Annotated in this window: 116 protein-coding genes, 1 tRNA gene and 2 pseudogenes (1 of these 119 running past the window's edge); 50 read left to right on the top strand and 69 right to left on the bottom strand. The window is 65.6% G+C overall.

Going from position 1 to position 108,653, the window contains the following annotated elements:
* A protein-coding gene (locus tag AC1DPF_RS09835; RefSeq protein WP_477960992.1) for a class I SAM-dependent methyltransferase crosses the window boundary here: on the top strand, window positions 1-120 show its 3' portion. It extends 780 nt beyond the left edge of the window; the window shows 120 of its 900 coding nt (coding positions 781-900); its start codon lies off the left edge, out of view; the stop codon is at window positions 118-120.
* On the opposite strand, the gene AC1DPF_RS09830 is transcribed toward AC1DPF_RS09835, so the two are convergent.
* From AC1DPF_RS09830 to AC1DPF_RS09810, 5 genes are all read right to left on the bottom strand, one after another.
* Window positions 121-927 carry a glycosyltransferase family protein gene (locus AC1DPF_RS09830; RefSeq protein WP_477960990.1) on the bottom strand — a complete coding sequence of 269 codons (807 nt, stop codon included), beginning with the start codon at window positions 925-927 and terminating at the stop codon, window positions 121-123. It abuts the gene before it with no gap.
* Between the two features lie 63 nt (window positions 928-990).
* Window positions 991-2,157, bottom strand: a complete 1,167-nt coding sequence (locus tag AC1DPF_RS09825) for a KpsE/RkpR family capsule polysaccharide export protein (protein WP_477869586.1) — start codon at window positions 2,155-2,157, stop codon at window positions 991-993.
* A 32-nt stretch (window positions 2,158-2,189) separates the two neighbouring features.
* Window positions 2,190-2,984 (bottom strand): ABC transporter permease, encoded by a 795-nt coding sequence (locus AC1DPF_RS09820; protein ID WP_477960988.1) that lies wholly within the window; start codon window positions 2,982-2,984, stop codon window positions 2,190-2,192.
* Entirely contained in the window at window positions 2,981-4,291 is a 1,311-nt protein-coding gene (locus AC1DPF_RS09815) for a glycosyltransferase family 4 protein (protein ID WP_477960986.1), read from the bottom strand. Before AC1DPF_RS09815 ends, AC1DPF_RS09820 begins: the two co-directional genes overlap by 4 nt.
* A complete protein-coding gene (locus tag AC1DPF_RS09810; RefSeq protein ID WP_477869592.1) occupies window positions 4,288-6,645 on the bottom strand; it encodes a glycosyltransferase family 4 protein in 2,358 nt (785 codons plus the stop codon). Before AC1DPF_RS09810 ends, AC1DPF_RS09815 begins: the two co-directional genes overlap by 4 nt.
* A 219-nt stretch (window positions 6,646-6,864) precedes the next feature.
* On the opposite strand from AC1DPF_RS09810, the gene rfbC reads away from it, so the two are divergent.
* The 5 genes from rfbC to AC1DPF_RS09785 are packed head-to-tail and all read left to right on the top strand — an operon-like array spanning window position 6,865 to window position 10,801.
* Complete coding sequence (gene rfbC / locus AC1DPF_RS09805; RefSeq protein ID WP_477869594.1) at window positions 6,865-7,452, top strand: dTDP-4-dehydrorhamnose 3,5-epimerase; 588 nt, start codon at window positions 6,865-6,867, stop codon at window positions 7,450-7,452.
* Between the two features lie 40 nt (window positions 7,453-7,492).
* Entirely contained in the window at window positions 7,493-8,551 is a 1,059-nt protein-coding gene (gene rfbB / locus AC1DPF_RS09800; protein WP_477869596.1) for a dTDP-glucose 4,6-dehydratase, read from the top strand.
* Between the two features lie 2 nt (window positions 8,552-8,553).
* Window positions 8,554-9,441 (top strand): dTDP-4-dehydrorhamnose reductase, encoded by an 888-nt coding sequence (gene rfbD / locus AC1DPF_RS09795; RefSeq protein WP_477960983.1) that lies wholly within the window; start codon window positions 8,554-8,556, stop codon window positions 9,439-9,441.
* Window positions 9,438-10,307: a glucose-1-phosphate thymidylyltransferase RfbA gene (gene rfbA / locus AC1DPF_RS09790; protein WP_477869600.1), complete on the top strand. Its 870-nt coding sequence runs from the start codon at window positions 9,438-9,440 to the stop codon at window positions 10,305-10,307. The genes rfbD and rfbA overlap by 4 nt, the downstream gene beginning before the upstream one ends.
* The gene (locus AC1DPF_RS09785; protein WP_477869602.1) at window positions 10,307-10,801 is read left to right on the top strand and encodes a Crp/Fnr family transcriptional regulator; all 495 of its coding nucleotides are present in this window, start codon (window positions 10,307-10,309) and stop codon (window positions 10,799-10,801) included. Before rfbA ends, AC1DPF_RS09785 begins: the two co-directional genes overlap by 1 nt.
* 8 nt (window positions 10,802-10,809) lie before the next feature.
* Here AC1DPF_RS09785 and AC1DPF_RS09780 read toward each other — a convergent pair whose 3' ends face one another.
* The 10 genes from AC1DPF_RS09780 to AC1DPF_RS09735 form a co-directional block, all read right to left on the bottom strand.
* Complete coding sequence (locus AC1DPF_RS09780) at window positions 10,810-11,304, bottom strand: SRPBCC family protein (RefSeq protein WP_477960981.1); 495 nt, start codon at window positions 11,302-11,304, stop codon at window positions 10,810-10,812.
* On the bottom strand, window positions 11,294-11,638 hold the full coding sequence (locus tag AC1DPF_RS09775; RefSeq protein WP_477869606.1) for an ArsR/SmtB family transcription factor: 345 nt from the start codon (window positions 11,636-11,638) through the stop codon (window positions 11,294-11,296). The genes AC1DPF_RS09780 and AC1DPF_RS09775 overlap by 11 nt, the downstream gene beginning before the upstream one ends.
* A 118-nt stretch (window positions 11,639-11,756) precedes the next feature.
* Window positions 11,757-12,089: a hypothetical protein gene (locus tag AC1DPF_RS09770; RefSeq protein WP_477869608.1), complete on the bottom strand. Its 333-nt coding sequence runs from the start codon at window positions 12,087-12,089 to the stop codon at window positions 11,757-11,759.
* A 46-nt stretch (window positions 12,090-12,135) separates the two neighbouring features.
* Window positions 12,136-12,600, bottom strand: a complete 465-nt coding sequence (locus AC1DPF_RS09765) for a CAP domain-containing protein (protein WP_477869609.1) — start codon at window positions 12,598-12,600, stop codon at window positions 12,136-12,138.
* A gap of 133 nt (window positions 12,601-12,733) precedes the next feature.
* Window positions 12,734-13,375: a L,D-transpeptidase family protein gene (locus AC1DPF_RS09760; RefSeq protein ID WP_477960979.1), complete on the bottom strand. Its 642-nt coding sequence runs from the start codon at window positions 13,373-13,375 to the stop codon at window positions 12,734-12,736.
* Window positions 13,362-13,877, bottom strand: a complete 516-nt coding sequence (locus AC1DPF_RS09755) for a PEPxxWA-CTERM sorting domain-containing protein (protein WP_477961089.1) — start codon at window positions 13,875-13,877, stop codon at window positions 13,362-13,364. The genes AC1DPF_RS09760 and AC1DPF_RS09755 overlap by 14 nt, the downstream gene beginning before the upstream one ends.
* Before the next feature lie 302 nt (window positions 13,878-14,179).
* Window positions 14,180-15,289 carry a methyl-accepting chemotaxis protein gene (locus AC1DPF_RS09750; protein WP_477960977.1) on the bottom strand — a complete coding sequence of 370 codons (1,110 nt, stop codon included), beginning with the start codon at window positions 15,287-15,289 and terminating at the stop codon, window positions 14,180-14,182.
* 103 nt (window positions 15,290-15,392) lie between these two features.
* A complete protein-coding gene (locus AC1DPF_RS09745) occupies window positions 15,393-16,100 on the bottom strand; it encodes a tetratricopeptide repeat protein (protein WP_477869624.1) in 708 nt (235 codons plus the stop codon).
* Between the two features lie 116 nt (window positions 16,101-16,216).
* The gene (locus tag AC1DPF_RS09740; protein ID WP_477960975.1) at window positions 16,217-18,742 is read right to left on the bottom strand and encodes a TonB-dependent receptor; all 2,526 of its coding nucleotides are present in this window, start codon (window positions 18,740-18,742) and stop codon (window positions 16,217-16,219) included.
* Between the two features lie 108 nt (window positions 18,743-18,850).
* Window positions 18,851-19,096 (bottom strand): hypothetical protein, encoded by a 246-nt coding sequence (locus AC1DPF_RS09735; protein WP_477869628.1) that lies wholly within the window; start codon window positions 19,094-19,096, stop codon window positions 18,851-18,853.
* A gap of 126 nt (window positions 19,097-19,222) precedes the next feature.
* Here AC1DPF_RS09735 and trxB point away from each other — a divergent pair, with 126 nt between their 5' ends.
* The gene (gene trxB / locus AC1DPF_RS09730; RefSeq protein WP_477869630.1) at window positions 19,223-20,197 is read left to right on the top strand and encodes a thioredoxin-disulfide reductase; all 975 of its coding nucleotides are present in this window, start codon (window positions 19,223-19,225) and stop codon (window positions 20,195-20,197) included.
* Window positions 20,198-20,245: 48 nt separating this feature from the next.
* Here the strand turns inward: trxB and AC1DPF_RS09725 are convergent, their stop codons facing one another.
* A complete protein-coding gene (locus AC1DPF_RS09725) occupies window positions 20,246-20,518 on the bottom strand; it encodes an acyl carrier protein (protein WP_477869632.1) in 273 nt (90 codons plus the stop codon).
* A gap of 96 nt (window positions 20,519-20,614) precedes the next feature.
* Here AC1DPF_RS09725 and AC1DPF_RS09720 point away from each other — a divergent pair, with 96 nt between their 5' ends.
* The 11 genes and pseudogenes from AC1DPF_RS09720 to AC1DPF_RS09670 all read left to right on the top strand — a co-directional run bounded on the left by AC1DPF_RS09720 (window position 20,615) and on the right by AC1DPF_RS09670 (window position 34,998).
* Window positions 20,615-22,135, top strand: coding sequence for an acyl-CoA ligase (AMP-forming), exosortase A system-associated (locus AC1DPF_RS09720; protein ID WP_477960973.1), 1,521 nt, complete (start codon window positions 20,615-20,617; stop codon window positions 22,133-22,135).
* The gene (locus AC1DPF_RS09715; RefSeq protein WP_477869636.1) at window positions 22,132-23,373 is read left to right on the top strand and encodes a pyridoxal-dependent decarboxylase, exosortase A system-associated; all 1,242 of its coding nucleotides are present in this window, start codon (window positions 22,132-22,134) and stop codon (window positions 23,371-23,373) included. The genes AC1DPF_RS09720 and AC1DPF_RS09715 overlap by 4 nt, the downstream gene beginning before the upstream one ends.
* Before the next feature lie 145 nt (window positions 23,374-23,518).
* Window positions 23,519-24,121 carry an XrtA/PEP-CTERM system exopolysaccharide export protein gene (locus AC1DPF_RS09710; RefSeq protein WP_477869892.1) on the top strand — a complete coding sequence of 201 codons (603 nt, stop codon included), beginning with the start codon at window positions 23,519-23,521 and terminating at the stop codon, window positions 24,119-24,121.
* Window positions 24,122-24,157: 36 nt separating this feature from the next.
* Window positions 24,158-25,681 carry an XrtA system polysaccharide chain length determinant gene (locus tag AC1DPF_RS09705; RefSeq protein ID WP_477869638.1) on the top strand — a complete coding sequence of 508 codons (1,524 nt, stop codon included), beginning with the start codon at window positions 24,158-24,160 and terminating at the stop codon, window positions 25,679-25,681.
* Window positions 25,682-25,685: 4 nt separating this feature from the next.
* Entirely contained in the window at window positions 25,686-26,765 is a 1,080-nt protein-coding gene (locus tag AC1DPF_RS09700; protein WP_477869640.1) for an AAA family ATPase, read from the top strand.
* Between the two features lie 20 nt (window positions 26,766-26,785).
* Window positions 26,786-28,372: a porin family protein gene (locus tag AC1DPF_RS09695; RefSeq protein ID WP_477960971.1), complete on the top strand. Its 1,587-nt coding sequence runs from the start codon at window positions 26,786-26,788 to the stop codon at window positions 28,370-28,372.
* Window positions 28,373-28,408: 36 nt separating this feature from the next.
* Window positions 28,409-29,365: pseudogene (locus AC1DPF_RS09690) on the top strand (XrtA/PEP-CTERM system-associated ATPase); the annotation flags it as partial.
* Between the two features lie 634 nt (window positions 29,366-29,999).
* The gene (locus tag AC1DPF_RS09685; protein ID WP_477961087.1) at window positions 30,000-30,845 is read left to right on the top strand and encodes an XrtA system polysaccharide deacetylase; all 846 of its coding nucleotides are present in this window, start codon (window positions 30,000-30,002) and stop codon (window positions 30,843-30,845) included.
* A gap of 4 nt (window positions 30,846-30,849) precedes the next feature.
* Window positions 30,850-31,899, top strand: a complete 1,050-nt coding sequence (locus AC1DPF_RS09680; RefSeq protein ID WP_477869646.1) for a FemAB family XrtA/PEP-CTERM system-associated protein — start codon at window positions 30,850-30,852, stop codon at window positions 31,897-31,899.
* Window positions 31,899-33,089: a TIGR03087 family PEP-CTERM/XrtA system glycosyltransferase gene (locus AC1DPF_RS09675; RefSeq protein WP_477960969.1), complete on the top strand. Its 1,191-nt coding sequence runs from the start codon at window positions 31,899-31,901 to the stop codon at window positions 33,087-33,089. The genes AC1DPF_RS09680 and AC1DPF_RS09675 overlap by 1 nt, the downstream gene beginning before the upstream one ends.
* Window positions 33,090-33,093: 4 nt before the next feature.
* Window positions 33,094-34,998 (top strand): XrtA/PEP-CTERM system amidotransferase, encoded by a 1,905-nt coding sequence (locus tag AC1DPF_RS09670; protein WP_477960967.1) that lies wholly within the window; start codon window positions 33,094-33,096, stop codon window positions 34,996-34,998.
* A 25-nt stretch (window positions 34,999-35,023) separates the two neighbouring features.
* Here AC1DPF_RS09670 and truA read toward each other — a convergent pair whose 3' ends face one another.
* Both truA and fmt read right to left on the bottom strand, forming a co-directional pair.
* Window positions 35,024-35,764 carry a tRNA pseudouridine(38-40) synthase TruA gene (gene truA / locus AC1DPF_RS09665; RefSeq protein ID WP_477869652.1) on the bottom strand — a complete coding sequence of 247 codons (741 nt, stop codon included), beginning with the start codon at window positions 35,762-35,764 and terminating at the stop codon, window positions 35,024-35,026.
* The gene (gene fmt / locus AC1DPF_RS09660) at window positions 35,761-36,687 is read right to left on the bottom strand and encodes a methionyl-tRNA formyltransferase (RefSeq protein WP_477960965.1); all 927 of its coding nucleotides are present in this window, start codon (window positions 36,685-36,687) and stop codon (window positions 35,761-35,763) included. The genes truA and fmt overlap by 4 nt, the downstream gene beginning before the upstream one ends.
* Window positions 36,688-36,740: 53 nt before the next feature.
* Between fmt and recR the strand changes: the two genes are divergently transcribed.
* Together recR and def are read left to right on the top strand one after the other, a co-directional pair.
* Window positions 36,741-37,337 (top strand): recombination mediator RecR, encoded by a 597-nt coding sequence (gene recR / locus AC1DPF_RS09655; protein WP_477869656.1) that lies wholly within the window; start codon window positions 36,741-36,743, stop codon window positions 37,335-37,337.
* A 47-nt stretch (window positions 37,338-37,384) separates the two neighbouring features.
* Complete coding sequence (gene def / locus AC1DPF_RS09650) at window positions 37,385-37,918, top strand: peptide deformylase (RefSeq protein ID WP_477960963.1); 534 nt, start codon at window positions 37,385-37,387, stop codon at window positions 37,916-37,918.
* 38 nt (window positions 37,919-37,956) lie between these two features.
* On the opposite strand, the gene AC1DPF_RS09645 is transcribed toward def, so the two are convergent.
* Both AC1DPF_RS09645 and AC1DPF_RS09640 read right to left on the bottom strand, forming a co-directional pair.
* Window positions 37,957-38,640, bottom strand: coding sequence for a Fe2+-dependent dioxygenase (locus tag AC1DPF_RS09645; RefSeq protein WP_477869660.1), 684 nt, complete (start codon window positions 38,638-38,640; stop codon window positions 37,957-37,959).
* A 7-nt stretch (window positions 38,641-38,647) separates the two neighbouring features.
* Complete coding sequence (locus AC1DPF_RS09640) at window positions 38,648-39,388, bottom strand: energy transducer TonB (RefSeq protein WP_477960961.1); 741 nt, start codon at window positions 39,386-39,388, stop codon at window positions 38,648-38,650.
* Between the two features lie 132 nt (window positions 39,389-39,520).
* On the opposite strand from AC1DPF_RS09640, the gene AC1DPF_RS09635 reads away from it, so the two are divergent.
* Complete coding sequence (locus AC1DPF_RS09635) at window positions 39,521-41,839, top strand: ribonuclease R family protein (protein ID WP_477960959.1); 2,319 nt, start codon at window positions 39,521-39,523, stop codon at window positions 41,837-41,839.
* Between the two features lie 9 nt (window positions 41,840-41,848).
* Here the strand turns inward: AC1DPF_RS09635 and dcd are convergent, their stop codons facing one another.
* The 5 genes from dcd to AC1DPF_RS09610 all read right to left on the bottom strand — a co-directional run bounded on the left by dcd (window position 41,849) and on the right by AC1DPF_RS09610 (window position 45,196).
* Complete coding sequence (gene dcd, locus AC1DPF_RS09630; protein WP_477960957.1) at window positions 41,849-42,403, bottom strand: dCTP deaminase; 555 nt, start codon at window positions 42,401-42,403, stop codon at window positions 41,849-41,851.
* Window positions 42,404-42,578: 175 nt separating this feature from the next.
* Window positions 42,579-43,031, bottom strand: a complete 453-nt coding sequence (locus AC1DPF_RS09625; protein ID WP_477869896.1) for a cytidine deaminase — start codon at window positions 43,029-43,031, stop codon at window positions 42,579-42,581.
* Window positions 43,032-43,041: 10 nt separating this feature from the next.
* Entirely contained in the window at window positions 43,042-43,524 is a 483-nt protein-coding gene (locus AC1DPF_RS09620) for a UPF0262 family protein (protein WP_477869668.1), read from the bottom strand.
* 170 nt (window positions 43,525-43,694) lie between these two features.
* Window positions 43,695-44,732, bottom strand: coding sequence for an HlyD family secretion protein (locus tag AC1DPF_RS09615; RefSeq protein ID WP_477960954.1), 1,038 nt, complete (start codon window positions 44,730-44,732; stop codon window positions 43,695-43,697).
* A gap of 5 nt (window positions 44,733-44,737) precedes the next feature.
* On the bottom strand, window positions 44,738-45,196 hold the full coding sequence (locus tag AC1DPF_RS09610) for a MarR family winged helix-turn-helix transcriptional regulator (RefSeq protein ID WP_477869672.1): 459 nt from the start codon (window positions 45,194-45,196) through the stop codon (window positions 44,738-44,740).
* Between the two features lie 130 nt (window positions 45,197-45,326).
* Here AC1DPF_RS09610 and AC1DPF_RS09605 point away from each other — a divergent pair, with 130 nt between their 5' ends.
* Complete coding sequence (locus AC1DPF_RS09605) at window positions 45,327-46,841, top strand: replicative DNA helicase (protein ID WP_477869674.1); 1,515 nt, start codon at window positions 45,327-45,329, stop codon at window positions 46,839-46,841.
* 208 nt (window positions 46,842-47,049) lie between these two features.
* Here the strand turns inward: AC1DPF_RS09605 and AC1DPF_RS09600 are convergent, their stop codons facing one another.
* The 8 genes from AC1DPF_RS09600 to AC1DPF_RS09565 all read right to left on the bottom strand — a co-directional run bounded on the left by AC1DPF_RS09600 (window position 47,050) and on the right by AC1DPF_RS09565 (window position 52,691).
* The gene (locus AC1DPF_RS09600; RefSeq protein ID WP_477960952.1) at window positions 47,050-47,814 is read right to left on the bottom strand and encodes a phosphoadenylyl-sulfate reductase; all 765 of its coding nucleotides are present in this window, start codon (window positions 47,812-47,814) and stop codon (window positions 47,050-47,052) included.
* Window positions 47,807-48,232 (bottom strand): DUF934 domain-containing protein, encoded by a 426-nt coding sequence (locus tag AC1DPF_RS09595; protein ID WP_477869678.1) that lies wholly within the window; start codon window positions 48,230-48,232, stop codon window positions 47,807-47,809. The genes AC1DPF_RS09600 and AC1DPF_RS09595 overlap by 8 nt, the downstream gene beginning before the upstream one ends.
* Complete coding sequence (locus tag AC1DPF_RS09590; RefSeq protein ID WP_477869680.1) at window positions 48,225-49,859, bottom strand: nitrite/sulfite reductase; 1,635 nt, start codon at window positions 49,857-49,859, stop codon at window positions 48,225-48,227. Before AC1DPF_RS09590 ends, AC1DPF_RS09595 begins: the two co-directional genes overlap by 8 nt.
* A 1-nt stretch (window position 49,860) precedes the next feature.
* A complete protein-coding gene (locus AC1DPF_RS09585; protein WP_477869682.1) occupies window positions 49,861-50,157 on the bottom strand; it encodes a DUF2849 domain-containing protein in 297 nt (98 codons plus the stop codon).
* The gene (cobA, locus tag AC1DPF_RS09580; RefSeq protein WP_477869684.1) at window positions 50,154-50,969 is read right to left on the bottom strand and encodes a uroporphyrinogen-III C-methyltransferase; all 816 of its coding nucleotides are present in this window, start codon (window positions 50,967-50,969) and stop codon (window positions 50,154-50,156) included. Before cobA ends, AC1DPF_RS09585 begins: the two co-directional genes overlap by 4 nt.
* A gap of 360 nt (window positions 50,970-51,329) precedes the next feature.
* Window positions 51,330-51,746 carry an HGGxSTG domain-containing protein gene (locus AC1DPF_RS09575; protein WP_477960950.1) on the bottom strand — a complete coding sequence of 139 codons (417 nt, stop codon included), beginning with the start codon at window positions 51,744-51,746 and terminating at the stop codon, window positions 51,330-51,332.
* The gene (locus tag AC1DPF_RS09570) at window positions 51,743-52,060 is read right to left on the bottom strand and encodes a hypothetical protein (protein WP_477869688.1); all 318 of its coding nucleotides are present in this window, start codon (window positions 52,058-52,060) and stop codon (window positions 51,743-51,745) included. Before AC1DPF_RS09570 ends, AC1DPF_RS09575 begins: the two co-directional genes overlap by 4 nt.
* 100 nt (window positions 52,061-52,160) lie before the next feature.
* A complete protein-coding gene (locus AC1DPF_RS09565) occupies window positions 52,161-52,691 on the bottom strand; it encodes a dihydrofolate reductase family protein (RefSeq protein ID WP_477960949.1) in 531 nt (176 codons plus the stop codon).
* Window positions 52,692-53,131: 440 nt separating this feature from the next.
* Between AC1DPF_RS09565 and AC1DPF_RS09560 the strand changes: the two genes are divergently transcribed.
* On the top strand, window positions 53,132-53,908 hold the full coding sequence (locus AC1DPF_RS09560; RefSeq protein ID WP_477960947.1) for an energy transducer TonB: 777 nt from the start codon (window positions 53,132-53,134) through the stop codon (window positions 53,906-53,908).
* A gap of 86 nt (window positions 53,909-53,994) precedes the next feature.
* Here AC1DPF_RS09560 and AC1DPF_RS09555 read toward each other — a convergent pair whose 3' ends face one another.
* The 6 genes and pseudogenes from AC1DPF_RS09555 to AC1DPF_RS09530 all read right to left on the bottom strand — a co-directional run bounded on the left by AC1DPF_RS09555 (window position 53,995) and on the right by AC1DPF_RS09530 (window position 57,501).
* Window positions 53,995-54,894, bottom strand: coding sequence for an HNH endonuclease (locus AC1DPF_RS09555; RefSeq protein ID WP_477869692.1), 900 nt, complete (start codon window positions 54,892-54,894; stop codon window positions 53,995-53,997).
* Window positions 54,895-54,968: 74 nt separating this feature from the next.
* Window positions 54,969-55,097, bottom strand: a pseudogene (locus AC1DPF_RS09550) (DUF6471 domain-containing protein); the annotation flags it as partial.
* Window positions 55,098-55,122: 25 nt separating this feature from the next.
* Complete coding sequence (locus AC1DPF_RS09545; protein WP_477960945.1) at window positions 55,123-55,410, bottom strand: helix-turn-helix domain-containing protein; 288 nt, start codon at window positions 55,408-55,410, stop codon at window positions 55,123-55,125.
* A gap of 360 nt (window positions 55,411-55,770) precedes the next feature.
* Window positions 55,771-56,334: a DUF1993 domain-containing protein gene (locus tag AC1DPF_RS09540; RefSeq protein WP_477961085.1), complete on the bottom strand. Its 564-nt coding sequence runs from the start codon at window positions 56,332-56,334 to the stop codon at window positions 55,771-55,773.
* Between the two features lie 50 nt (window positions 56,335-56,384).
* Window positions 56,385-56,873 (bottom strand): glutathione peroxidase, encoded by a 489-nt coding sequence (locus tag AC1DPF_RS09535; protein ID WP_477869696.1) that lies wholly within the window; start codon window positions 56,871-56,873, stop codon window positions 56,385-56,387.
* Between the two features lie 103 nt (window positions 56,874-56,976).
* Window positions 56,977-57,501 carry a MarR family winged helix-turn-helix transcriptional regulator gene (locus AC1DPF_RS09530; RefSeq protein WP_477869698.1) on the bottom strand — a complete coding sequence of 175 codons (525 nt, stop codon included), beginning with the start codon at window positions 57,499-57,501 and terminating at the stop codon, window positions 56,977-56,979.
* Window positions 57,502-57,568: 67 nt separating this feature from the next.
* Here AC1DPF_RS09530 and AC1DPF_RS09525 point away from each other — a divergent pair, with 67 nt between their 5' ends.
* Complete coding sequence (locus tag AC1DPF_RS09525; RefSeq protein WP_477869700.1) at window positions 57,569-58,450, top strand: branched-chain amino acid aminotransferase; 882 nt, start codon at window positions 57,569-57,571, stop codon at window positions 58,448-58,450.
* A 3-nt stretch (window positions 58,451-58,453) separates the two neighbouring features.
* Here the strand turns inward: AC1DPF_RS09525 and rarD are convergent, their stop codons facing one another.
* From rarD to AC1DPF_RS09470, 11 genes are all read right to left on the bottom strand, one after another.
* Window positions 58,454-59,347: an EamA family transporter RarD gene (gene rarD / locus AC1DPF_RS09520; protein WP_477960943.1), complete on the bottom strand. Its 894-nt coding sequence runs from the start codon at window positions 59,345-59,347 to the stop codon at window positions 58,454-58,456.
* Between the two features lie 35 nt (window positions 59,348-59,382).
* On the bottom strand, window positions 59,383-60,141 hold the full coding sequence (locus AC1DPF_RS09515; RefSeq protein WP_477869704.1) for a sulfate/molybdate ABC transporter ATP-binding protein: 759 nt from the start codon (window positions 60,139-60,141) through the stop codon (window positions 59,383-59,385).
* Between the two features lie 4 nt (window positions 60,142-60,145).
* Complete coding sequence (gene cysW / locus AC1DPF_RS09510; RefSeq protein WP_477869706.1) at window positions 60,146-60,988, bottom strand: sulfate ABC transporter permease subunit CysW; 843 nt, start codon at window positions 60,986-60,988, stop codon at window positions 60,146-60,148.
* Complete coding sequence (gene cysT, locus AC1DPF_RS09505) at window positions 60,985-61,827, bottom strand: sulfate ABC transporter permease subunit CysT (protein ID WP_477869708.1); 843 nt, start codon at window positions 61,825-61,827, stop codon at window positions 60,985-60,987. Before cysT ends, cysW begins: the two co-directional genes overlap by 4 nt.
* Window positions 61,828-61,903: 76 nt before the next feature.
* Complete coding sequence (locus AC1DPF_RS09500) at window positions 61,904-63,439, bottom strand: OprO/OprP family phosphate-selective porin (RefSeq protein WP_477869710.1); 1,536 nt, start codon at window positions 63,437-63,439, stop codon at window positions 61,904-61,906.
* A gap of 90 nt (window positions 63,440-63,529) precedes the next feature.
* Entirely contained in the window at window positions 63,530-64,543 is a 1,014-nt protein-coding gene (locus AC1DPF_RS09495) for a sulfate ABC transporter substrate-binding protein (protein ID WP_477960941.1), read from the bottom strand.
* Window positions 64,544-64,721: 178 nt separating this feature from the next.
* Window positions 64,722-64,886 carry a DUF5818 domain-containing protein gene (locus AC1DPF_RS09490; RefSeq protein ID WP_477961083.1) on the bottom strand — a complete coding sequence of 55 codons (165 nt, stop codon included), beginning with the start codon at window positions 64,884-64,886 and terminating at the stop codon, window positions 64,722-64,724.
* Between the two features lie 29 nt (window positions 64,887-64,915).
* Entirely contained in the window at window positions 64,916-65,596 is a 681-nt protein-coding gene (pyrF, locus tag AC1DPF_RS09485; protein WP_477869714.1) for an orotidine-5'-phosphate decarboxylase, read from the bottom strand.
* Window positions 65,586-65,885 carry a LapA family protein gene (locus AC1DPF_RS09480; RefSeq protein WP_477960939.1) on the bottom strand — a complete coding sequence of 100 codons (300 nt, stop codon included), beginning with the start codon at window positions 65,883-65,885 and terminating at the stop codon, window positions 65,586-65,588. The genes pyrF and AC1DPF_RS09480 overlap by 11 nt, the downstream gene beginning before the upstream one ends.
* A gap of 252 nt (window positions 65,886-66,137) precedes the next feature.
* Window positions 66,138-68,456 carry a patatin-like protein gene (locus AC1DPF_RS09475; RefSeq protein WP_477960937.1) on the bottom strand — a complete coding sequence of 773 codons (2,319 nt, stop codon included), beginning with the start codon at window positions 68,454-68,456 and terminating at the stop codon, window positions 66,138-66,140.
* Window positions 68,457-68,482: 26 nt separating this feature from the next.
* Window positions 68,483-68,680 carry a hypothetical protein gene (locus AC1DPF_RS09470; protein WP_477960935.1) on the bottom strand — a complete coding sequence of 66 codons (198 nt, stop codon included), beginning with the start codon at window positions 68,678-68,680 and terminating at the stop codon, window positions 68,483-68,485.
* Window positions 68,681-68,733: 53 nt separating this feature from the next.
* Here AC1DPF_RS09470 and radA point away from each other — a divergent pair, with 53 nt between their 5' ends.
* The 4 genes from radA to AC1DPF_RS09450 all read left to right on the top strand — a co-directional run bounded on the left by radA (window position 68,734) and on the right by AC1DPF_RS09450 (window position 72,618).
* The gene (radA, locus tag AC1DPF_RS09465; protein WP_477960933.1) at window positions 68,734-70,101 is read left to right on the top strand and encodes a DNA repair protein RadA; all 1,368 of its coding nucleotides are present in this window, start codon (window positions 68,734-68,736) and stop codon (window positions 70,099-70,101) included.
* A 167-nt stretch (window positions 70,102-70,268) separates the two neighbouring features.
* Complete coding sequence (locus tag AC1DPF_RS09460; protein WP_477960931.1) at window positions 70,269-70,823, top strand: CvpA family protein; 555 nt, start codon at window positions 70,269-70,271, stop codon at window positions 70,821-70,823.
* Window positions 70,824-70,894: 71 nt separating this feature from the next.
* Window positions 70,895-71,983 (top strand): PA0069 family radical SAM protein, encoded by a 1,089-nt coding sequence (locus tag AC1DPF_RS09455; RefSeq protein ID WP_477960929.1) that lies wholly within the window; start codon window positions 70,895-70,897, stop codon window positions 71,981-71,983.
* Between the two features lie 83 nt (window positions 71,984-72,066).
* Window positions 72,067-72,618, top strand: a complete 552-nt coding sequence (locus AC1DPF_RS09450; RefSeq protein ID WP_477869728.1) for a hemerythrin domain-containing protein — start codon at window positions 72,067-72,069, stop codon at window positions 72,616-72,618.
* 147 nt (window positions 72,619-72,765) lie between these two features.
* On the opposite strand, the gene moaB is transcribed toward AC1DPF_RS09450, so the two are convergent.
* The 3 genes from moaB to AC1DPF_RS09435 all read right to left on the bottom strand — a co-directional run bounded on the left by moaB (window position 72,766) and on the right by AC1DPF_RS09435 (window position 75,945).
* Complete coding sequence (gene moaB / locus AC1DPF_RS09445; RefSeq protein WP_477960927.1) at window positions 72,766-73,293, bottom strand: molybdenum cofactor biosynthesis protein B; 528 nt, start codon at window positions 73,291-73,293, stop codon at window positions 72,766-72,768.
* A gap of 133 nt (window positions 73,294-73,426) precedes the next feature.
* On the bottom strand, window positions 73,427-75,202 hold the full coding sequence (locus AC1DPF_RS09440) for a lytic transglycosylase domain-containing protein (protein ID WP_477960925.1): 1,776 nt from the start codon (window positions 75,200-75,202) through the stop codon (window positions 73,427-73,429).
* Complete coding sequence (locus AC1DPF_RS09435; RefSeq protein WP_477869734.1) at window positions 75,199-75,945, bottom strand: uracil-DNA glycosylase; 747 nt, start codon at window positions 75,943-75,945, stop codon at window positions 75,199-75,201. Before AC1DPF_RS09435 ends, AC1DPF_RS09440 begins: the two co-directional genes overlap by 4 nt.
* Before the next feature lie 110 nt (window positions 75,946-76,055).
* Between AC1DPF_RS09435 and AC1DPF_RS09430 the strand changes: the two genes are divergently transcribed.
* Entirely contained in the window at window positions 76,056-77,705 is a 1,650-nt protein-coding gene (locus AC1DPF_RS09430; RefSeq protein WP_477869736.1) for an electron transfer flavoprotein-ubiquinone oxidoreductase, read from the top strand.
* A gap of 44 nt (window positions 77,706-77,749) precedes the next feature.
* On the opposite strand, the gene AC1DPF_RS09425 is transcribed toward AC1DPF_RS09430, so the two are convergent.
* On the bottom strand, window positions 77,750-78,016 hold the full coding sequence (locus AC1DPF_RS09425; protein ID WP_477960924.1) for a hypothetical protein: 267 nt from the start codon (window positions 78,014-78,016) through the stop codon (window positions 77,750-77,752).
* Between the two features lie 87 nt (window positions 78,017-78,103).
* On the opposite strand from AC1DPF_RS09425, the gene AC1DPF_RS09420 reads away from it, so the two are divergent.
* On the top strand, window positions 78,104-78,469 hold the full coding sequence (locus tag AC1DPF_RS09420; protein ID WP_477869739.1) for a hypothetical protein: 366 nt from the start codon (window positions 78,104-78,106) through the stop codon (window positions 78,467-78,469).
* Between the two features lie 134 nt (window positions 78,470-78,603).
* Here AC1DPF_RS09420 and AC1DPF_RS09415 read toward each other — a convergent pair whose 3' ends face one another.
* Both AC1DPF_RS09415 and AC1DPF_RS09410 read right to left on the bottom strand, forming a co-directional pair.
* The gene (locus AC1DPF_RS09415; protein WP_477960922.1) at window positions 78,604-79,452 is read right to left on the bottom strand and encodes a 4-(cytidine 5'-diphospho)-2-C-methyl-D-erythritol kinase; all 849 of its coding nucleotides are present in this window, start codon (window positions 79,450-79,452) and stop codon (window positions 78,604-78,606) included.
* Window positions 79,449-81,104: a tetratricopeptide repeat protein gene (locus AC1DPF_RS09410; RefSeq protein ID WP_477960920.1), complete on the bottom strand. Its 1,656-nt coding sequence runs from the start codon at window positions 81,102-81,104 to the stop codon at window positions 79,449-79,451. Before AC1DPF_RS09410 ends, AC1DPF_RS09415 begins: the two co-directional genes overlap by 4 nt.
* Before the next feature lie 143 nt (window positions 81,105-81,247).
* On the opposite strand from AC1DPF_RS09410, the gene AC1DPF_RS09405 reads away from it, so the two are divergent.
* Window positions 81,248-81,844 (top strand): peptidylprolyl isomerase, encoded by a 597-nt coding sequence (locus AC1DPF_RS09405; protein ID WP_477960918.1) that lies wholly within the window; start codon window positions 81,248-81,250, stop codon window positions 81,842-81,844.
* 155 nt (window positions 81,845-81,999) lie between these two features.
* On the opposite strand, the gene AC1DPF_RS09400 is transcribed toward AC1DPF_RS09405, so the two are convergent.
* Window positions 82,000-82,374: a VOC family protein gene (locus tag AC1DPF_RS09400; protein ID WP_477869747.1), complete on the bottom strand. Its 375-nt coding sequence runs from the start codon at window positions 82,372-82,374 to the stop codon at window positions 82,000-82,002.
* A gap of 257 nt (window positions 82,375-82,631) precedes the next feature.
* On the opposite strand from AC1DPF_RS09400, the gene AC1DPF_RS09395 reads away from it, so the two are divergent.
* Complete coding sequence (locus AC1DPF_RS09395) at window positions 82,632-82,931, top strand: putative quinol monooxygenase (protein WP_477960916.1); 300 nt, start codon at window positions 82,632-82,634, stop codon at window positions 82,929-82,931.
* A gap of 118 nt (window positions 82,932-83,049) precedes the next feature.
* On the opposite strand, the gene AC1DPF_RS09390 is transcribed toward AC1DPF_RS09395, so the two are convergent.
* Window positions 83,050-83,538 carry a flavin reductase family protein gene (locus tag AC1DPF_RS09390; RefSeq protein ID WP_477869751.1) on the bottom strand — a complete coding sequence of 163 codons (489 nt, stop codon included), beginning with the start codon at window positions 83,536-83,538 and terminating at the stop codon, window positions 83,050-83,052.
* 163 nt (window positions 83,539-83,701) lie between these two features.
* On the opposite strand from AC1DPF_RS09390, the gene infA reads away from it, so the two are divergent.
* From infA to AC1DPF_RS09360, 6 genes are all read left to right on the top strand, one after another.
* On the top strand, window positions 83,702-83,920 hold the full coding sequence (gene infA, locus AC1DPF_RS09385; protein WP_010162480.1) for a translation initiation factor IF-1: 219 nt from the start codon (window positions 83,702-83,704) through the stop codon (window positions 83,918-83,920).
* Window positions 83,921-83,930: 10 nt separating this feature from the next.
* A complete protein-coding gene (locus AC1DPF_RS09380; protein ID WP_477960914.1) occupies window positions 83,931-84,560 on the top strand; it encodes a Maf family protein in 630 nt (209 codons plus the stop codon).
* A gap of 61 nt (window positions 84,561-84,621) precedes the next feature.
* The gene (locus AC1DPF_RS09375; RefSeq protein ID WP_477960912.1) at window positions 84,622-85,623 is read left to right on the top strand and encodes a ribonuclease; all 1,002 of its coding nucleotides are present in this window, start codon (window positions 84,622-84,624) and stop codon (window positions 85,621-85,623) included.
* Window positions 85,601-85,762: a DNA gyrase inhibitor YacG gene (locus AC1DPF_RS09370; protein ID WP_477960910.1), complete on the top strand. Its 162-nt coding sequence runs from the start codon at window positions 85,601-85,603 to the stop codon at window positions 85,760-85,762. The genes AC1DPF_RS09375 and AC1DPF_RS09370 overlap by 23 nt, the downstream gene beginning before the upstream one ends.
* Window positions 85,763-85,828: 66 nt before the next feature.
* Window positions 85,829-85,904 (top strand) — tRNA-Phe (locus AC1DPF_RS09365).
* A 124-nt stretch (window positions 85,905-86,028) separates the two neighbouring features.
* On the top strand, window positions 86,029-86,949 hold the full coding sequence (locus AC1DPF_RS09360; protein WP_477960908.1) for a TauD/TfdA dioxygenase family protein: 921 nt from the start codon (window positions 86,029-86,031) through the stop codon (window positions 86,947-86,949).
* 89 nt (window positions 86,950-87,038) lie between these two features.
* Here AC1DPF_RS09360 and AC1DPF_RS09355 read toward each other — a convergent pair whose 3' ends face one another.
* Entirely contained in the window at window positions 87,039-88,199 is a 1,161-nt protein-coding gene (locus tag AC1DPF_RS09355) for an aromatic ring-hydroxylating oxygenase subunit alpha (protein WP_477960906.1), read from the bottom strand.
* A 37-nt stretch (window positions 88,200-88,236) separates the two neighbouring features.
* Window positions 88,237-89,451: a cytochrome P450 gene (locus tag AC1DPF_RS09350; protein ID WP_477960904.1), complete on the bottom strand. Its 1,215-nt coding sequence runs from the start codon at window positions 89,449-89,451 to the stop codon at window positions 88,237-88,239.
* 157 nt (window positions 89,452-89,608) lie between these two features.
* Here AC1DPF_RS09350 and AC1DPF_RS09345 point away from each other — a divergent pair, with 157 nt between their 5' ends.
* Complete coding sequence (locus AC1DPF_RS09345; protein WP_477869768.1) at window positions 89,609-90,247, top strand: TetR/AcrR family transcriptional regulator; 639 nt, start codon at window positions 89,609-89,611, stop codon at window positions 90,245-90,247.
* Between the two features lie 125 nt (window positions 90,248-90,372).
* On the opposite strand, the gene AC1DPF_RS09340 is transcribed toward AC1DPF_RS09345, so the two are convergent.
* Window positions 90,373-91,152: an IclR family transcriptional regulator gene (locus AC1DPF_RS09340; RefSeq protein WP_477960902.1), complete on the bottom strand. Its 780-nt coding sequence runs from the start codon at window positions 91,150-91,152 to the stop codon at window positions 90,373-90,375.
* A gap of 107 nt (window positions 91,153-91,259) precedes the next feature.
* Between AC1DPF_RS09340 and AC1DPF_RS09335 the strand changes: the two genes are divergently transcribed.
* Genes AC1DPF_RS09335 through AC1DPF_RS09305 form a run of 7 tightly spaced genes read left to right on the top strand, consistent with a single transcriptional unit; the run spans window position 91,260 to window position 96,579 of the window.
* Window positions 91,260-92,405: an acyl-CoA dehydrogenase family protein gene (locus AC1DPF_RS09335; RefSeq protein ID WP_477960900.1), complete on the top strand. Its 1,146-nt coding sequence runs from the start codon at window positions 91,260-91,262 to the stop codon at window positions 92,403-92,405.
* On the top strand, window positions 92,405-93,355 hold the full coding sequence (locus AC1DPF_RS09330) for an acyl-CoA dehydrogenase family protein (protein WP_477960898.1): 951 nt from the start codon (window positions 92,405-92,407) through the stop codon (window positions 93,353-93,355). Before AC1DPF_RS09335 ends, AC1DPF_RS09330 begins: the two co-directional genes overlap by 1 nt.
* Window positions 93,356-93,357: 2 nt before the next feature.
* Window positions 93,358-93,534 carry a hypothetical protein gene (locus tag AC1DPF_RS09325; RefSeq protein WP_477869776.1) on the top strand — a complete coding sequence of 59 codons (177 nt, stop codon included), beginning with the start codon at window positions 93,358-93,360 and terminating at the stop codon, window positions 93,532-93,534.
* A 36-nt stretch (window positions 93,535-93,570) separates the two neighbouring features.
* Complete coding sequence (locus AC1DPF_RS09320) at window positions 93,571-94,815, top strand: cytochrome P450 (protein ID WP_477960896.1); 1,245 nt, start codon at window positions 93,571-93,573, stop codon at window positions 94,813-94,815.
* A 27-nt stretch (window positions 94,816-94,842) separates the two neighbouring features.
* Window positions 94,843-95,763: a TIGR03619 family F420-dependent LLM class oxidoreductase gene (locus AC1DPF_RS09315; RefSeq protein WP_477960894.1), complete on the top strand. Its 921-nt coding sequence runs from the start codon at window positions 94,843-94,845 to the stop codon at window positions 95,761-95,763.
* 50 nt (window positions 95,764-95,813) lie between these two features.
* Entirely contained in the window at window positions 95,814-96,260 is a 447-nt protein-coding gene (locus tag AC1DPF_RS09310) for a nuclear transport factor 2 family protein (RefSeq protein WP_477960892.1), read from the top strand.
* A complete protein-coding gene (locus tag AC1DPF_RS09305) occupies window positions 96,250-96,579 on the top strand; it encodes a lycopene cyclase family protein (protein ID WP_477960890.1) in 330 nt (109 codons plus the stop codon). The genes AC1DPF_RS09310 and AC1DPF_RS09305 overlap by 11 nt, the downstream gene beginning before the upstream one ends.
* Before the next feature lie 184 nt (window positions 96,580-96,763).
* Here AC1DPF_RS09305 and AC1DPF_RS09300 read toward each other — a convergent pair whose 3' ends face one another.
* The 4 genes from AC1DPF_RS09300 to AC1DPF_RS09285 all read right to left on the bottom strand — a co-directional run bounded on the left by AC1DPF_RS09300 (window position 96,764) and on the right by AC1DPF_RS09285 (window position 101,097).
* Window positions 96,764-97,948 carry a cytochrome P450 gene (locus AC1DPF_RS09300; RefSeq protein WP_477869784.1) on the bottom strand — a complete coding sequence of 395 codons (1,185 nt, stop codon included), beginning with the start codon at window positions 97,946-97,948 and terminating at the stop codon, window positions 96,764-96,766.
* A gap of 81 nt (window positions 97,949-98,029) precedes the next feature.
* A complete protein-coding gene (locus AC1DPF_RS09295; RefSeq protein ID WP_477960888.1) occupies window positions 98,030-98,200 on the bottom strand; it encodes a hypothetical protein in 171 nt (56 codons plus the stop codon).
* Window positions 98,201-98,207: 7 nt separating this feature from the next.
* Window positions 98,208-99,824, bottom strand: a complete 1,617-nt coding sequence (locus tag AC1DPF_RS09290) for a flavin-containing monooxygenase (RefSeq protein WP_477960886.1) — start codon at window positions 99,822-99,824, stop codon at window positions 98,208-98,210.
* 97 nt (window positions 99,825-99,921) lie between these two features.
* Window positions 99,922-101,097, bottom strand: coding sequence for a cytochrome P450 (locus tag AC1DPF_RS09285; RefSeq protein ID WP_477960884.1), 1,176 nt, complete (start codon window positions 101,095-101,097; stop codon window positions 99,922-99,924).
* A gap of 137 nt (window positions 101,098-101,234) precedes the next feature.
* On the opposite strand from AC1DPF_RS09285, the gene AC1DPF_RS09280 reads away from it, so the two are divergent.
* From AC1DPF_RS09280 to AC1DPF_RS09270, 3 genes are all read left to right on the top strand, one after another.
* A complete protein-coding gene (locus AC1DPF_RS09280; protein ID WP_477960882.1) occupies window positions 101,235-102,479 on the top strand; it encodes a cytochrome P450 in 1,245 nt (414 codons plus the stop codon).
* Between the two features lie 75 nt (window positions 102,480-102,554).
* Window positions 102,555-104,210: an FAD-binding protein gene (locus AC1DPF_RS09275; protein ID WP_477960880.1), complete on the top strand. Its 1,656-nt coding sequence runs from the start codon at window positions 102,555-102,557 to the stop codon at window positions 104,208-104,210.
* Complete coding sequence (locus tag AC1DPF_RS09270; RefSeq protein WP_477960878.1) at window positions 104,207-104,611, top strand: nuclear transport factor 2 family protein; 405 nt, start codon at window positions 104,207-104,209, stop codon at window positions 104,609-104,611. Before AC1DPF_RS09275 ends, AC1DPF_RS09270 begins: the two co-directional genes overlap by 4 nt.
* Before the next feature lie 15 nt (window positions 104,612-104,626).
* Here the strand turns inward: AC1DPF_RS09270 and AC1DPF_RS09265 are convergent, their stop codons facing one another.
* On the bottom strand, window positions 104,627-105,280 hold the full coding sequence (locus AC1DPF_RS09265; RefSeq protein ID WP_477869797.1) for a TetR/AcrR family transcriptional regulator: 654 nt from the start codon (window positions 105,278-105,280) through the stop codon (window positions 104,627-104,629).
* Between the two features lie 102 nt (window positions 105,281-105,382).
* A complete protein-coding gene (locus AC1DPF_RS09260; RefSeq protein ID WP_477869799.1) occupies window positions 105,383-106,147 on the bottom strand; it encodes an SDR family oxidoreductase in 765 nt (254 codons plus the stop codon).
* A gap of 160 nt (window positions 106,148-106,307) precedes the next feature.
* On the opposite strand from AC1DPF_RS09260, the gene AC1DPF_RS09255 reads away from it, so the two are divergent.
* Window positions 106,308-106,751 (top strand): nuclear transport factor 2 family protein, encoded by a 444-nt coding sequence (locus AC1DPF_RS09255; RefSeq protein WP_477869801.1) that lies wholly within the window; start codon window positions 106,308-106,310, stop codon window positions 106,749-106,751.
* Window positions 106,752-107,067: 316 nt separating this feature from the next.
* Here the strand turns inward: AC1DPF_RS09255 and AC1DPF_RS09250 are convergent, their stop codons facing one another.
* Window positions 107,068-107,844 carry a glutathione S-transferase family protein gene (locus AC1DPF_RS09250; protein ID WP_477960876.1) on the bottom strand — a complete coding sequence of 259 codons (777 nt, stop codon included), beginning with the start codon at window positions 107,842-107,844 and terminating at the stop codon, window positions 107,068-107,070.
* 51 nt (window positions 107,845-107,895) lie between these two features.
* Window positions 107,896-108,375 (bottom strand): VOC family protein, encoded by a 480-nt coding sequence (locus AC1DPF_RS09245; protein WP_477869804.1) that lies wholly within the window; start codon window positions 108,373-108,375, stop codon window positions 107,896-107,898.
* Window positions 108,376-108,653: the final 278 nt, after the last annotated feature.

Raw genomic sequence — 108,653 nt, 5'->3', positions numbered from 1 at the left:
CCCAATGTTTTCCCATTCCTGGCTGAACTGAATGACTGGGATCGATGGCGCGCCGTATGGGAACGGCGTGGGAGCCAGATGCATTGGCTGATCTGCGAGGGTAAGGCGGTTGCCGGATAATCAGCGGCTGATCTTGCGACGATATTCGTCACTATTCAGCAGCGAACTGATCACGATCGGCGCAGCACGGACTATGCCGTCGGTACGGAGAAGGTCCGAATAGCCTTTGCTGGCAGGATCGGGATCGCGACCGAATATGATCCTATAGAAATCTCCGACAAGCCGTTCTTCTACGCCTTCCTCAGCGATGGCGGTGTCTTGAAGTACCTCCGTAACCGCGCCTTCGATCGTTTTTGTACGGCTATCGATATCTCCGTCCAGCGAGTTCAGGAATTGCCGGATGAACTCGCCCTGACAGTGATTGAACAGCATCGCATCGACGAACGCGACGGGTTCACGCAGCGCCGGATTCTGGTCGAGCGCTTCATACAACATGGTCTGATCATTGTCATGATCCCATACCGACAGCAGGTTGCGCAACCGTTCGTCCGACACGGACATAAACCGCCGCTTCCACTCTCCAATCAGCGCGACTGCTTGGGGATGGCCGAGATTGAAAAAGAGCACACCGGAATTGATGTGCCACGGAATGCTCTCGCCCGGGATCGTGGCCATGATCGCGGAACGATCCTGTTTGTCCGCAAGGTAGGCGTGGAGATCGAAGTCGAGATCGTAGATGTAGGCGTCGGCGTCCATGTACAGCGCCCAGCCGCGATACCCGCGATCCACCAGCTCCTGGAGCAGGAAGATGCGGTTGAAAGCTGCCTGCGCGCCATGGAAGCCGCGTTTGATGCCGATGAAGCTTTCGTAGGCGAAGCCATGACGGCGGCAATACTCGATCGCTGTGCGGGATGTCGCGCGCAGCATTCGGCTATATTTGAACGCGTCAGACGTCTGGAGGACCGTTAGCTCGACCAATGTACGTTCGCCCTACAGCGAATGCTCGCGAACGCCCGCCACCAGCAGCCAGCCGATGCCATAGGCGATCATCAGCGACAGGAAGACGGTCAGTACGATCTTGCCACGCTCCGGAAACTCCGACTTCACCGGCATGTTGGGATCGACCACGCGGACGATGTAGAGTTGCTGCTTCATCGCCGCGTCGCGGGCTTTTTCCAGGTTCGCGGCGGCGACTTCGTAGCGTTTCATCGCGAAGTCCTGGCGGATCTGGAGATCCTGGTAATTGCCCAGCCGCGCCGCGATCGCGCTGCCGCCGCCGGTCAGCTTTCCGGTCTGGCCGGCGACCTGCGCTTCCAGAGCCCGGACGCGCGCGGCGATGGCGACGAATTGCGGGCTGTTGGGGGAGATGATCCCGCGCATCGCGTTGAGTTGCGCCCGCGCCGTCGTAAGCTGGCCCTGAAGGGTAGTGACGAGGGTCAGCTGCGCCTTGCCGGAACCTTCGGGGTCGAGGTCGCCGCGCTGCTGGCGGAACATGGTGAGCCGCGATTGCACCGCAGCGAGCGAATCTTCCGCCTCGGCGAGCTGGCGGCGCGCGGTCGCCAGCGCGTCATTCTGGCTGCGGCGGTTGATAAGGTTCACCCGCTGCTCGCCCATCTGCAGCAGCTGGTTGATGATCGCGTAGGAATCGGCTGGCCGAAAGCTGCGCACCTGCAGCGTGGTGATGCCGGTTTCCTGGTTGAACTTCACGTCGACCTGCTTGCGATAATAGCGCAGCAGCATCTCGGGCGTGGGGTCGGAGAACCATAGCCGGGTGGCGATGTCGGCCTCCGGCCTGCGGAAGCGATCGACCAGGCCCACAGCCGCGTTGAGCCGCAGTGCCGCCTGCTGCGAATCCAGATAGTCGTTGACGCTGATCGCATCGGCGCGCGCCTGCGACAGCCCCGCCGACAGGCCGAGGAACTGGCCGAGGCCGCTGGAYGGCAGCGGTGAACTGTCCGATGTCTTGACCACGAAATGGGCTTCGGACTGATATTGATCGGCCGCGATCAGATAATAATAGATGCCGACCAGCACGGTCGGCAGCATCACGATGATGAGGAACCACTTGTTCCGGCGCGCCCAATCCGACGCGGCGGCGAACCGATCGGGTTGGCCGACGCTGTCATGGGAAGATTGCGGCTTGATGATTCCGTGCATCGGTCGTCCAAATAATATCGGGCTGAGGTCTATTACTGCAGGTGAACGCGGCTGCGAACCCGCCTTATGCCGATCAGGCCGCTATAGGTCAAAAAGGCGCAGCAGGCCGTGATGTAGCCGGCAAACAGATGTTTGTCCGATGCGCCTTCGAACATGCCGTAGCGGGCATATTCGAACAGGTCGGCCATTGGATTCCAGTCCATGATCCGTTGCAGATTATAAGGCAGCCATTCGGTCGCCACGAACGCCCCAGACAACGGCATCATGAAGTATGAAATCGGGTGGACCAGGCGCTGCAGCGTCGGCTTGTCGAACGTGATCGCGGTGACGTTCAGGCCCAGCGCGAAGGACAGCCAGATCATCCAGCCGATCCCGGCCAGCAGGTAGAGCGGCCGCGCGGGAAAGTCCGCATAGCCCAGCGGGATCGCCAGCCCGATCAGGATCACCAGCGTGCAGAAGCAGCCGGCCGCCTCGATCACCACCCGCGCGATCGACAGGTTCAGCACCGAGATCATCCGGTGATACATCAGCGGCAGGCTGCTCTCGAGGATGCTCTCCGCACGGTTGAAGATGCCGCGGAAGATGATGAAGATGCAGTAGCCGATCAGCGACATCGCCACCGGCGGGATGTTCGTGCCCAGATGCCCCGGCTGGAAGGCGTGGAGCGCGCCGATCACGGTGGCCAGCATCAGCGGCTCGCCGATCAGCCAGAGATAGCCGATATTGTTGCGGCCGAAGCGCGTGTGCAGCTCGCGCAATACCAGTGCGCCGATCACGTTGAGCTGGAGGGTCAGCTCGTCATAGAAGCTCGATCGGGCGGGGGTCATGCGAGAACGCCCGCGCGCGCGTCGATCTCACGGACCAGATCGAGCAGGACCTCGACATGCGCGCGCCAGCTGGGCGGGCTCCAGCCGTGCAGCCGCTCCAGCTGCGCGGTGCGTCTGTCGCCTCGATCCGCGCTATAGTCCATGATCGTCCTGATCCACTCCGGCCCGTCCAAAGGGTCTATGAAGTCGGGAACGATGCCGCCGGCTTCGCGCAACGCGGGCAGGTCGCTGCAGATCACCGGGGTCCCGCACAGCAGCGCCTCGGTCACCGGCATTCCGAATCCTTCCGCAAAGGAAGGGCATAGCAGCGCCCGGGCGTGCCGCAAGAGGGTGCTCACCGAGCTGTCCGAAAGCCCGGAATATTCGTGGATGTGGCCCTGGATTGCGGTGCAGCGGTCGAGCATGTCGACGACATTCTCATTTTCCCAGCCGCGCCGCCCGACGATCGCGAGATGGGGCGTCCGCTCGGGGCCGAGCGTTTCGACCATCCGGCGCCAGATGTTGAGCAGCAGCAGGTGGTTCTTGCGCGGCTCAATCGTGCTCAGCACCACGAAATAGGGCTGGGGGATGGAGGGTGGGCTGTCGTCGCCCGCGGGCAGCGGATCGCTACCCAGATGGGCGATGCTGATGGCCGGCGCGGTGCTGCTGCGGTTCAGGAAGCGCTGCATCGAATGCGCCGTCGCCTGGCTGTTGGCGATCAGCCCGTCGGCGAGTTCGGCCATCGTCCGGATCCGCCGTTCATGGGTGGCGGCGCCGTCGGGCCGGGCATATTCGGGAAACTCGATCGGGATCAGGTCGTGCACCAGGCAGATCAGTCGTGCGTCTTCCGCGCGCAGCTTCGCGCGGACCCGATCCGGGCTGTGGAGATGGTGCGGAGAGGCCTGGACATAATAGCGGCGCACGCCGGCATCGGCCCGCGGAACCCGGCGTGGACGCAGCCGCGCCAGGTTGCGCGCGGCGCTGCGGAGGAGCGCGCCCCGGCCCGGCTTGCCCTGGCTGGCCCAGCGTGCCTCGGTTTCGTCCAGGAAGCGGGTCACCGCCGCGTGCGGCAGCCGGCCGTAGAAGCCGAACGGATTGATGGCGGCGAAGCGCAGCTGGCCTGGAATCAGCGACAGCAGGGTGCGCGCATAGACCAGTTCGACGCGGTCGATCCCGGTTGGCATCGCGTGCAGGGTCCGCGACAACAGCCGCGAGAGGTCGAGAACGATCTCTGCGCCGGCCGGCAGCAAGGGCGATGGAGCGGCTTCCCCCGATGCGGCCATGGTCGTCATGGCGCGGCTTGTATCGCGGATGGGGAGCGCCGTCATCTTTCCCGATACGCGTCGATCGTGTCGAGCCGCCCCAGCGCCAGCGCTTCGATGAAGTCGTGCCGGGTCAGCAGATCCTCGGCGGCGTGGAGGAAGAAGCCCCCGACGAAGTAGGTGATGATGACGCCGTCCGCGGCCGGGACCGCGTCGACCCGGACCTTCACGTCATGGGTCCGCTTCGCGGCGGCGATCTCGAACGAGACCCATTTTTCCTCGCGCGCACGGATCTCGCCGCTCTGGGTGGCGTCGCCGACACGCATGCTCCATTGCGCCAGGCCTGCCTCGTCGCCGCGCAGCCGGAACAGGATGCGCAGCCTGAGATGGGGGCCCTTGAACCGAAGCAGCAGCTCGCCGCCCTCGGGCCGTACCCGGCAGCCCCGGTCCTCGGGCCAATGCCATCCGAGGTTCGACCGGAAGCCCTCGCCGGTGTGGATGCCGCGCCAGATGCGGGTGGACTCGTTGCGCGTAATCGGATGCCAGGCACCGACACGCACCGTCGGCGGTGGCGGGATGACGACGCCGCCGCGTCGCACGGTATCGCGCCGCGCGAAGCGATCGAGTTCGTCGGTGATCTGATGCGCCAGCTCGCTCCAGGCGCGGGGACGGAAGCCGGCGGCGATCTTCGCCTCCAGCGCGCCGCGATGATCCGCATCGAGGATCAGCCGCTCCGCCGTCTCGACCAGCGCTGGCACCGAGCCGGCCGCGGCATAGACGGCGAAAGCGCCGCCAGCCTCGGGGAGCGAGGCGGCATCGGAGATCAGCGGCACCTTGCCATGGCCCAGCGACTCCGTGACCGGAAGGCCCCAGCCTTCATAGAGGCTGGGATAAATGGTGAACCGGCAGGTCCGGTACAGCAGCGACAGTTCTTCGTCGGTCAGCCGCGACAGCATCGAGACCTTGGCGGCCAGCGCCGGGTCGCGGGCGAGGCGCTCATAGATGCGATCGTTCAGCCAGCCGCGGTTGCCCACGCACACGAGCTGCGGAACCGCATCTGCGCCATGGCGTGCGATCAGGTCGGCCCAGGCGTCGAACGCGACCATATGGCCCTTGCGGGATTCGATCGTCGAGACGAACAGCACGAAACCGTCCGGCTTGAGCTGCCACCGGTCGAGCGCCCGCGCCGGCAGCTCGGACGCCGCAGCCTTGCGGAAATCGGTGTCGAGCGGGATCACCGCGATGTCGGATGGCTCGATCTTGTAGCCCAGCGTCGCCGCCACGCGCAGCAGGTCCTTACGGGTCGCCTGCGAGTTCACCAGGAAGTGGTCGGCATGGTCGAACACCCCGATCACCCAGCTGATGAAGTCCTGGGTCAGCTCGCGCACGCAGTGTTGCGGCGCCATGATCGGGATCATGTCGTGGACGAAGGGGATGTAGCGGATGCCGCGGGTCTTCTTGGCGTGGCGAACGAACAGAAAATAATTCTGCAGCCACCAGCTGGTGCCCAGATTGACCAGCGAGGCGCCGCGCGGAAATTCGAACGGATGGGTCAGCGACAGGAACAGGCGCAGGTTCGCCACCGCCTCGGTCCATTCTCGATCGAAACGGTCGCCACCCGACGTACTCAGTCGCGCGATGCTCTGCATCCGCTCGAGCGGCAGCTCCAACCACTCATCTCGCCCGGCGATGAAACAGCACAGCCGGATTTCGCGATCGTTAGCGTGGGCCAACGCCCCCTCGATCGTTTCGATCTGGACGCGCTGAATCCCGGTCGGAAGCCGGGCATTGCCATAATAGGCGATCAGGTCCGAGATATCGAACACCAGCGCCGGCGGGGCATCGGCAGCCTCCTCGCCGGACACCTGCTCGGACATGTTTTCGGTGAGGATGATGCGGAGCTGCGTCAGCAGCGGCGCTTCGGCGGCGCGGGGCGGTAGCCGTTCCAGCCGCTCACGCAGCAGCGCCGCCAGTCCGGCCCGATCGACTTCGCCCTGGTGGGCCAGCAGGTGGAGCAGCTCGTCGGCTTCGTGCGGGGCTTTTTCGCCGGCATGCAGCGCGCTGAGAAAGTAGCCGATCGCGATTTCGGGCCTGCTCAGCTGCTTGTAGAGGTGAGCCAGGAAGACATAGGCTTCGGCAAGATCGGGCTGGCGCGCGGCCGCCTGCCCATAAGCCTCGATCGCGGGCACCAGCGCGCCCTGTTCCTTGAGCGCATGGCCTAGCTGGACCCAGATCGGGACCAGCTCCGGATCGTCGGCTACCGCAGCGCGATAGGCTTCGGCCGCAGCTTGCCAGTCGCGGCGGTCGCGCGCCATGTTGCCGCGCTGCACATCCGATGGTGCCGCGGGCGGGTTGCTCCCACCCAGCTTCGTCCAGGCGCGCTTCAGGTGACGCAAGGCAGTCACCACGTCAGCCAGCATCCAGCGGCGAGGGGCTGTGCGGGAATGTTGCGCCAGACACGCCGCCCTTGAGGTGAACGAAGATCATGTTTCTCAACCATCTCGAGGGGAAGCTCGCGCCGCGTCGTAAAGGAGCCTTTAACGCGCTGCAATATCGATATCTCGTGCCTGCGATCATGCCGCCCACTGGACAGAACGCCCCGGCCCTGCGATCCGCCGTCGCAGCCAGACGGGGAGACGATGTTGCCGGTAAAGCTGATCCACACGCGCCGCTTCGGTGACGATCGCGGATGGTTCGTCGAATCCTATCACCGTCCGCGCTGGTCGGCGGAGGGGGTGGCGGAGGAATTCGTCCAGGACAATCACAGCTACTCGAAGCAGCCGGGCACGATCCGCGGCATCCATTTCCAGGCGCCGCCGCATGCCCAGGCCAAACTGGTCCGCTGCACCCGCGGCCGGATCGTCGACTATGCGGTCGACCTGCGCGCCGGTTCCCCCAGCTATGGCCGCCATGTCGCGGCCGAACTGTCGGCCGACAATGGCGACCAGCTCTATATCCCGATCGGCTTCGGGCACGCCTTCGTCACGCTCGAGCCCGATAGCGAGATCATGTACAAGGTGTCGGACGTCTATGCGCCGGAGTGCGACGGCGGCATCAGCTGGGATTGCCCGACGATCGGCATCGACTGGCCGCTGCCGCCGGGCGGTCCGGTGCTGTCGGCCAAGGACATGGCGTTGCCCGCGCTCGCCGGCTGGGATAGCCCCTTCGCCTATGACGGCGAGCCGCTAGACCTTGATCGTTTCCGCCCTGATCGGGCCGAAACGTGAATCACGGTCTCAACAGCCTTCCGCTGTGAACGGAGAGACGATGCGTATCCTGGTCACCGGCGGCGCCGGCTTCATCGGATCGGCGCTGATCCGCCACCTGATCGGCGAGACCGGGCATGAGGTGCTCAATCTCGACAAGCTGACCTATGCCGGGCTGCTGAGTTCGCTGGCGCCGGTGGCCGGCAGCGCGCGCTACCGCTTCGTGCAGGGCGACATCTGCGACGGCGCGCTGGTCGGCCGCCTGCTCGCCGAGTTCCAGCCCGACGTGATCGCCCACCTCGCCGCCGAAAGCCATGTCGACCGCTCGATCGACGGGCCGGGCGCGTTCATCCAGACCAACATGGTCGGCACCTTCACGATGCTGCAGCAGGCGCTCGGCTATTGGCAGGGGCTCGACGCGGCGCGCCAGGCGGCCTTCCGCTTCCACCACATTTCCACCGACGAGGTGTTCGGCTCGCTCGGCCCCGAAGGGCTGTTCACCGAGAGCAGCGCCTATGATCCGCGCTCGCCCTATTCGGCGTCGAAGGCGGGATCGGATCATCTCGTCCGCGCCTGGGGCCACACCTATGGGCTGCCGGTGCTCGTCACCAACTGCTCGAACAATTACGGGCCTTATCATTTCCCCGAGAAGCTGATTCCGCTGATCATCATCCGCGCGCTCGCCGGTGAGCCACTGCCGGTCTATGGCGACGGCTCCAATGTCCGCGACTGGCTGTTCGTCGAGGATCATGCCCGCGCCTTGCGCACCGTGTTCGAGCGCGGCTTGCCCGGCGAAACCTATAATGTCGGCGGCAATTCCGAACGCCGCAACATCGACGTGGTCACGGCGATCTGCGCGACGCTCGACCGGCTGAGCCCACGCGTCGACGGCAGGCGCTATGCCGAACAGATCGGCTTCGTCGCCGATCGCCCAGGTCATGACCACCGTTATGCGATCGACGCCGCGAAGATCCGCGATGCGCTGGGGTGGGAGCCGCAGGTCAGCTTCGAACAGGGCATCGAGCACACCGTCCGCTGGTATCTCGACAATCGCGGCTGGTGGGGCGACATCCTCGCCGGGCGCTACGATACCGGCCGGCTAGGCCTGGCCAAGGCATGACGATGCGCAACATCCTCGTCACTGGCGGGCAGGGGCAGATCGGCCTCGAACTGGCGCGGCAGGACTGGCCGGCGGATATGTCTATACATTACCCGACCCGCGCCGAACTCGACATTGCTTCGCAGGTCAGCCTCGCCGCCTATCTGCGCGGCAGGCGCTTCGATGCGATCGTCAACTGCGCCGCCTATACCGCGGTCGATAAGGCCGAGCGGGATCGCGACGCCGCCTTCCTGGTCAATGGCGAGGCGCCGGGCTGGCTGGCGGACACCGGTATTCCGCTAATCCATGTCTCGACCGACTATGTGTTCGACGGCAGCAAGGATGGTTTCTACACCGAGGATGATCCTGTCGCCCCGCTCGGGGTCTATGGCGCCTCGAAGCGCGAGGGCGAGCGCGCGGTGCTCGCGGGGCAGTCGCGCTCGGTGATCCTGCGCACCGCCTGGGTGCTGTCCGCCCATCGCGGCAATTTCCTCAAGACGATGCTCCGCGCCGCCACCGCCAACCCGAAGCTGCGCGTGGTCGACGACCAGCATGGCTGCCCGACATCGGCGCAGGACATCGCGTCCGCGATCCGCACCATCGTCCGGCGGCTGGTCGAGGGCCCGCGGGCGTCCACCGGCATCTATCACTTCGTCAACGCCGGCGAGGCGAGCTGGTGCGACCTCGCCCGCCAGATCTTCGCGCTGAGCGCGGCGGCCGGCGGTCCCACAGCCGAGGTCGAGGCGATTACCACAGCCGATTATCCCACGCCGGCCAGACGGCCCGCCAACTCGCGCCTGTCGACCGCGAAGGTCGCCGCCGACTATGGCATCCAACCGCGCGACTGGCGCCGCGCCATCCGGGACATTATCGATGAGCTGGTAAGGCCGGGCGGGGGCGTGATTCGGTGAAGGGCATCATATTGGCGGGCGGCTCCGGCACGCGCCTGCATCCCATGACGGCGGTCACGTCCAAGCAGCTGATGCCGGTCTATGACAAGCCGATGATCTATTATCCGCTGTCGACCCTGATGCTCGCCGGGATCCGCGAGGTGCTGGTCATCTCCACGCCGCGCGACACCCCTGGTTTCGAGGCGCTGCTGGGCGATGGCAGCCAATGGGGCATGGCGATCAGCTATGCCGTCCAGCCGAGCCCCGATGGCCTGGCCCAGGCTTACATCATCGGCGCGGATTTCGTGGGGCAAGGGCCGTCGGCGCTGATCCTCGGCGACAATATCTTCTACGGCCATGGCTCGACCGAGCTGTTCAAGAGCGCCGTCGCGCGCACCGAGGGGGCGACGGTGTTCGCCTACCATGTCACCGATCCCGAACGCTATGGCGTGGTCGCGTTCGACGACAAGATGCGGGCGGTGTCGATCGAGGAGAAGCCGGCGGCGCCGCAATCGAACTGGGCGGTGACCGGCCTCTATTTCTACGACGCCGACGTGGTCGACATCGCCCGCTCGCTGAAGCCTTCGGCGCGCGGCGAGCTGGAGATCACCGACGTCAACAAGGCCTATCTCGCCGCGGGCAAGCTCTCGGTCGAACTGATGGGCCGCGGCTATGCCTGGCTCGACACCGGCACGCCCGACAGCCTGATCGAGGCCGCAGAGTTCGTCCGCACCCTTGAGAAACGCCAGGGTTTCAAGATAGCCTGCCCGGAGGAGGTCGCCTATGATCAGGGTTTCATCGATGCCGCCCAGGTCGAGCGGCTCGCCGACGCGCTCGGCAAGAGCGCCTATGGCGCCTATCTGCGCCATTCGGTGCTGAAGCGCTGATGCAGAACGCCCGATACATCGCCGCCGGCCTCAGCGATGCCGACATGCTGTGGCTGCTCTCGATGGGCAAGCTGCGCAGTCTCAAGGCCGGCGAGAAGCTGGTCGTCGCAGGCAAGCCGATCGCCGACCTGTTCTTCGTGACGAGCGGCCTGCTCGGCGTGGTCCATGAGGACGGCGTCCGCGTCGCCCAGCTGCTGCGCGGCGACGTGGTCGGCGAGATGTCCTTCGTCGAACGCCACGCGCCGCTGGTGTCGGTGGTGGGCGAGGAGCCCTCCGAAGTCCTGGCGATTCCCCGCAAGCTGATCCTCCAGCGCTTCGAGGAGGAGCCGGTGTTCGCGGCGCGCTTCTACCGCGCGCTGTCCGTGTTCCTGTCCGAACGCCTGCGCGAGACGACGGCTGCGGTGCGGGTGGCGGCGGAAGACGAGAGCCGGATCAGGGCCGACAAGGCGGCGCGCGCGCGCTTCGCGCGGTTGTTCGCGAAGTCGGGGCCATAGAATGATCCTCACTCCTTGTCTTTATAACGCAGGTCCAGTTTCGACAGCTGGCTGGTGAAGCCTTCCTTCTGCATCGCCGTGGTCGCGGCATCGTGCATCCGGCTCAACGTGACCACCATGCGCACCCTGCCGTCCGCGACGGGAAAGAAGTCGACGGTGATCGTGCTGTCATAGGGCGCTACGCCCGGCAGGAAATCGATCACCTGGGTCAGGACGAGCCGCTCGTTCGGCTTGTACTCGGTGAACCTGCCCCGGCAGGGCTGGGATGTGGGCGCGCCCATCTTCTCCATTGCGGCGATCGCCTCGGGCGTGTCGGCGACCATGTCGTAGACCAGCGCGCCGTCGAGGCGCGCTTCGATGCGATGGACGTCGGCGCGGAACTGATCGGGCCCCCACCAGGATTCGAACCCATCCTTGGTCGTCCAGAGCGCCCAGAGCTCCTCGACATCGGCCTGGTAGCTGCGCTCGATAACGAGATTGGACTCGATCTGGTCATTCATCATCCGAGCTCCTTCTGTGCTTCCTTAGCTGCTGGCGGGCGGCGAGGGCGTCGCCGAAACGGTCGAGGCGGGCTTCCCAGAGCTGGCGATATGTGGCGAGCCAGGCGTCGAGCTCGCGAAAGCGATCGGGTTTCAGCGAATAGAGCCGCCGCTGCCCCTCCGGCCGCATCGTGACGAAGCCGGCGTCGTGCAGGATGCGCAGATGACGCGATACGCCGGACTGGTGAATGCCGGCTTCGGCGACGAGATCATTGACCTGTCGCTCGCCGCGGCTGAGCGCATCGACGACCCGGCGGCGGGCGGGATCCGCGAGAACATGGAAGAGATCTACCTGCATAAGCATGTATATGCACAACGGAGCATATTTAGTCAACGACCGACGTCCATCGAGTCCGCACTCCCAAGAGGGCGGACTCGATCGGTCGATCCAGCAGTCCGATATCAGTTGCTGCGGGTCACCGGGTGCCGGGCCGGGCCAGATAGTCCGCCAGCTCTTCCTTCGTGATCCGCCCGTTGCCGTCCGCATCCGCCATGTTGAACTCCTCGGCCATCGTGGCGGGCTCGGCCGCGCCCTGCGAGGCTGCGGTCCGCGTCGGTTTGCCGCCTCGCCACACCGTACTCATCCAATGGCCGAACTCGTGCGGAGTGAGCTCGACATCGCGGGGGACGCCGCGAGTGCGGGTGAGCGGCCGGTCGTCGGCCGTGGCGCCGGAATTGCGGGGTGCGCAATGCCCCGCGGAGGATAGCGCGGCGGCGATGGCGGCGACGAGATACAGGTTTTTCACCATGCCCGCTCAACGCCCGGGCCGGCATCTTCGATCCCTCGCCCGGCTGCTACAAGGGCAGCTGCCCCCGGTAATTTCCCGCCGCGCTATAGCGGCATACCAGGACGTCTTCGACGGCCCCGGATGCGGTGGCGCAGCCGACCCTGGTGGTGTTGCGCCAGATGAGCTGGGTGTAATGCCCGACATCGGCGACATTGCCGGTCGTGCTGTTGTCGGGAAATCTTCCAGCCACGAAGAAACGCTTCTCCCGCACCCAGGCCGCGACCATGCGCTCGAGCGAGAAATAGTTCTTCGTACCTGCCCACAGATTCTCGCCTTCGGGATCGAAGCTTCTTTCCGGGGCATGATGGAAGGAGCCGGTCGCTGCGAGCTGATCGGCCCAGCCGCGGGCAGACTCCGACAGGGCGTCGTCCCAGACGAGGGGCGGCACGCCGACCGCTTCGCGCTCCCGGTTATGGGCGGCGAGAAGACGATCCTCCGCATTGAGCGTCGCCGTCGACCCACCGCTTAACATCGGCGCAAACAAGGTTAACAAAAGGTAACCGACTTTACGGCGGTAGTGGCGCTGAAGCATAGACAAAATCCCGGCTGAGCGGAGATTTTGTCAGGATTGCGTCAACACAAGGTTAACAAATACCCGATGGTGATCAGGTTGCGCTTGCTGCGTGCTGCCGGATTGCCACGACGTCACCCTTCCTCATGGCGCTGAATAGGTGCGCGGCAAAGCCGTTCGGAATGCCAATGCAGCCATGGGTGGCATAGCCTTCGCGAACCGAGCTCGCGTGGATCGCGACGCCGTCCATCGTAAGTCGCAGCATGTAGTTCATGTCGGCGTCGTACAGCGTGGACCGATGCCGCTGGTCGCGTTCGATGATCGCAAACAGGCCGGTCGGTGTCGGCGTGCCGTCGGACCCGTACAGGATGACGGCGGAACCGATTTCATGTCCGGCCCTGAAGACTGAGATTGTCTGAAGCGACAGATCCACCAATATCCAGCTCGGCCCGGCCGGAACATCCTTCTCGTTCCAGACGAAATCGCCGAACCGCATTTTCTTGCGGATGTTGAGCAGGCTCCTGATCGGGAAGCGATGTCCGCCGCTGATCCATTCCGATTCCGAATGGGCGGGATAGTAGATCCGATCGGCTTTTTCCTTGTGTGGCGGGGCCGCCTGAAGTGCCGGTGGGGTAGCCGGCGGCGCCTCGGCGGCCACGGGTGCCAGCAGCGCGGCAGCCAGGAACGTCGTGAACCGCAAAGCCTTCGACGTCGGAACTCGTTCAGGCGCAGCCATGGCGTTTCGAGGGGCGGATGCGATCGCCCCGCGGACCGTGGCGGCGGCGCCGGACGGCTGCTCCGGTGACGAAGAAGCCGATGATCATCATCGCCCAGGTGGAGAGTTCCGGCACCGCCGGTATCGATTCCGAGACTGTCGCCGGATAATCGATACCGCCCGATCCGACCGGCAGTGGTGGCGATCCGGCAAAGAAGGCAGTCCGTTCCGGTATCACTGGTGTGGAGAATAGCGGCGGAGGGCCGAAGCTGTCGAAGGGGGCAAAGGGCGGCTGGTCGAAGTCAACAGGTGTCTCTCGCACGCCGGAAAGCACGCGCTCGGCCGGCGACGACGCCATCTGATGATAGGGCTTCTTTTGTAGAGTATCGCCCACGCGTGATCCTGGCGAACGATAGGCCATATCCAGAAACGGATCCTCGAAAGGTAAATAACTGGATACTTGTGAACTATAAGATTGGATATTTGGAGATGCTGCCATACCTCCAATGATAAAAAATCCCACCAATATGGAACTTATTCCAGGCACTGTCTTCCAGCGTCGACTGAAGGTGCGATGTAGTCCTGTTAATAGCCGCCTGTTCATGCCAAATTAACATGGGACAAAAGCATACGTTCCGAATGGTGCGCATCCGTTACAATATTTTTCTTTATGAAGGTGTAATGAGTGGAGCGGGGAGCAGTCCGCCGTCAACAATAGTTCGGGCCGCACAGGCAGGAACCGAGCAATGTCGCCCATTTCATCGGCGTGGCGTCGCCATAAGCCCGGAGCGGAAGGGCGCCTGGGTAGCCGCCTGCCCGATCCTGTCAGCCGCGATCGAAATGGGCGAGGTTATCGCTTCCAGCGCCGACACGTCCGACGCGCTTGGCCATCATGCTCGTGGCACGTTCGGTGGCCGATTTGGTATCGCTGGCGAGCTTCTTCACTTCGCTTGCCACCACGGCAAATCCGCGACCCGCCTCGCCCGCCCGTGCGGCCTCGATTGTCGCGTTGATCGCCAGAAGATTCGTGTGGGCGGCAATGCCGTTGATGACGGCGATGATCTTCGAGACCTCGCCGATCATGCTCTGAAGCTCGTCGCCGCGCTGCTCCAGATCGTCGCGGAAGCCGTCGCTCTCCTCCAGCCGATCACGAACCTCGCGTTCGAGCCGAACCTGGTCCGAGACGTCGCTGGCGAATTTGATGATCTTCCAGGGACGGCCATCGGCATCGAGCACGGGATTATAGGTGGCCTGGATCCATATGTCGCTGCCATCACTGGCCCGGCGCCGATAGCGGCCTGCCTGATATTCGCCGCGTCCCAGCCGATGCCAGAACTGGCGATATTCCTCGGAGCCGACGAGGTCGCTCGAGCAGAGCAGGCTATGATGCTGCCCGATGAGGTCACGCTCGTCATATCCGAAGATGTTCAGGAAATTCTCGTTGGCGCAGATGATGACGCCATCGAGCTTGAACTCGATCACGGCCTGCGATCGCAGGATCGCCTTCACAGTGCCTTCGAAATCGGCGTTGCGTTTCTTCGTGGCGGTGATGTCGGATGCGATCTTCAGGATGCACTCGAGCCGGCCATCGTCGCCGATAATCGGATTATATGTCGCCTGCAGCCATAGCTCGCGGCCGCCCCGGCCGATCCGCCTATACTCGCCGCCATCGAAGGACCCGCCGGCGAGCTTCTCCCAGAAGCGGCGATAGTCGACGCTCTGCGCATAGCCCGCGCTGCAGAACATGCTGTGATGACGTCCGACGATGTCGGTGAGCGCATATCCCATGATATCGAGGAAGAGCTGGTTGCACCACAGGATGGTGCCGTCCGGTCCCAATTCCATGACGGCCTGGGATCGGCAGATTGCGGCAAACGCATCGCGCTCGCGTGCCAGAGCCGGTCGGGACGGCGGATCGATTACTGGGAAATCCATCGGCGCATATGTAGCAAAAGATGGTTAAGGGCGGGTGAAGGCGCGTGCAATCGGAGCATTGCGGCCCAGCACCGGGGCGCAAATATGGGATACTGGGCTTGCGCTACCGCAGCGCCGGGCGGCTCTCGAGCCAGGTCTCAAGCTTCTCCAGGAACGCCGGCGTCGCCGTTTCAGGCACCCGCGCGAGCCAGGCCCGCGCCTCGTCGATCCGGCCGGCGTCGGCCAGCATGCGGGCATGATTGAAGCGGCCCCGGAAATCGCCGCCCTCCGCCGCGCGCTGATACCAGCGTGCCGCCTCGGCCAGGTCGCGCTCGACCACCCAGCCATCCTCGTGGAAGCTGCCGACAAAGTTCATCGCCTTGGCATTGCCCATCGCCGCCGCGCGGCGGAACAGAGCAAGCGCGGCGGGTTTGTCCTCGGCCACGCCTTCGCCCAGTGCCAGCGCGGTCGCATAATTATAGAGGCCCCAGTCCAGCCCACGGTCGGCGGCCGCCTTGAACCATTGGGCGGCGCGCGCTTTGTCGACCGCCACGCCCCAGCCGAGATCATAGCAGCGGCCCATCATGTTGATCGCCATGGCGTGGCCCTGGCGCGCCGCCTTGTCGAACCAGCCGACCGCCGCCCTCGGGTCGGCGGCGACACCCGCGCCGTCGAGCAGCATCTGGCCATAGACAGCCTGCGCCTCGGCGATGCCACCCTCGGCCGCGACCGCCACGAAGGCGGCGCGCTGCTCGGGCGGGCCGGAGAGACGGCGGGCGACCTCCTCGGCCGACATGGCCATGATCGCTTCGATGGTGAGGGCTTCGGTCATGACGACTGCTTCATCCGATCTTCTGCGTCATTCCGGCGAAGGCCGGAATCTCGGGAGAATAGCGCCCAGTCTCCCGAGACCCCGGCCTCCGCCGGGGTGACGGTTGGAAGGCGGCCTCAATATTTGAAGCTGAGTGTCGCGAAGGCCGAGCGGCCGGGCGCGATCGTCGCATAATGCGAGGTGTAGACCTGGCTGAAATAGGTCTTGTTGGTCAGGTTCTGGACGTTGACCGCCAGATCGATATTGTCGTTGATCTTGTAGCTGAGCCGCGCGTCGAAGCGCCAGTAGCTCGGCACCGCGCGGGCCAGAGTCCGGGTTATCGGCGTCACCGTTATCACGCCGGCGCTCGTCTGGGTCGCGCGGCGGTCGTCGCCATAACCGCCGAACACCTTGCTCGAATAGAAGGCACCGCCGCCGACCGACAAGGCCTCGGTGACCTTATAGTTGGTCCACAATGTGAAGCTGTGCTTGGCGGTCTGCGGGAACCGCTTGCCGGTCATCGCCGAGGGCACCGCAAACGGCTTCGCATCCTGACCGGGAACGGCGGCAGCGGTCAGTGTCGTGAAGCCGCCGTTGATGACTTTGGCGTCGAGATAGGTGTAGCCGCCGAAGACGTTCCATTCGTCGGTGATGTTGCCGTTGAAACCCAACTCGATACCGCGAATGCGCCGCTCGCCGATATAGGCGGCGGTATTGGCATCACTGGTCACGCGGGCATTCTTGGTCTTGGTCTGGAAGCCTGCGGCGGTCAGCGATAGTCCACCCCCGAACAGATCGGCCTTGGCGCCGATTTCGAAAGATTTGGTCTTCTCGACCTTTAGCGCGTTCTTCGCGGCGTCCTTGAGTGCGGCTATCGCCGTTGCAGCCTGTGCCGGCGTGACCGTATTGGCGATGGTGCCGAGGCCGTTCTGTTCCTGGCCTTCGCCGATCAGGCTGTTCGGGGGTGTCGCTGCGGTCGCGTAGGATGCGTAGACGCTGGTGTCTGGCGTCGGTTTGAAGATCGCTCCCGCCTGCCAATTAAAGATATTGTCGGTTCGACGGATTTCCGGGCGTTGGCCAGCGAAAATCGGCAGCAGCGTGCGCGAGGCGAAACGGTCGTAGCGCGCGCCGAGGTTGATGATCAGCTGCTCGGTCAACGTAATCGAGTCGAAGGCGTAGAGCGCCCGGGTATTGCCATGGTTGATCGTTCGGGCGGCCGGCGCCGCGCGGGCGATCGGCGTGGGAACGCCGGTCGCGGTGTCGTTGGAATAGTTGATCCACGGATCGTTCGGGTCCGGGTTGAACAGGCTCGTGCAATAATAGCGCGCGACCGCCAGCGTTGAGCAGCGGGGATTGATGGACGACCCGGTAGAGAGGACTAGGGCGCCGCGCTCGGCGCGTTCCCAGCTCAGCTCGCCGCCGATCGCGAAGCTGTGCTTGATCGCGCCGGTTTCGACCGTGCCGTACAGATCGGTCTGGTTGATGACGGCATCGGTGCTGCCGAAGCGGGTGTTGGCGCGGCGCCAGACCTGTCCACCGGGCTGTCCTGCCAGGTTGGCCGGATTGCCGAAGACGTTGCCAGTTGAATCGTCGGGCAGCAGGAAGCTGTAGGCTTGCGACGTATGGCTGAAGCGCGAGGTGTTGCGCAGCTTCACCGTGCCGAAGTCATGCTCGATGCGCATGGTCGCCTGATCGGTCTTGCTGTCGCGGAAGTCGCGGTTCTTGAGGCCGTAGAAGGTGTCCCGCCCGATATGGCCGGTGACGCCGCTGGCGGTCGTGACATTCCCCAGCGCAGGCGTCGTGATCGTGTTGCCCAAGGGCGCGTTGCAGATCGTGGCCGAGCAGGCATAGAGGAAGGGCAGGCCGCTGTCGGGCAGCTCGTCGGTGTCGAGGTGATAATAGCTGAGCGTCAGCCTGGTCGGCCCGTCCATGCCGATCGTCACCGACGGCGCGATGCCCCAGCGCTTCTGGTAAATAGCGTCGCGGCCCGCGACGTCCTGATCGTGCCACATCGCGTTCAGTCGGACGGCGATGTTGTCCGACAGGCGATAATTCACGTCGCCGGTGATCCGCTTGTAATCGTCGGTGCCGTAGCTCCCCGACCCGGCGAAGAAGGTTTCGCGCTCGGGGAGCTTGGAGATCACGTTGAGCGAGCCGCCGGCGCTGCCGCGCCCGCCGAGCGTCGAATCCGAACCGCGCACCACCTGGATCTGCTCGACCGCGAAGATCTCGCGGGTTTGCGCGCCGATGTCGCGGACGCCGTCGAGATAGGTCGAACCCTGGCTGTCGAAGCCCCGGATGAAGGGCCGGTCGCCGATCGGATTGCCGCCTTCGGCCGCGCCGAAGGTTATCCCGGGAACGGTGCGCAGCGCGTCGACCAGGGTCGCCGCGCCGGTGTCCTTGATGACCTGCTTGTCGACGACCACGATCGAGCGTGGCGTATCGAGCAGCGGGGCAACTGCCTTGGGGCTCTCGACGCGCTCGGCCTTATAGCCCTCCTCGTCGATCGCGGTGTCGGTCACCGTCATTCCGCCGAGCCGCTTCTCGCTGCCGGCGGGCTGGCCGCTGTCCTGCGCCAGCGCCGGTGCGGAGGCGATGAAGCCGATGCAGCCTAGCGCGAGGAAGGCCGGGGTGTGGGTTGTCGGTCGGTTGGTCGATGACATAATATTCCCCTCATGGCGGCTATTCCGCTGTTCATGAGGGAGCTATTGATAATCACTCGCAAGAGTGTCAACCGCTTTTTGATAATAATTCGCATTTAGCGATAGGCTTCAGCCTCGCCCACCCATCGCTTCCGTGATCTTCTGGAATGTCGCGGGCAAATGCTGCCGGATGTCGCTCACCGTCTTGCCGAGCAGCGGATTCGCCTGGAACGCCGGCGACGAGGTGGCCAGGGCAATGGCGAGCAGGCAACTGCAAAACACCAGTTTCAGCGCCGCTTTGCCGCATTCCTGCCCTCGAAGGCTGCGCAGTCGTCGAATTTTCATGGCCCGCCAATCCCGCCTATAGCACTGCATAGATTTTCGAGTTCCGTAACGACCGAAAGCTAAGGGCTGGTAAAGCTGGGGCGGTTGCCAAGCTGGTCCATGCACCCCTATCTGAATTCCTGACACTCTAACCCGAATCCCGGAGCGCCAGCGCCTATGACCGCCACTCACTCGACCCGCATGCTGATCCTCGGATCGGGCCCGGCCGGCCTGTCCGCCGCGATCTATGGCGCGCGCGCCGGGCTCGCGCCGATCGTGGTGCAGGGGCTGCAGCCCGGCGGCCAGCTCACCATCACCACCGATGTCGAGAATTACCCCGGCTTCCGCGACGTGATCCAGGGGCCGTGGCTGATGGAAGAGATGCGGGCGCAGGCCGAGCATGTCGGGGCGACCATGATCTGGGACATGATCGTCGATGTCGACCTGAGCGAGCGGCCCTTCCGCCTGCGCGGCGACGGCGGCACGCTCTATGTCTGCGACACGCTGGTGATCGCGACCGGCGCGCAGGCCAAGTGGCTGGGCATCGACGGAGAGCAGGAGCTGGGCGGCAAGGGCGTGTCGGCCTGCGCGACCTGCGACGGCTTCTTCTATCGCGGCAAGAAGGTCGCGGTGATCGGCGGCGGCAACACCGCGGTCGAGGAGGCATTGTACCTGACCAACCACAGCCAGGACGTGACGCTGATCCATCGCCGCGATTCGCTGCGCGCCGAGAAGATCCTGCAGGAACGGCTGTTCGCGCATCCCAATGTGAAGGTGCTGTGGAACAAGCAGGTCGAGCGCTTCGTCGGCGGCGAGGGCAATCAGGGCCTGGTCGCCATCGCGCTGAAGGACAGCGAGACCGGCGAGCCGTCGAGCCTGGCGGTCGATGGCGGTTTCGTGGCCATCGGGCACCATCCCTCGACCGAGCTGTTCCGCGGCCATCTGGAATTGGACGAGGACGGCTATCTGATCGTCGAGAAGGGTGGCACCCGGACGAATGTGCCCGGCGTGTTCGGCTGCGGCGACGTATCGGACAAGCTCTACCGGCAGGCCGTCACGGCGGCGGGCACCGGCTGCATGGCGGCGCTCGATGCCGAGCGCTTTCTCGCGGAGGCGGACTTCGAATCGAAGGCCGACGCCAAGGCGGCTTGAGCCAGGCTCCCCTTCCTTGCGAGGGAGGGGCAGCGAGGATGTGCCGCGTCAGCCTTTCGCCTTGCCCCGGACGAAGGCGACCAGCGCGCCGAAGCTTTCAAGCATCTCCCCGTCGACCTCGTCGTCGTCGATGATGATGTGAAGCCGGTCCTCCAGCTCGGTGAGCAGCCCGGCAACGGCCATGGAGTCGAGTTCGGGCAGCGCACCGAACAGCGCGGTCTCCGCGGTGAACCCGGCGACGCGGCGCGCGTCCAGCGCGAGCACGTCGACGAGCACCGCGCGCACCACATCCCCAGTGACATCAGGATCGGTCACGCCCACCTATCAAGCCCCTCCAGTCCTCGGACGCGGTCCAACTAGACGGATCGCGCAATCCGGACAAGGATTGGCGTGCGAAATAAGCTAGCTGTTGTACCGATGCCCACTGAACTCGATCCCACTACCCGCCCACTCGACCATCTTGCCCTGATCGGTGCGCGCGATGCCCCCGCCCTTGTCGACCGGTCGGGCGCGCTCGATCACGCCGGCCTCGACCGCGCCGTGGGCGCTCTCGCGGCAGGGCTGCGCGCCTGGGGCCTGGAGCCGGGCGACCGCGTCGCCAGCTGGGTTGCCAAGAACCGGCTTGCCTGCCTGTTGCCGCTGGCCGCGGCGCGCGCGGGGCTCGTGCATGTGCCGATCAATCCCCTGCTCAAACATGGCCAGGTAGCCCATATCCTCGCCGACAGCGGTGCGCGGCTGCTGATCGCCGGGCAGGGGCGGATCGCAACGCTCGAGCAGGGCGACTGGCCCGAAGGCTGCACCCTGCTGGACGAGCTGGCCGACGCCGCCGCGCTGCTCGACACGGCGGCGTCCTTGCCGCCGTCATCGGCCGATCCCGACGAGCTCGTGGCGATCCTCTACACATCGGGTTCGACCGGCCGGCCGAAAGGGGTGATGCTAAGCCATGCCAATCTGTGGCTGGGCGCGATCAGTGTCGCGGATTATCTCGGCCTCGCCCCCGATGACCGCACCCTGGCCGTCCTGCCGCTCAGCTTCGACTATGGCCAGAACCAGCTGCTCTCCACATGGGCGGCGGGCGGCTGCGTCTATCCGCTCGACTATCTCACTCCGCGCGATGTCGTCCGCGCCGTCGCGCGGCATGGGATCACCACCCTGGCCGGGGTGCCGCCGCTGTGGATACAGATTGCCGAAGCCGATTGGCCGGCGGAGAGCATCGCGCCGATCCGGCGGCTCACCAATACCGGCGGACGGATGAGCGTGCCGCTGGTGCGCCGGCTGCGGACGCTGTTCCCGCAGGCCGGGCTGTTCTCGATGTATGGCCTCACCGAGGCATTTCGCTCGACCTATCTGGATCCGGGGCTGATCGACCGCCATCCCGATTCAATCGGATCCGCCATCCCGTTCGCCGAGGTTCTGGTCGTCCGCGCCGACGGCAGCGTGGCGGACGATGGCGAGGCCGGCGAACTCGTCCATGCCGGGCCGCTGGTGGCGCAAGGCTATTGGCGCGATGCGGAGCGGACCGCCGAACGCTTCCGGCCCGCGCCCGCCGCATCGCGCTATGGTGGGATGGCGGTCTGGTCCGGCGACACTGTGGTGCGCGATGCCGGCGGCCTGCTGCGTTTCGTCGGCCGCGACGACGAGATGATCAAGAGCATGGGCACGCGCATCAGTCCCACCGAAATCGAGGAGGCGGCGATTGCCAGCGGCGCGGCGGCCGAGGCGGTGGCGCTGGGCATCGCCGATGAGCGGCTCGGGCAGGCGATCCTGCTTTATGCGCGGCCTGTGGGGGAGGGCGCCGAACAGCGCCTTTCCGACTGGTTAAGGCGTAACCTGCCGGGCTTCATGCAGCCTGCACGGGTGATCTGGCGCGACGAACTGCCGCGCAACGCCAACGGCAAGCTTGACCGGGCCGCGCTGAAGATGGAGGCGGGGGCATGAAGGCAATGGGCCCGATCCCGGCCGACTATGGCTGGCGCGATGGCGAACTGATGATCGGCGGCCGCACAGCTGCGGACTGGGTCGGGCTTGCCGGCGACACTCCGCTGTTCGTCTATGACCTGGCAGTCGTTCGGGCGCGTATCGCCCGCTTTCGCGCCGCTTTTCCAGGCGTGTCGCTTCATTATGCGGTCAAGGCCAATCCCCATCCGCCGCTGGTGGCGTCGATCGCCGCCTTGGTCGACGGTATCGACGTGGCCTCGGCGGGGGAGGCGCAGGTCGCGCTCGAGGCCGGGATGGATCCGTTGCGCATATCCTTTGCGGGGCCAGGCAAGCGTGACCGCGAACTGGCCATGGCGATTGAGGCGGGAATCACGCTCAACCTTGAATCCGCCGGTGAAGCCGAGCGGGCGATCGCGATCGGCCGGGGGATCGGACGGACGCCGCGGTTGGCGCTGCGCATCAATCCCGATTTCGAGCTGAAGGGCTCGGGCATGAAGATGGGCGGCGGCGCCAAGCCGTTCGGGGTGGATGCGGATCAGGCCGCAGCCATCGTACATCGCATTGCGACGGCCGGCGCGGACTATCGCGGCCTCCATATCTTCGCCGGCTCGCAGGCGCTCGATGCCGAAGCGATCGTCGAGGCGCAGCGTTCTTCCATCGCATTGGCCGGTCGAATCGGAGAGGAAAGCGGCGTTCCGCCACCGCATGTCAATCTCGGCGGCGGCTTCGGAATTCCCTATTTCGCGACAGATACCGCTCTCGACGAACATATCGTGGGCAAGGCTCTGGCACGTGAGCTCGGCGAACGGCCGCCGATCCTGTCCGACACAGAATTTACAATCGAACTCGGCCGCTGGTTGGTCGGCGAGGCGGGAGTCTATCTGACCCGCATCGTCGACAGGAAGCTCAGCCATGGCGAAATCTTCCTGATCGTCGATGGCGGCCTGCATCATCAGCTGGCGGCGAGCGGCAACTTCGGCACTGTCGTGAGGCGTAACTATCCGATTTCACTGGTAAAAAATCCCCTGCCGGCTGCGGTCGAGGAGGTGTCGGTGGTGGGGTGCCTTTGTACGCCGCTCGACCGGCTGGGCGACCATGTCGGTTTGCCGCCGGCCGAGGTCGGCGATGTCGTCGCGCTGTTCCTTGCCGGCGCCTATGGCGCTACGGCGAGCCCGCAGGCTTTCCTCGGTCATCCGCCGGCGCGCGAATTAACCATAGACGGAACTGAAATCGTGTGATTCCTAAGCATATGTTCATCGTTTATGTTTATGAGGACATGCTTGGCGTATAGCGGGCGCGCGGAAGTCCGCTGACGGGCGCGTTTGCCCTGGAGGAAGTAAGATGGCGTTCGGTGCTGCGATGAGGAAGCTGGCGGGAGCGGTCATGCTCGCAGGCATGATCTTTGCCGGACCCGTCCACGCCGCCGAGAAAGAGCTGCCGCCTGCGCCCTTCGTGCCCTCCGGCGCGATGCCGGGTGAGGACTATACGATCGGGCCGCTCGACGCGCTGACCGTGTTCGTCTGGCGCAATCCCGAGCTCGGTGCATCGGTTCAGGTCCGTCCTGACGGGAGGATCACCCTGCCGCTGATCAGCGACATGGTTGCGGTCGGGAAAACCCCGGCAAAGCTGTCCGACGACATCCGCGACGCGCTGTCGACCTACATCAAGGATCCGATCGTATCGGTGATCATCAACAATTTCTCGGGCACTTTCGCCCAGCAGATCAGGATCGTCGGCGCAGCGGAAAAGCCGGCATCGGTCGCCTATCGCTCGGACATGACCTTGCTCGATGCGATGATCGCGGTCGGCGGACTGTCCGAATATGCCGCGGGCAACCGGGCGAAACTGGTCCGGCACGATCCGGCGACCAATCAGCAGCAGGAGTTCAAGCTGCGGATCGACAGCCTGCTGAAGCGCGGCGACATCAAGGCTAATGTGAAGCTGCAACCGGGCGATGTTATCATCATCCCCGAGAGTGCCTTCTAGGCCGATCGGATGACCGTGGGGGCGGCAGGCTAATCGATGGAAGCGATCTACACCGAGATCAGGATTGCGCTCTATGCCATCTGGCGGATGCGTTGGCTGGCGCTCGCCGTTGCCTGGGCTTTCTGCATGGTCGGCTGGGTGATGGTGATGCGCGTTCCCGCCGCCTATGAAAGCAGCGCGCGGATTTCGGTGCAGGTCAAGTCACTGCTCGGCGACGGCAGCGAGGGCGACGTCCAGAAGGGAATCGATCGCGTCCGCCAATCGCTGACCTCGACCGAGATATTGAAACGGGTCGTGCGCAGCGTCTCGAACGGGGAGCGGCCGTTGACTGCGTCCGAGGCGATGTCGCTGATCGGCGCACTGCGGAGCGGAATCTCGATCACCGCGCAGGGCGAAGACCTGCTCGAGATCAAGACACGCATCAGCCTGAAGGGCGTATCCGAGCAGCAGACGGCCTATATCGCCCGTAACGTCACCCAGAAACTGATCGATATCTTCGTTTCCGAGAATCTGGTCGGCAGCAGGACGAGCAACAGCGAGACGCTGACCTTTCTCGACGCCGAACTGGCGCGGCGCGCCAAGGAGTTGGCGGATGTCGATCGCCAACGGGCGCTGATCACCCAGCAGACGATGGGGTCGCTGCCCGGCTCGGGGACGCTCGACCAGCGGATGGATGCGGCGCGCAACGAACTCGCTACGATCGATTCCAACCTGATGTCGGCGCAGGGATCGCTCGCCGCGATGAACGGGCAGCTCGCGGCGACGCCGGCTAGCATTCCGGCGGGCTCGGTCGGCGGCATCGACTCGCTCGACCAGCGGATCGGCCAGCTGCAGGGCCAGCTGTCGGAGGCGATATCGCGCGGCTGGACCGAAAAGCACCCCGACGTGATCGCGATACGCGCGCAGCTGGCGCAGCTCCGCGCGGAAAAGGCGCGCGGCGGCAACGCGTCGGTGCCGATGGCGCCCAACCCCGTCTATGTCTCGATCAAGTCCATGCAGGCGGAGCGCCAGGGCAATGTGTCGGCGCTGGTCGCGCGCAAGAGCCAGCTGGAGTCAGCGGTCAACCTGATCGCCCAGCGCCAGCTGACTGCGCCGGGACAGATGATCGACCAGTCCCGCCTCGACCGCGACTATGATGTGCTGCGCGATCAGTACAACAAGCTGCTCACCCAGCGAGAATCCGCCAAGCTGCGGGCGGATGCCACGGGCAAGACCGATGGCGTGCGGTTCCGAGTGATCGACCAGCCGTCGTTGCCGAACCAGCCGGCGGCCCCGAACCGGACGATGTTGCTGACAGCCGTGCTGATCGCCGGGGTGGCGGTCGGTTCGGGTGTTGCCTTCGCCAAGAGCCAGCTGTCGAACGTCTTTACGACCACCCAGCAGCTCGCCAAGTCCAGCGGCCTGCCGGTGCTGGGATCGATTTCGGAGGTCATCACCGCCGAGACGCGTGCTGTCCGCCGCAAGCAGATGATGTGGTTTTCGTCGGCTGCCGCCGGCTTGCCGGGGATGTTCATGCTGCTGATGCTGATCGAATTCGTTAAGCATATCATGGTATCCTGATCGCATGGACGGGCGGGACGACACGGGCAAACAGCCTCCCAAGAAGCGTCGGGGGCGCGGTTCGCTGATCGAGCGGGCTGGGTCCGTGTACGACTTCGAAGCGGTGCTTCGTGCCCGGGTCGTAATGCCGGACGGCATCGCCGCGGGCACGGTCGTCGACGTACCGCTGAACCCGCCGGTGGCACCGACGCCCATGCCGGCGGCGTTGCCGGAAGCTGACGTGGCGACAATCGCTGCGCCGCCACTCTCGGCGGTCACGCTCGGCTTTGGCGGTGGCGGCAATGCCGCGCCCCCGTCGGCTGCCGCACCGGTCGCCGACAGGGAGCCGGCGGCGCTGCCTTCGCCCGATATCGTCTACCGCACGGCCAAGGTGAACCGCGCCGACCTGATCGACCAGGGCTTCGTCATGCCCGATGCGGCGATCACCGCGCTTGCCGAGGAGTTCCGCATCGTCAAGCGGACGCTGCTGCTGAACGCGATCGGGCCGACCGCGCTGCCCAATGGCCGCCGCATCCTGATCTGCTCGGCGCAGGCCAATGAGGGCAAGACTTTCTGCGCAGTCAACCTGGCGCTCTCGATGGCGAATGAACGCGATATCGAGGTCCTGCTGATCGACGGAGACTTCGCCAAGCCGACGGTGTTGTCGACCCTCGGCATCGATGGCCCGGTGGGACTGATGGACGCGCTGGCCGATACGGATATCGATGTCGAAACGCTGATCATCAAGACCGATGTGGGCAATCTGTCGGTCCTGCCTTCCGGGAAATACACCAATGAAGCGACTGAGCTGATCGCCGCTGATCGCACCCGCGCGATCATCGAGCGGCTGTCGGCCAAGCCCAATCGCATCATCCTGTTCGACAGTCCGCCTGCGCTTGCGGCGTCGCCGGCTTCGGTGCTCGCCTATCATGTCGGACAGGTGTTGCTGGTGGTTCGCGCCGACCGGACCGGCGAAGCCGAGTTGCGCGACGCGGTATTGCTGCTGGGCGGCTGCGAGGAGATTCAGCTTCTCCTCAACGGCGCGCGCTTCGCGCCGAACGCGCGCCGCTTCGGCAGTTACTACGGTTACGAAGCGCCGCGATGAGCAGCCCTACATCGCGAGTCATGCTGGGCCTCCTCGCGGGGAGCGTCTTTTGCGGCGCGGCCCATGCGGATCGCCCGGAGCTTGGTGCGTTTCTCGATCTGCAGCAGCTCGGCGAGATGCAGCTCAACGGGGCCGGTGGCGACGACGTAACCTATACCGAGGTCTCCGGCGGCGCGATGGCGCGGATCAACAACCGGCGGATCGTCGCTTCGGCGAGCTATCGGCTGAGCTACCGGATCCCCGAGATTGGCGACATCAGCAAGAGCGTCTCGCAGGACGGCGTAATGCGCTTGCAGGCCAATGTCGTCGACGAATGGTTGGCGGTCGATACCGGCGCTATCGTCACCCGCAGCCGGGTCGCGGCAGGCGGCGCCGCCCCGCAATTCGATTCGGCCAATCCAAAGAACCTCACCCAGACCTATTCGGCCTTCATCCAGCCGAGCATCAACCATCGCTTCGGCGATCTCGGCGTTTCGGCGACCTACCGCTACGCCTATACGCAGAATGAAAGCGGCCAGACCGGCGGTCTCGTGACCGGCCTGCCGACCGACAGGTTCGACAATAGCAAGGCGCAGCAGGGCACGCTGAATTTCGGCATGGACAACAGCTCGCTGCCGTTCGACTGGTCCGTCAGCTCGCAATATCGGCGCGAGAACACCAGCAATCTGGCCCAGCATTTCCGCGCCTTCAGCACGGCCGCCGAAGTGAAGGTACCGATCACCGACTTCGTCGCGCTGGTGGCCAGCGGCGGCTATGAACAAACGCGCACCTCGCAGCGCCGGGCGCTGGTCGATCCGCTGACCGGCCTGCCGGTGCTCGGGAAGGGCGGACGGTTCGTCGTTGATCCCGCCAGTCCCCGGCTGCTCACCTACGACATGGACGGCCTCATCGGCGATGCCGGCATCATCTGGAAGCCGAGCCGCCGCACCCGGCTCGAGGCGCGCGCCGGCTATCGCTATGGCGGGTTGTCAGTGACGGGCCTGATGGAGATGCACCCAAGCGAGCGGAGCGGTGTCACGGTTATCGTGACCGACAGGATCGAGAGCTTCGGACAGGGCGTATCGGGCGGGCTTGCGGATGCGCCCGCCAATCTCGATCTCGGCCAAACGCTCGATCCCACCAGCTCCTACCAGAACTGCCTGTTCGGCAAGTCGCCGGGCACGGGCCGCTGCATCGGCGGTGCTCTTGGCCAGGCATCTGCCAGCACCTATCACGAGCGGGCCGCAAGCGTGATCTTCAACCATCGCATGCGTAGATGGAGCGTCGCCACGTCGCTGGGCTACACCCGGCGGACCTATATCGACGATCCCGGCACGCTTTTTTCGCTGGATGGCGTGGTTGATCAAAGCTTCTTCGGCGATGTCTCCTTGACCGGCCAGTTGACGCGAAATTCGGGCGTCTCCTTTTCTTTTTCCGGCAATTTGTTTAAGAACGGCCAGGTGGGAGCATCGGATGTGCTGTCTGGTTCGTTGAGCAGCAATTACTATCGGACGTTCGGACGGGGAATAAGGGCGCAAGCCAGCCTGGCGATCGAATCTTCGAAGCAAGACGGGGTTACAGCCGATGTATCGGGTCGTGCGCAGCTTGGCGTGCAGTACCAGTTTTGATGCCGCGCCGTCTCCGCGCCGGTCGGGAGGGTCGAATTGGACCATGATCCCTACGGCCTGAGCGACAGGCCGTTTCAGCTCACACCCGATCCGCGCTTCTATTTCGAGAGTGCGACCCACCGCAAGGCGATGACCTATCTGGGCTATGGCCTGGCGCAGGGCGAGGGCTTCATCGTCGTCACCGGCGAGGTCGGCACCGGCAAGACCATGCTGGTGGGCCGGCTGATGGCGACGATCGATCGAGCGCGGCTGACGGCGATCAACCTCGTCTCGACGCAGCTCGAGGGTGAGGACATATTGCGGATCGTCGCGCTGGCGCTGGGCGTGGCGACCGATGTCGCCGCCAAGGGTCAGCTTCTCGCCCGGATCGAACGCTTCCTGCACGAACAGGCACGCGGCGGCAAACGCACGTTGCTGATCGTCGATGAAGCGCAGAACCTGCCGATGTCGGCGCTCGAGGAACTGCGCATGTTGTCGAACTTCCAGTTCGGTGGTCAGGCGCTTCTCCAGATTTTCCTGCTCGGCCAGCCCGAATTCCGCGACGCGCTGGGACAGCCGCGCTTCGAGCAGCTGCGTCAGCGGGTGATCGCCACCCATCATCTCACGGCGATGAATCCCGACGAAGCCGCGCCCTATATCATGCACCGGCTTGCCTGTGCCGGCTGGAAGGGAACGCCGCGCTTCACCCAGGACGCCTATGACGCGTTCCACCGCCTGTCCGGCGGCATCCCCCGGCGGCTCAACATGCTGGCCGGGCGCGTGATGCTGCAGGGTGCGATCGAGCGCCTGACCGATATCGACGGCGAAGTGGTCGAGGACGTTGCCGCCGATCTGGCGAGCGAGAGCATCATGCCAGCCGCAGGTCCGCAACCGCTGGCCCAGGCCATGCCGCAGCCTTATCCCGATCTCCCGGTCGGGCAGTCGGTCATGGGCGCGGCGGTGCCCGCCTTTCCGGCACCGGCACCGGCTTCGCCCATGCCGGCCTCGCCCATGCCAGCGCCGGCCGCCGCGCCGGCCCCGTCTTCCTATGACAGCTATGCGCCGTTCGACGAGGAAGAGCCGGCGCCGCGATATGCGATGAACGGCGACCCCTTCGCTGCGCTGCCCGACAATGTCCCGCCGCCAGCGATCGAGCAGCCGCCGCGCTATGACGGCTTCGTGCCGCCCGACGCGATGGCACCGGCCCCGCCGCTCGCGCCCGCCCGTCCACAATTGCGCGCCGTGGAGCAGGTGCCGGCGCCTGAGCCTGCGGCCGGGCCGCTTCCCTATTCTCCAGCGCCGCCGCAGGTCTATCGGCCGGCCGCGCCGCCGCCCGAGCCCAGCTACGAGACGTTCGTCCCGCCGCCGCAGCCGACCTATGCGGCTTTCGCGCCCACGCCCCAGCCGCCGGCCTACCAGCCGCCAGCCTATCAGCCTGCCGCGCCGTCTCCGGCCGCTCCGCCGGCGAGCGAGGCGATCGATTATGCCGCGCGCAATGCCGAGCTTGAGGCACGGCTTGCCGATCAGGAGGCCATCCTGCGGCGAACTTTGTCGCTGCTCGTCGAGCTTGTTGAAAATGATCCGCGGACGCCGCAGGGGCCGCAGGGGAGTGGCAGCGGCGGCAACCAGGATGCGGCCTGACCGGGCCATGGTGGTCAACGGCCTCTCGGTCGATATCGAGGACTGGTTTCAGGTGGGGGCCTTTGAGAAGACCATCCGCCGCGACGAGTGGGATGGGCTGGCCCCGCGCGTCGAGCGCAACAGCGATGCGGTGATCGCGCTGTTCGGCCGTGGCGCGGTCAAGGCGACCTTCTTCACGCTCGGCTGGGTTGCCCAGCGCCATCCCCGATTGATCCGCCGCATCGTCGACGCCGGCCACGAACTCGCCAGCCACGGCTGGGACCATGCCCGCGTTTTCGCGATGACCCCCGACCAGTTCCGCGAGGATATTCGCCGCACCCGTGCCGTGCTCGAGGATCTGGGCGGCCAGAAGGTGACGGGCTATCGCGCGCCAAGCTTCTCGATCGACCGGCGCACGCCCTGGGCGCACGAGATCCTCGCCGAGGAAGGCTATGCCTATTCGTCGAGCGTCGCGCCGGTCGTGCACGATCATTATGGCTGGCCCGAGGCGCCCCGCTTCGCCTTCCGTCCGGTAAAGGGCAGTGCGCTGATCGAATTGCCGGTGACGACTGCGCGCCTGCGGCGCCGTATCGTCGCGGCCGGCGGCGGCGGATTTTTTCGGCTGTTTCCCTATGCCTTTTCCCGCTGGGCGATCCGGCAGGTGAACGCCGAGCAACGGCCCGCGATCTTCTATTTCCACCCTTGGGAGATCGATCCTGGCCAGCCGCGCGTCGCCGAGGCGCCGCTCAAGTCGAAGATCCGACATTATGCACGACTGGGGGCGATGGAAGGAAAGCTCGATCGGGTGATCTACGATTTCCGATGGGACAGGGTGGACGCGGTGGCTGCTGCCGAAGCGGCACGGGCAGCCTGACTTGATGACCAGGATCCGACGTGCCGACCTGTCCGACGACGCGCAACTGCGGGCGATCGATGCCTATGTCGCGACGCATCCCGGCGGCAGCGCCTTTCACCGGCCGGCCTGGAGCCGCGCGGTCGAGCGCGGCTGCGGGCAGAGAGCACATTATCTTCTGGCGGAACGTGGCGGCGGCATCGCTGGCCTGCTGCCGCTCAGCGAGGTCCATTCGCCGCTGTTCGGCCGCGCGCTGGCCTCGGCCGGCTTCGCGGTGGGCGGTGGGCCGATCGGTGACGATCAGGTCGTGGTGGATGCCCTGGCGGAGGCTGGCTGGTCGCTCGCCGAACGACTGAGCTGCCCTTCGCTCGAACTGCGCGGAGGGACGCTGCCGTCGGGCGGTAGCTGGCATGTCGAGCGCGGCATCTATGCCGGTTTCACCCGGCCTCTCGCGCGCGATGACGAAGCCGAACTGCTGGCGATCCCGCGCAAGCAGCGCGCCGAAGTGCGCCGCGCGCAGGGCTTTGACCTGCAGGTCCGCATCGGCACGGCCCGGCAGGACCGCGCCGACCATTATGCCGTCTATGCGGAGAGCGTCCGAAATCTCGGGACGCCGGTCTTCCCCCGCGCGCTGTTCGATGCGGTGCTCGATGCCTTCGGCGGAGATGCGGACATCCTGACCGTCAGCCATGACGGAGTGCCGCTGTCGAGCGTGCTCAGCCTTTACCACAAGGGCGTGGTGATGCCCTATTGGGGCGGCGGAAACCGGGCCGCGCGGACATGGCGCGCCAACGACATGATGTATTTCGCGCTGATGGGTCACGCGCGCGGGCGCGGCTATACGATCTTCGATTTCGGCCGCTCGAAACTGGGCACCGGCGCCTTCGCCTTCAAGAAGAATTGGGGCTTCGAGCCCGAGCCGCTCGCCTATGCCGCGCGCACCGCCGATGGGCAGGAGCCGCGCGAGATCAATCCGCTGAACCCGCGCTACCGGTTGCAGGTCGCCCTGTGGCAAAGGCTGCCGCTGGCCGTCGCCAATCATCTGGGACCCTGGATCGCCCGGGGGCTGGGTTGATGGCGGAAGTGATGTTTCTCGCCCACCGGATACCGTTCCCGCCCGATCGCGGCGACCGGATCCGCAGCTTTCACATATTGCGCCATATCGCGCGGCGGCGACCGGTGCACCTGCTCGGCTTCGTCGACAGCGAAGAGGACAAGAAGGCGGCGAAGGAACTGCTGCCGATCCTCGCCTCGCTGCATGTCGAGGTGCGCCGGAAGTCGAAGCTGCGGGCCGGCATCGAGGCGCTGGTCCATGGTGACCCGGTGTCGGTAACGGCGTTCGGCTCAGGTCGCATCAGCCGCATGGTGGACAACCTCCTCGACGAGCGGCCGATCGATACAATCTTCGCCTATTCGGGCCAGATGGCGCAGTTCGTGCCCGATGAACGTGGCGGGCGGCGCTTCATCATGGATTTCGTCGACGTCGATTCAGAGAAATTCGCAACCTATGGCGCCGCCGAGCGCGGCGTGATGGGCTGGGTCCACCGGCGCGAGGGCCGCCTGCTCGCACAATATGAAAATCATGTCGGGCGCTGGTCCGACATCAACCTGTTCGTCAGCGAGGCCGAGGCCGCGCTGTTCCGCAGGCGGGCGGGCCTCGCGGTGTCCCATGTCCGCGCGCTCGACAATGGAATCGATACCGCCAAGTTCGATCCGGCCGGCTTCCCGCGCGTCGCCGGCGCCGAGCCGATGATCGTTTTCACCGGGCAGATGGACTATCGCCCCAATGTCGAGGCGGTCGACTATTTCGCCCGGCGGACCTTTCCGGCGATCCGCGCCAAGCATCCGGCCACGCTGTTCGCGATCGTCGGCCGCGATCCCACCTCCGCGGTCCAGGAACTGGCGAAGCTCAAAAATGTCATCGTCACCGGCGAAGTGCCGGATGTGCGGCCGTGGATAGCCGCCGCAGCCGCGGTGGTCGCGCCGCTCGAAATCGCGCGCGGCATCCAGAACAAGGTGCTGGAGGCGATGGCGATGGCCCGGCCGGTGGTCGCATCGCCGGCGGCCTTCGAGGGGATCGACGCCGTTCCCGGCGAGCACCTGATCGTGGCCAATGGCTATGACATGGCCAATGCCGTCAGCCAGCTGATCTCCGATCCGGCCGCCGGCGACAGGCTCGGCTCGGCGGCGCGCGCGCACATGATCCTGCGCTACGGATGGGATGCGCAGCTCAGTGCACTCGATCCGATGATAGGGATCGGCTGAAGCGATGTGCGGCATCGCCGGCATATTCCATCTGCAGACGGCCAAGCCCGTCGACCAGGCGCGCATCCGCGCGATGACCGACGCCATCGCCCATCGCGGGCCGGATGGTGAGGGCGTCTGGATCGCGCCCGGCGTAGGGCTCGGCCATCGCCGCCTGTCGATCATCGATCTCGAGGGCGGCGTTCAGCCGATGGCGAGCGACGATGGCCAATCGGTGCTGATCTTCAATGGCGAGATCTACAATTTCCTGGAGGTGCGCGCCGAGCTCGAGGCGCTCGGCCATGCCTTCCACACCCACAGCGACACGGAAGTGATCCTGCAGGCATGGGAGCGCTGGGGCCCCGATTGCCTGCCGCGGCTCAACGGCATGTTTGCCTTCGCGATCCACGATGCCCGGCGCGGCTGCCTGTTCCTGGCGCGCGACAGGCTGGGCGTGAAGCCGCTCCACTATGCCGAGCTGTCCGACGGCAGCGTGATCTTCGGTTCCGAACTCAAGGCGCTGCTCGTCCACCCGCTGCTGCGCCGGACACCGGATTTCAGCGCGATCGACGATTATCTCGGCCTCGGCTACGTGCCTGACGACGCCTGCATCGTGTCCGGCGTCAGGAAGCTCCCGGCCGGGCATCATCTGTTGCTCAGGCGCGGCATGCCGCTGCCCGCCCCGGTGCAGTGGTGGGATGTCAGCTTCGCCGATCGCGAGCGGGGTTCGGCGGCGGCGCTCCAGGACGCGCTGATCGAGAAAATGCGCGCGGCCGTATCGTCCCGGATGATCGCCGATGTGCCGCTGGGCGCTTTCCTGTCGGGCGGCGTCGACAGCTCGGCGGTAGTCGCGCTCATGGCGGAGATCAGTGCCAAGGCTGTGAAGACCTGTTCGATCGGTTTCGATCATCCCGACTTCGACGAGTCACGCTATGCCGCCCAGGTCGCCGCGCGCTTCGCGACCGATCATCGCAGCCGGATCGTCTCGGCCGATGATTATGGGCTGATCGACACGCTGGTGCGCGCCTTCGACGAACCCTTCGCCGACGCTTCGGCGCTGCCGACCTATCGCGTCTCCCAACTCGCGCGCGAAACCGTGACGGTAGCGCTGTCCGGGGACGGCGCGGACGAAGCCTTTGCCGGCTATCGGCGGCTGACCTTCTTCAACACCGAGGAGAAGATCCGCCGGCTGCTGCCGGCGCGGATGCGCGCCAGCCTGTTCGGAACGATGGGGCACGTCTATCCCAAGCTCGACTGGGCGCCGCAGATGCTCCGGGCGAAGAGCACCCTTCAGGCGCTCGGCCGGTCCGGTGAGGAAGCCTATGCCGACGCCGTCGGCGTGACGGCGCAGCCGCTGCGCCAGCGCATCTATTCGGATGGCGCGCGCGCCGAGCTGCAGGGCCACCGCGCCGAGGATCGCTACATCGCCGCGATGCGTGCGGCGCCGGCACGGAACGGGCTTGACCGCGCCCAATATGCCGACCTCAAGATCTGGCTGCCCGGCGACATCCTCACGAAGGTCGACCGCACCAGCATGGCGGTGAGCCTGGAGGCGCGCGAGCCGCTGCTCGACTATCGGCTGATCGAGTTCGGCGCGCGGCTGCCGGTGGGCATGCGCGCGCGCGGCGCGACCGGCAAATGGCTGATGAAGCAGGCGATGCGGCGCTACCTGCCCGACGATATATTGTTCCGCAAGAAGATGGGCTTCGCCACTCCGATCAGCGCCTGGTTCCGCGGCCCGCTCGCAGCCGAGGCCCAGAGGATCGCTCGGGGCTCCGCGCTGAGCGAGACCGGCTGGTTCGACGGCAAGGCGCTCGACACGATCGTGACCGAGCACCAAAGCGGCCGCAGCGACCATGGCCGGCTATTGTGGCAGCTGATGATGCTCGACAAGTCGCTGTCGAGCCTGTTCGGGGTGGGACGGAGCTGAGAAATCCTCGCCGTGCGCGGAGATCTCAGGAATATACCGCTTCCATGAAGTAGAGCCCATCGGGTGGCGCGTTGAAGCCGAGCCGGGCTCGGTCCCGCGCGTCCAGCGCATCCGACAGGTCGTCCGCGCTCCACTTGCCCCGTCCGACCAGCATCAGGCAGCCGACCATCGAACGGACCTGGTGGTGGAGGAAGGAGCGCGCCGCCGCCTCGATTTCGATGATCTCGCCGTCGCGGCGCACGTCGAGCCGGTCGAGGCTCTTGAGCGCGCTCAGCGCCTGGCAATGGGCCGAGCGGAAGGTGGTGAAGTCATGCGCGCCGACGAGGCGCTGCGCGGCCTCGTGCATGCTGGCTGCATCGAGCTGCGCGGCTACCTGCCAGGCGAGCCCGGCCTCGAGCGTAAGCGGCGCGCGGCGATTGACGATCCGGTAGATGTAGCGCCGGCCGACGCAGGAGAAGCGCGCGTGCCAATCGTCGTCGACCGCCTCGCAGGCGAGGATGGCAACCGGCAGGGGGCGCAGCCGAGCGTTGATCGCTTCACCGAGCCGGAACGGCGTGATGGCGCGGGCGATATCGACATGGGCCGCCATGGCCCGGCCATGGACGCCTGCATCGGTACGGCCCGCGGCATGGAGCGGCGGCGTTTCGCCGGTGATCGCCGTCACCGCCTCCTCGATCGCCTGCTGGACGCTGGGCCCGTGCGCCTGGCGCTGCCACCCCATGAAGGGGCGGCCATCATATTCCACCGTCAGCCGGAACCGCGTCATTCGAAAGATGGCGCCGCGAGATTGGCGCCCGCCGGTATCGCGAAGCCGCGCAGCATCTCCGCGGTGCTCATCGCCGCCTTGCCCGCGCGCTGGACGCGGGTCGGGCGGATCGCACCGGCGATGCACTCCACCGTCAGCCGATCGTCGATCACCTCGCCCGGCGCGGCCAGGCCGTTGGAATCGACGATGTCGCAGGCAAGAATACGGATGCGTTCGCCCGCATAGTCGAACCAGGCGCCGGGCGCTGGATTGAAGGCGCGGATCTGGCGCTCGACCTGCCCGGCGGGTTCGCGGAAGTCGATGCGGGCCTCGCTCTTGTCGATCTTGGGTGCGTAGGTCGATCCGGCTTCGGGCTGCGCGACAGGCGGGAAGGCGGTCATGTCCGCCAGCACCTCCACCATCAGGGCGGCGCCGCTGCGGGCGAGCTCATCGGTCAGCGCGCCGCCGGTTTTCGCATCGACCGGAGTCTCGACCTTGGCGAGCATCGGGCCGGTGTCGAGTCCGCGCTCCATCTGCATGATGGTGACGCCGGTGAAAGGATCGCCGGCAAGGATGGCGCGCTGGATCGGTGCGGCCCCTCGCCATCGTGGCAGCAGCGAGCCATGGACGTTGACGCAGCCGAGCCGCGGCGCATCGAGGATCGCCTGCGGCAGGATCAGGCCGTAGGCCGCGACCACGGCGACATCGAGATCGAGCGCGGCGAAGGCCGCCTGTGCCTCCGCATCGCGCAGGTTGACGGGATGCCGGACCGCCAGGCCCAACGCCTCCGCGCGGGCCTGGACGGGAGAGGGCAGCACCGCCTGTTTCCGTCCGGCGCGGCGCGGCGGCTGGCAATAGACCGCGACGATCTCGTGCCCCGCCGTGACGAGCGCGTCGAGCGTCGGTATGGCGAAGTCGGGGGTTCCCATGAAGGCGATACGCATCGCTCCTCTGAAACGCTTGCCATGCGATGATGCAAGCCCATATCGATAAGCGCATGGCATCTCCGGAAATCGAGACACTGACGCAGGCGCTCGCGAAGCTGCCCGGACTGGGCCCGCGCTCGGCGCGCCGGGCGGTGCTGCATCTGCTCAAGAAGCGCGAAGGTGCGATGGCGCCGCTGCTGCGCGCGCTGGAGGCAGTGAACGAGAAGCTCACCAGCTGTCATCTGTGCGGCAATGTCGACACCAGCGACCCTTGCGGCATCTGCAGCGATCCGCGCCGCGATGCGCGGATGCTCTGCGTGGTCGAGGAGGTCGCCGATCTCTGGGCGCTCGATCGCTCGCGGCTGTTTCCGGGGCGCTACCATGTGCTCGGCGGGCGGCTCTCGGCCCTGGACGGCATCCGGCCCGAGGATCTCTCGATCGACCTGCTGATCGGCCGGGTGACGGCGGGCGGGATCGATGAGGTGGTATTGGCGATGAACGCCACTCTCGAAGGCCAGACCACCGCCCATTATATTGCCGACCGGCTGGACACCCTGCCGATCCGGCTGACCCAGCTGGCGCATGGCCTGCCGGTCGGCGGCGAGCTGGACTATCTGGACGAAGGGACGCTGGCGCAGGCGCTCAGGGCAAGGCGTCCGGTGTCCTGAGCGCCAGCCACCTTGACGATTCGGCCCCGATTACCTAGCTCCACAGGATGGCCATCCGTCCTATCCTCGAAGCGCCCGACCCGCGGCTGCGCACCATCTCGAAGCCCGTCGATGGCATCGACGATGAGCTGCGGGCACTGATCGCCGACATGTTAGAGACGATGTACGACGCGCCCGGGATCGGCCTCGCGGCCATCCAGATCGGCGTGCCCAAGCGGGTGCTGGTGATCGATCTTCAGGAGCAGGAAGACGCGGAGGGCAAGCCGATCCGGCAGCCGCGCGTGTTCATCAACCCCGAACTGTTCGATCCATCCGACGATCATTCCGTCTATAATGAGGGCTGCCTGTCGGTGCCCGACCAATATGCCGAGGTCGAACGGCCGGCGGTGATCCATGCGCGCTGGCTCGACGAGCAGGGCTTGCAGCATGAAGAGAAGCTCGAGGGCTTGATGGCCACGTGCCTGCAGCATGAGATGGACCATCTCGAAGGCATTCTCTTCATCGACCATCTGTCGCGGCTGAAACGCGACATGGTGCTCAAGAAGCTGGAAAAGGCGCGCCGGGCCAACCGCGCGGCCTGACTGCCGCCGTCACTCCGGCGAGGTTTACGGCTTGGAGATCACGCCTCGGCCCAGCGCCGCAGCAGATTGTGATACACACCGGTCAGCTTGATGATCGCCGGGTCGTCCTGGCCGCGGTCGAGGGCGATCGTCTGGATCGCGCCATCTAGGTCGAACAGCGTCCGTCGCGCGCCGTCGTCGCGCACCATGCTCTGGATCCAGAAAAAGGCGCAGAGCCGCTCGCCGCGGGTGACGGGCGTGACATGGTGCAGGCTGGAGGATGGATAGACGACCAGGTCGCCCGCCGCGCCCTTGGCGCTATGCGTGCCGAACAGGTCCTCGACGACGAGTTCGCCACCGTCATAGCTGTCCGGATCGGAGAGGAAGAGCGTGGCTGACAGGTCGGCGCGGATACGGAAGTCGCTGCCCCGCTTCACCCGGATCGCGCTGTCGACATGAGTGTCGAAGCGGTCGCCAACACCATAAAGATTGAACAGCGGCGGAAACACCTTGAGTGGCAGGGCCGCGGCGATGAACCGGGGGGCGCCGCCGAGGGCATCGAGGATCGTCGAGCCAGCGTCACGCGCGGCAGCGGAGTTTTCGGGCAGCTGACGGTTCCGCTTGGCGAGCGCCGATTGATGACCGGAGGTGTCGTTCCCGTCGATCCATTCCGCAGCGGTCACGAGATCGCGGACATGATCGAGGGTGCGGCCCTGCAGCACGCCGGGAACAGCCAGCATCATGGCGAGGTCAGCTCTTCAGGACGAACGGGATCGACATGATGCCACGCACCGCGACCGCGGCGCCGTCGCGGATCATCGGCTGCCAGCGCCAGCCGCGCGCAGCCAGCAGCGCGGCCTGATCGAGCCGGTCGAAGCCGCTGCTCTGCGCGATGGAAACCTGTTCGACACTGCCGTCGGTGCCAATCAGGAGGCGGAGCTGCACCGTGCCCTGCTCCCGCTTGCGGCGCGATTCCACCGGATAGCGTGGCGGCTTGCCCTCGATCATTCGCGCTTCGAGATCGCTCACGCTCATCGGGCCGGCCGATGGCTGAACGACGGGCACCGGCTTCGGCGGGCTCGGCGTCACTGCCACCAGGATCGGCGGTGGCGGCGGCGCTACCGTCTGGACGACCTGCGGAGGCGTCGTCACCGGCTGTGGCTCGATCTTCTGCTCGACGACCGGTTCGGGCTTGGGGCGCTCGACGATCGGCGGCGGTGCCGGTTCGGAGATGAGGTCTATGACCAGCGGGGCCGGCTTCGCCCTTGCCACCTGGATGACATCCAGCTTGACCAGGGCAACCAGCGCAGCGGCATGGAGCACGATTATCGTGACGATCATCGGCCAGTTCGGACTGCTCCGCTCGCCATAGGCGAAGCGTGGCTCGACGGGGCGGATCAGCATCTGGCCGCGTGCAGGATCGGGCATGTCGACAAAGAAGAGCGCTTCGCTCTCCAATCCCGCTCTCCGATCGAGTGTTGCGTGCATCATCAGACCTGCCGACTCCTGTCGATGTCGATGAGCTAGCGGCATTTAGATTGCAAATCAATCGCAATAGCGTTTGACGGATATCGAACTGCGGCAATCAGCACGCGTGACGAATGCGTCCGCGGCACCTATGTCATGGCGATGCCTCGCTCCTTTTCCCCCGGCCTGCCGAGCCGCGACCAGATCCTCGATTTCATCGCGAAGTCGGACGTCCCCGCCGGCAAGAGGGAAATCGCCCGTGCCTTCGGCTTGCAGGGCAATGAGAAGATCGCGCTCAAGGCGCTGCTCAAGGACATGGCCGACGAAGGGCTGATCGACAGCGCGCGCGGGCGCGCCTTCCATAAGATGGGGGGCATTCCCAAGGTCACCGTGCTGCGCGTGACCGACGTCACCGATGAAGGCGTCGCGCTGGCAGTGCCCGAAACCTGGCATGGCGAAAATGGTCCTCCGCCGCAGTTGCGGGTCAAGGAGCTGCGCGGCCGCAAGGGGCCCGCGCTCGGCGTCGGCGACCGCATCCTGGCGCGCACCGAGGAAGCCGGCCGCGGCTGGATCGCCCATCCCATGAAGAAGCTCGCTCGTGGCGAGGAACTGATGCTGGGCGTGCTCCACCGCGAGGGCGACAAGCTGTGGCTGCGCCCGGTCGACAAGCGCGAGAAGCGCGACACCCTCGTCTCCGACGCGGGCGATGCGGATGCGGGCGACCTGGTGCTGGCCGAAAAGGCCGGCCGGCCGCCGCGGATCACCGCGCGCGTGACCGAGCGTCTCGGCGATCCGTTCGCGCCGCGCTCGTTCAGCCTGGTGGCGATCCACAAGCACGGCATTCCGGATGTCTTCCCCGAAGCGGTGCTGGAAGAAGCCGAGCTGGTCCCGCGGCTCGACCTTGGCGAGGACCGTGAGGACCTGCGCGACCTGCCGATCGTCGCGATTGATCCTGCCGATGCGCGCGACCATGACGATGCGATCTGGGCAATGCCCGACGATGACCCAGCCAATCCCGGCGGCTTCAGGGCGATCGTGGCGATCGCGGACGTGTCCTTCTACGTGCGCCCCGGCTCCGCGCTGGACCGCGAGGCGAAGAAGCGCGGCAACAGCGTCTATTTCCCGGACCGGGTGGTGCCGATGCTGCCCGAAGAGCTCTCGGCGGATATCTGCTCGCTGAAGCAGGGCGTCGATCGCGCCGCGCTGGTCTGTCACCTGACGGTCAAGGCCGATGGCACATTGGCGGGCTGGCGCTTTACACGTGCGGTCGTCAGGATCGCGGCGAACATCGCCTATGAGGACGCGCAGGCGGCTATCGACGCCGCCACCGGAGCGACGGACTGGGATCCGGCGCTGGTCGATACCGCGCTCAAGCCGCTATGGGCGTGCTGGAAAGCGCTGTTCAACGCACGCGAGAAGCGCGAGCCACTCGATCTCGACCTGCCGGAGCGACGCGTGGTGCTCGACGAAAAGGGGCGCATCCTGTCGGTGGCGCCGCGCGAGCGGCTCGACGCGCACCGTCTGGTCGAGGACTACATGATCGCGGCCAACGTCGCGGCCGCCAAGGCGCTCGAGGCGAAGAAGGCTCCGGTGATGTACCGGGATCACGAGCCGCCAAGCCGCGAGAAGCTGGTCGCGCTCAAGGATTATCTGGCGACCTACGACATGGAATTCGCGCTGGGGCAGGTGGTGCGTCCCGCCACCTTCAACCATATCCTGGGGCGTATCACCGACGAAGCCGTCAAGCCGCAGATCATGGAGCAGGTGCTGCGCTCCCAGACCCAAGCCTATTACGCACCCGCCAATACCGGCCATTTCGGACTCGCTCTGGGCAGCTACGCGCATTTCACCAGTCCAATTCGGCGTTATGCCGATCTGCTCGTCCATCGTTCGCTGGTCGGCGCCTACCGGCTGGAATGCGGCAAGCCCAAGCTCGTTGGGCCAGGCCGTTCCGGCGACATACCGGCCAGGACGGCCCTGACCGAGGACGAGGCCGAGCGGATGACCGCGATCGGCGAGCTGATCAGTCAGGCCGAGCGGCGCGCCATGGAAGCGGAGCGCGACACCATCGACCGCTATGTCGCGGCTTTCCTGTCGACCAAGATCGGCGAGATCCTGGATACGCGGATTACCGGCGTGCAGCCGTTCGGTTTCTTCGCGACCGTCGAAGGTCTCGGCGGTGACGGACTGGTGCCGGTTTCGACGCTCGGCGCCGAGCGCTTCCGCTATGACGAGGCGTCGCGCTCGCTCGAAGGCGAGGAAAGCGGGGAGCGCTACTTCCCGGGCATGAAGCTCAGGCTGCGGCTGGTCGAGGCCAGCCCGATCAACGGTTCGCTGCGCTTCGAGCTGGAGGAAGGCGCGAACCATCTGCCGATCCGCGGCGGTGCGCGGCGGGACGGCAAGGGCAGGGCGCGGCCGATGACCGGCAGGCGAGGGCGGCCTTCGAACATCCGCCACAAGGGCGGACGGCGGTAATGGACGGCGTCAAAGCTTCGGCAGCGTCACGCCCTGCTGGCCCATATATTTGCCCGCACGGTCAGCATAGCTCGTCTCGCAGGGTTCGTTGCCCTGCAGGAACAGGAACTGGCAGGCGCCCTCATTGGCGTAGATCTTGGCCGGCAGGGGGGTGGTGTTCGAGAATTCGAGCGTGACATGGCCTTCCCAACCCGGCTCGAGCGGCGTCACATTCACGATGATGCCGCATCGCGCATAGGTCGATTTGCCGAGGCAGATGACGAGCACGTCGCGCGGCACGCGGAAATATTCGACCGTGCGCGCTAGTGCGAAGCTGTTCGGCGGGATGATGCAGACCTCGGTCTCGCGGTCGACGAAGCTGTTCGAGGCGAAGTTCTTCGGGTCGACCGTCGCCGAATCGACATTGGTGAAGATCTTGAACTCGGGCGCGACCCGCGCGTCATAGCCGTAGGAGGAAAGACCATAGCTGATGCAGCCGTCGCGCCGCTGGGCCTCGACGAACGGCTCGATCATGCCGTGCTTTTGCGCCTGTTCTCTGATCCACTTGTCCGACATGATCGACATTCGGCTGAAATCCCTTTCACGCGGCCGTCCTGATAAGCGGCCGCCATCGTTCATCGTCATGCTGAACTTGTTTCAGCATCCACCGCTTCACTTGAGGATGGCCCTAGATCAGGAGTGGATGCTGAAACAAGTTCAGCATGACGGCAAGGTTGCTGAGACGCGGCGGCGGTAGACCCTATCTTATGCCGAGATCGGCCGGGCCGAAGGCGTGCGGCAGCAATTCGGACGCTCGATAATAGGCGAACGCACTGCCATCGGCCGCTCCGCAGTAGATGTCGATGTCCTGTCCGCCGAGATCGGCGGCCTCGTTGATGATCTGCCGGCAGCGCCCGCACGGCATGACGAGGTCGGAGCCGCTGATCGTCCTGTCCGCGCCGAGCCGGCCGCCGATGACTCCGATCGCGACGATGTCGCGCAGGTGACCGCGGCTGTTGGCGGTGGCGATCGCGACGGTTTCGGCGCAGAGCGATAGGCCGTAGCTGGCATTTTCGAAATTGGCACCGGTGATCACTTGGCCGTCCCCGAGCAGCACCGCCGCGCCAACGCCGAAGCGCGAATAGGGCGCGTGGGCGTGGCCGGCAGCCTCGCGCGCGGCGTCGATGAGGACACGGCCGGCGACTTCGCGCATGTCGACCGGTTCAGCCACGGATATGGAGCACGCAGATCAGCGTGAAGAGGCGGCGCGCAGTATCGAAGTCGACGTCGATCTTGTTCTCCAGCCGATCCTTGAGAAGTTCTGCCGCATCGTTGTGGATGCCGCGCCGGGCCATGTCGACCGTCTCGATCTGTTGCGCCGTGGAACTCCGTATGGCCTGGAAATAGCTGTCGCAGATTGCGAAATAATCCTTGATCGGACGACGGAAGCTGCCGAGCCCGAGGATAAGCGTTTCAAGAAGTTCGCCGCTTTCAGCGGTGATGTCGATCGCCAGCCGCCCTTCCTCGACCCGCAGCTTGACCCGATAGGGGCCGGCATAACCTCGCGGATAGGGCTTGAGCGGCTTGAAGTGGTTGGCTTCGAGCAGATCGAAGATCGCCACGCGTCGCTCCTGCTCGACATCGGCGTTGCGCCAGATGATCGTCTTCTCATCGAGATCGATGGCGATGATGCGCGGATCGGACATGCGGCTGTTGGCCATAGAGGGTGATCGGCCGGGGTGGAAGCGCTTTGCGCTTCCGCGGCAGGCGGGAAAACCAGTCGGTTCGGCCGGTCTGGACCAGGCCGGTCGATAAAGAGAAGCCTGCAGAACCTTGCGGTCCTACAGGCTTCCAGTTTGCCTCTTGGGGGAGGAACTCAATCGGCCACGTGGACCGTCACATGGGCGCTCCAGCCGGCCACCAGCGGCCGGTCGAGCTTGTCGTCGATCTGGATGCGCACCGGCACACGCTGCGTGACCTTCACCCAGTTGCCGGTGGCGTTCTGGGGCGGCAGCAGCGAGAATTGCGAGCCGGTGCCGGCGTTGATGCCGATGACATGGCCTTTGATGGTGCGCCCTGGAATGGCGTCGACCTCGATGTCTGCACGCTGGCCGATTCGCATCTTGTCGAGCTGGGTTTCCTTGAAGTTGGCGTCGATCCAATAGCCGTGGTCGCTGACGATGTTGATGAGCGGCAGCATCTGAACCGCAATCGTGCCAGGCGAAAGCTTGTCGGCCTGGCTGATTACGCCGCTGATCGGAGCCCGAACCTCGGTACGCGACAGGTCGAACCTGGCTTTGTCGCGCGCTGCCATGGCGGCTTCGACGACGGGGTGGCCGCCGGCTCTGGAGACGCCGAGCACGGCCCGGGCCGACTCGGCTTCGGAAGCAGCCGATGCCTGCTCGGCTTGCGCGGCAGCGAGCCCAGCCTTGGCCGCATCATAGTTGGCACGCGTGGTGAAGCCGCGCGCGAGCAGCTCCTGCTGGCGGCGGAAGGTGTCGCGCGCGAGGCTGACGTCCGACACGCTCTTTTGCGTGTCGGCCTGTTTGGCGTGATAGGTGCTCTGGAGCTGGGCCACCGACAGTTCGGCGTTGCCCACCGCGGCCTCGGCCTGCATCAGCGCGATCCGGAACGGCTCGGGATCCACGCGGAACAGCAGATCGCCCTGGTTCACATGCTGGTTCTCGGCAACATAGACCCCGGTGATGCGCCCGCCGATTTCCGAGCTCACCTCGGCGACATGCGCGTTCACCTGAGCATTGTCGGTCGAGACGGTGCGCCCGCCGGATAGCCAGAAGTAGAGACCCACGAACAGCAGCAGCGCCGGTACCGACACCATGGCCGCGAGACGGCCCAGGCGGCGGTCCTTGCCGGCGGTGACGCCGAGCTCCGCGTCCGCGGTGATGCTGCTCATCTCGTTCACAGCTGTGCCTCGGCGCGCGGTAGCTCGATCGGATCCTCGTCCTGGCGAATATGGTCGCGCACGGAGATGAGCAGATCGGTCAGGACCAGGCGCTGCTCCGCCGACAGCGGCGCGAGCATGTTTTCCTCCATCTCGTGGGCAATGGCCTCGAGCTCCCCGACGAGCGGCATCGCCCGCTCGGTGAGGTGCAATCTCCATACGCGACGGTCGGAAGGATCGGCGCGGCGCTCCACGAACCCGGCCTCCGCCAGCCGATCGACCATGCGGCACAGGGTAATGCGCTCGACGTCCAGGCGTTCGGCCAGCTCGCTCTGCGTGCAGCCATCGATCCGCGACAACATGATCAGCACCCGCCACTGCGCGCGCGTGATGCCCCGGGAACGGGCGCGCGCATCGAACCAATATCGCGACCGGCGCGCGATATCGTGCATCAGAAACGAAATATTGCGACTCATATCTGGGAGCATGCTTACATTATGGACGCTTGCAACATTTAAGACAAGCAGAATCGATCCACAGATCCGTCCCCCGAACTTTTGCGCGACGCCGCTTGCGGCAGGGGTGCTTCGCGCCGATAATCGCGCCATGCTCGAGCCTGTCAGACATATCGCTCCCACCGGGGCCGAGGCACCCGCCTTGCCGCAGAACATCGAGGCCGAAGCGGCGCTGCTGGGCGCTATCATGATCGACAACCGGCTGGCCGAGGACATCCAGATCAGGCTGCGGCCGGAGCATTTCTTCGAGCCGTTGCACGGCCGGATCTATGAAGCGATCCTGCGCCTCCTCGATCGGAACATGCTGGCCACGCCGGTGACGCTGCGGCCGATGTTCGAGGGCGACGCGGGGATGCGCGAGCTGGGCGGCCCTGGCTATCTGGCCCAGCTGACGGGCAGCGGCGCAGCGTTGATCGGCGCCCGCGACTTCGCCAACCAGATATATGACCTGGCCCTGCTGCGCGCGCTTGTCGGCGTCGGCCGCGAGATGGTCGAGCAGGCGCTCGATACCTCCGATGATGTCGACCCGAAGGCGCAGATCGAGCAGGCCGAGATCCAGCTCTATCGCGTCGCCGAGCAGGGCGGCGAGGAGGGCAGCGTCAAGACGTTTGGCCAGGCGACCAAGGTCGTGATCGAGATGGCCAGCGCGGCGCTCAACTCGGGCGGTCATGTCGCCGGCCTGACGACGGGGCTGGAGCGGCTCAATGCCAAGATCGGCGGTCTTCATCCGTCCGACCTGATCATCCTCGCCGGCCGCCCCGGCATGGGCAAGACCTCGCTGGCCACCAACATCGCGTTCAACGTGGCTATCCGCTATATTCGTGACCAGCAGGCGGGCATCGAGAAGTCGGTGGGCGCGCCGGTGGCGTTCTTCAGCCTCGAAATGTCGGCGGACCAGCTGGCGACCCGCGTCCTGTCCGAGCAGGCGGAGATCAGCGCCGAGCAGATCCGCATGGGCAAGATCAGCCATGCGGAGTTCACCACTTTCGCCCGCGCGGCGCAGGATCTCGAAGGCCTGCCGCTCTATATCGACGACACGCCGGGCCTGACGATCGCGGCGCTGCGGACCCGCGCGCGGCGCCTCAAGCGGCAGCGCGGCATCGGCGTGATCGTCGTCGACTATCTCCAGCTGCTGCAGGGCTCCGGGCGCAGCGCGGACGGCAACCGCGTCCAGGAGATCTCCGAGATCAGCCGCGGCCTCAAGACGCTGGCCAAGGAACTCAACGTGCCGGTGATCGCCTTGTCGCAGCTCAGCCGCGCGGTCGAGCAGCGCGAGAACAAGAAGCCGGTGCTGTCGGACCTGCGCGAATCCGGATCGATCGAGCAGGATGCCGACATGGTGTGGTTCGTCTATCGCGAGGATTATTACCTCAACCTCATCCGTCCCAAGGAAGCGTCGATCGCGGTCGGCGACAGCGCGGTCGAAGTGACGGCCTTCGAGGAATGGCAGCAGAAGATGTCCCGCGCCCATAACCGCGCCGAACTCATCATCGCCAAGCAGCGCCACGGCTCGACCGGGACGATCCCGCTCAAGTTCGAGAGCCGGTTCACCAAATTCTCCGATCTCGCCGACGAAATGTACGGCAGCCAGGACTATGACGACTAGGCGAGACTAGCCGCATGACAAGTGCGCGCGGATGTGGTTTGCTGCACGATCATGACCCTGCACGAGCAGGGCAGTTCGGAGGGGATCGGGCATGCAGCGCGTCGATCATGTCATGGACGGCATCTTGGCCGGCGCGGTGCTCTGCGCGCCATTCTACATTCTCTACAAGATCGGCCTGTTCATCATCGGCTGACCGGGTCGATCCGGATCAGAAGACCGGCTCTTCCCCGGGACGAACCAGCGGTTCGCCGTGGATCCCGCACTCGACCTTGTCCCATCCGCGCCAGCGGCCCGCGCGCGGATCCTCGCCCGGCTTGACGATGCTCGTGCAGGGCGCGCAGCCGATCGACAGATAGCCCTGGGCCTCCAGCGGATGGCGCGGCAGCTCGCGGCTTTCGAACCAGCCGTCCAGATCCGCCTTGGTCCAGTCGGCGAGCGGATTGAACTTGATGCGGTCGCCGTCGAGCTCGAAGCGCGGGATGCCGATGCGGGTCGCCGCCTGGAAACCCTTGCGGCCGGTGATCGACGCGTCGAAGCCCTTCATCGCCCGGGCGAGCGGCAGCACCTTGCGGATCTCGCAGCAGCCGTCGGGATCATAGGACCAGCGCAGCCCGGTGCCGTCCCTGGCGGCGATCACCGCCTCTTCGGGCGCGATGTTGCGCACGCCGGTCAGCCCGAGCCGCGCGATCAGCGCGTCGCGATAGTCGAGCGTCTCCTGGAACATCTTGCCGGTGTCGAGGAACAGTACCGGCACGGACGGGTCGACCCGCGCGACGAGATCGAGCAGCACCGCGGACTCGGCGCCGAAGGACGAGACCACCGCGGCCTCGCCGAGCAGCTTTTCGGCCAGCACGGTGCGGATCACCTCTTCGGTGCCGACGCCTTCAAAGCGCGCGTTGAGGCGCGCGACGTCGGCCGCGGTGAAGCGCGGCGCCGTGTCGATCCGGTCGATGCGGCGAGCCGGCTCAGCCATGGCGCCGGGCCCAGATCGGAATCCGTCCGTCGACCGTCTTCTGATAGACGCCGTCATACAGGCCCAGCAGCTTGTCCAGCGTCTCGCGATCGATCTCGACTTCGGTAAGGAAGGCGTCGAAGCCGCAGCGCCGCATCGGCCCGATCTGATCGACCAGCACGTCGCCGGCCGCGCGCAGCTCGCCGGCATAGCCGGCCTCGCGCAGGATGCTTCCGGTCGAATAGCCGCGGCCGTCGCGGAACTTGGGGAACGACACTTCGATCAGCGACAGCCGGTCGAGATAGGGGATCAGCGCGCGCGGATCGTCGGTCGGCTCGAGCCGGACCGATGTGGCGTTCGACTGGCCGAGAAAGCCGTCGAGCGTCACCGCCGGCTCGTCATGCGCCTCGTCGTCGCGGAAACGGATCAGATCACCCATAGATCGCCTCCTTGAACGGTGCCTCGCCGACGCGGCGATAGGTATCGACGAAGCGCTCGCCATCGGTGCGCAGCGCGGTGAAGACGTTCACCGCCTTCTCGATCGCGTCGACGACGCCGTCCTCGGAGAAGCCGGGGCCGATGATCCGGGCGATGCTGGTATCCTCGGCCGCAGAGCCGCCGAAGGAGAGCTGGTAATTCTCCTCGCCCTTGCGATCGACGCCCAGGATGCCGATGTGGCCGGCATGATGGTGGCCGCAGGCGTTGATGCAGCCGGAGATCTTCAGCTTGAGCTCGCCGAGGTCGCGCTGCTTGCCGAGATCGGCGAAGCGGCTGGCGATCTTCTGCGCCAGCGGGATCGAGCGGGCGTTCGCCAGCGAGCAATAGTCGAGCCCGGGACAGGCGATGATGTCGCCGATCAGGTCGAGATTGGGCGTCGCCAGTCCGGCCGCGTCGAGCTTCTGCCAGATCGTGTAGAGATCGGCCTTGCGGACATGGGGCAGGACGATGTTCTGCGCATGGGTCACGCGCAGCTCGTCGAAGCTGTAGGTCTCGCCGAGCTCCGCCATGACGTCGATCTGCGCCGAGGATGCGTCGCCTGGGATGCCGGTGGTCGGCTTGAGGCTGATGTTGACGATCGCATAGCCCGGCACCTTGTGCGCGGCGACCTGCTGGTCGACCCAAAGCGCGAACTCCGGATCGCTGCGGTCGATCTGGTCGGGCAGGCCGGTCTCGAAGGCGGGTGGCGCGAAGGTCGCGGCGATCCGCTCATATTCGGCCTCCGGCGCGTCCAGCCCCAGCGTGCTCGTGTGGAGGAATTCCTCCTCGACCTGACGGCGATATTCGTCGCCGCCGATCTCATGGACGAGGATCTTGATCCGCGCCTTGTAGAGATTATCGCGCCGGCCGAAGCGGTTATAGACGCGCAGGCAGGCTTCCATATAGCTCAGCAGGTCGGCCTTGGGCAGGAACTCCCGGATGACCGGCGCGATCATCGGGGTGCGGCCCATGCCGCCGCCGACGAACACGCGGAAACCGATCTCGCCCGCGTCGTTGCGGTGCAGCTGCAGCCCGATGTCGTGGAGCTTGACCGCAGCACGATCCTCCTCGGCCGCGATCACCGCGATCTTGAACTTGCGCGGCAGATAGCTGAACTCGGGATGGAAGGTGCTCCACTGGCGCAGCAGCTCGGCCCAGGGGCGGGGATCCTCGACTTCGTCCGCGGCGGCGCCGGCATATTGATCCGACGATATGTTGCGGATGCAGTTGCCGCTGGTCTGGATGGCATGCATCTCGACCTTGGCCAGCTCGGCGAGGATGTCGGGCGCGTCGGACAGCTTGATCCAGTTGAGCTGGAGGTTCTGCCGGGTGGTGAAGTGCCCGTAATCCTTGTCGTAGGTCCGCGCGATATGGGCGAGCACCCGCATCTGCTTGCCCGACAGCGTGCCATAGGGGATGGCGATGCGCAGCATATAGGCATGAAGCTGGAGATAGAGGCCGTTCATCAGCCGCAGCGGCTTGAACTGGTCCTCGCTCATTTCGCCGGACAGGCGGCGCTTCACCTGATCGCGGAATTCCTCGACGCGGGCATCGACGATCGCCTGATCATATTGGTCGTAACGGTACATGTCAGATCACCCAGTCGCCGATGGCCGGATCGGCGGGTTTGAGGCCGAGATCGGCCCGGACGGTCGGGCCGATCGCGCGGATGCGGTCCTTGATATGGGCGGGGCGGGGGCCCGTGCCGGTCAGCTCGGCCTGGATCACATAGGGGCCGTTGACGTGCCGCGCCGCTTCCTCGCGCGCGGCGATGGCCTCGCCATGCTGGTCGACGTCGACGGCATGCTCGACATGGCGCGACCAGCCTTCGCCGGTCCACCAGATCACGTCGCCGGTCACCAGATCATTCCCCGTCAATATCTTCACGCCCGGTCTCTTATCACTTCAGGGTCTTTCATCCATTCGGCCTGTGCCGCGAGGCCCTTGAGGCGGTTTTCGGCGTCGGACAGCAGGACGACCTCGCCGACGACGATGATCGCCGGGCTGATCACCTGCTCGCGCGGCACCATGTCGCCGAGATCGGCAAGCAGGGTGCGGATCGCGCGCGAGCCTTCGAGCGTGCCGCGCTCGAGCACCGCCACCGGCATGTCGGGCGCGACGCCGTCCGCCATCAGCTTGTCGGCGATGGCGCCGGCGCAGGTGACGCCCATATAGATGACGAGGGTGCGGCCCTGGCCGGCCAGGCCTGCCCAATTCTGCTCGCTCAGCCCCTTGCAGGTGCCCGCCACGAAGCTCACCGCGCTCGACCAGTCGCGGTGGGTGAGCGGCAGCATCGCTTCGGCGGCGCAGCCCAGCGCCGAGGATACCCCGGGGATGACCTCGATCGGAAGGCCGGCGGCGCGGACCGCCTCGACCTCTTCGCCGCCGCGGCCGAACACGAACGGATCGCCGCCCTTGAGCCGCACGACCACCGAGCCCGCCTTGACGTGGGCGATGATCAGCGCGTTGATCGCCTCCTGCGGCAGGGTGTGTCGATCGCGCTGCTTGGCGACCGAGATGCGCTGCGCCCCGGCCGGCGCATGATCGAGCACGCGCATGTCGATGAGGCCGTCATGGACGACGACATCGGCGGCGCGCAGCGCCTCGACCGCGCGCAGCGTCAGCAGGCCGGGATCGCCGGGACCGGCGCCGACGAGGATGACGCGCCCGCGCGCTTCAGGATCGAGCAAGGATGCCATGGCCGCCAGATGGCCCCTGATGCCGCAATGCGCAAATGAAGGATGCTTGGGGCGGGGCCAAGATTTCTTTGCGCCATGGCTTCGCGCGAACCTTCTCCCCGCCCTTCCCGTGACATGTCAGCGAAGAGAGATTCCAGCTTTCGCTGGAATGACGGCGTTGGGGGACCGGAGAGAGGGGCGGAGAGAGTGAGGGATGGCAATGCCGTGCAGGCCGGAGCCTTCTCCCGCCTTCAGCCTTTGGCTGAAGTTTATCCTGAGCGCCTGCCTTGCAGGCAGTCGAAGGGCGGGAGAGGGCTGGATGAGGGTCTGTTGTCTTCTTTCGACGGGCGTGGACCGGGAGGCGCGGAAGGAAGAAGAGCCTCACCCGGCCTCGCCCATGAAGATGGGAGAGGGGTTTTCATTTGCGAGCCGTTCGCAGCTTTTTCCGGGTGCATGGGGTTGTGTGTGCGTTTTTTTTGTTTTTTCCGGCGCGGCGAAAGCGGCGGGGGGCTGGACGCGGGCGTGCCGGGCCGGTGCTTCGGTTTCGCGGAGGCGGGCCGGAGAGGTCGCGCGCAGATAGCGGGCGACCGACCTGATCCAGGCGGAGCGCACGCCGTGCTTCCAGGCGTTGCGGTTTCCGCGCGGGGCGCCGCTGCCCTTGCCGCCGTGCATCCGGCAGCGCCGGGCGCCGTTGACGGCCGGGGCGCGGCAGGGCGAACCCGCACGGGTGCGCGCGCCGCAGCGGGGTGCGCTGGCGAGGATGTCCGGCTGCATCGGGGTGCTCGTGGCGCTGTTCACTTTGCCGGGGCCGCTGCGTCGCGCCGGCTGGCGCGATCGGCCCGGACGATCGACTCCATCGTCGACCGGCAATTCGCCTGGGCCCGCAGGGCGAGCCGGATATAGACCTGCGCCGCATGCGGGGACGTGGGGAAGACTTCTCCGGCATAATCCCTCAGCGAACCGAACATGTTGTGCAGCGAATTCGCCTGCTCGGACATCATCTCGTTCAGCATTTCGTTGGGATCGTCGGGCCAGTGGGCCGGGGTCTGGTCGGCGGGCGGCCCGGTGGTGGACGGCGCAGAGGGGGTCGTGCCGGTAGTCAGGTCTGTCATGGGCGCTCGGGCTCCAGGAAGGGGTCGCGGTGCCTAGCAGAAATGACGGAACAAATCAAGAACGAACGATCGGAACGGTGCTTCGGTTCGTCACCGTCGTTCAGGCAGGACCATAGGCCAGTCTGATCACATCCGCGCCGATGCGATCGCTGGACATCAGGCGGAGCGGCGGCCGGGGGCCGGCGAAATAAGGCTTGCCCTGCCCGAGGACGACGGGGTGCAGGTAGATGCTATATTCATCGATCAGGCCGAGTTGGGTGAGGCTGTGCGCCAGATGCGGGCCGGCGACTTCGATCTCGCCGTCCCGCTCGGCCTTCAGTGCGCGGATCGCACCCTCAAGATCATCGCCGACAAGCGTGGCGTTGGGGCCGACCGACATCAGCGAGCGCGAGACGACCCATTTCGGCTGCCTGCGCCACGCCGTGGCGAAGGCCTGCTCGTCGGCATCCCATTCGGGACGATCATCGTCCCAGTAGCGCATGATTTCATAGATGCTGCGGCCGTAGAGGCTGCCGGCCTGCGCCTGCGCCTCCGCGATGAAGTGGCGGAAGAGGGTGCGGTCCGGCGCGAACGCCATATGGTCGACATAGCCGTCCAGCGACTGGTTCATTCCGAACACGAGCTTTGCCATGCTGTGAGTCTCCGGGGAGGGGGCTTCAGAATAGCTTGACGGGAGGTTCGGGTTCCACCGATCCAACGATGGGGAGCGCAGTATTTATCGTTAATAGGCTCTCGACTTTTGCGCGCGTGAGTTGGCGTCTGTCGGCCTCCTACTGCCGAATTGCTGCCCTGCCACCGTAGTTTCGGGTTCCATGGTCGGTGCATCCTCTCAAATTTCTGGCTTGCCGCTAGCGATCTGAAGCCGTGGCCACTTAAATCCATTACGGACCAGTGCCGAGCTTGACCAGCAACCCTGATTACTGCTCTTGCGCGCCTGTGGCTGGTGCTACGATTTTGTCCCCGTTAATCCGGCGCTGCCTTGTGGCCAACATTCCGAGGGAAATGGTTGCACATGCGTAAAAAGCGATATTCCAACGTGGGTTCAGACTGGGGGCGAAGTTGCTACTGATAATGGCTGCCATAGGCGCGGTTGTGCAAAGCCGGCCGATGCCTCTTTCCGACCCGTCCGAATGGATATCGGCTACGGATTATCCACGATCGGCGATTGAGCAGGACAAAGAAGGCTCTGTGGTCGTCGCGTTGGAAGTAGACGTCGCCGGTAATCCGGCGGGATGTTCCGTTAAGGCGTCATCGGGGAGCGAGAGCTTAGATGAGTTGACCTGTGATCTTCTCAAAAGACGAGCTCGGTTCATGCCCGCGCGGGATAGCAAAGGGCTGCCGACGCGAGGCGAATATGCGCAGCGGGTTCGATGGGCGATACCCAGGGACAAGTTGACCGAGCAAGGCTCGATTATTTCATATTCGATCGGCATTGATGGCGCGATAACGGGCTGCAACATCAGAAATTTCGGCCATCATGAAGCCGATATGGTAAACTGCGATACATTCAGATACGAGCAAGCCCTTAGCGGCGTCCTCGGAGTGGATTTGTCGACGCTGCAGCAGGTCGATGTCGGCCTTCAAGTTACTATAGTCGACCCACAGTCAATCATTATACCAAGTAAGATGTATGGCATCCGTAAAGTGATATCGGAGTCTTTCTTTGACGTGTCACCCAACGGTGTGATCGTGAGATGTACCACAAATGTCGCGGAGCCGTTGTTCGGTCGAAAGTTTGATCTGTGCGATGGGGCTATTCGGATTGGCAGTAAGGAATTCGAAGCTGATCCACAAGGAAAGGAGCGTAGGCTACGGGTTACGTTCGACTTCGCTGGGATTAAGCGCTGAAAAGTATCGATTACAGAATTGCGTAATAATCAACGCAGTTACTTCCTGCCGTATCGGATTGGCACGGGCGCGGCCGCTTCCATGTTTCAATGTTTGAAACAATGCTCGCGGTGCCATCGAACGAATTGGGGATGCGGGCGATCGGCTTCGCGAGGTGGCATCATTATGCGACCGCTGGCATTGATGACGGAGCGGATGCTGTCGGGGTCGTTGGCCTGGCGCGAGACCATGATGCGCATGTCGTCATCCAGCCCGATCAGGCCGCGATCGAACATCCAATGGGCTGTTCCTGAAAGCGCAAGGCCGTTGCTGACGATGTCGGGGCCGTTCGCTTCCACCGGACGGATATGGGCGGCTTCGACCTCGGCCCTCCCGCCGCCATTGATGAGCTTCAATCCGGTGACGGCACAGCGTTCGTCATAAGCGCGCAGAACGATCCGCCGGAAGACGCGATCACGCACGATGCGAGACACAATTGCGGATACGCGCTCCCGGGCTTCGTCCACCATGAAGGGGGTGTGCTCCTCGCGGACGCTGGGGCCGATGGCTGCAAGGTCGGTTCGCGGCAGCAGGGGATCTTTATCGGCGAGGCCGGCCTCGACAATGCGGTTGAAGTCGCTCGTCGACAGCCCGCGAACGGCCGCCTGCGCGCGTCCCGAAATTCTTCCGGCCTCATTGAGCACGCCGCGTTCGATCGGGCCATTTTCATCGGCAAAGGGAACTGGCGTGGCGAAGTCGAGATAGGTGCCAGGCTCGATCAATGCGAGGTACATTCCGGGCGCTGAGGGGTCGGCAATGATGCGCTCTACCTTGGCGACAGCGTAATAGCCCTTCGTGTCCAAGACTTTGCGCGGTTCATAATAGACGATCCAGTCGCCCGCGCATGTTCTCGCACGCTCGAGATATTGTTTGGGAAACTGATATCTCTCCGCCGGGGTGTCGTCGTAGATCGAATCGGACCGGTGAATGAAGACGCCGAAAGCCATGGCGGCTGATATCATGCTGGGCGATTATCGGCGGCGTAATTTTTGGCCTCCTTCGAGACGCCACTTCGACAAGCTCAGTGGCTCCTCAGGATGAGCGGGGTGGGGCAGGTCAGCCGTAGACCGCGTGGGCATTGGAGCAGGAGCGCAGCCGTAAAGCCGCCCCTGCTGATCTTGTTGTTAAGATTGCGCTCGTTCTCATGGACGACGACAGCGCCGAACTTCTCCCGCTCAGCGCAGAAGCTCGCTGACCAGCGACGGCCTCTTGGCGATCATCGCGAGGAGCACCTGGGCGGGGCCGGTCGGGCGGCGGCGGCCATGTTCCCAGTTGAGCAGCGTGCCCTTGGCGACGCCGATGCTGCGCGCGAACGCACCCTGCGACAGGCCGGTGCTGGCCCGGATGGCGGCGACATCGACGGCGGGCACCGCGACATGGTGAACGACCGCTCCGGTCTCCTTGCCCTCCGCGAAGGCCAGGGCTTCGGTCAGCCCCTGTCGAATGCTCTCATAGGCGCTCATGGCCGATCTCCATAATAAGCGAGCAGGGCCTTGCTCAATGCGATGAGGTCCGCCTGCTCGGCCTTACTCATTGGCACGACTTATGCGCCATTGACGTATAGGTCAATGACACTCAAGGGACCCCTTACGCCCCCCTGGGCGGTGGGATGTCCTTCGAGACGCCGCTTCGACAAGCTCAGCAGCTCCTCAGTATGAGCGGGGTTGGGGCAGCTCGGACAGCGCGGGCTCGATCAAGTGGTCGCCTGATGGCGCATTGCACCTGGGGGCGTATCGCTTCGCGTGGTGCTCGAGGAGAGGCCCCACCTCCCTGCCCCTCCCCTGAAGATGAGGGGTGATGCGTGACGATCGCGCCGTCTTGTATCAGCCGGTCGGCGCCGTGCCCGGCCGCAGATAGGCGAACATATGCGCGACATAATCCGCCTTGCCGAGGGCGATGCCCTCGCTGCGCAGGATCGCGTAGGTGGTCATCAGGTGGAAGTAGAATTGGGGGAGGTTCCAGTCGCGGGCATATTGCTCCGCGGTCAGGTCGAAGATCATGCCGTTGGGCAGGGCGTGCGCGATCGGCTGGGCGGGATCGGTGTCGAGCGCGGCCGGGGGGAGGGCGTCGAGCAGGGCGAGGGTCTCGGTGATCCTGGCCTGGGCATCGGCGAGCGTGCCGGGGCGCTCCCGCGCGTTGCGGCCCTCGTCCAGCAGCGCCGCGACCGACGGCGGTAGTTCCTCTCCGCTTAGCCGGGCGACGGCTTCATGGGCCTGCGCGCAGGCGAAGCGGACCTGGGTGGCCAGCGGGAACATGTCGGGAGCGAGGTGCGCGGACAGGAGCGCTTCGGCTTCGCCGCCCGGGCGTTGGGCGCCGGCTTTGTCGAGCCAGCCCGCCAGTGCCGTCAACATCTGCGTGTAGGTGGGGACGATGAGACTGGTGAGCATTGTCTGGGCGCCCTTCCGATGTGGGGCGGCGAGCGGATCGAGGGTTGCGCTCACGCGGTCTCCAGCAGTTCCTCGATGTCGCCGCGGATCGCTTCGGGCTTGGTCGTCGGGGCGTAGCGGCAGACGATCGCGCCGTTGCGGTCGATCAGGAATTTGGTGAAATTCCACTTTATGCCTTCGGTGCCGAGGATGCCCTTGGCGTGGCTCTTCAGCCAGGCGTAGAGCGGGTGGGCGTTGGCGCCGTTGACCTCGATCTTGGCGAACATCGGGAATTTGACGTCATAGGTGAGCCGGCAGAAGCTCTCGATCTCCGCCTCGCCGCCGGGCTCCTGCCCGCCGAACTGGTTGCAGGGGAAGCCGAGGATGACGAGGCCCTTGTCCGACAGCTGCTCGTGCAGCGTCTCCAGCCCGTCATATTGCGGGGTGAAGCCGCATTTGCTGGCGGTGTTGACGATCAGCAGCACCTTGCCGCGATACCGGTCGAGCGGAACCGGGGTGCCGTCTATGGCTGTCGCCGAGAAATCGTAGATCGCGGTCATCGGTGGTGCTGCTCCTGTCAGGTCGACGGGGAAGAGAAGAAGCGAGATCCCGGATCCCGGGATGACGGCGGTGCGTGTGAAACTGTTGCGAGTCCGTGCATTCTTATCCCGGCTTGCCCGGCTGCGTCATGCGGGGTTTTTCGTCGGGCGGGACGAGGCCTTCGAGGACCGCCCAGAAGCCGGTCACGGCGTTCTGGCCGGCCTGGGCATAGGCGGTCGAGAGGCGTTCGCGCAGAGCTTCGAACAGGCTGCCTTCGAGCGCGGCGCCGGCCTCGGTGACGCGCAGCAGGCGCTGGCGGCGGTCCTCGCGGCCGGTGCGCGTCTCGATCAGGCCGCGCTCGGTCAGCTCGTTGAGGACCCGGCCCAGCGACTGCTTGGTGATCGCCAGGATGCGCAGCAGATCGCTGACGGTGATGTCCGGATTGCGGGCGATGAAATAGAGCGAGCGATGGTGCGCACGGCCGAGGCCCTGTTTCGCCAGCCCCTCGTCGATGCCGCGATAGAGATGGCTGTAGCCGAAATAGAGCAGTTCGATGCCGCGGCGGATTTCCGCCTCGCGCAGGAACAGCGGCGATGCGGCGCGAAACGAATCCGGGCGAAGCGGATCAGGAGAATTTTGGACAGCCATGTTGACGTAATTTGCCAGCATCATTAATCGAACGCAACGCAAGAATCACGCGCAGGATGCAGGAAATATGGCTGAGGAACCGACATACGACGATCGCGACGGCTTCATCTGGCTCGACGGCCAGCTGGTCCCCTGGCGCAGCGCCAATGTCCATATCCTCACCCATGCGCTGCATTATGCCTCGTCCGTGTTCGAGGGCGTGCGCGCCTATGACGGCAATATCTTCGAGCTGAGCTGGCACAGCCGGCGGCTGCGCGACAGCGCGGCGATGCTGGGCTTCGACCTGCCCTGGTCGGTCGAGCAGATCGACGCCGCCTGCATCGAGACGATGAAGGCCAATGGCCTGACCGACGCCTATGTCCGCCCGGTCGCGTGGCGCGGTTCGGAGCAGATGGGCGTATCGGCGCAGCGGACCAAGCCGCACATGGCGATCGCCTGCTGGTATTGGGGCACCTATCTCGATCCCGGCGCCGGCGGGCTGAAGCTCGACATCGCGCCGTGGCGGCGGCCGGCGCCGTTCACCGCGCCGGTGCAGGCCAAGGCGGCGGGCCTGTACATGATCGCGACGATGTCCAAGCATCATGCCGAGGCGCGCGGTTTCCAGGACGCGCTGATGTTCGACTATCGCGGCCAGGTGGCCGAGGCGACCGGCGCGAACGCCTTCTTCATCCGCGACGGCGTGATCCACACGCCGACGCCGGACTGCTTCCTGAACGGCATCACCCGCCAGACCGTGATCAAGCTGGCGCGGCGGCGCGGCATCGAGGTGATCGAGCGGGCGATCTGGCCCGAGGAGCTGGAAAGCTTCGAGCAGTTCTTCCTGACCGGTTCGGCGGCGGAGATCGTGCCGGTCGGATCGGCCGGGCCGTGGAACTTCGAGGTAGGCGACCTGACCCGCCAGATGCAGAAGGACTATAGCGAGCTGGTGCGCGGCAAGCTCACGCTGTGAGCTTCACTCCGGCAGCGCGGGGGTGACTCGCCCGCGATGCCAGGTGGCGGCCGCATAGATGATGAGGCCGGTCCAGATCAGCGCGAAGGAGAGGATGTGGATCGGCAGCAGCGGTTCGCCGAAGATGTGGACCGCGATCACCAGCTGGATGCTGGGCCCGATATATTGCAGCAGGCCGAGATCGGAATAACGGATGCGCTGGGCGGCGCCGTTGAACAGCAGCAGCGGCGCGGTCGTGACCAGGCCGCTGATCATCAGCAGCCACAGGGATGGCCCGGCGCCCGGCGCGGCGGACGGGCCGCCCTGCAGCGCCAGCCAGCCGAGCGCGAAGGGGGCGAGGATGGCGGTCTCGATCAGCAGCCCCTCGACCGGGCCGATGCCGATCATCTTCCTGACCAGGCCGTAGGCGCCGAAGCTCAGCGCCAGCGCGAGCGGGATGACCGGCAGTGCCTGCTGCCCGATCGCCAGCAGCGCGACGCCGGCCGCAGCAAGCGCGATCGCCACCAGCTCCGGGCGCCCCAGCCGCTCGCGCAGGAAGATGACGCCGAGCAGCACGTTGACCAGCGGATTGATGAAATAGCCGAGGCTCGCCTGGAGCGCGTGGCCGCTGTTGACCGCGTAGATATAGAGCAGCCAGTTGGTGCCGATCAGCATCGTCGAGGCCAGCAGCGCCAGCAGGATCCGCGGCCGGCGGATCGCGTCGTGCGCCGCCGCGCCGCGCCTGAACAGCAGCGCGATCACCGCCAGCAGCAGCAGCGACCAGAGCACCCGGTGCGCCAGGATGGAGAGCGGCGGCAGCGGCGCGAGCGCCCGCAGATAGAGCGGCAGCAGGCCCCAGAGCGTATAGGCGCCGGCGCCCATCAGCACGCCGAGCCGCGTATAGGAAAGACCTAGCATCCCCGCCGCCTATGGCCGCGGCGCGGCAAAAGCAATCAGCCGTGCACCACCGCAAGCGAAGGCTTGTCGTCGATCTCGTCGCGGACGAACTCCCGCACGAACTCGTTGGCCGGCGCGCGCTCGATCTCGGCGGGGGTCGCGAACTGCTCGATCTTGCCGAGATTGAGGATGGCGACCCGGTCGGCGAGCGCGAACGCCTCTTCGCGGTCATGGGTGACGAAGATCGAGGTGATGCCGAGCCGGTCATGAATCTGGCGGAGCGCCTTGCGCAATTCGCGGCGCACCTTGGCGTCGAGCGCGCCGAACGGCTCGTCGAGCAGCAGGATGCGGGGGTTGCGTGCCAGCGCCCGGGCGAGCGCGACGCGCTGGCGCTGACCGCCCGACAGTTGCGACGGATAGCGGCCGCCGAGGCCGGGAAGCTGGACGAGCTCGAGCAGCTCGTCGATCCGGGCCGCGATCTCCGCCTTGGGCGGGCGCGCCCGGCGCGGCAGCACGTCGAGCCCGAAGGCGATGTTCTTGGCCACCGTCATGTGGCGGAACAGCGCATATTGCTGGAAGACGAAGCCGATGCCGCGATTCTGCACCGGCATGTCGGTGACATCCTCGCCGCCGAAGGAGATCGTGCCCTGCTCGGCATATTCCAGGCCGGCGATGATGCGCAGCAGCGTCGTCTTGCCCGAACCAGAGGGGCCGAGCAGCGCCACGAACTCGCCCTCGGGGAGGTCGAGCGAGACGCCGTCGAGCGCCGCATACTGGCCGAAACGGCGGGCGATATTGTCGATCGTGATCGTCATAGGATCAATGTCCCGAAGCAGCGAGGGCATCATGGTGACGCCATTCCAAGTAGGTCTTGAGCGTAAGCGTTACCAGTGCGAGCAGTGCAAGCAGCGCCGCGACGGCAAAGGCGGCCACGAAATTATACTCGTTATACAGCACTTCCACGTGAAGCGGCATAGTGTTGGTCTCGCCGCGAATATGCCCCGAGACGACCGATACCGCGCCGAACTCGCCCATCGCGCGGGCGTTGGTGAGCAGCACGCCGTAGAGCAGGCCCCAGCGGATATTCGGCAGGGTGACGCGGGTGAAGGTCTGCCAGCCGTTGGCGCCGAGCGACAGCGCCGCCTCCTCCTCCGCACGCCCCTGCGCGATCATCAGCGGCACCAGTTCGCGCGTGACGAAGGGGAAGGTGACGAAGATCGTCGCCATGATGATGCCCGGCGTCGCGAAGATGATGTGGATGTCGTACCTGTCGAGCAGCGGGCCGAGCCAGCCATGCGCGCCGTAGAGCAGCACATAGATGAGCCCCGCCACCACCGGTGATACCGAGAAGGGCAGGTCGATCAGCGTCAGCAGGAACTCCTTGCCGCGGAAATCATGCTTGGCGATCAGCCAGGCCGAGGAGATGCCGAAGATCAGGTTGCACGGCACCGAGATCGCCGCGACCAGCAGGGTCAGCCGTATCGCAGCCAGCGCGTCCGGCTCGACGATGGCAGCCTCGGCGGCTTCCCAGCCATTGGCCAGCGCCTCGACGAACACCGCGGCAAGCGGCAGCAGCAGCATGATGCCCACATAGGCGACCGCGATGCCGAGCAGCGCGAGCATGACCGGGCGCGGCGCCTGGAGGGGATCGCGGCGCTTCATAGTCCAGCCTTCCGGCGGTTATATTCCTGGATGCGGTTGATGACCAGCAGCATCGAGAAGGAGATGAGCAGCATCACCACGGCGATCGCGGCGGCGCCCTCATAATCATATTGCTCGAGCTGGGTGATGATCAGCAGCGGCGAGATCTCCGAGATCATCGGCATGTTGCCGGCGATGAAGATGACCGAGCCATATTCGCCGACCCCGCGGGCGAAGGCGAGGGCGGTGCCGGTGACCAGCGCCGGCATGATCTCGGGCAGGACCACGCGGGCGAAGATCTGGGTGCCGTGGGCGCCGAGCGTCAGCGCGGCCTCCTCGATGTCGCGACCCAGATCGGCCAGTACCGGCTCGACCGTGCGCACCACGAAAGGCAGGCCGATGAAGGTCATCGCGACGACGATGCCCTGCGGCTGATAGGCGACGGCTATGCCGAGCTTCGCGAGCGGCTCGCCCAGCCAGCCGGTATCGGCATAGATGGCGGTCAGGGCGATGCCGGCGACGGCGGTCGGCAGCGCGAAGGGCAGGTCGATCACCGCGCTGAGCAGCTGCCGGCCGGGGAATTTGTAGCGCACCAGCACCCAGGCGATCAGCAGCCCGAAGATCGCGTTGACCAGCGCGGCGATCGCCGCCGCGCCGAAGGTGACGCGGTAGCTCGCGAGCGCCCGTTCGGAAAAGGCGACCGCGATGAAATGACCGAATCCCTGTCCCATCGACCTGATGAAAACGGCGCTCAGCGGAATAAGCACAATGAGGCTGAGCCAGGTGATGGTCAGCCCCATAGTGAGGGAAAATCCCGGTAATATCCGCATCGCCGGGCGTCCCGTCGCCCTGCTCGTCATACCTTGCCCGCCTTTACCATGGATATACGACACAGGGGCCGGACGTGGCCCGGCCCCTGACATCGTGGCAGATCGATCAGAAATCAACCTGCAGCCTCGTTCCGATTACATCACCCTTGGCGGTGGTGTTCGGACCATTGAGGCTGTTAGCCGGAATGGTCGGGAAAACCAGTGGTGAATTCTCACCCTTGAAGCGGATATAGTTGGCGACGAACTTCACGTTGGGATTCAGATACCAGTTGAGGCCCAGCGTCCAGGTCTCGCCCTTCCGCTTCACCGCGCGGCCGGCGATGCTCTGGAAGCCCGCGTCGGTCAGGTCGAGCGTGTCGTAGCGGGCGAGAAGCTCGATCGCGCCCCAGCCGCCGCCGGGTGCGAAGTCGCTGAACGGCTTCACCCGATCGACCACGCCATTTTTGAAGCTACGCGACTCGCCGGTGAGGAACCAGCTACCGAATACATAGAAACCGTCGACATTTACGGTGGGGGCTGCCCCGAAGCGATCGACGCTCAGATGGTTATATTCGCCCTGGACCGAGAAGGGACCGAACACGGCGGCGCTTTCCAGGCCCCAGTAGGTGGCGTTGCGTGCGCCGGTGGGAATGCCGCCCGACGGGGCGGTGCCGTTGATGTTGATCGAGACGAGACGGCCACCGTCGACGCGGCTGCCCGGACGATCACCGAGGCCCGAGATGGTGTGCGCGGCGATGCTCGCAACCTTGAAGCCGGAGGCGCCGACGTGGAGGAGCCGGCCGGTGTCGAGGATCGGATCCCAGGTGACGCGGGCGTTGACGCCGTAAGTCTCGTCGGGGGTCGATTCGTTGCGTTGCACCGCTTCGCCGCTGCCGAACAGGCCGATCGTCGCGTTGAGCTTGTCGGTCTGGTAGGCGGCCGTCACGCCGACCCGCCGCTCGGCGCCCACCGCGCCGAACGCTGCGTTGGCCATGCCGCGCTCGAGGAAGCTGTTCAGCGCGTCGGTGGTGTTGGCTTCGAGGCCGAACGGCGCCTTCTGCTGGCCGACGGTGAACACCCAGTTCTTGATGCCGCCATAGCTGACATAGGCGTCGAGCAGGTTGACGCTGTTCTTCACGAACTCGGCTTCGATGCGGTATTTGAAATTCTTGTAGAAGGTGCCGTCGAAGCCGAAGCGGCCGCGGCGGATATCGGTGCCGCTGTTGTAATCATAGCGGCCCGCACCGCGGCGATTATAGGCGGCATAGTCGATCTGGAAGGTGCCGCGCGGCTTGAAGGTGAAATTGCCGCCGACATCGGCGAAGGTCGGGGCGGGGCCGGCCTGGACCGCGCGTGCGGCGCGAACCTCGACCTTCTCGACGCGGGTCTGGGTGGCGCTGGCTTCGTCCTCGAGCTGCTTGTTGCGTGCCTCGAGCTGCTGGACCTTGGCCTCGAGCGCGTTGAGGCGGTCGAGCACGGCATCGCCGGTCTTCGCCACCGGCGCGGCCGCTGGGGCATCTTCGGAAGGGATCACCGTGTCGATGGTGTTGGCATCGTCGGGGAAGGCGTCGACCTTGTCGGGGATCGGCGCGGCGTCCTGGGCGAGAAGCGGCGCAGGCAGGAGGGCCAGGCAGGCGACGCCTGCCAGCAATAGATGGCGCATGGGAAACTCCCTGAGTTCTGGTTTTAAGCATTTCCCGAAGCGGGGAGGGCGAGCTGGTCGCCCGCTCCCCCCGCGCGGGGGAAACAAAGCCTATTTCTTGGCGTCTTCGAGAATCTGGTCGAACAGGCCGCCATCATTGAAGTGGACCGCCTGCGCCTTCGCCCATCCCCCGAAATTCTTGATCGTGAACAGGGCGACGTTGGGGAACTGCCCCTTATACTGCGCCGCCACCTGCGGATTGCGCGGACGATAGTAATTTTTGGCGATGATCTGCTGCGCAGCCGGCGTGTAGAGGAAGCGCAGATAGGCCTCGGCCGCCTTGCGGGTGCCCTTCTTGTCGACATTGGCGTCGACGATGGCGACCGGCGGCTCGGCGAGGATCGAGACCGAAGGCACGACGATGTCGAACTTGCCCTTGCCCAGCTGGTTGACCGCGAGGAACGCCTCATTCTCCCAGGCGAGCAGGACGTCGCCCTGGCCGCGCTGGACGAAGGTGGTGGTCGAACCGCGGGCGCCGCTGTCGAGCACCGGCACGTTGCGGAACAGCTTGACCAGATAGTCGCGCGCGCCGGCGACACTGCCGGTCTTGCGCTGGGCATAGCCCCAGGCCGCCAGATAGTTCCAGCGGGCGCCGCCGCTGGTCTTCGGATTAGGGGTGATGACCTTGACGCCCGGCTTCACCAGATCGTCCCAGTCGCGAATGTTCTTCGGATTGCCCTTGCGGACGAGGAAGACGATCGTCGAATAATAAGGCGAGCTGGCGTTGGGCAGGCGCGACTGCCAGTTGGCCGGCAGCAGCTTGCCGCGCGACGAGATCTCGTCGATGTCATAGGCGAGCGCGAGCGTCACGACGTCCGCGGGCAGCCCGTCGATCACCGAGCGCGCCTGCTTGCCGGAGCCGCCATGGCTCTGTCGGATCGTGACGTCCTGGCCGGTCTGGGCTTTCCAGCTCCTGGCGAAGGCCGCATTGATCGCGACATAAAGCTCGCGGGTCGGGTCGTATGACACGTTGAGCAACTGTACCGGTGCCGCCTGGACGACCGTAGCCGGAACCGCTGCGAGCGCCGCCGCGAGAGCCGTGAAGATGGTGAGACGTTTCTTCATTATCTTCCCCTGTTTGTCTGCGACGATAGTTATCTCTACCAATGCGAAAGAGAAGAAAGAAAATCTATCGTTTCGGTAGATAAGGCTATGCGCAGGGTGCCAACCTACGCCAACGCGGGCTTTCGTGCCGCGTTCCATGAGCCGTACTGCTCATTTGCCGATGATCTCTCAACCGTCTTCAGGCAGGCTGGACGCCGTCTGCGGCGACATGATCGCGGCCGATCATCACGCCGATCAGGCGCACGCGTTTCTCGACCAGGTCGACCGGGGTCCTGTGCAGCTCGAGTCTATAATAGCCGCCCTGGTCGCGCTTGAGGACGAAGCCGCCGCCTTCACGCTGCAGCAGCCCCGTCTCATCGACCTCGCCGCCGGTCAGAGCGTCGCCTCGATCGAGCGGGCGGCGTGATCGGGATCGGCCGCATTGGTGATCGGCCGGCCGATCACGAGGATAGAGGCACCCTGATCGAGCGCCTGGCGCGGTGTCATCACCCGCTTCTGGTCGGCCAGGCCGTTGCCATCGGCAGGGCGGATGCCGGGCACGACGAAGAAGCCTTGCGGCCACAATTTCTTGGCGGCCCTGACCTCGTTGCCCGAGCAGACGACGCCGTCGAGCCCCGCCTCCCGGGCCAGCATCGTCAGGCGCTGGACCTGGACGTGGCTGTCGTCGGGGACGCCGATCGAATCCAGATCGCCATCGTCCAGGCTGGTCAGCACCGTGACGGCGACGACCTTCGTGCCCACCGGCGCCGCCGCCTTGGCATCCTCCATCATCGCCAGCCCGCCGGCCGCGTGGACGGTGAGGATGGCGGGCTGGAGGCCGCCTAACGCCTGTACCGCTTTGGCGACGGTGTTCGGGATGTCGTGGAGCTTGAGATCGAGGAAGATCGGCAGATCGAGCGCAGCCATCTCACGGACGCCCGCCTGGCCGTGCGCCGAAAAGAACTCGAGCCCCAGCTTGATGCCGCCGACATGGTGATGGACGCGCGCGGCGATCTCCTTCGCGCGGACGATATCGGGCGTGTCGATCGCCACATAGATCGGGCTACGCTTCAAAACTGGATCCCATCGGTTGTGCAGTGGGCTCCGGGGCCGGCGCGCTGGCCAGCAATGCGTTACGCTCCAGATTGTCGATCCTGCGCTTGAGACGCCACAGCTTGGTGCGATGGACCGCATAGGTCGGAAGGAAGCCGACCGCCATGCCGATCACCATCAGCATCGGCAGCTTGACGTCGGCGGTCAGCCCGGCCCACAGGTTGACGGGGACCGGTGTCCAGTTTCGCAGCGAGAATATCACCGCGACCACGGCCAGGATCACCCAAAACAAGGTCTTCAGAAAATGCATGGCGCCGCTTGTCCTCCAGCGACGAAGCGTGGTCAAGACGGGTAACACGGGTCTGCGTTTTCCGCTGTTCCGGGCTACGGCCTTCACAGATTTTCCTTCTGTTCGTCATCCCAGCGAAAGCCGGGATCTCTCCTGGTACCTTCTCAAGAGCTTAGCGCAGAGAGATTCCAGCTTTCGCTGTAATGACGGGTGGAGAAAGTTCCTGTATTCGAACGATCTCTTCGTGCGATGGGCAAAGTTCCGGGAGGGGCGCTAAACTCCGATTTCTTCGTCGATCGCCGCGACCAGTTCGGGTATCGCTGCCAGCCGTCCGCGCTCTTCGTCGAGAATGGCGCGAAACAGCGTCTGCTTGAGGGCGGCGATATCTTCGCCGGGGATCGTCTCGCCCGCGGGGATCGCCGATATGACCAGGTCGATCATCCGTTCGGCGCCATGCAGGCGGCCCCACAGATAATCATTTTCGCGATAGGCTCGGCTGAAAAAGGCGCCGAACAGGTTGAACTCTATCCCCTTGAGGGTGGCGGCGGCACCGCCCTTGCGGATCGAGCCGGCGTCATCGGGGGAAATCCGATCGACCTGGATCGCATGGAATTCCTGCGTGCCCTGCACGCGGATCAGGGACAGCGTCGCCAGATCATAGAAGCTGAAGCCAAGATAGCCGAGCAGCAGCGCCCGCCGATCGGCCCTGGCGAGGCGGGGCAGGACGGCGGCGATCGCCCGATCGGTATCCACGTCCAGCGCTTCGAGATTGCGCGCCGCGGCGATGCTGGCGAGGGCAGTGGCAGGATCTTCCGCGAAATGCTGCGCGGCGGCCACCACCGGCCGGGCATAATGATCGCGCATCTGCAGATCGAGAAACGGCGCCAGCGAGGTGTAGATCGCATTGCGCGCCGCCTGCAGGGCGAGCTCGCTGCTGCCGCCCTTGCCGGCTTCGATCTCGGTCAGCCGGTCGGCGAGGAAGCGGAGGCGACGGATGCGGAAATCGAGATCGTGCCGGCGCAGGAAGGCAAGCAGCGTGTCGCTGGTGCCGCCGCTTCCCAGCGCCTCCGGCCCCTCGAAGCCCTGCGCGCGCATCAGCGCGGCGATGCTGCTGCGGATCGCGTGGCGTGCGGCGGCATCCTCGGCGGCGCCAAGCAGCGCGATCGTCGAACTCAGCTCGTCGGCGATGATCGTCAGCTTGAGTTGGCCATAACCGGCATAGGTGAAGCCGGCGCGGCGGGCGGCTTGCTCATGGGCGCGGGCGCGCCAGCCGCCGATGCGTTCGGGGCTCGGACGGTAGAGCAGGATCTGGCGCTCCATGGCGCCTTCGACCGCGGCATCGACCTCGGGCCGGATCGCCTCGATGATCTGCCGCGTCTGCGCGATACTGATCGAGCGTTGCTCGATCAGCTCGAGATTGTCCCGGATCGGCTGCGCGCGCGGGATGGTCGACATCGCTCCGAAGATGGTGGCGAAAAAGCCCGGCAGGCGGACCTTGCCGTCGCGATGACGCTCGGGAGGCCCTTGTATGTTGGCGGTCGGATCGAGATACACGAAGCGTCGGTCGACCTCGCGCCGGGCCGGGCGATTGCGGAGCGCTTCGATCGCCGGGCGGAAGGGCGCGTTGGCGAGCACCGAGCCATCGATCAGCACCAAATCCTCCGGACTCCCGCTGGCCGCAGCCCTGGGGAATATCCGGTCGAGGAAGGTTTCGCGCCCCGGCCAGTCACGCTCGCGGCTCTTCAGCACGCCGTCGAGTTCGGCGACGTTGAACGGCGGGAAGGCGCCGGGGAAGCTCGCGGTGGCGCGCGCGGCGAAGGCCAGCTCGGTCGGCTCCGCCAGGTGGCGCCGCCCGACGCCGCGATCGACAAAGCCGATCGTCAGCCGGTGCTCGCGCTCCTCGGCCAGCGCCGGGCTGTGCAGCCGCAGCCGCTGATTATAGCCGTGGAAATCGGTGACGGTGACCGACACGTCGAGCGGCTGGCGCTCGGGCAGCAGCGGCGGACCGGCGGGTTCGGCCGCCATCGCGTCGAAGGCGTCGAGGATGAGATTGGTGAAGGTGACGCCGCCGAACGGCGGATGGAACCAGCGCGCGCGCACGAAGCCCGACAGCTTGCGGCGCACCTCGGCGCGGGTGCCGGGGGCGACCGTCCGCTCGACGGTTCCGCCGCGCCTGCGCGACAGCATCCAGGCGAAGGGCAGCGCCCATAATTTCGTGAAGCGCGACAGCGGGCGGGCATCGGGATCGAGCAGCACCTCGACATCGGCGCGATCCAGCCACAGCGTCGTCAGCGGTTCGAGCGACTGGCCGGTCGAGATCGCATGGCCGAGGAACAGGCCGTTCATGCCGCCCGCACTGGCACCCGCGATGATGTCGATCAGCACGCGCAGCTTGACGCTCTTGTCGGCCTCGATCCGTTCGAGCAGCTGCCGATAGATCGCTTCGCTGCCCTCGCTTCCGGTGGCGCCGTCATGGAAGGCGCGGCTGGCACGGGCGAGCCGCCACAGTTCCTTGGTGATCCCATGCATGTAGACGGCCAGGCTGACTCCGCCGTAGCAGACCAGCGCGAGCCGCAGTTCCTTCTCCCGCATCGTCGTGGCTTAGCGCCTGTTCGGGATCACAGCCAGCCGCAATCCTTGAGCATGCGCCGCCTTTGCTGCTCGCTGGCGCGGGACCAGATCCGTCGATTCTCGATCGTCTGTTCGCTATCGACAGGGGGCGGGGGTGTCTTCAACAGGAGCGCGAGCCTTGCGCGGCTAAGGTCGATACGGCTTTCGTCGTCCCGCTTGCGGGCGTCATCGCGGTTGCTTGTCATGGCGCTATCGATGATGTACCCCTTTTGTTCGGAACGCAAGCACAGGACTCCCCATGGCCAAACCGCAGAAACGCTACGTCTGTCAGGCATGCGGCAGTGTCGCGACGCGCTGGCAGGGGCAGTGTGTCGATTGCGGCGAATGGAACGCCATGGTCGAGGAGGCGTCGAACGTCACCGTGTTTTCGGCCAAGCATGACCTGCGCTCGGGCGGCCGGGCGATCGCGCTGGTCGGGCTGGATGCCGATATCCCGCTGCCGAAGCGCTGGTCGACCGGCATCGCCGAGTTCGACCGCGCGATGGGCGGCGGGCTGGTGCCGGGTTCGGCGACGCTGATCGGCGGCGATCCGGGCATAGGCAAGTCGACCCTCCTGCTCCAGGCGGCGGCGCGGATGGCCCTGGCAGGGCAGAGCGTCGCCTATATTTCCGGGGAGGAGGCCGCCGACCAGGTGCGCCTGCGGGCGCGGCGGCTGGGGCTGGGGATGGCACCGGTGCAACTGGCCTCGGCGACGTCGGTGCGCGATATCCTCACGACGCTCGAGAAAGCCGCGCCGGCGCTGCTGGTGATCGATTCGATCCAGACGATGCACAGCGACCTGATCGAGGGCGCGCCGGGGACGGTGAGCCAGGTCCGCGCCTCCGCGCAGGAACTGATCCGTTTCGCCAAGGATCGCGGCACCGCGCTGGTGCTGGTCGGCCATGTCACCAAGGACGGCGCGATCGCCGGGCCGCGCGTGCTCGAGCATATGGTCGACACCGTGCTGAGCTTCGAGGGGGAGCGCAGCCATCAGTACCGCATCCTGCGCGCGGTCAAGAACCGCTTCGGCGGGACCGACGAGATCGGCGTGTTCGCGATGGCGGAAGAGGGATTGGACGAAGTCGCCAATCCGAGCGCGCTGTTCCTCACCGCCCGCGGCGAGGGGATGAGCGGGGCGACAGTCTTCCCGGCGATCGAGGGGACGCGGCCGGTGCTGGTCGAGATCCAGGCGCTGACGGTGCGGTTGCAGAGCGGGGCGACGCCGCGCCGCGCCGTGGTCGGCTGGGATTCGGGGCGGCTGGCGATGATCCTCGCGGTGCTGGAAGCGCGCTGCGGGCTGAGCTTCTCCACCGCCGAAGTCTATCTGAACGTCGCCGGCGGCTATCGCATCTCGGACCCGGCCGGTGATGTCGCGGTGGCGGCGGCGCTGGTCTCCGCGCTGGCCGAGCGTCCGGTGCCGACCGACTGCATCGCCTTCGGCGAAGTCGCGCTGTCGGGCGAGATCCGGCCCGTGGCGCATGCCGGGCTGCGGCTGAAGGAAGCGGCCAAGCTGGGCTTCGGTTCGGCCTGGGCGCCGGGTGGCAAGGACGAAAAGCAGGCCGGAATGCGGCTGGCGAGCTTCTCGACCCTGGGGGCGCTCGTTGACCATATCCTCGGGCGGCGGTAGTTAGGCCAGCCCATGATATCAAACACCTCCGCTCATCCTGAGGAGCCACCGAGCTTGTCGAAGTGGCGTCTCGAAGGATTATTCGGGTCCTTCGATATGGGGCTTCGACAAGCTCAGCCCCTACTCAGGATGAGCGGTCGTTTTCGTAATGGTGTCAGGTTTGTTTCATGCATGGCTTGACCGGTCTCGATATCATCGTGCTGCTGGCGATCTTCGGCGGGGCCGTGTTCGGCCTGATCCGGGGGTTCATCACCGAGATCATTTCGCTGTTCGCCTGGGTCGCGGCGATTCTGGCGCTCAAGCTGTTCCATGGTCCGGCGACGTCTCTTCTGCTGCATGTCGTCGGCAATGCCAGCGGGGCGAGCGTGCTCGCCTTCGCGCTGGTCTTCCTGATCGTCTATGCCGGCGGCAAGCTGATCGCCGGTTCGCTCGGCCGGCGCACGCGGACCTCGGTGCTCGGGCCGCTCGACCGCGTGCTCGGCTTCGGCTTCGGCGCGCTGAAAGGGCTGATCATCGTCACGCTGGCCTATCTGCTGATCAACCTCGGCTATGACACGCTCTATGGCGCGACGTCGGACCGGCCGGGCTGGATGCGCAATTCGCGCACCCACCCGCTGCTGAACGCGACCGGCCGCGCGATCGTCGACTGGGTGGGTAATCGCCGCAAGGCGGGCGGGCTGATCGGCAGCGCGCCGGTCGAAAAGGCGCCAGCAGCGAAATAGACTGGTAGGAAGCAGGGGAAGAACTTCCACACGGCGCTTGCACGGCCATTTGTTCTCGATATGTTCTATCTGTGCCCGACTCGCCATCACCCCTGCCGCCCCCGATCAAGGGGCGCGGCGCCGCCAATGCCGGCTTGAGCGCGCGCTTCGACGACAAGGCGCGCGAGAGCGATGGCGACTGGCTCGACGGGCGCGACGCCATCGACGGCGAGGGACCGCCGCTGCGCACCGAGGTGACGATCGAGCATGCAAGGACGATCATCACCCGCAACCAGTCGCCCGATATCGCCTTCGACCGCTCGATCAACGCCTATCGCGGCTGCGAGCATGGCTGCATCTACTGCTTCGCGCGGCCGAGCCATGCCTATCACAACCTGTCGCCCGGCCTCGATTTCGAAACGAAGCTGTTCGCCAAGCCCGACGCCGCGGTGCTGCTGCGCAACGAGCTGGCGAAGCGCGGCTATCGCTGCACGCCGATGGCGATGGGCACCAACACCGATCCCTATCAGCCGATCGAGGCGCGCTTCGCGATCACCCGATCGGTGATCGAGGTGCTGGCCGAACATGATCATCCGCTCATCATCACCACCAAATCGGCGCGGATCGTGCGCGACATCGACCTGCTCGGGCCGATGGCGGCCAAGGGCCTTGCCGCGGTGATGATATCGGTGACGACGCTCGATCCGGTCATCGCCCGGCGGATGGAACCGCGCGCGTCGGCGCCGCGCCAGCGGATCGCGGCGATCAGGGCGCTGGCGCAGGCGGGGATCCCCACCTCGATCAGCGTGTCACCGGTCGTGCCGGCGATCACCGATCATGAGATCGAAGCGATCGTAGCGGCCGGGGCGGAGGCCGGGGCACGCGGCGCTTTCTCGCTGGTGGTGCGGCTGCCGCACGAGGTGGCCCCGCTGTTCCGCGAATGGCTCGCGGTGCATTATCCCGATCGCGCCGCCAAGGTGATGGCGCTGATCAGCGAGATGCGCGGCGGGCGCGACAATGATCCCAACTTCTTCGACCGGTTCAAGCCCAGGGGCGCTTATGCCGCGGCGCTCAAGACGCGCTTCAGGATCGCCTGTGCGCGACATGGCCTGAATGCCGAGCGGCTGGTGTTGCGCACCGACCTGTTCCGCGTCCCTACCGACCAGCTCGACTTGTTCTAACCGGTTGTTTCACCTGCGTTTCCGCAACCCTGCGGGGTGTGCTTCGTTGTGACCGCCGATTCCATGAGATCAGGAGAGCAGCCATGTTGGAGGAAAAGACCACCCGCAGTTTCGCGATCGGAGCGGCCGCCGGCCTGACCGCCGGGCTTGCCGCCAATGCCGTCCGCAAGATATTCATCCAGGCGCCGACGATGATGGCGGGGCAGTGGGACGATGCGCTCGCCGCCGAGCACAAGGCGGCGCTGGGGATCTTCGACATGCTCGAGAAGACCGAGGACAGCCATAAGGTCCGCCGCTCGCTTCTGCTCACCCAGCTCACCCATGCGCTGACCAAGCATGCGCTCGAGGAGGAGAATGCGGTCTATACGACGCTGCGCGCCCACGGCCAGGCCGAAGAGGCCGATCACCTCAACAGCGATCATGGCTATGTGAAGCAATATCTGTTCGAGCTGGGCAGCATGGCCGCGGACCACCCGCAATTCCTGCCCAAGCTGCGGGATTTCCGGACCATGATCCAGGAGCATATGCGCGAGGAGGAGGAGAAGATCTTCCCCAGGCTGCGCGGGCTGCTCAGCGAGGAGGAGAATGCGAAGCTCACCAAGGCGATGAACATCGAGGGGCTGAAAATCGCGTGAGGACGGGCGGCTGGATGATAGGGCGTCATCCTGAACTCGTTTCAGGATCCACTCTTCCGCCAGGGCCGCTTCCATGTGACTGAGTGGATGCTGAAATAAATTCAGCATGACGGCACAGGGTATGGCGGCTCGCGGAGACAGCGGGCGCTACCGCTCCATCAGCCTCGGCATCAGCTCGACGAAGTTGCAGGGCATGTGGCGGCTGTCAAGCTGATGGACGAGGATGTCGTCCCAGCCGTCCTTAACCGCGCCGGTCGAGCCCGGCAGCGCGAAGATATAGGTGCCGCGGGCGACGCAGGCGGTGGCGCGCGACTGGATCGTCGAGGTGCCGATCTTGGCGTAGCTGAGCCAGCGGAAGAGTTCGCCGAAGCCGGGGATCTCCTTGTCCCACACGCGCTGCAGCGCCTCGGGGGTGACGTCCCGGCCGGTGACGCCGGTGCCGCCGGTGGTGATGACGCAGTCGACCTGGGGGTCGTCGATCCAGCCGTGCAGGCGGGCGACGATCAGCTCGACCTCGTCGCGGATGATGGCGCGGTCGGCGAGGGCATGGCCGGCAGCTTCGATCCGCGCGACAAGCGTGTCGCCCGAACGGTCCTGGGCGAGATCGCGGCTGTCGGACACGGTGAGCACCGCGATGCGCACGGGATGGAAGGGGAGGTCGTCCTTGATCGGCATGATCGTCCTTTTTCCGCTCATCCTGAGGAAAGGCTGAGCTTGGCGAAGCCTTGTCTCGAAGGATCCTCCGAGACGCCATTTCGCCAAGCTCAATGGCTCCTCAGGAGGAGCGGGTAAAGAGGATCTTGCCCGATCAGTCCGCCGCGGCCGGCGCGCCCAGCGAGGTCAGACGCACCGCGTCGCGGCCCGGCAGGCCGGGGAAGCGCGGCCAGAGCCCCTGGCTGATCGCGGCCAGGCTGGCAGGCTTCGTGCCCGACTGGCGCTGGTACATCCAGTAATTGCGCAGCACGATCGCGACATAGGCGCGGGTCTCGCTGAACGGAATCGATTCGATGAACAGCAGCGGATCCGCGAGGTTGCGGCCGCGCGCATTCCAGTTGGCGACCGAACTGGGCCCGGCATTATAGGCCGCGATGACCTTCGGGAGCAGGCCGCCGGTGGAGCCGATATTATCGGCCAGCTCGCGCAGATAGGCCTGGCCCAGCTCGATGCTGGTGGCTGGCTGTGCGAGCATCGCGGGATCGAGCGTCCGGCCCTGGTGGCGGGCGATCATGGCGGCGGTCGCCGGCATCAGCTGCATGACGCCGCGGGCGCCGGCCGAGCTGGTGGCCTCGGTGCGGAACTGCGATTCCTGCAGCGCATGGGCGAAGACCAGCGCCTTGTCGACCTGCCAGCCCGAGGCCGGGGTCCAGCCCGGCATCGGATAGCGCGCGCTGGCGGAGAGCTGCGTGCCGGACGGGCCGTTCTGGGCCAGCCAGATCTGGGTCGCCGGCAGGTTGAGCCGGGCGGCCAGGTGGACCAGCGATTCATGGTCGCGGCTGAGGCCGATGCGTGCCTGGTGGCGCAGCACCGACTCCGCCAGCGCGGCCTCGCCGATCTCGGCCAGGGCGGTGGCGCGGCGGACGTTGGCGAGCGCACCGATCCCCGCCCAGTCGTTGGCGGTGAGCTTCATGGTCGCAGCGCCGTCGTCGCTCAGCCCGAGCGCGTTCTGCGCGATCAGGCCGTAGAAACTCTCCTTCATCCGCGCCGCCGTGCGCAGCCGCGGCTCGACCCGCTCGGGATGGTTGCACGCCATGTCGGCGCGGCTGGTCCAATAGAGGCCGGCGGCGATCATTTCCGGATCCCGGGCGCGCGCCGACACCTGTTCGAAGGCGATGCCGGCGTTCAGGCAATCCTTCTGCCGCCACGCGGCGAGGCCGGCGACCCAGCTCGCCTGGACGGCCCAGTCACCGACGCCGGCGCGCGCCTGATCGGCGATGCGGCGCGTGTTGGCGTCGTCGCCGGTAAGATAATAGCCCCAGGCAAGCCGCTGCAGCCATTCGGCCTGCGCCTCCGGCGAAAGATCGCCGAGGCGGGCGATGATGATGGCCTCCGCCTCGCTGGGTTGGTCGCTGCGCAGCAGCGGGGTGACGATCTGGGCCAGCGCGGCGGCGGCGCTGTCGTTGCGCATGGCGCGGGCGGACTGGCGCTTGGAGGGGCCGGCGAAGCGAACGAAGTCGCGGGCCAGCGGCAGGGCGGGCGTGCTCAGTCCGCGGCGCGAGGCGAGGACGGCGAGTTCGGCGGCCTCGGGAAGATCCGGAGCGCCGGTCAACACAGCGGCGAGCGCGTCGTCGGAGACCTTGGGCGATCCCTTGGCGAGGATGAGCTCGGCCTGGGCAACATCGGTCAGGAGCCCGCCCGGCAACGCGGCGATGCCGGCCTGGGCCGCGGCCCAGTCGCTGCCGCGGATGGCGCTGAAGATAGCGCGGTACTTGCCGCGCTGCTCGACGGTCAGGCCGGAGACGATCGGCAATGGCTGGGCCGCGGCGGCGAGGCCGGCGGCGGCGATCGGGACGGCGACGGCATTTTGCGCGGCGGCGATGGCGGGGGTGAACGCCAGCACGCCGGCGAGGAAAAGCGAACGCATCATCCGAGCGTCTTCATCAGCAACTGGAGGTCCTCCCACGCCCGTTTCTTCTGCTCGGGGTGCTGGAGCAGGGTGCGCGGGTGGAAGGTGGCGATGGCGGTGGTGGCGCCGCCGGCGAGCTTGACGTCATGCGGCCGGCCGCGCGCCTCGACGAAGCCGAGGTTCAGGAAGGCGCGCGAGGGCTGCTCGCCCATCAGCAGCAGCGCCCGGGGCTTGGCGAGCGCGACATGGTGGCGCGCCAGCTCGCCGAACAGCGCGCCCGACGCCTTGTCGACATAGCCGCCGGCGGGGCGCCCCGGGGCCATCGCGGCGAGATAGAGCGAATCGCGGCTGCGGCCGATCGCCGCCAGCATCTTGTCGAACAGCTGGCCGGCCGCGCCGGACAGCAGCGTGCCCAGGGCGCTGTCGTCCGCCTCCGGCAGGTCGACCAGCACCATCAGGCCCGAGGCGGCATCGCCCATCGCCGCAACCCGCGCGTGGAGCGGGATCGAGAGCTTGTCGCTGCTGGCGAGCCAGGCCTGGAATGCGGGAAGAGTGTCGGGAAAGGCGGCCGGCGAATCCGGCGCGGCGGGCTGGACAGGCTGGGCGCGAACGGAGGCCGGTGAAACGGCCGGCGCCGGCCGCTCGATTTTGGCCAGCCAGTCGCGCGGTTCCTCGTCGATCAACGTGTCGAGACCGGCGTCCTGCCACCAGCCCAAGAGGCTGGCAATGTCCGCCGGTGATCCGATATTTCCCCCACCCATCATGGCCGGGAGTAAAGGAATGGGTTGACGAAGGCGTCAATCTGCGGGCAGCGGCTTTAGGGCGTGACGTTTTTTTGACGCGATGATCGGAAGCAGTAACGAGGACGAGGTACATGTCGACGCGCGATTCCATGGCTTATGACGTCGTGATTGTCGGAGCGGGCCCCGCGGGCCTTGCTGCCGCGATCCGGCTGAAGCAGCTTGCCAACGAGAGTGGGCGCGAACTTGGCGTCTGCGTTCTGGAAAAGGGCTCCGAGGTCGGCGCCCACATCCTGTCGGGCGCCGTGGTCGATCCGATCGCGCTCGACGAGCTGCTGCCCGACTGGAGGGACCTCGACAGCCCGCTGACGGTGCCGGTGACCGAGAATCATCACTGGATCCTGACCAAGAACCGGCAGTTCTCGATGCCGCACATCGCGATGCCCGGCTTCATGAACAACGAGGGCACCTATACGCTGTCGCTCGGCAATCTTTGCCGTTGGCTGGCCGGGCAGGCGGAGAATCTCGGGGTCGAGATCTTCCCGGGATTCGCGGCCGCCGAGATCCTCTATAATGACGACGGCTCGGTCAGGGGCGTCGCGACCGGCGACATGGGCGTCAGCCGCGAAGGCGAGCACAAGCCGGACTATCAGCCCGGCATGGAACTCCACGCCAAATATACGTTTTTCGCGGAGGGCGTGCGCGGTCATCTGTCGAAGATGCTCAAGGGCAAGTTCGATCTCGAATCCGACTGCCAGCCGCAGACCTATGCGATCGGCATCAAGGAATTGTGGGACATCGATCCCGAGAAGCATGTGCCCGGCCGGGTGATCCACACCCAGGGCTGGCCGCTCACCGACGAGGTCGGCGGCGGCTTCCTCTATCACCAGGCCAATGGCCAGGTCGCGCTCGGCTTCGTGGTCGGGCTTGGTTACAAGAACCCGCACCTCTATCCGTTCGAAGAGTTCCAGCGCTGGAAGCAGCATCCGAAGATTCGCGAGATATTGGAGGGCGGGCGCCGCATCTCCTATGGTGCGCGGGCGATCAACGAGGGCGGCTGGCAGGCAATTCCGAAGCTGGTATTCCCGGGCGGCGCGCTGATCGGCTGCTCGGCGGGCTTCGTCAACGTGCCGCGCATCAAGGGCAGCCATACCGCGATGAAGTCGGGCATGCTCGCCGCCGAGGCCGCGTTCGAGGCGATCACAGCCGAGCGCGAGGGCGACGAGCTTTCGGCCTATCCGGTCGCGCTCAACGACAGCTGGATCGCCAAGGAACTGAAGATCGTCCGCAACAGCGAGCCGTTCGTCGCGAAGTTCGGCCCGTTCGCCGGCACCTTGCTGGCGGGCGTCGACATGTGGATGCGCAATCTCGGCATCGGGCTGCCCTTCACCCTCAAGCACCACAAGGACAATGAGGGAATGTGGCGCCAGGATATCGCGCCGAAGATCGTCTATCCCAAGCCCGACGGCGTGATCAGCTTCGATCGCCTGTCCTCGGTGTTCCTGTCGAACACCAATCACGAGGAGGATCAGCCGGTCCACCTGCAGCTCAAGGACCCGAGCGTCCCGATCGACATCAACCTGCCCTTCTACGACGCGCCCGAGCAGCGCTACTGCCCGGCCGGCGTCTATGAGATCGTCGGCCGCGACGAGGGCACGCCGCGCCTGCAGATCAACGCGCAGAACTGCGTCCACTGCAAGACCTGCGACATCAAGGACCCGACCCAGAACATCAACTGGGTGACGCCCGAGGGCGGCGGCGGGCCGAATTATCCGAACATGTGATGCGGGTGGGCCGGGGGAAACGCCGGCCCGTTCGTTTTGGGCGATTACTGGCCGCAGGCGCTGTAGTCGCCATCCTGGCAGGCGGCGACTCGTTCGCGCCATTCGGCGCGCTCGCGCTCATAGCGCGCCTGCGCCCGGCGGTTGGCGGCGCGGATATCCGCGTTCGAACGATCGCGGCGGTTGACCGCCGCCTGCGCGCGGCTGTTCAGTTCGATGGTGCGCAACCGGTCGGCACGATGTTCGGCGTCTTCGACCTGCGCGAGGGCGGGGCTGGCGGCCAGGAGCGAGGCGGCAATGAGGGTACGGATCATCCCGTGGCGCTAATCGCGTCATCCTTGCGGCACGCTGAACCGCCCCAAGCTTGCGTTGTCGGCCCAGCACCGATATGCGCGCCTTCGATGTCGACGCCCCGCAAGACCCTTTCGCTCAGCCGAGCCGCAGCGCCCGCCGATGGCCCCGCGCTGTCGCCCGAAGCCGAAATGCTGGCGCAGGCAGTGCGCCGCAAGCTGTGCATCGTCGCGGTCTATAACCGGACTGCCATGCAGATCGCGCCGCACATCCTCTACACCCGTCATGACGACCTGTTCATCGACGGCGTCGTCACGTTGCGCGACGGCAAGGTTCCGGCCGAGCTCAAGCTCGGCACCTTCAAGCTGGCAGGACTCAGCAATGTCTCGCTGACCGCGGAGAATTTCGTGGTCCAGGCGCTCTACGATCCCAGCGATTCCAAATATGAAGGCGTCACGGTCGCCAAGGCGGCTTAACGCCCAAATCGCTCTCTGCGCTACCTTGTCGAGAAAAGTGCCAAGAGAGATTCCAGCGTTCGCTGGAATGACGAACAAAAGGGAAAGCTGTGAAGGCGGTGGCCTTCTGGGGCAGGGGCCTCTTCGCAACGCGCCTAACGCAGCCTGCTGGCCAGCCGCCACCAGTCCGGGTGCGCGGCGGCGATCCGTTGATCGGCGGCGTCGCGCTTGTGCTCGTCATCGAACAGCGCGAAGCAGGTTGCGCCCGATCCCGACATGCGCGCGAGCAGGACGCCGGGCTGGTCCGCCAGCATCGCCACGACATCGCCGATCACCGGGCATAGTTTTCGGGCCGGCGGCTCGAGATCGTTGCGGCCGGCCAGTGCTGCCGCCAGCGGATCGCCCGGGGCCAATGGCCCCCGGTCGATGCCGTCCCAGCCGGCGAACACCGGGCCGGTGGCCAACGGGGTGCCCGGATTGACGAGCAGCAGCGGCAGACCGGCAAGGGCGCTGGACGCGATCGACGTCAGCGCGTCGCCACGCCCGTCGCCGCGCAGGGTGGTCGAGGCGAGGCAGGCCGGCACATCCGCGCCAAGTCCCCGCGCAAGCTCCACAATCCGGGGATCGTCGATCGCAACGCCGTAACTGCGGCTCAGCATCCGCAGCGCCGCCGCCGCATCGGCCGAGCCGCCGCCCACGCCCGCTGCCACGGGCAACCGCTTGTCCAGCCGGAGCGCAGGCGGATCGCCCTGGCCCAGCAGGGCGGCAAGCCTGCGGGCGGCTCGCATCACCAGATTGTCCTCGGCATTATCGGTCGCCAGGGCGCCGCCGAACGGACCGGTCAACGCCAGCCCTGCGGCGCCGTCGACGATGTCGATCAGGTCGCCATGCTCGGCGAAGGCGAAGATCGTCTCGATGTCATGATAGCCGTCCGCGCGCCGCCGGCGGACATGCAGCGCGAGATTGATCTTGGCATAGGCGCTCTCGACGTGCCGGCCGGTCACTTCGCCGTCATCGTCGCGCCTGGTCCGTCGGCGAGCTTGTCGTTGATCCGGGCGGCGCTCGGCTTGTCGGCCTGGACGAGCGCGGCGCGCCAGGCGTAGCGCGCCTCGATCCGCCGGCCCGCCGACCAATAGGCGTCGCCAAGATGTTCGTTCATTATCGACTGGCCGGGCTCGCTCGACACCGCCCGCTCCAGCGTCGCGATCGCGCCGGGATAGTTTCCGCGCTTGTAGTAGAGCCAGCCCAGCGAATCGGCGATCGCGGCATCATTGGGGTCGAGTCCGCTGGCGCGCTCGATATAGACCTGCGCCTGGGCCAGGTTTTCGCCATGATCCAGCATGCCATAACCAAGATAGTTGAGGACGACGGCCTGGCTGGGATCGAGCCTGTTGGCCTGGAGCAGCAGCGCCTTGGCCGCCGGCCAATCGCCCGCCCGGTCGATCGCCCCGGCCTTGAGGAAGAGATGGACCCAGTTGGGCTGGCCGCGGGCCGCATCGATATCGATGGCGCGCTGATAGGCGCCTGCGGCCTCGGCCGAGCGATCGAGATCGGAGAGAATGCCGCCCAGCTCGACGAACGCCGCCGCGTCGGCGCCGGGTTGAGCGGCGAGCTTCCTCGCGTCGGCCAGCGCACCCTCGCGATTGCCCATCGCCAGCAAAATGCCGCCGCGTTCCTGCCGGGCCGCTTCGGACAGCGGATTGTCCGCGGGCACATGGGCGAGCAGCGCCAGCGCGGCATCATGATAGTCGTTCGCGGCGAGCAGATCGGCGGTCGCGATCGACGCGGCGGCATTGTCGGGCGCGATATAGCCGGCGAGCCGGGCGAGCTGGAGCGATACCGGCGAACGGCCGTCGCCCTTCACGTCGATGGCGAGCTGCGCGAACAGTTCGGACAGGCCCAGCGCGGGCGTGTCGATGGCGCCTGTCGTCAGCTTTCCCGCATCCAGCGCCGCGCGTGCGGCCGCCAGCTCCGGGGTCCGGCCGTCGAGGATCGAACGGGCGCCCGCGCTGTCTCCACGCTTGGCCAACAAAGCTGCCGTCGCCAGCTGGAGCCGGGTCGCACGGCTGTCGCCGGCGGCGATCAGGCGCCGCAGGTCGGTGAGGACGTCGGTGCGCCCGGTCGCCAGCGCGATCAGGATATGATGATCGCGGGCATAGGCGTTGGCCAGCGGCGTCCCTGCCGCCGGAGACGCCCTGCGGGCCGGATCATTTTCACCCTGGCCCAGCGCCACCCAGCCCCGCATCGCCGGAACGAGGAAGGCGAAGATCTGCTCGCGTTCGATCCGGTCGACCAGCGCGGCGGCGCGCTTCCAGTTGCGCGCGGTGACGGCATCGCCGAGCAGCATCAGCACGGCGTCGGCGGGCAGCGCGCCGGCCTTGTCGAGCTGGTTCGCGGCAAGGCTCGCCAGCTTGAAATTCCCTGCCGTCAGCGCCTGGCGATAGGTTCGCAGGGCCAATTGCCTGTCCTGCGGAGACGCCTGGAGCAGGCGCGCATAGCTCGCAGCGGCGGCCTCGGGCATGCCGTTGGCGTCGGCGAGCCGGGCATGCACATATTGCCGCATCTCCGATGTCGGATCGGTCAGGTTCGCCGGTGCTGCGATCGGCCACGCAATCAACAGACCCGCGACCATGGCAGCGCGCTTCGGCTTCATCATTTCACTCCCGGCATAGCAGGGCCTGTCTATCGCATATGGCGCGCGATAGGCCAGCCATAAGCAGCGGGCGGGGGGCACGGCCATCGCTCCGCGCGCCCGTCTTGACGATGGACGACCGCTGCCGGGCCGCTAGAAACAGTAAAATGATTCGTCGACAGCTGATCGCCATCTCGCTTGCCTTGCTTGTCGCCACGCCGGCGCCCGGCGCACCGGACAAGGCCAAGGTCGCGGTGAAGACCAGCGAGGGGACGTTCGTGCTGGCGCTCGATGTCCGCCATGCTCCGATCACGGCGGGCAATTTTCTCGCCTATGTCGACCAGCATAAGCTCGACGGCACCCAATTCTATCGCGCGGCGCGCGCGCTGGGCAATGCGAAGCGGGGCTTCATCCAGGGCGGCGTGCACCGCGACGCGCGCCGTTCGCTGCTGCCGATCGCGCATGAGCCGACCAGCAAGACCGGCATCCATCATCTCGACGGCACGATATCAATGGCGCGGCGCGAGCCCGGCACGGCGCAGGGCGAGTTCTTCATCCTGGTCGGCGATGCCCCGGCGATGGATGCGCAGCCCGGCGGGCGCGGCGACACGGCCGGCTATGCCGCGTTCGGACGGGTGATATCCGGCATGCCCGTCGTCAAGCGCATCCTCGCGTCGCGAACCTGGCCCGGCGGATCGGGCGCGATGAAGGGCCAGCTGATCAGGAAGCCGGTGGAGATCATCGAGGCGAAGCGGCTGAAATAGGGTGCGGGGGCGGATGTCGAACGGCCTGGGCGGGTCGTCGCGGTCGGGCAGTTTCGATCGTTCACTGTGGAAAACCGACATTTCGCGACAGGTTCTGGCAGTGGCCAAGTCCCGGCGGGGCGTTGCCTGAGACCCGTTGCCCCGTGCCAGAACAGTCAGCAACGGCCAGCAGGAGAAGGGCCGCTGTTGATCTCTACGATATTGCCGCTCGGATCGACCACGAGCAACTTTCCTCGGGTCCCTGCCGCTGCAACCGGCTCCACGCAGTGAAGCACCGCCTGCGCCGAGGATCGGACGCGATCGCGGATCGCGAACCACTCTGCGTTCGCGACGACGTGGCCAAAGTGCATCTCCTGTCGCTGTTCGGCCCGTATGGCGCTACCCGGTTTGTCGTGCAAAGTGAGCTGGCCGCCGAACACATAGAGATTGGCTGCTCGATCGCCGAGCATCTCAATATCCGCCCCGAAACAGTCGCGATAGAAGGCGATGCATTCAGAAAAGGCAGCTACTGGCAGCGACAGGTGAAACATGCGCCTGCTCCCGTTCATGTGCTATTGTCCAGACCGACGATGGCCGCTTTCGGGCTGCCAAGGCAAGAGGCTGAGAGGCAATCGCGGGGTCGTTGCGGTAACAGGCGGCGGCCGCCTGTCTGCAAGCGCTCGCTTACTGTCATTCCATCCACACTGGTGCAATATGGCCGGGTCGGGCGATCCGCTGCTTCCAGATCGGCTCGCATCGGAGGCGGAGCATTCTTCCCATCGCCCGATTGCCTCGATAGGGTCGCGTCATGTTGCTGATCGTAGGAACCGTTCGCTTGCCGCCCCAAAATCTGGAAGCGGCTCGGCCGATCATGAAACGGATGGCGGATACAAGCCGCGCCGAGGAAGGTTGCCTGGAATATGGCTATGCCGAAGACATTTTCGATCCTGGGCTCATCCATGTGAAGGAAATGTGGACCGATCAGATCGCGCTCGACCGCCATTTTGCGGCCCCGCATTTGTCCGAGTGGCGGGCGGCCTGGCCTGGCCTCGGCATCGGTGATCGCAACCTGCGCGTCTACGATGTCGGTGAACCGCGTTCGACGTAGCCCGGGCCCGCTCACAGTCCGGCGCCATGAGAAGCAGYGGGCCCCGGGGGCGAGCCCAGGGCGGCGGGAACAGGCAGGCGGGCCGTCAGCATGCGGCCTCCTTCATGGGTTCGCGACGTCAGCGCGCCGCGTTGGCGAAGGTGCCGTCGACCCAGACCAGTGGGTTGATCTCGTCATGGTTGAGAACCTGTTCCACTTCACCGATGAACAATGTGTGGGTGCCGATGTCGATCGTCTGGGTCGTTCGGCAGACCATGCTCGCCAGCGCGTCCTGCAGCACCGGGATGCCGTCGGGGCCTTCGATCCAGCCGCCGGTCTCGAAGCGCGCGCGGCCCTTTTTCTGGCCGCTGAAGATGCCGACCAGATCGCGGTGCCGATCGGCCAGGAGATTGACGCAGAAGTGCGAGCCTTCCGACAGGACGGGGTGGATGCTGGCGGAGCGGTTGACCGCGGTGAGCAAGGTCGGCGGTTCGGCGCAGACCGACATCACGGCGGTGGCGGCCATTCCGGTCCAGCCCTCGCCACGGCCCGCGGTGACCAGCGCGATGGTGGTTGCCAGCCGGCGCATGGCGTTGCGGAAACCGTCCTTGATATCGTCGTCGGTCATCTTGTTCTCCGTGAGGCCACTTTGGCGCTAAAGAAATGCTCGTCGGGGCGCAATCATACGCCGCCCGATCTTCGCGGGCATCGCCCCGGTGCGGCTTTTCTTTTGTCGGTCAAGCGGGTATGGCGGCGCCGATTCCAATATTATATCCCCATGAGGCTGCGGTTTGGCGAAAGAAGAGTTGCTGGAAATGCGCGGGCAGGTGGTTGAGCTTCTGCCCAACGCCATGTTCCGCGTTAAGCTGGAAAACGACCATGAAATCCTCGGCCATACCGCCGGAAAGATGCGCAAGAACCGCATTCGGGTGCTCGTCGGCGACGAGGTTCTGGTCGAGCTCACGCCTTATGATCTGACCAAGGGTCGCATTACCTATCGCTTCAAATAAGGGCGGGCCGTTGTCCCGCTCCGCAAGTCCGCTGGTCCTGGCGTCGGGCAGTCCGCGCCGGGCAGAGTTGATCGCGCGCCTCGGGCTGAGCCCTGCCGCCATCGATCCGGCAGACATCGACGAGACACCGGGGAAGGGCGAGCTGCCATTGCCCTATGCCGCCCGCATGGCCGCGGAAAAGGCGATGGCGGTGGCGGCGCGTCACCCCGGCATGGCTGTTCTCGGCGCCGATACGGTGGTTGCCGCCGGCCGCCGGATCCTGCCGAAGACCGAGGATGCCGAGGCTGCGCGCAACTGTCTGACGCTGCTGTCGGGGCGGCGCCACCGGGTCCATTCCGCCGTCACGCTGATCGACGCCGGCGGCGTCGCGCGACATCGCCTGTCGACCAGCATCGTCGCCTTCAAGCGGCTGACGGTGGCCGAGATCGACTCCTATCTGATCGATGGCGAGTGGCACGGGAAGGCCGGTGGCTATGCGATCCAGGGCTATGCGGAGAGCTGGATCCGGATGCTGTCGGGCAGCCATTCGGGCGTGATGGGCCTGCCGCTGTTCGAAACCCGGGCGCTGCTCGCATCGGCGGGACTGTTGCCGGCGGCTGGTGCCGTTCATCATCCGATCCCATCGGATCGGCCGCGCTAGATGCCGATTCTTCGGCGATGTCCGGATCGGCGGACGATCGGTCCACGCCGAAATCGCCCCGATGCGTGAATGGCTATATGAAGCCGGCATCGGCGAGGTGCGCGCCGCGCTGATCGAGGACGGCGCGATCGTTGTCGCCGCGATCGAGGCCGATGACGATGGCGTGCGCGCCGGCACGGTGGCATCGGCGCGACTCGCCCGCATCGTCATTCCCGGCCGCCGCGCCGTGGTGAGGCTCGACACCGGCGAGGAAGCCCTGATCGAGCCCGTGCCGGGCGGCGTTTCCGAGGGCGGCCGGCTGATGGTGGAGATCCATCGCGCGGCGTTGCCCGAGCCGGGCCGCGCCAAGCTCGCGCTCGCACGGCCGGCGGCGGCTGACGCGGTGCCCGGACCGGCGCCCGCCCTGCTGGATCGGATCGCTGCATCGGGCGAGCCCGTGCGGCAACTCTACCCGCACCAGCCGGACGCGCTGGAGGCGGCTGGCTGGTCCGAACTGATCGACGAGGCAGCGACCGGCCATGCCGGGTTCGACGGGGGGGCGCTGCGCCTGTCCCTCACCCCGGCGATGAGCCTGATCGACGTCGACGGCTGGCTCCCGCCCGCCGATCTCGCCATTGCGGGGGCCGCCGCGGCAGCTCGGATGATCCTGCGCCACGGCATCAGCGGCTCGATCGGCATCGACCTGCCGACCGCAGGCAGCAAGGCAGCCCGCCTCGCCGCCGCCGAGGCGGTCGACACCGTCCTGCCGCAGCCGTTCGAGCGGACCGCGGTGAACGGCTTCGGCTTCCTCCAGATCGTCCGCCGCCGCGCCCAGCTGTCGCTGCCCGAGCGCGTGCAGGGGGATCCGGCGGGCGTGGCGGCGCGCGCCCTGCTGCGCCGCGCCGAACGAACGCCGGGCGCAGGCCTGCGGACGCTGGCGGCGGCGCCGGCGGTGATCGCGCTGATCGAGAAGAACACGGCGTGGCGCGAAGAGCTGACGCGACGAATCGGTGCTTCCATCAGCTTGCGCGCCGACCCCGCACTCGCCATATCGGCCGGACATGTCGACGCCGAAAATCCCTAGATGCCCCGTGTGCCACAAGCCCGAGCAGCAGAAGTTCAGCCCTTTCTGCAGCCAGGGATGCCGCGACAGGGACCTGCTGAAATGGCTGGACGAGGGCTATCGCATCCCCGGCCCGCCCGCCGATCCGGAACCCGAATAAATCGGCAAAAGCAGGCTGGACATACCGCGCACCCCGCCTCTATAGGCACGCCTTCCAACGCCAAGTGCCCAGGTAGCTCAGTTGGTAGAGCATGCGACTGAAAATCGCAGTGTCGGCGGTTCGACCCCGTCCCTGGGCACCATTTTTCCAGTTTTCCGTGCGATAGAAGAACGCGGACCGCGGGCCTGCATTTAGATGTGCTCGCACCACTGCGGCCTCTGCTTTCCGGACTGCAATGACTCCGGCGGTGAGAAACCTGAAGCCTGGTGTTGCGATTTCTCATTCGGTTCGCCGGATTGGGCGGGTATAACCTCAACACTCGGCACGCACTCGTTGAAAAAGGCGGCCATCGATCGTGGAGAGGTCCAACCATGGCAAGCGATATTCAGCTGGCGTCGCCGTCGGCGGCTCGACCGTCGATCGCCGTCAAGCAGCTATCGGGCGTGTTTGGAGCGCAGATCTCCGGTATCGACCTGTCGAAAGACCTCGATGCGGACGCTCTCGACCACATTTACGCGGCGCTCGATCAATATCGAGTCCTCGTCTTCCGAGACCAGCAAAATGTGCAGCCGAGGCATCTCCTTCAGTTTGCCAGCCATTTCGGCGAGCCCGAAACCGCGGAGCATCCGCAGCATCCCGATTATGATGGCGTCGTGGGTGTCAAAGTCCTGCGCAGCGACGCCAAGGAAGTCGGCAACCGATTTGCCGATAGCTGGCATACCGACGGCGCGACGCGGACTGACACCCGCTACATCAGCGTCCTGCAGGCGATCGACATTCCCGAATACGGCCGGGACACTCTGTTCGCCGACATGGTAACGGCGTATGAGAGGCTGTCCGCGCCCATCAAGGATTTTCTGGAAACGCTGACGGCCGAACATAATTGGGGCCTGCAAAAGCCCGGCTCCCCGTCGGTCTACCATCCAGTCATATTGACATGCAGGCGCACCGGCGCCCGCGCGCTCTATGTCAATCGCGTTTACACCAAGTCGATCAAGGGGTTGCGGAGTGACGAAAGCGACGCCCTACTTGATTTCCTGTTCAAGCAGGCACGGATTCCCGAACTGCAGCTCCGAGTCAGCTGGGAACCTGGCACTATCGTAATGTGGAACAACGAGCTGACCCAGCACTACCTCGTCTTCGATCGTGCCTATCCGCGTGTCATGCATCGCGTCATGGCCACCTGACAACTCGACGAACCGAGCGCTCGACGAACATTCGGTGATCTTTTTTCCTGATCGGCATCTTGACGATTCTGGCCCGTGGCTCCTGCCAGCTATTCCGCTGCTTGCGGAAGCTGGGATTCCAGAGCCTGACGAAACAGATGCAGTCCCAACTCGTTCTTGCCGAACAGGATTTCAGACTGCGCCGCCGTTTCAAAGCCGCGTTGGATCTGGAAGCTGGCGACGTAGTCTTCCGTTGCCACGAGGTTGGCATTGAAATCGAGCGTTGCGTTGGCCTTGGCCACCGCCTCTTCGGTGTCGAGGCATTCGGTGCGCACGGCGTAGACCAGGCGACTGGTGGAGCGGCCAGGCTCCTTGCTCGGCTGAATGATCTGGAGCCCGATGGCGTTCTGCCAGACGACCACCATGGTGCCCGGGAACATCACGTACTGGAGGTTGATCATGTCTTCTTTCAGCGGTTCCCAGCTTTCCTCCGGCATGTCGCGCAGCTTTTCGATGTGCTGCTGAACGAAGGTGATGAGGATATGGGGGCCGAAGCGATCAAATGTGGTGCAATTCGAAACCATGAAAGGCGCGATGCTGTCACGGTGCAGGGAGGCGAAGTGGTAGCTTTCGAGATGCCCCTCGACCACGAGCTTCCAGTTGGCGGCCTCGACTTCGCGCGTGCCGACAAGGGTGTAGTCTTCGAACCGATTATCGAGTCCCATGTGCACATCGGCGCCTGCCATCCACTCCTCGATATCGATTTCGATGCCGGGGGTGAGGACGGCAAAGACGATGCCGCAGCGTTCGGCGACGGCGATCCGGGTGAGGCCGCGCGTCGCGGTGTCGAAGGAGCCGAAGGTTTTGGCATTGGCAACGCCGATCAGCTTACCCGCATTGTCATAGGTCCAGCCGTGATATGGGCAGGTGAAGCGTGTCTGCCGGCCACTGCACATTTCGGGCGCGACCTGCGCACCGCGATGACGGCACACGTTCAGGAAGGCCTGCAAGCCTTCTGCGGTCCGGGTGATGAGGATGGGAACATCGACAATCGTGACGGACAGGAAGGATCCGACCTCGGGCAATTCGGCCGAGAGCCCGACGACGACCGGCTTGCGCTTGTAGAACTGCTCGATTTCCTCGTCCCACATGGCGCGATCGATGTAGTCCGAGACGGGGACCGACATCAGGCTGTCCGCACTGTCGGTGGTTCCTGCTTCGAGATGGGCAAGGAAGCGCTTGGCGATGGAGACCTGGGTTTTGCGATCCATTACGACTACCTGAGCTGGGAGGGGAGGCGGGCTCGTTCTATTGCTTCGAACGGACGGGCACGTGGAGATAGGCGAGTGCCGCGGATATGTTGCCGGCAGGTTCGACGCCGCTTTCGACAAGTTCATAATCCGAGTTTGCGAGCGTGCCGATCATGGCTTCGAGCTCCATCCTGGACAGATGCTGGCCAAGGCACCGGTGCGGCCCGGCGGCGAATGTGACGCTCCGTGCGCCAGATCGCGTGAAATCCATCTCGGTGGCCGCGCCGAGGAAGGCTGGATCGAAATTGGCCGCCGGCCAGAAGATCAGGGTCGCTTCGCCCTTTGGAAAGCGGAAGCCATCGATCTCGACATCTTCGGCATTATACCGGCCGGTCATCGGCGCGGATGCGAAAACCCGAAGGAATTCGAGCGTTGCGGTACGCACCAGATCGGGGTTGTCGCGCAATTCCTGCCGGCGTTCGGGATTGCGACCTAGATACACCGCAGCGCAGCTGAAGGTGGCCTGGGTGGTATCGAGGCCGCCGATGATGATGTTCAGGACGCAGCGTTCGATATCCTCGGCCGAAAACCGATATCCGTCGAAATCCGTCCTCGCCAAGTGGCAGATGAGGCCGGCCCCCTCCGGATCCTGCGCCAGGCGCGCGACTTCTTCGTGCACCTTGCGGCCGAACTGGCTTGCGCCTTCGATACGGCTTTCGACCGAGCCGATGCAGAACGCAGCATTATGGATGGGTAGCGCGTATTCGGACCATTCCTCCTCGGGCAGGCCGAGCAGGCGCATGGTGACCCGCGCAGTGACCGGCTGGGCGAAATCGGCAGCCCAATCCCACTCGCCGCGCTGACGCAGATCGACCGTGATCCTCTCGATATCGGCGAGCACAGTTTCGCGATAGCGAAGGATGTTCGCCGGTGAGAACCAGGGATTGAGCGCCTTGCGCATCCGTGCGTGCGCTTCACCATCAAGGTCGGTAGGCGCCATGAGCGGCATCACGGTCTTGGGGACGACGCGATAGCCGAATTCGTTGGTGAACAGGTCGGGCCGGTCGGTGACCTTGCGCACCATGTCGTAGCTGGTGACGATGCTGTAGCCATTGTCCCAAGCGGTTGTGCGCAATGCCCGGATCCGGCGCTCGGCCAAGCGCTCGATCACGTTGAAATAATTGTCACGATAGAATTCCGAGTGATGATCGAACGCGTTGAGAAACGCGTCGATCTCTTCCGCATTGGCGCCCGCACGGAACTCCGCCAGCATCGATAGACTCCCAGACGTCGGATGCCGGTCGCGATCGATCGCCCAGAGAGGGAAAGGATCGACGAGTCGACTCGAACAAATTTATCAAGATGGGGTTTAGCCGACTATCTTTACGGTGTAAAGATAGTCATCCGATGAGAGGCCTGAAACAGATAAAATGGACATCCAGTCGCAAACCTATCATCACGGCAACCTACGGCAGGCCCTTGTGCAAGCCGCGCGCGAGATGATCGAGGAGGTCGGGCCGGAAGGTTTTTCCCTGCGCGCGACCGCCAAGCGCGCCGGCGTATCCGCCACTGCGCCGGCGCACCATTTCGCCAACGCGCGTGCGCTTCTGACAGCGGTCGCCGAAGGGGGCTTTTGCGAACTGGGCGCATATATCGACCGCGAACCGCGGGACGACGATCCGGTTGTGGAACTGCATGCTGTGGCGACACGCTATGTCGAGTATGCTGCGCAGCATCCCGGCCTATTTCGACTGATGTTCCGCGAAGGGCTGACGGATCGGACGAGCTCTTCGTTCAGGGAGGCGAGCAAGCAGGCACTCTATCGGGTATCGTTCGCACTGGCCGCGTACCAGGGCATTCCGCTGCGGGCGCAAATGGAATCGTCCCGCCACCCTGTCGTGGTGGGCATGTGGGCCTCGCTGCATGGGCTGGCGCACCTGGCGGTCGAAGGAACGGTGATCTACAGTGCCGACGATAAGGAAGATGAAGCCGGCGTGCGCCTAATAGACATGCTGCCGGCAATCCTGGCAGACCAATGGCCGGCAAAGCCCGCCGCGAACGACCTTTGAACTGACGGGTGCAAGAAATCAGGCTCGCTTGATGTCGGCCGGTATTGCTGCAGCGTAGCGTTCGCGGCCTCGATATTCTGGCTGTCGCCGATCAGGGGATTGGGACCTTCGAGAGCGGCCGAGGCTCAGCCCTCGGCCGAGCGCGCGCAGACTTCCCGCATCAGCGCGGCCAGCCGCAGTTGCTCGGCGCGATCGAGCTCTGCAGCGGCGGCAACACTGACCGAGTAGGTCGCCGCCTCGTGCGGCCTGGTGACGACGATGCCCACCCCGGCCACTCCAGGGGCCACTGAATCGCGGCTGAAGGCATGCCCGTCGGCGCGCGCCTGGGCGATGCGGGCGCGCAGCAGCGCGGGCGTTGCCCGGCCGCGGGCGATCTGGGCAATCTTGCCGGCGTTGGCGGCGAGCAGCGCATCGACTTCGTCGTCCGGAAGCGTGGCGAGGATGGCGAGGCTGCCGGCGCCGACCCCCAGCGGCAGGCGCTGACCGACCACCAGCGGCACCGCGCGGATCACCGACGAGCCCTGCGCCGTCGCGAGGCACACGACGTCCGCGCCCGATCGCGCGACCAGATAGGCGGTGAGCCCCGAGGCGCGGCTGATCGCCTCGATCCGCTGGGTCCACAGGCTGTCCGGCCGGCCCTCCGTCGCAGCCAGCCCCAGTTCGAAGGCCAGCGGCCCGATCACGTAGCGGCGTTGGGCCGGATCGAAATCGAGCAGCCGCTCCTCGACCAGGGCGCGCAGGATGCGGAACGCGGTCGAGCGGCTGAGCCCGGTAGTGCGGGTGATTGCGGCCAGCGGCGCGCCGGCGCGCTGCAACGCCGCCACCGCCCGCAGCACTTCCGCCGCGCGGCCGATGGCCTGGGCGCCGGCCGTGTGACTCGCGCCTGTGGGCTGCAATCCAGACATGGTGTGCCATAATATGGGAAAACGAGTCTTTGACAAGTAAGGAATATGCCACTTATGTTACCCATTAATCCCATTATGTGGACAACCTTTGGAGAGGCGTCGTCGCGATGGATTTTGCCTGGTCTGGCGACCAGTTGGCGTTCCGCGAGGCGGTGCGCGACTTTCTCGCCCGTGAACTGCCGACCAACTGGGAGGACATCGCGCGGCGCAGCCCCGGCTCGCGCGAGCTGACCGATTTCTCGCGCGCGTTCTGCCCGAAACTGGCCGAGGCCGGGCTGCTGGTGCCGCACTGGCCCCGCGAGCACGGCGGGCGCGACGCGCCGCCGTGGGAGCATTTCATCCTGGGCGAGCTGATGTGGGAGGCGGGCGAGCCGCGCGGCCCGCAATATTACAACGTCAACTGGCTGGGCCCGGCGATCATGGCCTTTGGCAGCGAAGCGCAGAAGCGTCACCATCTGGCGCTGATGAGCGCGGGCAGCGTGGTCTGGTGCCAGGGCTTCTCGGAGCCGTCGGCCGGATCGGACTTGGCTGCGTTGCGCACCCGCGCCGAGCCGGATGGCGACGGGTTCCGGATCAACGGTTCCAAGATCTGGACCTCGTACGCCGCCCTCTCCGATTACTGCTTCCTGCTCGCCCGCGTCCCCGAGGCCGACCCGAAGCGCGGCATCACCGTGTTCCTGCTGCCGATGGACCGCCCGGGGATCACCGTTCGTCCGATCCGCAGCGTCGTCGGTGACGGCGACCTCCACGAAGTGTTCTTCGACGATGTCGAGGTTCGCGCCGACGAGGTGCTCGGCGGGGTCGGTAATGGCTGGAAAGTGGCGCGCTATGCGCTGCATTTCGAGCGCGTCGGTATCCCGCGCTATGCGCTGGCCACGCGCATTCTCGATCGCGCGGTGCGGCTCATGGGCGCGAACGGCGCGCTCGGCGCCTCCGCGCGCGAAAAGGCCGCAGCCGCCCACGCCGCCTGCGAGGCGGCCCGCAACCTGACCTACGAGGTGATCGACCGGCGCTCCCGCAATCTGCCCCCCGATGGCGGCACCAGCGTCGCGCGCACGGCGACGATCGCGGCGGAAAACGCGGTGGCCGAATTCGTGCTCGATTTTCAGCCGTCGTTGCTGGCCGGGCTGGACGATCCGATGATCGAGACCCACCACCGCCGCGCCATCGCCGCCGGCATCGCCTCGGGCGCCGCGGAAATCCAGCTCAACCTGATCGCCCGCGATGTACTAGGCCTGGGACTAAAAGACTGATGGACCTCGACCTTTCCGAAGATCAGACGATGCTGCTCGATGCGCTCGACCGCCTGCTGGAGCGGCATGCCGGATTCGATGCCGAGCATGCCGCCTACACCGCGTACCGTGCCGAGCTGCGCGCCGATATCGCTGAGACAGGGTTCCTCGCCATTGCCGGGGAGGAGGGTTTCGGCCCGCTCGACGCCGCGCTGCTGGTCGAGAGGGCAGGGCGACTGGCGTGCAGCGCCGAAGTCGCCGCCAGCGCGCTGGTCGGGCCGCTGCTGGGCGCCGATCCGGGCGATGGCATCGCGATGTGCGAGGGTATCGGCGTGCCGACCCGCTTCCTCACGGTGGCCTCGCTCGCCTGCATCCGCACCGACGCGGGGCTGGTCGTCGCCCCGATCTCGACTGGCGACGTGATCCCGCTCGACACCGTGATCGCCTACCCGATCGGCATGCTGAACGCCTTGCCCGCCGGCGCACGCCTGCTCGATGCCGATACGGCGTGCGCGGTCGAGCGGCGCTGGCGGCTGGCTGTGGCGGCGGAGGCGGCCGGGGTCATGCGCGGCGCGCTCGATGCGACGGTGGGCTTCGTGAAGGACCGCTGGCAGTTCGGCCAGCCACTCGGCGACTTCCAGGCGGTGCAGCACCGCCTCGCCCGGTGCGAGCAGATCGTCTCGGCGGCCCGCTGGCTGGCGTTGCGCGCCGCGCACAGCCTGATCCCGGCCGACGCGCTGACCGCGCTCACCTACATCCAGCAGAACGTCCGCACGGTGATTTACGATTGCCACCAGTTCACCGGCGCGATGGGGCTCACCCTCGAGTATCCGTTGCACCTCTGGACCTACCGGCTCAAGCTGCTCCAAGGTGAGCTGGGCGGCTGGACGGCGCAGGCGCGCGATCTGGCCGACGCACTATGGGACGACGCTGGCAACCGGCTGGGCGCGGCACGACCGGCGGGAGGATGACGATGGCCGAACCTCGGCTCAACGCGGTGGTGCGGCCGGTGCTTGACCGGCTGGTCGCAGAAGGGCGCGAGATCGGGGTCCGGGTGGCCGCATGGCTTGGCGAGGAGCAGGTGGTCGACTGCTGGGCCGGCCTTGCCGATCCGACCACCGGCCGCACCGTCGACGGCGACACGCTGTGATCACGCACGATGCTCCGGATTGACGAAGGGCAAGACATGACCGCGATTCCACCCCTGCAGGACCTCGACGATCGCAGCTTCGACCCGTTCTTCGCCGACGAAATGGTGATCGGCGATTTCGATGATCCCTATCCGCTGATCCACGATCTGATGGGGAAGGGCTCGGTCCACGAGGTCAACTATCCCACCCTGTTCGCCTGCGGCACCGACCCCACCCTGGCGCCGTTTCCACACTATACTGTCACGGGCTATGACGCCGTCGTCGAAGTGCTGCGTACGCCCGAGGTGTTCACCCAACAGGCGCTGGCCAAGAACCTGGGGATCAGCTTCGGGGCGAGCGTGAGCACGATGGACGGCGCCCAGCATGCCCGCTTCCGCCGCATCTTCCAGAAGGCGTTCCTGCCGCAATATGTGGCGCTGTGGGGCGAAAAGCTGGTCGATCCGGTGGTCTCGCGGCTGCTCGATCCGATCGTCGCGCGCGGCCATGGCGATCTCATCCAGGAATTCACGCTGCATTTCCCGTTCCAGGTGATCTTCTCGATGATGCAGCTGCCGGAAAGCGACATGGCGCTGTTCCACAAGCTGGCGGTCGCGCAGACCAGCTTCGTCGCCAGCGTCGAGAACGCGGTGGACGCCAGCAACAAGCTCGGCGCCTATATCGCCGATCTCGTCGCGGAGCGGCGGCGCAAGCCTGGCGAGGACATCGTCAGCGTTATGTCGCAGGTGGAGATCGATGGCGATCGCCTGCCCGACGAGGTGATCATCTCGTTCTTCCGCCAGCTGCTCAACGCCGGCGGCGACACCACCTACCGCGGCACCAGCGTGCTGCTGACCGGACTGTTGACCAACCCGGAGCAGTTCGCCGCGGTCCGCGAGGACGCCAAGCTGATCCCGCGGGCGATCGAGGAGGGGCTGCGCTGGAACCCGCCCGTCTCGCTCACCTTCCGCTGGACCGCCCGCGACACCGTGCTGGCGGGGGTGGAGATTCCGGGCGGAGCGGTGATCGACGTGTCGATCGGCTCGGCCAACCGCGATCCGGCGCATTTCCCCGATCCCGACCGCTACGACATCTTCCGTGCCAATTCCGACCGCCACCTCGCCTTCGCGCAAGGCCCGCACCTGTGCATCGGCCAGCACCTCGGCCGGCTGGAGATGGGTCGGGCGCTGAAGGCAGTGATCGCGCGCATGCCGAACGCGCGGCTCGACCCCGCGATGCCGCCGCCGGCGATCCGCGGCATCTGGCTGCGGGTGCCCAAACACCTCCACATCCGCTGCGACTGACCCCTCGCCCTTTGCCGGAGCCGCCCGATGAAATTCGCCTTCACCCTGCCCAACATGACCCGCCTGAAGAACGTCGCCCAYGAGTGGGAGGCCGACGTCACCGGCGCCATCCAGACCCGGATGCTCAAGCGGGTCGAGGCGCTGGGCTACGACATGGTGCTGGTACCCGAGCACCTCGTCGTCCCCAGCAGCCATGTGGAACTGTCCGGCTCGCACTATTTCCACGCCGCCGCCGCCCAGGGCTATTACCTCGGCGCGACCGAGCGGATGCGCATCGGCACCTCGATCACCATCCTGCCGCTGCACCACCCGATCACCATCGCCAAAGCGCTGTCGACGATCGACTGGCTGAGCGGCGGGCGCACCAACGTGACCTTTGCTGCCGGCTGGCTGAAGGAGGAGTTCGACGCGCTCGGGGTGCCGTTCCACAAGCGCGGGCGGATCATGGACGAATACCTCGCCGCGATCATCGAGCTGTGGACCAAGCCGGTCGCCAGCTTCGAGGGCGAATTCGTGTCGTTCCGCGATGTCGTGTGCGACCCGCAGGGCGCGCAGGCGCCGCACATCCCGATCTGGCTGGGAGGCGATTCGGATCCGGCACTGCGGCGGCTGGCGCGCTTCGCCACCGGCTGGGTGCCGTTCCTGACCCAGCCCGACGAACTGCCCGCGCGGCTGGATTTTATCCGCTCGCTGCCGGAGTTCCGGGGAGGCGACTTCGACGTCATGTACATGCTGGCCGTCACGTTCATCGGCGAGGGCCATGTCGAGGGCGCGGCGCCGGTCGGCAAGGAGATCTTCTCCGCGCAGGAGATGATCGACAAGATGGGCTGGCTGCAGCGCAACGGCGTCACCATCGCCGCGCATCCCATTCCGCCGGTCGAGGATGCCGAGGCTTATGCCGACTACGCGCAATGGTTCATGGAAGACATCGCTCCGCATTTCGCCTGACGCACGCCGATAGCAACCGGCGGCAGAGCCGCAACCCACGGAGGCCCTTTATGACCCTCACTGCCGACGACGCCATCGCCATCCAGATGCTGGTGGCGCGCTATAGCCACGCGGCCAGCGCCGGCGATGCCGCGGACGTCGCCGCGACATTCGCGGAGGACGGCATCCTCACCGGCTTCGCGCCAATGCTCGGCCAGCCCGACCCCGACACCGTCGGTCGCGCGGCGATCCGCGCGATGTTCGAGGGCTTCCTGCCCGCCATCGGCTTCATCCACCAGCTCTCCCAGCTTTCCGGGCTGGAGGCGACCGCCGATGGAGCGCGCGGCAATGTGATGGTGATCGAGAACGTGCAGTGGCGCGGTCGACCGGCGGTGACGGTGAACTGCCGATATGCCGATCAATATGTGCGCACCGTCGAGGGCTGGCGCTTCCGCCACCGCGTGCTGACCCCGATCTCGGTGACCGACGCCGGCGAGGTGCAGAGCTTTGCCGGCTGACACCGCCGCTGGCGCTGCCGGCCGCTGGGACTACATCATCGTCGGCGCCGGTTCCGCCGGGTGCGTGCTGGCCGAGCGGCTGACTGCCGATCCTGCGACAAATGTGCTGCTGATCGAGGAAGGGCCGCCGGCCGATGGCATGATGATCCGCATGCCGCTGGGCTTCGCCCGTGTCCTCGCCAACCCGGCGCGCGCGTCCTCCGCCGTTTCCGCGCACGACCGCGGCGATCCGGCCGCCTCGCCGGATTTGTGGATGCGCGGCAAGCTGCTGGGCGGATCGAGCGCGGTCAACGGTCGCCGGCCTGAACAATTGCGGTGAATCCGTGTTCCGCATCTTGTGACGGAAAAGCCGCCGGCGCACGCAAACAGCACCGCTGGGCTCGCGAGCCAGGCGGGGTTGCGCTACATCACGCATACCGCCTCCAATCTCGACGACTGGAACTGCTGGAGCCGGTAGATTAAGCTTGGGCTCGGCCCTCCGATGGACGGCCCTTGCTGACGGTTTACGGTTCGAAGATCACCGGCACCTCGACGAACCCCGCCAGGAACTCCGCATAGGATCGCTTGCAGCCCGCTTCGTCGATGCGATAGCGCGGCGCGGCGCGCAGCACCTCCTGCACCATGATCGTTCCGAACGCCGGCCCGAGATGCGCGCCGAGGCAATAATGTCCGCCAATTCCGAATGACATGTCGCGCCGCTGCTTGCGATGCATGTCGTAGCTATCCGCGCGCTCGAAATGCTTTTCGTCGCGGTTGGCCGAGGCGTAGATCATCAGGATTTTCTGTCCCGCCTTGATATGGCGGCCGGACAATTCGAAATCCTTGGCGGCGACCCGGGCCAGCATGTTGGTAGGCTGGTCCAGCCGGCAGGTTTCGAGGAAAGCGGCGCGCGCGAGGGCGGGGTCGCGGATCACGGCCTCGCGCTGGTCGGGATGCCGCGCCAGGTAGTAGAGCGTGCCGGCGGTGGCCATGGGCGTCGTTTCCGCCCCGGTTATCAGCAGCACGAACAGATCGCCCATCAGTTGCTCGTCAGTGGTGGGCTGCCCGTCGATGGTGCCCTCCAGCAACCTCCTGCTCTGCCCGGTCGCTTTCGACGGATCGGCGCGCAACTGGGCGACCCAGTCCGCCAGATAGCCGAAAAGATGGCCCGCCGCCTCCTGGTTCAGCGCCGCGGTGGCACCCGACTGCCCTTTCTCGCGGAACATCATCTGCTGGAGCCATCGGCTGATGGTCTCGGCGTCGGACATCGGCAGACCGAGATTGTGCATGGAATTCCGGCACATGACTGGACGCGCATAATCGTTGTGCGCGTCCATTCGGCCCTGCTTCAACAGCGGATCGAGGACCGACCGCGCCAGCGCGCGCGCGCGATCCTGCTCGGCGCGGATGGCCGCCGGTCCATATTGCGGGGCGACCAGCTGCCGCCACTTGCGGTGAACGGGCGCATTGGCGGTTGCAAAGCTGGCCGGCGACGGCTCGTTCAGCAGTACCTGCCCCGGCGAGCCGCCCTGCGAGAAGTCGAGCACATCCTCGCGCAGGCTGGCCTCCATCACATCGTCGAACCGCGCAATGGCCCAGGCGTCGTACTTCGGGATGTAGTGTGGCCCACCTTCGGCCCGCATCGCCGCATAGAGCGGCATGGGGTCGGTCATCGCCTCGTCGGAATAGGGATCGTAGTCGACAGTCACTTCGGCCCTCAGCGTGTAGATCGCGCTTGTGCAATGCTCTCCGCATAGGCGCACAGACGCTCCGGAATACGTCCCCCAGGATTAGGTTTCGCGCCTGCCGATTTCGCCAAGGTACGTCAGCGATCTTAGGTGCGGGTCGTCGTCATCCGGGGCGCGGGCGTCGATTCCTGTGTCGGCGTGGATATTGCGAGCGGTCCGCCCCCAATCCAGGCCGACGAAATGGACTACGATCCCGCCGACCACCGCGACCATGCCTCTGTCAGGCGTCGACCATTCCGGTCGCCTTTTGCATATGGAAGCCACGATAACCGGCTGCGGTCACCTCGTCACAGGCTTTCCCATAGCCACCCAGACCGGCGAGGTAGAACATGAAAACCCTTGGCTTGCCGGGGATATTGGCCCCTATCGCCCAGGAATCGGCCTTGGGGTAGAGCGTGTAGCTCGCCACCATATTCACATGATCGACCCATTCGGACTGCGCTTCGGGCGACGCGTCGATCGTGGCGTATCCGTTCTGGCGCGCATGTTCGATGCAGGACGCCACCCAGCGAACCTGCTGCTCGATCGCCAGGGGAGTATTCACGATGATGGACGGGCTCTGCGCGCCATCGAGGGTGAACATGTTGGGGAAACCGGCTACGCTGAGACCGAGATAGGTACGCGGCCCGTTCTGCCAGGCGTCCTGCATCGTCACGCCGTCGCGCCCGGTGATGCGGATCTTGAGCACGGCCCCCGTCACGGCGTCGAAACCGGTGGCGAGCACGATATCGTCGAAGGGATAGGTCTCTCCGCCGGCCACGATCCCCTCTTCGGAAAAGCGCTCGATCGGGTTCTTCCGGGCGTCGACCAGCTTCACATGCGGCAGGTTGAAGCTTTCATAGTAATTGACGTCGAGACACGGGCGCTTCGCGCCGAGGGGATAGTCCTGTGACGTCAAGGCCGCCGCGGTCTTCGGGTCTTTCACCTTTTCGCGGATCTTGCGCTTCACGAAATTGGCGGCCTCGGCGTTGGCGGCCTCATCGATGAGAATGTCGCTGAAGGACATGAGGAAGCCGAAACCGCCCATGATCCAGCGGCGCTCGAATTCCGCCTCGCGTTCCTCGGCAGAGACCTCGAACACCTTCTTGGGGTTGGGCGACAACACCATGCCGCCGGCGGAGGCATAACGGACATCGCGGTCCGCCGGGAAACGGGCATGGGCGGCGGCCTGATCGTCCGCGCTCATCACCTGGTTGGTGACGGGCATGCTGTAGGCCGGTGTCCGCTGGAAAACGGTGAGTTGGGCGGCTTCCTGGGCGATCACCGGCGTGCATTGGATGCCGGAGGAACCCGTACCGATCACGGCCACTTTGCGGCCCGAAAAATCCACCTTTTCGTGCGGCCAGCGGGCCGTATGCAGGATGCGGCCCTTGAAGCTGTCCAGGCCTTCGAATTGCGGGGTGTTGACCGCAGTGAGCGGGCCGACTGCCAGCAGCAGCCAGGTAGCGGACAGCGTTTCGCCATTGTCGCAACCTACCCGCCAGGCATTGGCGGCTTCGTCGAAGCTGGCGGATTCGACGCGCGTATTCAAAGTGATGTCGCGGCGCAGATCTAGCCGATCTGCCACATAGGCCAGATATTTCTGGATCACCGGCCCTTCGGAATAGCGCTCCGGCCAGTTCCAGCCGGCTTCCAGCTCCTCCGAAAACTGGTACTGGTAGTCCAGACTTTCGACGTCGCAGCGCAGGCCCGGATAACGATTCCAGTACCAGGCCCCGCCGACATCGGAACCGGTCTCGATCAGCCGGGCCCTGAGACCGTTTTCTCGCAGCTTGTGCAGCATGTAGAGGCCGGCGAAACCGGCTCCGACGATGATGGCATCCGTTTTCTCACCCATGTGCTTCTTGCCTCGCTTGATGTGTGTGCCGATGCTTGTTCGCGCCGCATTCCAGTTTGGCGCAAGCCGGGTTGCCGCGCGCGGAGAGTCTTGGCGGTCAGCCCTTGACGGGCCATTCCAGTTGCAGGGCCAATACGCTGGAGACCATGCCGGTCGCCATCATCGGGGTGGTTCCGGGCTTGATGGAAAACTTCGGGATGCGCCTTAGCCATTCTTCCAGAAAAATCCGCAGTTCCCGCCGCGCCAGAGACGCGCCGACGCAGGTGTGCGGGCCGGAATCGAAACTGTTGTGATGCCGGACGTTGCTGCGTGAGAAATCGACGACCAGCGCATGCGGAAATCGCGCTTCATCGAGGCCGACAAAGACGTTGGCGACCAGCACCATGTCACCCTTGCGGATAGGCGCGCCGCGCCAGTCCATGTCGTGGCTGGCGACGCGGCCGCTGTTGGCGATGGGATAGCGGCGGAGTAGCTCCTCCACCACAAGCTTCATGAACTCATCGTCATCCAGAGACTCGACGATCTGTTCCCGGTCCTTCGGGTTCATCGCCAGATGGCGGATGACGAAGCCGAGCATGGCGGCCACCGTGTCGAGCCCCGCCAGCGTCACCGTGCCGGACATGGTGAGCGCATCCCTGAAGCAAATCCTTTCGCCACCGATGTCCGTATTGACCATCAGGCTGATCAGGTCATTGCCGGGCTTTTCGCGCCGCGCGGTGACGATGGGTGTCAGATAATCGAGAATCTCGTTCCAGGCGATCACCCGTTCTTCTGCGGAAGCGCCGCGGGTCAGCGCTTCGGCCATCGGCAGCAACGTGACCCGATCGGCGCGGGGAAGGTCGACCAGGTCCAAGAACACGAGAATCGGGAAGACCTTGCCGAATTCTTCCACGAAATCGCACTCGCCCCGCTCCGCGAAGGTCTCGATCAGTTGCACCGTGATCCCGCGCACCTTGTCTTCCATCTGCGCCATCACCTGCGGCAGGAAGGCGCGGGTGAGCGGACGCCGCAGGAACTCATGTTCGGGCGGGTCGGACATCATCGGCAGGCTGCGGCCGCCCATGTCGAAATTCGGGATGCTTTGCTGCGAACGGTCGAAGTTTTCGGTGTCGTTCTGGATTGTGCGAATGTCTTCCGGCCTAGTCACGACCCAGTGCCCGCCATGGCGCGGCGTCCAGAAGATATCGCCAGAATCGCGAAAGGCCATGAAGGCGGCCTGAGGGTCTTTGGTGTTGGTCAGCGGCAGATTGTAGAGGTCGAGATCGACGACCATGTCCGCGGGGATATGGGCTGGGACGGCGGTGCCCCCCACTTGTTGCGCCATGACCGGCTCCTCTGACTCACATTTTTCCTTGATTTCGATACTAACCAGTATCATTGGATGCGCAACTCAGAATCGCGAGGGATGTGATGGGTAATCTTTCTGCCGAAGCAGGCCATCCGTTCGGGACGGCCGGGGAGTTGCTTGCCAGGCATCAGGATTTTTCGGATCCCTATCCGCTGCTGGGCTGGCTGAGGGACAATGAACCCGTCGCCCCGGCGGGGGATATGCGCTTCGTCACCCGTTATGACGATGTCGTCGCGGTCTATCGCGATGAACGCTTCAGCCGTGCGCGCCAGGCGGAAGCCGAAATCAACGCCAATACCGGCGATATCGGGAATGACCAGGATCTGGAGAACGCGCGCCGGGCGTTTACCTCCATGCTGATCCACATGGACGAGCCCGATCACAGGCGGATGCGCAATATCCTCGAAGGCGCCTTCAAGCCGAGCAGCGTGGTTGCGTGGATCCCGCGGGTAAAGGCGATCACACATGAGCTGATCGACAGGGTACGGGACAAGCCGCGATTCGACGTCCTGAAAGACCTGGCCTTTCCGCTGCCGGAAAAGGTCATGTGCGAATTGATGGGCGTGCCGCACGAAGACCACGCCCTGTGGGGAGCGTGGACGGATACGATCGTCCGGGCGCCTCGCACCTATGCGCCGAGCGCGGAACAGATCGCCAAGATCCGCGATGCGCAGCGCAATTTCTATTACTACTTCCGCGATCTGGTGCGGCAGCGCTCGAAGAACCTGTCCGACGATCTGGTTTCGGTCCTGATCCGCGCGGAGAACGAGGGCGACAAGCTGAGCGAGCTGGAAGTGCTCGGCACGCTGCAGCTGCTAATCATGGCAGGCCATGAAACGACCGCGAGCCTGGTGGTGAACGGCACCTACCTCCTGCTCAAGCACCCGGACCAGTATCGCCTGCTGCGCGAAGACCCGGAACTGGTGCGCGCGGCGGTGGAAGAGATGCTGCGCTACGAAAGCCCTTCGCACTGGTCCTTGCCGCGCGAGGCACTTGTCGATGTGCCCATGGCCGATGATGTGATTCCGGCCGGGGCCCCGGTGGTCGCCGCGCTCAATTCCGCCAACCGCGATCCCACCCGCTTCGCGCAAGCGGACCGGTTCGACATCACCCGCAAGAACAATTTCCACATTGCCTTCGCCGCGGGGCCGCATTTCTGTCTGGGCAACCAGCTGGCCCGGCAGGAAGCCTGCATCATGTTCAAGGCGATGGTCACGCGCTTGCCCGAACTGCACCTGGCCGAAGAGCCGGAACTGAAGGACAGCTTCGTCAGGAGTTACGAATCCCTGATCGTCACTCAGGGCTGACGGGTAGATGGGAGTGGGCACCGCCAGGGGGCTGTGCCAGACAAGGCCCGCAGCGAAAGATCGCGGGAGAGATACATGACCGGAAGCATCCCGTCCGCGGTGGATGTGGTGGTGGTGGGTAGCGGCGCAGCCGCTCTGGCTGGCGCAATCACCGCCGCGGATGCTGGCCTGTCAGTCCTGATCCTGGAAAAGACCGACAAATGGGGCGGCACGACGGCCTGTTCCGGCGGTGGCATGTGGGTGCCCAATCACCCGTTGATGGCCGAAAACGGCATGGCGGACAGCCGCGAGGAATCGTGGGATTATCTGACACATGCGGTAGGCGATTGCGGTCCGCCCACAGCACCCGAGCGCATGGCGGCCTTCATTGATGCCGGCCCCGAGATGGTTGCCCATTTCGGCGATCTGGGGATGCGCTGGGAATTCACCTATTACCCCGATTATTATCCGCAATTACCGGGCGCCAAGGTGGGCCGGGGCCTCGCTTGTCCGATCATCGACGGGAGCGGGCTGGGCGGGGACCTCAAGACCCTGCGGCAGCAGGATCATCCCATTCCGCTGGTGTTCGAACGGCACGAATTTCTGGCCCTGCTCGCACCCTTTCGCAAGCTCGGCCATTTGTGGACGCTGGCCCGGATCTTCGCGCGCACGCTGCGCTGGAAGCTCTCTGGCCGGACGGCCCTGCTGGCCGGGCGTGCCACCATGGGCGAACTGATGCGGCTGGCCCGAAAGAGCGGTGCCGACCTGCTGCTGGAGGCCGATGTCGAGGCGTTCGAACGCCATGACGGGCGGGTGGATAGCGTGCTCTTTCGTCACAACGGGCGGCATGTCCGCGTGCAGGCGCGCAAGGCCGTGCTGGTGGCGGCAGGAGGCTATTCTCGCAATGATGCCTTCCGTCGCCGTTATCAGCCGATGGGCGGAGAATTCACCACCACCGCCCCTGGCGATACCGGCCAACCGATCGAGGCGGCGATGGCATTGGGCGCGGACACGGCGCTCATGGAGGAAGGCTGGTGGATGCCGGTGGTTCGGCTGCCGGATGGCACCAATTCCCTGACGCTCACGGAACGGTCGCTGCCGCACAGCCTGATCGTCGATCAGCATGCGCAGCGCTACCTGAACGAGGCGCAACCCTATTGCGATTGCGGCCGCGCGATGCTGGACCATGCCGGCACCGAGGCCAGTTGGCTGATCATGGATAGCCGGCACCGGGACAATTACGCCTTTACCTATCTCGGGGCGCGCCAGATGCCGCGGGATTGGCTGGACGGCGGGTTCATGATCAAGGCTGCCAGCCTGCGCGAACTGGCCGGAAAGACCCGGCTGGATGCCGCCGCGCTTTCCGCCACGATCGACCGCTTCAACGGTTTTGCCCGCAAGGGCGTGGACGAGGACTACCAGCGCGGCGGCAATCGGTTCGACAATGGCTGGGGCGATCCCTTCCATGGCCCCAATCCCAATCTCGGCACGCTTGAGAGACCGCCCTTCTATGCCATACGCATCTGGCCCGGGGACCTGGGAACCAAGGGCGGCTTGCTGACGGATGGCGATGGCCGCGTGATGGATCGCGACGGCAATCCGATCGCCGGACTTTACGCCGCGGGCAATTCCGCCGCCAGCGTGATGGGAAGATGTTATCCCGGACCCGGCGGAACGCTTGGACCGGCGATGGTCTATGCATGGCGGGCGATGCGCCATGCCGCTGGAGAACAGGGCGAGGTGGCATCATGATCGACGCGGCTGATTTTGCGGAACTGCAGCAAGTGGTGTGGCGCTACACCCATGCGATCGACGATCGTCGCTTTTCCCGCGCGAACGAAGTGTTCACCGAGGACGCAACGGTCGATTTCAGCGACGTCGGCGGAGGTATCTGTATCGGCCTGCCGGCGATCAAGGAGTTCTGGCGCAAGACCCTGAGCACCGAGGTGATCCACCTCGCCTCCAATATTGTGGCCGATCTGCCGGAGGATGGGACGGTCGACATGCTGTCGCGCGCGCTGGTCAGCACCGTGGGCGGCGCCATCAGCAATGTCGCCTACACCGATATCGCCTGCCGTACGGACAAGGGCTGGCGCATTCGTCACCGCCATATCGCCGTGCGCGTCAACGCGCCCACCGTTCCGGAAAGCTGAGTTCGAAAAAGGCCTTCAGTCGTCTCCCGCGCCGATCATCGCCTCGGTTATGCCGGCGCCCTGCATGAAGATCCGGTAGACGTCTTCCGCCCATTCGGCGCTGTCCGGCTCGGTCGAACCCAGCAGCTTCAGGAAGCCGCCGACGGACATGCTCATGAGGATCAGAGCTTCGCGGTGCGCCTGTTCGCGGGAAATGCTGCCCGCGCAAATCCCGTAGAAATAGTCGGCCACCGGCCGGTAGATATTGAGCGTGTCCTCCAGCATGGTGTTGGCGATTTCGGGAAAGGAGCGGCATTCCGCAATTGCCATCTGGAGCGATCCGAAATCGGTTTCGCCGCTGGCCTGCTGGCACTGGCGGATGATGGCGAGGATGGTTTTCCTCGGGGACTCGCCCTTGTCGACAATGGCCTGGAAGCTGTTCAGCAACTCCCGCGCGCCGCGCTGAGTAGCCTCGAGGAACAAATTCTCCTTGCCGCCGATCTGGCGGTAGATGGTCATCTTGCTGATGCGGCAATTGCGGGCGATGCGATCGAGATTTGCCGCGGCGAAGCCATGCGTGGTGAATTCGTCCATGGCAGTGTCGAGCAACAGATCGCGACGTCGCGCGGCTTCGGTCGCGCTCACGCGCCCGGGCCGAATGCGGGCTAATGTCGGAGATCCATCACTCATAGGTCAGGATGGACCTTAGGGTGTACCGCATGGATTTAACAGGGGCGGGAGAGGCTTTGCGGCCTGAGGGCGGCCCGGATCCTCTCCCACGACAACCGTGGCTCAGACGGCGATGGGCCTGAGCAGCGCCTCGGTGCCGCCATCGGTGAAGAGGATCTGCCCGAGGAGGTAGTTCCCCTCCAACTCCGCCAGGAAGGCCACCGCCTCGGCGACTTCATCGGCCTCGCCGAAGCGGCCGACGGCGTTCGGCTGATAGGTGGCGAGCATCCGCCGCCCCTCTTCGCTGGAGAAGACGATGTCGTTCATCGGGGTGTTGATCACGCCCGGCGCGATCGCATTGAGGAGAATGCCGGAACCGGCCCATTCCGGCGAAACGGCCGCGCGGCGCAGCCACTGCCCGAGCGCGCGTTTGCCCGAGCAGTAACAGACATTTGCATCGGCCGTCAGGCTTGCGAGCACCGTCTGCTCGTCCTTTTCCAGCAGATCGGTGATCAACCCCTCGTCCATGCTCGGCAGCAGCATCGCCGTGGAGCAGAAGGTGATGGCGCGCGGCGCCGGGGAACGGGCGAGGAGGGGGCGCAACCCCTCGAGCGTGGCAATCGCGCCGTAATAGTTGATCGCGATCATGGCGTGCGGCTGCGGTACGCTAGCAATCGCCGCGGAAGCCACGACGGCATCGATTCCCTGGGGAGATGCGCGCTCGACCGCCTCGATCATCGCGGCGCGCCCGTCCGGCGTGCTCAGGTCGGCGACGATGTCATCCGCTCCACCCTCGCGACGATCGACCCCGATCACCCGGTGCCCCCGCCGACGGAACCGCTCCGCGGTCGCCTTGCCGATCCCCGATGCCGAACCGGTCACGACCATGGTCTTGCTCATCAAACTACCCTCGACGCTGCCCGCCCTGGTGGGCTCAAACGCGGTCGCCTTGCCACGCGGGAGCATCGCGCGCGTCGTCCGAATGCATGTGCGCGCTTTGCGCAAATCCTTATAGGCAAGTCTTAGGCAGCAGAGGCCTTTGACGATCATGACCGATCCTTTGAACCAACTTGTGGACCATGTGGCGATTTGCGAACTCAAGGCGCGTTATTTCCGCGCGGTCGACACCAAGGACTGGGACACGTTCGAGACGCTTTTTGCGGATGATGCCGTGCTGAGCGCGCCGGATGACGGGCCGGGCCTCGTTTTTTCCGGCCGTGCGGCGGTCAGGGCCGGCGTCTCCTCCTCGCTCGAGGGAGTTGCGACGATCCACTTCGGCCACATGCCGCAGATCGGCTTCGACGGGCCGGACGAGGCGCATGGCGTCTGGGCGATGGAGGACGAGCTGTTCTTCGACGACGCGCCGGCATCCCCGATCGCCTATCTTCACGGCTACGGCCATTATCACGAGCGCTATGTACGGATCGAGGATGCGTGGAAGTTCCGCAGCGTCGAATTGCGCCGGCTGCGGGTAGAGACCCGCCCGCGCTGAGCGGTCTCGCCATCTCGCCCGGCAAGACGACGCAAGCTGTTTGCCGGGCCTGCACCTATCCCGGCAACTGCAGGCAGGGACGAGGGGTGGCATCGTTAACGGAATTTCCCAGCACCAGAGCACATTAGGCGGCCCGTCCAGCTTGGCGAGTCGCCACGGGCCTCGCCTATCCGGCGGAGGCCAAGCGTGCGCGTCGCGATCCGAAGGCGGCATGCTGGTCGAGGCCACTGTCGATGTAACGCCCGGCGGGCCGGCACAGCGACGGAATTGGGAGGCAACGGGGCGAAGCCCTTGTCGACGCGCCCGCGAGGCGGGATCACCCAGGCGCCGGACGCGCCGATATCATGGGCCCCAGCGCGAAATAGGCGTCGCTGTCCATCGCCGGGCCGGGCGCCGAACGGTTGTAGAACCGGTCCATGTCCTGCGGCGTGGTGCGTTGCAGGGATTCGCCATCGAGCCGCATGAAGGCCATCATGACCTTGAGCGCGCGTGCCGTCGCCGGACGTTTGTCGATCTCCGACCGCCATCGCATCAGATGCCTGAAATCGTCCGGCGCAAAGCCGTGCCGTTCCATGTAGGCGGTCCAGGGATACATCGCGATGTCTGCGATCGAATAGCTCGCGCCGGCCAGATAGGCGTTGTCCGCAAGCTGCCCGTCGATCCGCTCATAGACGAACCGCGCCTGGTCGCGATACCGGCCGTAGGCATAGCCGTCCTTCTCGGCGGGCAGTCCCTGGAAATGGTTCATCTGCCCCAGCATGGGCCCGGCGAGTGCCATCTGGACCGCGAGCCAGGTCAGCACCTGCCAACGGCTTGGGTCATGCGCTTCCCGCGGCAGGAGGGCAGGGGCGTAGTTTTCGGCAAGGTAGATGAGAATGGCGCCGCTCTCGAACAACGCGCGGCCAGCCAGAGGCCCGTTCGGATCGATGATCACCGGAACCTTGGCCAAGGGGTTCAGCTTCAGGAAGTCGTTCCTGTGGTTTCCGCCGCACATCACCGGGACATGCTCCGTCCGGTATGGCAGGCCGGCCTCTTCGAGCATCAGGGCGATCTTGAAGACGTTGGGACTGAACATCCCGTGTAGCGTGATCATCGGCCCTTCCTCGATGACGGGACGAAGCGTCGCCGCTTCGCCACCGGCAGGTCAGTCCTTGTGGACGACCTCATGCTGCATCCGGCCAGCCAGAAAGGCCGGCCAGTCCGGGAAGACCGCGCGGTCGACGAGCTCGATATAAGGCCCGTCCTTCATTTCATGATAGGCGAACCCCATCATCGCGCCGTCGTGCTGCGCGCAGGCGATCTTCGGGCAGCCCCGCGCTTCCAGATCGGCTGAAGCGGCAGCGAGATCGTCGACCCAGTAGCCCAGATGATGCAGCGGCCGTCCCTCGGCCGGGGTCCAGAAAGTGCCGGGCAGCGTTTTCACCAGTTCGATGCACGGCTGCTGCTGGGAATAGATCGCATGGGAATGCAGTTCCATCTCGCCATGATCGCGGGTCCAGATCTGCACCGTGACGTTGATGAGCGGAGACCATGTCACCCCCATCTGTCGGCCGTAGCGATCCATCGCGGCGTCGAAGTCATCGACGACGATGCCGATATGGTAGAGGTCTGCCTGATTGAGCATCGTGGTCCCGCTCCTGTCGGTTTTCAAAGTTGAATCCAGGGAAAATGCCGCAGAGGCATCGTCTCGATGGACTAAGCCTCGAGCCGCCGGATGGCCGCAAGATCACCGACAGCCTCCGCTTCGTTCGGACTGGCCGGATTCTTGTTCCGCGTGGCGAGAAACAGTGTTCTCGGCCCGACGAGCAACGACCGCCTGATGCAATCGGTCAACGGGGGGATCGCCGGCTGACCCACGAAATGTCTGCCGGAGGAATTTTGAAGATGGCCTGACGGTGACGG

This window comes from Rhizorhabdus sp. P4_G6 (assembly GCF_056401045.1).
The sequence above is the reverse complement of the archived record's forward strand: the minus strand, read 5'-3'. Positions and strand labels throughout refer to the sequence as shown.

What these genes read in the sequence shown, in the direction of transcription:
- AC1DPF_RS09830 (WP_477960990.1), bottom strand. Translation starts at nt 927, where the DNA reads ATGCTGCGCGCGACATCCCGCACAGCGATCGAGTATTGCCGCCGTCAT.
- AC1DPF_RS09820 (WP_477960988.1), bottom strand. Translation starts at nt 2,984, where the DNA reads ATGACCCCCGCCCGATCGAGCTTCTATGACGAGCTGACCCTCCAGCTC.
- AC1DPF_RS09815 (WP_477960986.1), bottom strand. Translation starts at nt 4,291, where the DNA reads ATGACGGCGCTCCCCATCCGCGATACAAGCCGCGCCATGACGACCATG.
- AC1DPF_RS09810 (WP_477869592.1), bottom strand. Translation starts at nt 6,645, where the DNA reads ATGCTGGCTGACGTGGTGACTGCCTTGCGTCACCTGAAGCGCGCCTGG.
- rfbC (WP_477869594.1), top strand. Translation starts at nt 6,865, where the DNA reads ATGTTGCCGGTAAAGCTGATCCACACGCGCCGCTTCGGTGACGATCGC.
- rfbB (WP_477869596.1), top strand. Translation starts at nt 7,493, where the DNA reads ATGCGTATCCTGGTCACCGGCGGCGCCGGCTTCATCGGATCGGCGCTG.
- rfbD (WP_477960983.1), top strand. Translation starts at nt 8,554, where the DNA reads ATGCGCAACATCCTCGTCACTGGCGGGCAGGGGCAGATCGGCCTCGAA.
- AC1DPF_RS09785 (WP_477869602.1), top strand. Translation starts at nt 10,307, where the DNA reads ATGCAGAACGCCCGATACATCGCCGCCGGCCTCAGCGATGCCGACATG.
- AC1DPF_RS09780 (WP_477960981.1), bottom strand. Translation starts at nt 11,304, where the DNA reads ATGATGAATGACCAGATCGAGTCCAATCTCGTTATCGAGCGCAGCTAC.
- AC1DPF_RS09775 (WP_477869606.1), bottom strand. Translation starts at nt 11,638, where the DNA reads ATGCAGGTAGATCTCTTCCATGTTCTCGCGGATCCCGCCCGCCGCCGG.
- AC1DPF_RS09770 (WP_477869608.1), bottom strand. Translation starts at nt 12,089, where the DNA reads ATGGTGAAAAACCTGTATCTCGTCGCCGCCATCGCCGCCGCGCTATCC.
- AC1DPF_RS09765 (WP_477869609.1), bottom strand. Translation starts at nt 12,600, where the DNA reads ATGTTAAGCGGTGGGTCGACGGCGACGCTCAATGCGGAGGATCGTCTT.
- AC1DPF_RS09760 (WP_477960979.1), bottom strand. Translation starts at nt 13,375, where the DNA reads ATGGCTGCGCCTGAACGAGTTCCGACGTCGAAGGCTTTGCGGTTCACG.
- AC1DPF_RS09750 (WP_477960977.1), bottom strand. Translation starts at nt 15,289, where the DNA reads ATGGATTTCCCAGTAATCGATCCGCCGTCCCGACCGGCTCTGGCACGC.
- AC1DPF_RS09745 (WP_477869624.1), bottom strand. Translation starts at nt 16,100, where the DNA reads ATGACCGAAGCCCTCACCATCGAAGCGATCATGGCCATGTCGGCCGAG.
- AC1DPF_RS09740 (WP_477960975.1), bottom strand. Translation starts at nt 18,742, where the DNA reads ATGTCATCGACCAACCGACCGACAACCCACACCCCGGCCTTCCTCGCG.
- AC1DPF_RS09735 (WP_477869628.1), bottom strand. Translation starts at nt 19,096, where the DNA reads ATGCAGTGCTATAGGCGGGATTGGCGGGCCATGAAAATTCGACGACTG.
- trxB (WP_477869630.1), top strand. Translation starts at nt 19,223, where the DNA reads ATGACCGCCACTCACTCGACCCGCATGCTGATCCTCGGATCGGGCCCG.
- AC1DPF_RS09720 (WP_477960973.1), top strand. Translation starts at nt 20,615, where the DNA reads ATGCCCACTGAACTCGATCCCACTACCCGCCCACTCGACCATCTTGCC.
- AC1DPF_RS09715 (WP_477869636.1), top strand. Translation starts at nt 22,132, where the DNA reads ATGAAGGCAATGGGCCCGATCCCGGCCGACTATGGCTGGCGCGATGGC.
- AC1DPF_RS09710 (WP_477869892.1), top strand. Translation starts at nt 23,519, where the DNA reads ATGCTCGCAGGCATGATCTTTGCCGGACCCGTCCACGCCGCCGAGAAA.
- AC1DPF_RS09705 (WP_477869638.1), top strand. Translation starts at nt 24,158, where the DNA reads ATGGAAGCGATCTACACCGAGATCAGGATTGCGCTCTATGCCATCTGG.
- AC1DPF_RS09700 (WP_477869640.1), top strand. Translation starts at nt 25,686, where the DNA reads ATGGACGGGCGGGACGACACGGGCAAACAGCCTCCCAAGAAGCGTCGG.
- AC1DPF_RS09695 (WP_477960971.1), top strand. Translation starts at nt 26,786, where the DNA reads ATGCTGGGCCTCCTCGCGGGGAGCGTCTTTTGCGGCGCGGCCCATGCG.
- AC1DPF_RS09685 (WP_477961087.1), top strand. Translation starts at nt 30,000, where the DNA reads ATGGTGGTCAACGGCCTCTCGGTCGATATCGAGGACTGGTTTCAGGTG.
- AC1DPF_RS09680 (WP_477869646.1), top strand. Translation starts at nt 30,850, where the DNA reads ATGACCAGGATCCGACGTGCCGACCTGTCCGACGACGCGCAACTGCGG.
- AC1DPF_RS09675 (WP_477960969.1), top strand. Translation starts at nt 31,899, where the DNA reads ATGGCGGAAGTGATGTTTCTCGCCCACCGGATACCGTTCCCGCCCGAT.
- AC1DPF_RS09670 (WP_477960967.1), top strand. Translation starts at nt 33,094, where the DNA reads ATGTGCGGCATCGCCGGCATATTCCATCTGCAGACGGCCAAGCCCGTC.
- truA (WP_477869652.1), bottom strand. Translation starts at nt 35,764, where the DNA reads ATGACGCGGTTCCGGCTGACGGTGGAATATGATGGCCGCCCCTTCATG.
- fmt (WP_477960965.1), bottom strand. Translation starts at nt 36,687, where the DNA reads ATGCGTATCGCCTTCATGGGAACCCCCGACTTCGCCATACCGACGCTC.
- recR (WP_477869656.1), top strand. Translation starts at nt 36,741, where the DNA reads ATGGCATCTCCGGAAATCGAGACACTGACGCAGGCGCTCGCGAAGCTG.
- def (WP_477960963.1), top strand. Translation starts at nt 37,385, where the DNA reads ATGGCCATCCGTCCTATCCTCGAAGCGCCCGACCCGCGGCTGCGCACC.
- AC1DPF_RS09645 (WP_477869660.1), bottom strand. Translation starts at nt 38,640, where the DNA reads ATGATGCTGGCTGTTCCCGGCGTGCTGCAGGGCCGCACCCTCGATCAT.
- AC1DPF_RS09640 (WP_477960961.1), bottom strand. Translation starts at nt 39,388, where the DNA reads ATGATGCACGCAACACTCGATCGGAGAGCGGGATTGGAGAGCGAAGCG.
- AC1DPF_RS09635 (WP_477960959.1), top strand. Translation starts at nt 39,521, where the DNA reads ATGGCGATGCCTCGCTCCTTTTCCCCCGGCCTGCCGAGCCGCGACCAG.
- dcd (WP_477960957.1), bottom strand. Translation starts at nt 42,403, where the DNA reads ATGTCGATCATGTCGGACAAGTGGATCAGAGAACAGGCGCAAAAGCAC.
- AC1DPF_RS09625 (WP_477869896.1), bottom strand. Translation starts at nt 43,031, where the DNA reads ATGCGCGAAGTCGCCGGCCGTGTCCTCATCGACGCCGCGCGCGAGGCT.
- AC1DPF_RS09620 (WP_477869668.1), bottom strand. Translation starts at nt 43,524, where the DNA reads ATGTCCGATCCGCGCATCATCGCCATCGATCTCGATGAGAAGACGATC.
- AC1DPF_RS09615 (WP_477960954.1), bottom strand. Translation starts at nt 44,732, where the DNA reads ATGAGCAGCATCACCGCGGACGCGGAGCTCGGCGTCACCGCCGGCAAG.
- AC1DPF_RS09610 (WP_477869672.1), bottom strand. Translation starts at nt 45,196, where the DNA reads ATGAGTCGCAATATTTCGTTTCTGATGCACGATATCGCGCGCCGGTCG.
- AC1DPF_RS09605 (WP_477869674.1), top strand. Translation starts at nt 45,327, where the DNA reads ATGCTCGAGCCTGTCAGACATATCGCTCCCACCGGGGCCGAGGCACCC.
- AC1DPF_RS09600 (WP_477960952.1), bottom strand. Translation starts at nt 47,814, where the DNA reads ATGGCTGAGCCGGCTCGCCGCATCGACCGGATCGACACGGCGCCGCGC.
- AC1DPF_RS09595 (WP_477869678.1), bottom strand. Translation starts at nt 48,232, where the DNA reads ATGGGTGATCTGATCCGTTTCCGCGACGACGAGGCGCATGACGAGCCG.
- AC1DPF_RS09590 (WP_477869680.1), bottom strand. Translation starts at nt 49,859, where the DNA reads ATGTACCGTTACGACCAATATGATCAGGCGATCGTCGATGCCCGCGTC.
- cobA (WP_477869684.1), bottom strand. Translation starts at nt 50,969, where the DNA reads ATGGCATCCTTGCTCGATCCTGAAGCGCGCGGGCGCGTCATCCTCGTC.
- AC1DPF_RS09570 (WP_477869688.1), bottom strand. Translation starts at nt 52,060, where the DNA reads ATGACAGACCTGACTACCGGCACGACCCCCTCTGCGCCGTCCACCACC.
- AC1DPF_RS09565 (WP_477960949.1), bottom strand. Translation starts at nt 52,691, where the DNA reads ATGGCAAAGCTCGTGTTCGGAATGAACCAGTCGCTGGACGGCTATGTC.
- AC1DPF_RS09560 (WP_477960947.1), top strand. Translation starts at nt 53,132, where the DNA reads ATGGCTGCCATAGGCGCGGTTGTGCAAAGCCGGCCGATGCCTCTTTCC.
- AC1DPF_RS09555 (WP_477869692.1), bottom strand. Translation starts at nt 54,894, where the DNA reads ATGGCTTTCGGCGTCTTCATTCACCGGTCCGATTCGATCTACGACGAC.
- AC1DPF_RS09545 (WP_477960945.1), bottom strand. Translation starts at nt 55,410, where the DNA reads ATGAGCGCCTATGAGAGCATTCGACAGGGGCTGACCGAAGCCCTGGCC.
- AC1DPF_RS09540 (WP_477961085.1), bottom strand. Translation starts at nt 56,334, where the DNA reads ATGCTCACCAGTCTCATCGTCCCCACCTACACGCAGATGTTGACGGCA.
- AC1DPF_RS09535 (WP_477869696.1), bottom strand. Translation starts at nt 56,873, where the DNA reads ATGACCGCGATCTACGATTTCTCGGCGACAGCCATAGACGGCACCCCG.
- AC1DPF_RS09530 (WP_477869698.1), bottom strand. Translation starts at nt 57,501, where the DNA reads ATGGCTGTCCAAAATTCTCCTGATCCGCTTCGCCCGGATTCGTTTCGC.
- AC1DPF_RS09525 (WP_477869700.1), top strand. Translation starts at nt 57,569, where the DNA reads ATGGCTGAGGAACCGACATACGACGATCGCGACGGCTTCATCTGGCTC.
- rarD (WP_477960943.1), bottom strand. Translation starts at nt 59,347, where the DNA reads ATGCTAGGTCTTTCCTATACGCGGCTCGGCGTGCTGATGGGCGCCGGC.
- AC1DPF_RS09515 (WP_477869704.1), bottom strand. Translation starts at nt 60,141, where the DNA reads ATGACGATCACGATCGACAATATCGCCCGCCGTTTCGGCCAGTATGCG.
- cysW (WP_477869706.1), bottom strand. Translation starts at nt 60,988, where the DNA reads ATGAAGCGCCGCGATCCCCTCCAGGCGCCGCGCCCGGTCATGCTCGCG.
- cysT (WP_477869708.1), bottom strand. Translation starts at nt 61,827, where the DNA reads ATGACGAGCAGGGCGACGGGACGCCCGGCGATGCGGATATTACCGGGA.
- AC1DPF_RS09500 (WP_477869710.1), bottom strand. Translation starts at nt 63,439, where the DNA reads ATGCGCCATCTATTGCTGGCAGGCGTCGCCTGCCTGGCCCTCCTGCCT.
- AC1DPF_RS09495 (WP_477960941.1), bottom strand. Translation starts at nt 64,543, where the DNA reads ATGAAGAAACGTCTCACCATCTTCACGGCTCTCGCGGCGGCGCTCGCA.
- AC1DPF_RS09480 (WP_477960939.1), bottom strand. Translation starts at nt 65,885, where the DNA reads ATGCATTTTCTGAAGACCTTGTTTTGGGTGATCCTGGCCGTGGTCGCG.
- AC1DPF_RS09475 (WP_477960937.1), bottom strand. Translation starts at nt 68,456, where the DNA reads ATGCGGGAGAAGGAACTGCGGCTCGCGCTGGTCTGCTACGGCGGAGTC.
- AC1DPF_RS09470 (WP_477960935.1), bottom strand. Translation starts at nt 68,680, where the DNA reads ATGACAAGCAACCGCGATGACGCCCGCAAGCGGGACGACGAAAGCCGT.
- radA (WP_477960933.1), top strand. Translation starts at nt 68,734, where the DNA reads ATGGCCAAACCGCAGAAACGCTACGTCTGTCAGGCATGCGGCAGTGTC.
- AC1DPF_RS09460 (WP_477960931.1), top strand. Translation starts at nt 70,269, where the DNA reads ATGCATGGCTTGACCGGTCTCGATATCATCGTGCTGCTGGCGATCTTC.
- AC1DPF_RS09450 (WP_477869728.1), top strand. Translation starts at nt 72,067, where the DNA reads ATGTTGGAGGAAAAGACCACCCGCAGTTTCGCGATCGGAGCGGCCGCC.
- moaB (WP_477960927.1), bottom strand. Translation starts at nt 73,293, where the DNA reads ATGCCGATCAAGGACGACCTCCCCTTCCATCCCGTGCGCATCGCGGTG.
- AC1DPF_RS09440 (WP_477960925.1), bottom strand. Translation starts at nt 75,202, where the DNA reads ATGATGCGTTCGCTTTTCCTCGCCGGCGTGCTGGCGTTCACCCCCGCC.
- AC1DPF_RS09435 (WP_477869734.1), bottom strand. Translation starts at nt 75,945, where the DNA reads ATGATGGGTGGGGGAAATATCGGATCACCGGCGGACATTGCCAGCCTC.
- AC1DPF_RS09430 (WP_477869736.1), top strand. Translation starts at nt 76,056, where the DNA reads ATGTCGACGCGCGATTCCATGGCTTATGACGTCGTGATTGTCGGAGCG.
- AC1DPF_RS09425 (WP_477960924.1), bottom strand. Translation starts at nt 78,016, where the DNA reads ATGATCCGTACCCTCATTGCCGCCTCGCTCCTGGCCGCCAGCCCCGCC.
- AC1DPF_RS09420 (WP_477869739.1), top strand. Translation starts at nt 78,104, where the DNA reads ATGTCGACGCCCCGCAAGACCCTTTCGCTCAGCCGAGCCGCAGCGCCC.
- AC1DPF_RS09410 (WP_477960920.1), bottom strand. Translation starts at nt 81,104, where the DNA reads ATGATGAAGCCGAAGCGCGCTGCCATGGTCGCGGGTCTGTTGATTGCG.
- AC1DPF_RS09405 (WP_477960918.1), top strand. Translation starts at nt 81,248, where the DNA reads ATGATTCGTCGACAGCTGATCGCCATCTCGCTTGCCTTGCTTGTCGCC.
- AC1DPF_RS09400 (WP_477869747.1), bottom strand. Translation starts at nt 82,374, where the DNA reads ATGTTTCACCTGTCGCTGCCAGTAGCTGCCTTTTCTGAATGCATCGCC.
- AC1DPF_RS09395 (WP_477960916.1), top strand. Translation starts at nt 82,632, where the DNA reads ATGTTGCTGATCGTAGGAACCGTTCGCTTGCCGCCCCAAAATCTGGAA.
- AC1DPF_RS09390 (WP_477869751.1), bottom strand. Translation starts at nt 83,538, where the DNA reads ATGACCGACGACGATATCAAGGACGGTTTCCGCAACGCCATGCGCCGG.
- AC1DPF_RS09375 (WP_477960912.1), top strand. Translation starts at nt 84,622, where the DNA reads ATGCGTGAATGGCTATATGAAGCCGGCATCGGCGAGGTGCGCGCCGCG.
- AC1DPF_RS09370 (WP_477960910.1), top strand. Translation starts at nt 85,601, where the DNA reads ATGTCGACGCCGAAAATCCCTAGATGCCCCGTGTGCCACAAGCCCGAG.
- AC1DPF_RS09355 (WP_477960906.1), bottom strand. Translation starts at nt 88,199, where the DNA reads ATGGATCGCAAAACCCAGGTCTCCATCGCCAAGCGCTTCCTTGCCCAT.
- AC1DPF_RS09350 (WP_477960904.1), bottom strand. Translation starts at nt 89,451, where the DNA reads ATGCTGGCGGAGTTCCGTGCGGGCGCCAATGCGGAAGAGATCGACGCG.
- AC1DPF_RS09345 (WP_477869768.1), top strand. Translation starts at nt 89,609, where the DNA reads ATGGACATCCAGTCGCAAACCTATCATCACGGCAACCTACGGCAGGCC.
- AC1DPF_RS09340 (WP_477960902.1), bottom strand. Translation starts at nt 91,152, where the DNA reads ATGTCTGGATTGCAGCCCACAGGCGCGAGTCACACGGCCGGCGCCCAG.
- AC1DPF_RS09335 (WP_477960900.1), top strand. Translation starts at nt 91,260, where the DNA reads ATGGATTTTGCCTGGTCTGGCGACCAGTTGGCGTTCCGCGAGGCGGTG.
- AC1DPF_RS09330 (WP_477960898.1), top strand. Translation starts at nt 92,405, where the DNA reads ATGGACCTCGACCTTTCCGAAGATCAGACGATGCTGCTCGATGCGCTC.
- AC1DPF_RS09325 (WP_477869776.1), top strand. Translation starts at nt 93,358, where the DNA reads ATGGCCGAACCTCGGCTCAACGCGGTGGTGCGGCCGGTGCTTGACCGG.
- AC1DPF_RS09320 (WP_477960896.1), top strand. Translation starts at nt 93,571, where the DNA reads ATGACCGCGATTCCACCCCTGCAGGACCTCGACGATCGCAGCTTCGAC.
- AC1DPF_RS09310 (WP_477960892.1), top strand. Translation starts at nt 95,814, where the DNA reads ATGACCCTCACTGCCGACGACGCCATCGCCATCCAGATGCTGGTGGCG.
- AC1DPF_RS09295 (WP_477960888.1), bottom strand. Translation starts at nt 98,200, where the DNA reads ATGGTCGCGGTGGTCGGCGGGATCGTAGTCCATTTCGTCGGCCTGGAT.
- AC1DPF_RS09290 (WP_477960886.1), bottom strand. Translation starts at nt 99,824, where the DNA reads ATGGGTGAGAAAACGGATGCCATCATCGTCGGAGCCGGTTTCGCCGGC.
- AC1DPF_RS09285 (WP_477960884.1), bottom strand. Translation starts at nt 101,097, where the DNA reads ATGGTCGTCGATCTCGACCTCTACAATCTGCCGCTGACCAACACCAAA.
- AC1DPF_RS09280 (WP_477960882.1), top strand. Translation starts at nt 101,235, where the DNA reads ATGGGTAATCTTTCTGCCGAAGCAGGCCATCCGTTCGGGACGGCCGGG.
- AC1DPF_RS09275 (WP_477960880.1), top strand. Translation starts at nt 102,555, where the DNA reads ATGACCGGAAGCATCCCGTCCGCGGTGGATGTGGTGGTGGTGGGTAGC.
- AC1DPF_RS09270 (WP_477960878.1), top strand. Translation starts at nt 104,207, where the DNA reads ATGATCGACGCGGCTGATTTTGCGGAACTGCAGCAAGTGGTGTGGCGC.
- AC1DPF_RS09265 (WP_477869797.1), bottom strand. Translation starts at nt 105,280, where the DNA reads ATGAGTGATGGATCTCCGACATTAGCCCGCATTCGGCCCGGGCGCGTG.
- AC1DPF_RS09260 (WP_477869799.1), bottom strand. Translation starts at nt 106,147, where the DNA reads ATGGTCGTGACCGGTTCGGCATCGGGGATCGGCAAGGCGACCGCGGAG.
- AC1DPF_RS09255 (WP_477869801.1), top strand. Translation starts at nt 106,308, where the DNA reads ATGACCGATCCTTTGAACCAACTTGTGGACCATGTGGCGATTTGCGAA.
- AC1DPF_RS09250 (WP_477960876.1), bottom strand. Translation starts at nt 107,844, where the DNA reads ATGATCACGCTACACGGGATGTTCAGTCCCAACGTCTTCAAGATCGCC.
- AC1DPF_RS09245 (WP_477869804.1), bottom strand. Translation starts at nt 108,375, where the DNA reads ATGCTCAATCAGGCAGACCTCTACCATATCGGCATCGTCGTCGATGAC.